The 110882-nt window shown below is 52.7% G+C and carries 116 protein-coding genes and 1 tRNA gene; 31 read left to right on the top strand and 86 right to left on the bottom strand.

Annotated features, from left to right (window positions below; genetic code table 11):
* Nucleotides 1–296: 296 nt before the first annotated feature.
* The 4 genes from EVJ28_RS06015 to EVJ28_RS06000 all read right to left on the bottom strand — a co-directional run bounded on the left by EVJ28_RS06015 (nucleotide 297) and on the right by EVJ28_RS06000 (nucleotide 4186).
* Complete coding sequence (locus EVJ28_RS06015; RefSeq protein ID WP_131488258.1) at nucleotides 297–896, bottom strand: tetratricopeptide repeat protein; 600 nt, start codon at nucleotides 894–896, stop codon at nucleotides 297–299.
* Between the two features lie 48 nt (nucleotides 897–944).
* Nucleotides 945–2174 carry a hypothetical protein gene (locus EVJ28_RS06010; RefSeq protein ID WP_131488256.1) on the bottom strand — a complete coding sequence of 410 codons (1230 nt, stop codon included), beginning with the start codon at nucleotides 2172–2174 and terminating at the stop codon, nucleotides 945–947.
* Nucleotides 2175–2498: 324 nt separating this feature from the next.
* A complete protein-coding gene (locus tag EVJ28_RS06005) occupies nucleotides 2499–3620 on the bottom strand; it encodes an ISL3 family transposase (protein ID WP_145963150.1) in 1122 nt (373 codons plus the stop codon).
* 203 nt (nucleotides 3621–3823) lie between these two features.
* Nucleotides 3824–4186 carry a hypothetical protein gene (locus EVJ28_RS06000; RefSeq protein WP_131488252.1) on the bottom strand — a complete coding sequence of 121 codons (363 nt, stop codon included), beginning with the start codon at nucleotides 4184–4186 and terminating at the stop codon, nucleotides 3824–3826.
* A 72-nt stretch (nucleotides 4187–4258) separates the two neighbouring features.
* On the opposite strand from EVJ28_RS06000, the gene EVJ28_RS05995 reads away from it, so the two are divergent.
* Nucleotides 4259–4942 carry a YiiX/YebB-like N1pC/P60 family cysteine hydrolase gene (locus EVJ28_RS05995; RefSeq protein ID WP_161566951.1) on the top strand — a complete coding sequence of 228 codons (684 nt, stop codon included), beginning with the start codon at nucleotides 4259–4261 and terminating at the stop codon, nucleotides 4940–4942.
* Nucleotides 4943–5074: 132 nt separating this feature from the next.
* Here the strand turns inward: EVJ28_RS05995 and EVJ28_RS05990 are convergent, their stop codons facing one another.
* Entirely contained in the window at nucleotides 5075–5263 is a 189-nt protein-coding gene (locus tag EVJ28_RS05990) for a helix-turn-helix domain-containing protein (RefSeq protein WP_161566950.1), read from the bottom strand.
* 363 nt (nucleotides 5264–5626) lie between these two features.
* Here EVJ28_RS05990 and EVJ28_RS05985 point away from each other — a divergent pair, with 363 nt between their 5' ends.
* The gene (locus EVJ28_RS05985; RefSeq protein WP_131488246.1) at nucleotides 5627–6115 is read left to right on the top strand and encodes a helix-turn-helix domain-containing protein; all 489 of its coding nucleotides are present in this window, start codon (nucleotides 5627–5629) and stop codon (nucleotides 6113–6115) included.
* 733 nt (nucleotides 6116–6848) lie between these two features.
* On the opposite strand, the gene EVJ28_RS05980 is transcribed toward EVJ28_RS05985, so the two are convergent.
* A complete protein-coding gene (locus tag EVJ28_RS05980) occupies nucleotides 6849–7712 on the bottom strand; it encodes a GRP family sugar transporter (RefSeq protein ID WP_131488244.1) in 864 nt (287 codons plus the stop codon).
* A gap of 142 nt (nucleotides 7713–7854) precedes the next feature.
* Between EVJ28_RS05980 and EVJ28_RS05975 the strand changes: the two genes are divergently transcribed.
* The 3 genes from EVJ28_RS05975 to EVJ28_RS05965 all read left to right on the top strand — a co-directional run bounded on the left by EVJ28_RS05975 (nucleotide 7855) and on the right by EVJ28_RS05965 (nucleotide 9010).
* Nucleotides 7855–7927, top strand: a tRNA-Ala gene (locus EVJ28_RS05975).
* 116 nt (nucleotides 7928–8043) lie between these two features.
* Entirely contained in the window at nucleotides 8044–8376 is a 333-nt protein-coding gene (locus EVJ28_RS05970; RefSeq protein WP_131458732.1) for a four-helix bundle copper-binding protein, read from the top strand.
* 67 nt (nucleotides 8377–8443) lie between these two features.
* Nucleotides 8444–9010 carry a 3'-5' exonuclease gene (locus tag EVJ28_RS05965; protein ID WP_131470163.1) on the top strand — a complete coding sequence of 189 codons (567 nt, stop codon included), beginning with the start codon at nucleotides 8444–8446 and terminating at the stop codon, nucleotides 9008–9010.
* A 27-nt stretch (nucleotides 9011–9037) separates the two neighbouring features.
* Here the strand turns inward: EVJ28_RS05965 and EVJ28_RS05960 are convergent, their stop codons facing one another.
* The 5 genes from EVJ28_RS05960 to EVJ28_RS05940 form a co-directional block, all read right to left on the bottom strand.
* Nucleotides 9038–10099 carry a bifunctional glycosyltransferase family 2/GtrA family protein gene (locus tag EVJ28_RS05960; protein WP_131458730.1) on the bottom strand — a complete coding sequence of 354 codons (1062 nt, stop codon included), beginning with the start codon at nucleotides 10097–10099 and terminating at the stop codon, nucleotides 9038–9040.
* Nucleotides 10100–10209: 110 nt separating this feature from the next.
* Nucleotides 10210–11199: a sodium:calcium antiporter gene (locus tag EVJ28_RS05955; protein WP_131458729.1), complete on the bottom strand. Its 990-nt coding sequence runs from the start codon at nucleotides 11197–11199 to the stop codon at nucleotides 10210–10212.
* Nucleotides 11200–11412: 213 nt separating this feature from the next.
* Nucleotides 11413–12261, bottom strand: coding sequence for an HD domain-containing protein (locus EVJ28_RS05950; RefSeq protein ID WP_131458728.1), 849 nt, complete (start codon nucleotides 12259–12261; stop codon nucleotides 11413–11415).
* Nucleotides 12262–12376: 115 nt separating this feature from the next.
* Nucleotides 12377–13081, bottom strand: coding sequence for an SDR family NAD(P)-dependent oxidoreductase (locus tag EVJ28_RS05945; protein ID WP_131458727.1), 705 nt, complete (start codon nucleotides 13079–13081; stop codon nucleotides 12377–12379).
* A gap of 38 nt (nucleotides 13082–13119) precedes the next feature.
* Nucleotides 13120–13677, bottom strand: a complete 558-nt coding sequence (locus EVJ28_RS05940; RefSeq protein ID WP_131458726.1) for a glycerol-3-phosphate responsive antiterminator — start codon at nucleotides 13675–13677, stop codon at nucleotides 13120–13122.
* 121 nt (nucleotides 13678–13798) lie between these two features.
* Between EVJ28_RS05940 and EVJ28_RS05935 the strand changes: the two genes are divergently transcribed.
* From EVJ28_RS05935 to EVJ28_RS05925, 3 genes are read left to right on the top strand one after another with little or no spacing between them, the layout of a single operon-like run.
* Nucleotides 13799–14218: a GNAT family N-acetyltransferase gene (locus EVJ28_RS05935; RefSeq protein ID WP_070327182.1), complete on the top strand. Its 420-nt coding sequence runs from the start codon at nucleotides 13799–13801 to the stop codon at nucleotides 14216–14218.
* Nucleotides 14219–14255: 37 nt separating this feature from the next.
* Nucleotides 14256–15449 carry a cation:proton antiporter gene (locus EVJ28_RS05930; RefSeq protein WP_131458725.1) on the top strand — a complete coding sequence of 398 codons (1194 nt, stop codon included), beginning with the start codon at nucleotides 14256–14258 and terminating at the stop codon, nucleotides 15447–15449.
* Nucleotides 15450–15455: 6 nt separating this feature from the next.
* The gene (locus EVJ28_RS05925) at nucleotides 15456–15866 is read left to right on the top strand and encodes an arsenate reductase ArsC (RefSeq protein WP_131458724.1); all 411 of its coding nucleotides are present in this window, start codon (nucleotides 15456–15458) and stop codon (nucleotides 15864–15866) included.
* 37 nt (nucleotides 15867–15903) lie between these two features.
* Here EVJ28_RS05925 and EVJ28_RS05920 read toward each other — a convergent pair whose 3' ends face one another.
* A complete protein-coding gene (locus tag EVJ28_RS05920) occupies nucleotides 15904–16524 on the bottom strand; it encodes a DedA family protein (RefSeq protein WP_131458723.1) in 621 nt (206 codons plus the stop codon).
* 103 nt (nucleotides 16525–16627) lie between these two features.
* On the opposite strand from EVJ28_RS05920, the gene EVJ28_RS05915 reads away from it, so the two are divergent.
* The 7 genes from EVJ28_RS05915 (at nucleotide 16628) to EVJ28_RS05885 (ending at nucleotide 23694) form a co-directional block, all read left to right on the top strand.
* Nucleotides 16628–17185: a DNA-3-methyladenine glycosylase I gene (locus tag EVJ28_RS05915; protein ID WP_131458722.1), complete on the top strand. Its 558-nt coding sequence runs from the start codon at nucleotides 16628–16630 to the stop codon at nucleotides 17183–17185.
* A 127-nt stretch (nucleotides 17186–17312) separates the two neighbouring features.
* Entirely contained in the window at nucleotides 17313–18800 is a 1488-nt protein-coding gene (putP, locus tag EVJ28_RS05910) for a sodium/proline symporter PutP (protein WP_131488242.1), read from the top strand.
* A gap of 138 nt (nucleotides 18801–18938) precedes the next feature.
* A complete protein-coding gene (locus tag EVJ28_RS05905; RefSeq protein WP_236634063.1) occupies nucleotides 18939–20075 on the top strand; it encodes a CapA family protein in 1137 nt (378 codons plus the stop codon).
* 129 nt (nucleotides 20076–20204) lie between these two features.
* Complete coding sequence (locus EVJ28_RS05900; RefSeq protein WP_070327175.1) at nucleotides 20205–21416, top strand: argininosuccinate synthase; 1212 nt, start codon at nucleotides 20205–20207, stop codon at nucleotides 21414–21416.
* On the top strand, nucleotides 21409–22794 hold the full coding sequence (gene argH, locus EVJ28_RS05895) for an argininosuccinate lyase (protein ID WP_131458719.1): 1386 nt from the start codon (nucleotides 21409–21411) through the stop codon (nucleotides 22792–22794). The genes EVJ28_RS05900 and argH overlap by 8 nt, the downstream gene beginning before the upstream one ends.
* A 110-nt stretch (nucleotides 22795–22904) precedes the next feature.
* Complete coding sequence (locus EVJ28_RS05890) at nucleotides 22905–23435, top strand: biotin transporter BioY (protein WP_131458718.1); 531 nt, start codon at nucleotides 22905–22907, stop codon at nucleotides 23433–23435.
* A gap of 64 nt (nucleotides 23436–23499) precedes the next feature.
* Complete coding sequence (locus tag EVJ28_RS05885; RefSeq protein WP_131458717.1) at nucleotides 23500–23694, top strand: hypothetical protein; 195 nt, start codon at nucleotides 23500–23502, stop codon at nucleotides 23692–23694.
* A gap of 28 nt (nucleotides 23695–23722) precedes the next feature.
* On the opposite strand, the gene EVJ28_RS05880 is transcribed toward EVJ28_RS05885, so the two are convergent.
* The 5 genes from EVJ28_RS05880 to EVJ28_RS05860 all read right to left on the bottom strand — a co-directional run bounded on the left by EVJ28_RS05880 (nucleotide 23723) and on the right by EVJ28_RS05860 (nucleotide 30474).
* Complete coding sequence (locus EVJ28_RS05880; protein ID WP_131458716.1) at nucleotides 23723–24574, bottom strand: sulfite exporter TauE/SafE family protein; 852 nt, start codon at nucleotides 24572–24574, stop codon at nucleotides 23723–23725.
* A 68-nt stretch (nucleotides 24575–24642) separates the two neighbouring features.
* Nucleotides 24643–25530 (bottom strand): alpha/beta hydrolase, encoded by an 888-nt coding sequence (locus EVJ28_RS05875; protein ID WP_131458715.1) that lies wholly within the window; start codon nucleotides 25528–25530, stop codon nucleotides 24643–24645.
* A 41-nt stretch (nucleotides 25531–25571) separates the two neighbouring features.
* Nucleotides 25572–26354, bottom strand: coding sequence for an AAC(3) family N-acetyltransferase (locus EVJ28_RS05870; protein WP_201738403.1), 783 nt, complete (start codon nucleotides 26352–26354; stop codon nucleotides 25572–25574).
* 5 nt (nucleotides 26355–26359) lie between these two features.
* Nucleotides 26360–29371 (bottom strand): AAA family ATPase, encoded by a 3012-nt coding sequence (locus EVJ28_RS05865; RefSeq protein WP_131458713.1) that lies wholly within the window; start codon nucleotides 29369–29371, stop codon nucleotides 26360–26362.
* Nucleotides 29368–30474 (bottom strand): exonuclease SbcCD subunit D, encoded by a 1107-nt coding sequence (locus EVJ28_RS05860; protein WP_131467928.1) that lies wholly within the window; start codon nucleotides 30472–30474, stop codon nucleotides 29368–29370. Before EVJ28_RS05860 ends, EVJ28_RS05865 begins: the two co-directional genes overlap by 4 nt.
* A 105-nt stretch (nucleotides 30475–30579) precedes the next feature.
* Here EVJ28_RS05860 and EVJ28_RS05855 point away from each other — a divergent pair, with 105 nt between their 5' ends.
* The 3 genes from EVJ28_RS05855 to EVJ28_RS05845 are packed head-to-tail and all read left to right on the top strand — an operon-like array spanning nucleotide 30580 to nucleotide 33461.
* Nucleotides 30580–32313, top strand: coding sequence for an ABC transporter ATP-binding protein (locus EVJ28_RS05855; RefSeq protein WP_131467926.1), 1734 nt, complete (start codon nucleotides 30580–30582; stop codon nucleotides 32311–32313).
* Nucleotides 32310–33182: an NAD(P)-dependent oxidoreductase gene (locus EVJ28_RS05850; protein WP_131467924.1), complete on the top strand. Its 873-nt coding sequence runs from the start codon at nucleotides 32310–32312 to the stop codon at nucleotides 33180–33182. The genes EVJ28_RS05855 and EVJ28_RS05850 overlap by 4 nt, the downstream gene beginning before the upstream one ends.
* Before the next feature lie 42 nt (nucleotides 33183–33224).
* Complete coding sequence (locus EVJ28_RS05845) at nucleotides 33225–33461, top strand: DUF2188 domain-containing protein (RefSeq protein ID WP_131470168.1); 237 nt, start codon at nucleotides 33225–33227, stop codon at nucleotides 33459–33461.
* 22 nt (nucleotides 33462–33483) lie between these two features.
* Here EVJ28_RS05845 and EVJ28_RS05840 read toward each other — a convergent pair whose 3' ends face one another.
* From EVJ28_RS05840 to EVJ28_RS05785, 12 genes are all read right to left on the bottom strand, one after another.
* Nucleotides 33484–34131 carry a DUF975 family protein gene (locus EVJ28_RS05840; RefSeq protein ID WP_131439712.1) on the bottom strand — a complete coding sequence of 216 codons (648 nt, stop codon included), beginning with the start codon at nucleotides 34129–34131 and terminating at the stop codon, nucleotides 33484–33486.
* Nucleotides 34132–34190: 59 nt separating this feature from the next.
* The gene (locus tag EVJ28_RS05835) at nucleotides 34191–34853 is read right to left on the bottom strand and encodes a copper homeostasis protein CutC (RefSeq protein WP_131488240.1); all 663 of its coding nucleotides are present in this window, start codon (nucleotides 34851–34853) and stop codon (nucleotides 34191–34193) included.
* 18 nt (nucleotides 34854–34871) lie between these two features.
* Complete coding sequence (locus EVJ28_RS05830) at nucleotides 34872–35642, bottom strand: DeoR/GlpR family DNA-binding transcription regulator (protein ID WP_131458708.1); 771 nt, start codon at nucleotides 35640–35642, stop codon at nucleotides 34872–34874.
* A 226-nt stretch (nucleotides 35643–35868) separates the two neighbouring features.
* On the bottom strand, nucleotides 35869–36483 hold the full coding sequence (gene plsY, locus EVJ28_RS05825) for a glycerol-3-phosphate 1-O-acyltransferase PlsY (protein WP_370250774.1): 615 nt from the start codon (nucleotides 36481–36483) through the stop codon (nucleotides 35869–35871).
* 11 nt (nucleotides 36484–36494) lie between these two features.
* Complete coding sequence (locus tag EVJ28_RS05820; protein ID WP_236634060.1) at nucleotides 36495–37379, bottom strand: M15 family metallopeptidase; 885 nt, start codon at nucleotides 37377–37379, stop codon at nucleotides 36495–36497.
* A gap of 76 nt (nucleotides 37380–37455) precedes the next feature.
* A complete protein-coding gene (locus tag EVJ28_RS05815; protein ID WP_070327159.1) occupies nucleotides 37456–37875 on the bottom strand; it encodes an acyl-CoA thioesterase in 420 nt (139 codons plus the stop codon).
* Between the two features lie 30 nt (nucleotides 37876–37905).
* Nucleotides 37906–40167 (bottom strand): AAA family ATPase, encoded by a 2262-nt coding sequence (locus EVJ28_RS05810; protein WP_131458706.1) that lies wholly within the window; start codon nucleotides 40165–40167, stop codon nucleotides 37906–37908.
* A 57-nt stretch (nucleotides 40168–40224) separates the two neighbouring features.
* Nucleotides 40225–40911 (bottom strand): hypothetical protein, encoded by a 687-nt coding sequence (locus tag EVJ28_RS05805; protein ID WP_131458705.1) that lies wholly within the window; start codon nucleotides 40909–40911, stop codon nucleotides 40225–40227.
* A gap of 103 nt (nucleotides 40912–41014) precedes the next feature.
* Entirely contained in the window at nucleotides 41015–42580 is a 1566-nt protein-coding gene (locus tag EVJ28_RS05800; protein ID WP_131458807.1) for a BCCT family transporter, read from the bottom strand.
* 127 nt (nucleotides 42581–42707) lie between these two features.
* Nucleotides 42708–43196: a DUF3939 domain-containing protein gene (locus EVJ28_RS05795; protein WP_083273944.1), complete on the bottom strand. Its 489-nt coding sequence runs from the start codon at nucleotides 43194–43196 to the stop codon at nucleotides 42708–42710.
* A 106-nt stretch (nucleotides 43197–43302) separates the two neighbouring features.
* The gene (acnA, locus tag EVJ28_RS05790; RefSeq protein ID WP_131458806.1) at nucleotides 43303–46017 is read right to left on the bottom strand and encodes an aconitate hydratase AcnA; all 2715 of its coding nucleotides are present in this window, start codon (nucleotides 46015–46017) and stop codon (nucleotides 43303–43305) included.
* Between the two features lie 200 nt (nucleotides 46018–46217).
* Nucleotides 46218–47813, bottom strand: coding sequence for a peptide chain release factor 3 (locus tag EVJ28_RS05785; protein WP_131458805.1), 1596 nt, complete (start codon nucleotides 47811–47813; stop codon nucleotides 46218–46220).
* A gap of 180 nt (nucleotides 47814–47993) precedes the next feature.
* Between EVJ28_RS05785 and EVJ28_RS05780 the strand changes: the two genes are divergently transcribed.
* The 3 genes from EVJ28_RS05780 to EVJ28_RS05770 all read left to right on the top strand — a co-directional run bounded on the left by EVJ28_RS05780 (nucleotide 47994) and on the right by EVJ28_RS05770 (nucleotide 50581).
* Nucleotides 47994–48425 (top strand): DUF2621 family protein, encoded by a 432-nt coding sequence (locus tag EVJ28_RS05780; RefSeq protein ID WP_070327153.1) that lies wholly within the window; start codon nucleotides 47994–47996, stop codon nucleotides 48423–48425.
* A 264-nt stretch (nucleotides 48426–48689) separates the two neighbouring features.
* A complete protein-coding gene (locus tag EVJ28_RS05775) occupies nucleotides 48690–49022 on the top strand; it encodes a DUF485 domain-containing protein (protein WP_070327152.1) in 333 nt (110 codons plus the stop codon).
* Nucleotides 49019–50581, top strand: coding sequence for a solute symporter family protein (locus EVJ28_RS05770; RefSeq protein WP_131467918.1), 1563 nt, complete (start codon nucleotides 49019–49021; stop codon nucleotides 50579–50581). The genes EVJ28_RS05775 and EVJ28_RS05770 overlap by 4 nt, the downstream gene beginning before the upstream one ends.
* Before the next feature lie 36 nt (nucleotides 50582–50617).
* On the opposite strand, the gene EVJ28_RS05765 is transcribed toward EVJ28_RS05770, so the two are convergent.
* Both EVJ28_RS05765 and EVJ28_RS05760 read right to left on the bottom strand, forming a co-directional pair.
* On the bottom strand, nucleotides 50618–51076 hold the full coding sequence (locus EVJ28_RS05765; RefSeq protein WP_174545499.1) for a CcdC family protein: 459 nt from the start codon (nucleotides 51074–51076) through the stop codon (nucleotides 50618–50620).
* Between the two features lie 13 nt (nucleotides 51077–51089).
* Nucleotides 51090–51788 (bottom strand): cytochrome c biogenesis CcdA family protein, encoded by a 699-nt coding sequence (locus tag EVJ28_RS05760; RefSeq protein WP_016510637.1) that lies wholly within the window; start codon nucleotides 51786–51788, stop codon nucleotides 51090–51092.
* A gap of 189 nt (nucleotides 51789–51977) precedes the next feature.
* Here EVJ28_RS05760 and EVJ28_RS05755 point away from each other — a divergent pair, with 189 nt between their 5' ends.
* Nucleotides 51978–52157, top strand: a complete 180-nt coding sequence (locus EVJ28_RS05755; protein ID WP_131458802.1) for an aspartyl-phosphate phosphatase Spo0E family protein — start codon at nucleotides 51978–51980, stop codon at nucleotides 52155–52157.
* 80 nt (nucleotides 52158–52237) lie between these two features.
* On the opposite strand, the gene EVJ28_RS05750 is transcribed toward EVJ28_RS05755, so the two are convergent.
* From EVJ28_RS05750 to EVJ28_RS05720, 7 genes are all read right to left on the bottom strand, one after another.
* Complete coding sequence (locus EVJ28_RS05750; RefSeq protein WP_131458801.1) at nucleotides 52238–54001, bottom strand: ABC transporter ATP-binding protein; 1764 nt, start codon at nucleotides 53999–54001, stop codon at nucleotides 52238–52240.
* Complete coding sequence (locus EVJ28_RS05745) at nucleotides 53991–55751, bottom strand: ABC transporter transmembrane domain-containing protein (RefSeq protein WP_131488237.1); 1761 nt, start codon at nucleotides 55749–55751, stop codon at nucleotides 53991–53993. Before EVJ28_RS05745 ends, EVJ28_RS05750 begins: the two co-directional genes overlap by 11 nt.
* A gap of 124 nt (nucleotides 55752–55875) precedes the next feature.
* Nucleotides 55876–56109 (bottom strand): YneF family protein, encoded by a 234-nt coding sequence (locus EVJ28_RS05740; RefSeq protein ID WP_131439735.1) that lies wholly within the window; start codon nucleotides 56107–56109, stop codon nucleotides 55876–55878.
* 128 nt (nucleotides 56110–56237) lie between these two features.
* Nucleotides 56238–58229: a transketolase gene (gene tkt / locus EVJ28_RS05735; protein WP_131467916.1), complete on the bottom strand. Its 1992-nt coding sequence runs from the start codon at nucleotides 58227–58229 to the stop codon at nucleotides 56238–56240.
* A 199-nt stretch (nucleotides 58230–58428) separates the two neighbouring features.
* Nucleotides 58429–58662, bottom strand: a complete 234-nt coding sequence (locus EVJ28_RS05730) for a DUF896 domain-containing protein (RefSeq protein WP_070327145.1) — start codon at nucleotides 58660–58662, stop codon at nucleotides 58429–58431.
* A gap of 60 nt (nucleotides 58663–58722) precedes the next feature.
* Nucleotides 58723–59367 (bottom strand): YneB family resolvase-like protein, encoded by a 645-nt coding sequence (locus EVJ28_RS05725; RefSeq protein WP_035386380.1) that lies wholly within the window; start codon nucleotides 59365–59367, stop codon nucleotides 58723–58725.
* Nucleotides 59368–59440: 73 nt separating this feature from the next.
* A complete protein-coding gene (locus tag EVJ28_RS05720) occupies nucleotides 59441–59677 on the bottom strand; it encodes a hypothetical protein (RefSeq protein WP_236634058.1) in 237 nt (78 codons plus the stop codon).
* 200 nt (nucleotides 59678–59877) lie between these two features.
* Here EVJ28_RS05720 and lexA point away from each other — a divergent pair, with 200 nt between their 5' ends.
* Both lexA and EVJ28_RS05710 read left to right on the top strand, forming a co-directional pair.
* Nucleotides 59878–60498 (top strand): transcriptional repressor LexA, encoded by a 621-nt coding sequence (lexA, locus tag EVJ28_RS05715; RefSeq protein ID WP_070327143.1) that lies wholly within the window; start codon nucleotides 59878–59880, stop codon nucleotides 60496–60498.
* The gene (locus EVJ28_RS05710) at nucleotides 60498–60938 is read left to right on the top strand and encodes a metal-binding protein (RefSeq protein ID WP_131458796.1); all 441 of its coding nucleotides are present in this window, start codon (nucleotides 60498–60500) and stop codon (nucleotides 60936–60938) included. Before lexA ends, EVJ28_RS05710 begins: the two co-directional genes overlap by 1 nt.
* A 103-nt stretch (nucleotides 60939–61041) precedes the next feature.
* Here EVJ28_RS05710 and glnA read toward each other — a convergent pair whose 3' ends face one another.
* From glnA to hflX, 4 genes are all read right to left on the bottom strand, one after another.
* Complete coding sequence (gene glnA, locus EVJ28_RS05705) at nucleotides 61042–62382, bottom strand: type I glutamate--ammonia ligase (RefSeq protein WP_131458795.1); 1341 nt, start codon at nucleotides 62380–62382, stop codon at nucleotides 61042–61044.
* Nucleotides 62383–62427: 45 nt separating this feature from the next.
* Nucleotides 62428–62832, bottom strand: coding sequence for a MerR family transcriptional regulator (locus tag EVJ28_RS05700; protein ID WP_070327141.1), 405 nt, complete (start codon nucleotides 62830–62832; stop codon nucleotides 62428–62430).
* A gap of 93 nt (nucleotides 62833–62925) precedes the next feature.
* Nucleotides 62926–64221 carry a methionine gamma-lyase family protein gene (locus tag EVJ28_RS05695; protein ID WP_131488268.1) on the bottom strand — a complete coding sequence of 432 codons (1296 nt, stop codon included), beginning with the start codon at nucleotides 64219–64221 and terminating at the stop codon, nucleotides 62926–62928.
* 3 nt (nucleotides 64222–64224) lie between these two features.
* Nucleotides 64225–65469 carry a GTPase HflX gene (gene hflX, locus EVJ28_RS05690; protein WP_070327140.1) on the bottom strand — a complete coding sequence of 415 codons (1245 nt, stop codon included), beginning with the start codon at nucleotides 65467–65469 and terminating at the stop codon, nucleotides 64225–64227.
* A gap of 104 nt (nucleotides 65470–65573) precedes the next feature.
* Here hflX and EVJ28_RS05685 point away from each other — a divergent pair, with 104 nt between their 5' ends.
* Nucleotides 65574–66569 (top strand): tyrosine-type recombinase/integrase, encoded by a 996-nt coding sequence (locus EVJ28_RS05685; RefSeq protein WP_070327139.1) that lies wholly within the window; start codon nucleotides 65574–65576, stop codon nucleotides 66567–66569.
* Nucleotides 66570–66607: 38 nt separating this feature from the next.
* On the opposite strand, the gene EVJ28_RS05680 is transcribed toward EVJ28_RS05685, so the two are convergent.
* The 3 genes from EVJ28_RS05680 to EVJ28_RS05670 all read right to left on the bottom strand — a co-directional run bounded on the left by EVJ28_RS05680 (nucleotide 66608) and on the right by EVJ28_RS05670 (nucleotide 68487).
* Nucleotides 66608–67156 carry a GNAT family N-acetyltransferase gene (locus EVJ28_RS05680; protein ID WP_131488235.1) on the bottom strand — a complete coding sequence of 183 codons (549 nt, stop codon included), beginning with the start codon at nucleotides 67154–67156 and terminating at the stop codon, nucleotides 66608–66610.
* A gap of 151 nt (nucleotides 67157–67307) precedes the next feature.
* Nucleotides 67308–67682, bottom strand: a complete 375-nt coding sequence (locus EVJ28_RS05675; RefSeq protein WP_201738402.1) for a hypothetical protein — start codon at nucleotides 67680–67682, stop codon at nucleotides 67308–67310.
* Complete coding sequence (locus EVJ28_RS05670) at nucleotides 67672–68487, bottom strand: hypothetical protein (RefSeq protein ID WP_131488233.1); 816 nt, start codon at nucleotides 68485–68487, stop codon at nucleotides 67672–67674. Before EVJ28_RS05670 ends, EVJ28_RS05675 begins: the two co-directional genes overlap by 11 nt.
* A gap of 90 nt (nucleotides 68488–68577) precedes the next feature.
* On the opposite strand from EVJ28_RS05670, the gene EVJ28_RS05665 reads away from it, so the two are divergent.
* On the top strand, nucleotides 68578–69126 hold the full coding sequence (locus EVJ28_RS05665; protein WP_131488231.1) for a DUF4256 domain-containing protein: 549 nt from the start codon (nucleotides 68578–68580) through the stop codon (nucleotides 69124–69126).
* A gap of 24 nt (nucleotides 69127–69150) precedes the next feature.
* Here the strand turns inward: EVJ28_RS05665 and EVJ28_RS05660 are convergent, their stop codons facing one another.
* From EVJ28_RS05660 to EVJ28_RS05550, 23 genes are all read right to left on the bottom strand, one after another.
* Nucleotides 69151–69630 (bottom strand): hypothetical protein, encoded by a 480-nt coding sequence (locus tag EVJ28_RS05660; protein WP_131467905.1) that lies wholly within the window; start codon nucleotides 69628–69630, stop codon nucleotides 69151–69153.
* 282 nt (nucleotides 69631–69912) lie between these two features.
* Entirely contained in the window at nucleotides 69913–71094 is a 1182-nt protein-coding gene (locus EVJ28_RS05655) for a glycine C-acetyltransferase (RefSeq protein WP_131488229.1), read from the bottom strand.
* A 15-nt stretch (nucleotides 71095–71109) separates the two neighbouring features.
* Nucleotides 71110–72186, bottom strand: a complete 1077-nt coding sequence (gene tdh / locus EVJ28_RS05650; RefSeq protein ID WP_131470176.1) for an L-threonine 3-dehydrogenase — start codon at nucleotides 72184–72186, stop codon at nucleotides 71110–71112.
* A 169-nt stretch (nucleotides 72187–72355) separates the two neighbouring features.
* A complete protein-coding gene (locus EVJ28_RS05645) occupies nucleotides 72356–72616 on the bottom strand; it encodes a stage V sporulation protein S (protein ID WP_016509762.1) in 261 nt (86 codons plus the stop codon).
* Between the two features lie 26 nt (nucleotides 72617–72642).
* Nucleotides 72643–73437: a TIGR00282 family metallophosphoesterase gene (locus tag EVJ28_RS05640; RefSeq protein WP_035386387.1), complete on the bottom strand. Its 795-nt coding sequence runs from the start codon at nucleotides 73435–73437 to the stop codon at nucleotides 72643–72645.
* A 48-nt stretch (nucleotides 73438–73485) separates the two neighbouring features.
* The gene (rny, locus tag EVJ28_RS05635) at nucleotides 73486–75048 is read right to left on the bottom strand and encodes a ribonuclease Y (RefSeq protein WP_370246299.1); all 1563 of its coding nucleotides are present in this window, start codon (nucleotides 75046–75048) and stop codon (nucleotides 73486–73488) included.
* Between the two features lie 189 nt (nucleotides 75049–75237).
* Nucleotides 75238–76287 (bottom strand): recombinase RecA, encoded by a 1050-nt coding sequence (recA, locus tag EVJ28_RS05630; protein ID WP_070327130.1) that lies wholly within the window; start codon nucleotides 76285–76287, stop codon nucleotides 75238–75240.
* 76 nt (nucleotides 76288–76363) lie between these two features.
* Nucleotides 76364–77590 carry a competence/damage-inducible protein A gene (locus EVJ28_RS05625; RefSeq protein ID WP_131488227.1) on the bottom strand — a complete coding sequence of 409 codons (1227 nt, stop codon included), beginning with the start codon at nucleotides 77588–77590 and terminating at the stop codon, nucleotides 76364–76366.
* 62 nt (nucleotides 77591–77652) lie between these two features.
* The gene (gene pgsA, locus EVJ28_RS05620) at nucleotides 77653–78231 is read right to left on the bottom strand and encodes a CDP-diacylglycerol--glycerol-3-phosphate 3-phosphatidyltransferase (RefSeq protein WP_035386389.1); all 579 of its coding nucleotides are present in this window, start codon (nucleotides 78229–78231) and stop codon (nucleotides 77653–77655) included.
* 29 nt (nucleotides 78232–78260) lie between these two features.
* The gene (locus EVJ28_RS05615; RefSeq protein ID WP_236634057.1) at nucleotides 78261–79115 is read right to left on the bottom strand and encodes a helix-turn-helix domain-containing protein; all 855 of its coding nucleotides are present in this window, start codon (nucleotides 79113–79115) and stop codon (nucleotides 78261–78263) included.
* A gap of 48 nt (nucleotides 79116–79163) precedes the next feature.
* Entirely contained in the window at nucleotides 79164–79940 is a 777-nt protein-coding gene (locus tag EVJ28_RS05610) for a DUF3388 domain-containing protein (protein ID WP_131458417.1), read from the bottom strand.
* 99 nt (nucleotides 79941–80039) lie between these two features.
* Nucleotides 80040–80735 carry an elongation factor P 5-aminopentanone reductase gene (gene ymfI, locus EVJ28_RS05605; RefSeq protein WP_131458418.1) on the bottom strand — a complete coding sequence of 232 codons (696 nt, stop codon included), beginning with the start codon at nucleotides 80733–80735 and terminating at the stop codon, nucleotides 80040–80042.
* The gene (yfmH, locus tag EVJ28_RS05600; RefSeq protein WP_131458420.1) at nucleotides 80732–81991 is read right to left on the bottom strand and encodes an EF-P 5-aminopentanol modification-associated protein YfmH; all 1260 of its coding nucleotides are present in this window, start codon (nucleotides 81989–81991) and stop codon (nucleotides 80732–80734) included. Before yfmH ends, ymfI begins: the two co-directional genes overlap by 4 nt.
* Nucleotides 81988–83226 carry an EF-P 5-aminopentanol modification-associated protein YfmF gene (yfmF, locus tag EVJ28_RS05595; protein ID WP_071397657.1) on the bottom strand — a complete coding sequence of 413 codons (1239 nt, stop codon included), beginning with the start codon at nucleotides 83224–83226 and terminating at the stop codon, nucleotides 81988–81990. Before yfmF ends, yfmH begins: the two co-directional genes overlap by 4 nt.
* Nucleotides 83227–83233: 7 nt before the next feature.
* The gene (locus tag EVJ28_RS05590; protein WP_131488225.1) at nucleotides 83234–83785 is read right to left on the bottom strand and encodes a cob(I)yrinic acid a,c-diamide adenosyltransferase; all 552 of its coding nucleotides are present in this window, start codon (nucleotides 83783–83785) and stop codon (nucleotides 83234–83236) included.
* 53 nt (nucleotides 83786–83838) lie between these two features.
* A complete protein-coding gene (locus EVJ28_RS05585; RefSeq protein ID WP_131458489.1) occupies nucleotides 83839–85542 on the bottom strand; it encodes an ATP-binding protein in 1704 nt (567 codons plus the stop codon).
* Nucleotides 85542–86258 (bottom strand): response regulator transcription factor, encoded by a 717-nt coding sequence (locus EVJ28_RS05580; RefSeq protein WP_070327120.1) that lies wholly within the window; start codon nucleotides 86256–86258, stop codon nucleotides 85542–85544. The genes EVJ28_RS05585 and EVJ28_RS05580 overlap by 1 nt, the downstream gene beginning before the upstream one ends.
* 160 nt (nucleotides 86259–86418) lie before the next feature.
* A complete protein-coding gene (ccsB, locus tag EVJ28_RS05575; RefSeq protein ID WP_131458424.1) occupies nucleotides 86419–87603 on the bottom strand; it encodes a c-type cytochrome biogenesis protein CcsB in 1185 nt (394 codons plus the stop codon).
* Nucleotides 87603–89150 carry a cytochrome c biogenesis protein ResB gene (gene resB / locus EVJ28_RS05570; protein ID WP_236634056.1) on the bottom strand — a complete coding sequence of 516 codons (1548 nt, stop codon included), beginning with the start codon at nucleotides 89148–89150 and terminating at the stop codon, nucleotides 87603–87605. The genes ccsB and resB overlap by 1 nt, the downstream gene beginning before the upstream one ends.
* 19 nt (nucleotides 89151–89169) lie before the next feature.
* Nucleotides 89170–89751, bottom strand: a complete 582-nt coding sequence (locus EVJ28_RS05565) for a redoxin domain-containing protein (RefSeq protein WP_071397661.1) — start codon at nucleotides 89749–89751, stop codon at nucleotides 89170–89172.
* Nucleotides 89752–89887: 136 nt separating this feature from the next.
* Nucleotides 89888–90646, bottom strand: coding sequence for a pseudouridine synthase (locus EVJ28_RS05560; RefSeq protein ID WP_071397662.1), 759 nt, complete (start codon nucleotides 90644–90646; stop codon nucleotides 89888–89890).
* Entirely contained in the window at nucleotides 90647–91240 is a 594-nt protein-coding gene (gene scpB, locus EVJ28_RS05555) for an SMC-Scp complex subunit ScpB (RefSeq protein WP_201738345.1), read from the bottom strand.
* Complete coding sequence (locus tag EVJ28_RS05550; protein ID WP_070327115.1) at nucleotides 91218–91985, bottom strand: segregation and condensation protein A; 768 nt, start codon at nucleotides 91983–91985, stop codon at nucleotides 91218–91220. The genes scpB and EVJ28_RS05550 overlap by 23 nt, the downstream gene beginning before the upstream one ends.
* 79 nt (nucleotides 91986–92064) lie before the next feature.
* On the opposite strand from EVJ28_RS05550, the gene EVJ28_RS05545 reads away from it, so the two are divergent.
* Nucleotides 92065–92535 carry a DUF309 domain-containing protein gene (locus EVJ28_RS05545; RefSeq protein ID WP_131458426.1) on the top strand — a complete coding sequence of 157 codons (471 nt, stop codon included), beginning with the start codon at nucleotides 92065–92067 and terminating at the stop codon, nucleotides 92533–92535.
* Nucleotides 92536–92545: 10 nt separating this feature from the next.
* On the opposite strand, the gene EVJ28_RS05540 is transcribed toward EVJ28_RS05545, so the two are convergent.
* From EVJ28_RS05540 to xerD, 6 genes are all read right to left on the bottom strand, one after another.
* Nucleotides 92546–92902 carry a GCN5 family acetyltransferase gene (locus EVJ28_RS05540; RefSeq protein WP_131458428.1) on the bottom strand — a complete coding sequence of 119 codons (357 nt, stop codon included), beginning with the start codon at nucleotides 92900–92902 and terminating at the stop codon, nucleotides 92546–92548.
* Between the two features lie 89 nt (nucleotides 92903–92991).
* Nucleotides 92992–93432, bottom strand: coding sequence for a peptidylprolyl isomerase (locus tag EVJ28_RS05535; RefSeq protein WP_035386247.1), 441 nt, complete (start codon nucleotides 93430–93432; stop codon nucleotides 92992–92994).
* A gap of 107 nt (nucleotides 93433–93539) precedes the next feature.
* Nucleotides 93540–94841: a pyrimidine-nucleoside phosphorylase gene (locus tag EVJ28_RS05530; RefSeq protein WP_131439774.1), complete on the bottom strand. Its 1302-nt coding sequence runs from the start codon at nucleotides 94839–94841 to the stop codon at nucleotides 93540–93542.
* A gap of 28 nt (nucleotides 94842–94869) precedes the next feature.
* Complete coding sequence (locus tag EVJ28_RS05525) at nucleotides 94870–95679, bottom strand: purine-nucleoside phosphorylase (RefSeq protein ID WP_131458432.1); 810 nt, start codon at nucleotides 95677–95679, stop codon at nucleotides 94870–94872.
* Between the two features lie 13 nt (nucleotides 95680–95692).
* On the bottom strand, nucleotides 95693–96859 hold the full coding sequence (deoB, locus tag EVJ28_RS05520; protein ID WP_131467899.1) for a phosphopentomutase: 1167 nt from the start codon (nucleotides 96857–96859) through the stop codon (nucleotides 95693–95695).
* 21 nt (nucleotides 96860–96880) lie between these two features.
* Entirely contained in the window at nucleotides 96881–97765 is an 885-nt protein-coding gene (gene xerD / locus EVJ28_RS05515) for a site-specific tyrosine recombinase XerD (protein ID WP_016509359.1), read from the bottom strand.
* A gap of 207 nt (nucleotides 97766–97972) precedes the next feature.
* On the opposite strand from xerD, the gene EVJ28_RS05510 reads away from it, so the two are divergent.
* Nucleotides 97973–98353, top strand: coding sequence for a VOC family protein (locus tag EVJ28_RS05510; protein ID WP_131458436.1), 381 nt, complete (start codon nucleotides 97973–97975; stop codon nucleotides 98351–98353).
* A 55-nt stretch (nucleotides 98354–98408) separates the two neighbouring features.
* On the opposite strand, the gene fur is transcribed toward EVJ28_RS05510, so the two are convergent.
* Nucleotides 98409–98888 carry a ferric iron uptake transcriptional regulator gene (gene fur, locus EVJ28_RS05505; protein WP_016509373.1) on the bottom strand — a complete coding sequence of 160 codons (480 nt, stop codon included), beginning with the start codon at nucleotides 98886–98888 and terminating at the stop codon, nucleotides 98409–98411.
* Nucleotides 98889–99000: 112 nt separating this feature from the next.
* A complete protein-coding gene (locus EVJ28_RS05500; protein ID WP_131488223.1) occupies nucleotides 99001–99531 on the bottom strand; it encodes an NUDIX domain-containing protein in 531 nt (176 codons plus the stop codon).
* A gap of 77 nt (nucleotides 99532–99608) precedes the next feature.
* Between EVJ28_RS05500 and EVJ28_RS05495 the strand changes: the two genes are divergently transcribed.
* On the top strand, nucleotides 99609–100439 hold the full coding sequence (locus EVJ28_RS05495) for an aldo/keto reductase (protein ID WP_236634055.1): 831 nt from the start codon (nucleotides 99609–99611) through the stop codon (nucleotides 100437–100439).
* 3 nt (nucleotides 100440–100442) lie between these two features.
* On the opposite strand, the gene EVJ28_RS05490 is transcribed toward EVJ28_RS05495, so the two are convergent.
* A complete protein-coding gene (locus EVJ28_RS05490; RefSeq protein ID WP_236634054.1) occupies nucleotides 100443–100994 on the bottom strand; it encodes a PadR family transcriptional regulator in 552 nt (183 codons plus the stop codon).
* 114 nt (nucleotides 100995–101108) lie between these two features.
* Here EVJ28_RS05490 and EVJ28_RS05485 point away from each other — a divergent pair, with 114 nt between their 5' ends.
* The gene (locus EVJ28_RS05485; protein ID WP_070327106.1) at nucleotides 101109–101423 is read left to right on the top strand and encodes a thioredoxin family protein; all 315 of its coding nucleotides are present in this window, start codon (nucleotides 101109–101111) and stop codon (nucleotides 101421–101423) included.
* Between the two features lie 26 nt (nucleotides 101424–101449).
* Here the strand turns inward: EVJ28_RS05485 and EVJ28_RS05480 are convergent, their stop codons facing one another.
* From EVJ28_RS05480 to EVJ28_RS05440, 9 genes are all read right to left on the bottom strand, one after another.
* Nucleotides 101450–102385, bottom strand: coding sequence for an NAD(P)/FAD-dependent oxidoreductase (locus EVJ28_RS05480; RefSeq protein WP_131463674.1), 936 nt, complete (start codon nucleotides 102383–102385; stop codon nucleotides 101450–101452).
* The gene (locus EVJ28_RS05475; protein ID WP_070327104.1) at nucleotides 102382–102963 is read right to left on the bottom strand and encodes a CDP-alcohol phosphatidyltransferase family protein; all 582 of its coding nucleotides are present in this window, start codon (nucleotides 102961–102963) and stop codon (nucleotides 102382–102384) included. The genes EVJ28_RS05480 and EVJ28_RS05475 overlap by 4 nt, the downstream gene beginning before the upstream one ends.
* On the bottom strand, nucleotides 102963–103847 hold the full coding sequence (locus EVJ28_RS05470; RefSeq protein ID WP_131488219.1) for an ABC transporter ATP-binding protein: 885 nt from the start codon (nucleotides 103845–103847) through the stop codon (nucleotides 102963–102965). Before EVJ28_RS05470 ends, EVJ28_RS05475 begins: the two co-directional genes overlap by 1 nt.
* On the bottom strand, nucleotides 103844–104545 hold the full coding sequence (locus EVJ28_RS05465) for an ABC transporter permease family protein (RefSeq protein ID WP_131458448.1): 702 nt from the start codon (nucleotides 104543–104545) through the stop codon (nucleotides 103844–103846). Before EVJ28_RS05465 ends, EVJ28_RS05470 begins: the two co-directional genes overlap by 4 nt.
* The gene (locus EVJ28_RS05460; protein WP_131458450.1) at nucleotides 104542–105318 is read right to left on the bottom strand and encodes an ABC transporter permease; all 777 of its coding nucleotides are present in this window, start codon (nucleotides 105316–105318) and stop codon (nucleotides 104542–104544) included. The genes EVJ28_RS05465 and EVJ28_RS05460 overlap by 4 nt, the downstream gene beginning before the upstream one ends.
* Nucleotides 105305–106477: an ABC transporter substrate-binding protein gene (locus EVJ28_RS05455; protein ID WP_131467891.1), complete on the bottom strand. Its 1173-nt coding sequence runs from the start codon at nucleotides 106475–106477 to the stop codon at nucleotides 105305–105307. The genes EVJ28_RS05460 and EVJ28_RS05455 overlap by 14 nt, the downstream gene beginning before the upstream one ends.
* A 19-nt stretch (nucleotides 106478–106496) precedes the next feature.
* Entirely contained in the window at nucleotides 106497–107243 is a 747-nt protein-coding gene (locus EVJ28_RS05450; protein WP_236634053.1) for an SDR family NAD(P)-dependent oxidoreductase, read from the bottom strand.
* Complete coding sequence (locus EVJ28_RS05445) at nucleotides 107240–108217, bottom strand: MBL fold metallo-hydrolase (protein WP_236634052.1); 978 nt, start codon at nucleotides 108215–108217, stop codon at nucleotides 107240–107242. The genes EVJ28_RS05450 and EVJ28_RS05445 overlap by 4 nt, the downstream gene beginning before the upstream one ends.
* 101 nt (nucleotides 108218–108318) lie before the next feature.
* On the bottom strand, nucleotides 108319–109755 hold the full coding sequence (locus EVJ28_RS05440) for an NADP-dependent glyceraldehyde-3-phosphate dehydrogenase (protein ID WP_131458497.1): 1437 nt from the start codon (nucleotides 109753–109755) through the stop codon (nucleotides 108319–108321).
* Between the two features lie 228 nt (nucleotides 109756–109983).
* On the opposite strand from EVJ28_RS05440, the gene EVJ28_RS05435 reads away from it, so the two are divergent.
* Nucleotides 109984–110862: a chemotaxis protein CheV gene (locus EVJ28_RS05435; RefSeq protein WP_131458499.1), complete on the top strand. Its 879-nt coding sequence runs from the start codon at nucleotides 109984–109986 to the stop codon at nucleotides 110860–110862.
* Nucleotides 110863–110882 lie beyond the last annotated feature (20 nt).

The raw sequence follows: 110882 nt of genomic DNA, 5'->3' as shown, positions 1-110882 counted from the left end.
TACAATAGTGAACGCAAGCAATGGAACCTAAAAAAAATGACTCCGGAGCAATACCGGAGCCATCTGATCGCCGCATAAAAGACGACGCACTTTTTATTAAACTGTCCGAAAAACAGGGCTCAGTTCAATATGGTCGCGTCTTTTCAACTATTCCAGCATTAACTATTGTAGTGGCGGTGAGAATTTAAATAGATTTAGCTAACTTGTGAGTTTCCTATATTATCACAAGTTAATTGATAATATAACAGGACATGGGATACGATTCATCCCATGTCCCGGTTTGCTAAAAAGATAATTCAACGTTTGTTTAGATTCCAAGTCTCAATCCCGAAATTAATGTAGGTTTCAATGAGATTAGGATTATAGGAATGTGATTCCCCGTTGATCGATTTTTTATATTCGATGATCTGTGCCTTCCATTCAGGAGGAAGTTGTCGGGTATCACCTAAGTCAATTGCTGCGTGACCTAAATGGTGAAAGAGATTCATCTTTATATTATCATCGTTTGCGTACTTGATGGATGACATATAGTGATTCGTCGATTCCTCACGTCGGCCTAGAAGGTAACAAATTTTCCCGAGAGCGTTATGAATTTCGCAAGCATCATCCGGGTGCTGAATCATCTGCAGCAGTTCTTTGTAGATAGAATAAGATTTCTGGTAGTCACCGACACGTTTATAGTTGACGCCTAGATACAATTTGATGTTAAAAAGCTCGTTTTTGACATTGGCCGAACTGGAACTGTTGATTTTGCCCAACGCATTTTCGAGATACTTGATGGCCTCGATTTTTTGACCGTTCTGATGGGCAGAGTACCCGAGTCTTATCAACTCATCTACGCTTTTACCGTTGTCGTTCGAATAATAACGTTTGAATTTGTCTTCAAGATTTCCCATTATATTCTCACCTCGTTTTAAATTTTAGGGCATTGATTGTCTAATAGGTTAGCCGTTTCTAGAACACTCATGAGTCCGAATCCAAAGATGATGGTCATTCAAATAGTGAAATACGTCACTCCATGAATTGTAGGTGATCACGCTCTTCTCATGGATGACGTTATCCATATAGTTGCTGAATGTTAATGCTCCCCATTCTTCTTCAAAGACTTTCTCGATACCGAAGAACACATATTCTTGCGTAGATGGGTCAAACTCAGCCAATAATATACTACCAATAAACTCTTTGGCTCCTTCAGGACCGAAACTCACCCTCGTCCCGTGTTTCGTTGACAGGACATGATAAATATTATCAATAGTTGCCCTTAACAGGCTGTGAGAATAGCCGCTCACAAATTGTTTGAAGGAGTCATCCTTTTCATTTTTGGCGGCTACGAAAGGTTGTATTTTATCCTTCATAACCCTTTCTTTTACCATTTTTAACGACTTCTGCATCTCAGAAGTATCTATAAAAGCCTTTAGTTGAATTAAAATTTTCTCCAAATGTTGCTGTTTGAAGCCGTCATCAATATCAGGAGAATTACAAATTAAATCAAAATAGAACTCTAAAGCGTATCCTGAGAATCTCAAGGCGTTTCGGTACATGTCTGACATTGGCACATCATCCTCATCATACCTTGACAGATAGGTGGTTTCTCGAGATTCAGACGGGTCGATTTCACCTTCTCCTACGGCGATCCAATACAGAGCCTCGTTTGTGTCATCTACTTCATCGTCATAATCGCTATATCCATTCTTTCGGGTGGATCGATATTCAAATGATTTAAAGTATCCTTTTTCAAGTTCCACACCTTGCACTAGCTCTCCTAAGCTGTGAAAGACAGGAAGAATGTATCTGCCATTGTGCGTTTCAACCATATGTTGAGCCATGTTTTTAGTAATTTTTTCTTTTAACAGGTCAAGATAACTCATCACCAAGTTTTCTTCTTTGTCATAAGGAACAAATTCAAGATTGGCTTTCTGTCGATTGAACAAATAAAGAAAGCATTCGGCGATGATTCTATCACCAACAAAAGGCGACACATGAAGTTTAGCCCTCTCGAAAATGTGATTAACGACTTCTAGTTCGTCCATACCCGTGAAATTCTGAATGGTGTCAACGGTTTTAGAAACGAGTTTCTGTGTATCTTCCTGTCTTCGATATACCTTGTCATATGTGTTCAATAGATATTGTATTTGGCTGTTAAACGCTTCAAACAACTCATGATCAAAAGACATTTCATGAATCCCCTTTCGTTATTGAAGAGAAAAGTGAGAGAGTATCATATAAAGCCTAGATGCATCACTCCGTTTAATTTTTGGTCTTGACCCTGTGTGAATTTCAAAAGATGCTTTATGTATATAATTGGCACAACATATCTTTTGATATGAAACTAAACGTTCTGATTGATCACTCAGGCTTTTAACGCTTGGGATTATTTCAACTGACCAAGTTTGATTCATTTAATTATGTAGTTCAATTGCATATTAAAAATCCAATATTAGTTAATATTCTCTTTGATACCTTACAATCCTTCACTTATTAATAATTATTTTGGCTCATCACCATAACTCGTGGTTGCTATTTTGACGACCGATCTCGAGGCGCAATCTTAAAAAGAATCGTTCGAGGTTTCGATAGCCATAACCACGGCGTTTGATGAGCTTGATCTTATTGTTCGTCCCTTCCATCTTCCCGTTCGACAGCCTTGACACGATGGTCTGGCGCATCGCTTGCTTCCGGACCCGGATCGCTTTCGCGATCTTCGCCAGGGGCCCGCACGGATGGAACTGATAACGGTCCAACCAGTCCGTCAGCCGCCGTTGCGCCTGTATCTCGCACGTCGCCTTCAGCACATACCGGATATGCTGGAGACCTTGATAGAGGTTCCGAATGAATGGATCTTCCTGAATACAGGAACGGGCGACCGCCCGGTCTTCCCCAGTCAGCGTTTCCGGACGACGCGCGAGCGAACGATCGATCACGCGAACGTGGTGATGGCGTCTTGCCTCGTTCAAAAAACGACGCCGTCGGCGAAGGGCGTCCGTGAAGAACTGGACGAGGTGGAACCGGTCCAGCATATGTTCTGCCTCCGGGAAGACATGGTTGATGGCCTTCGCCATCGCCGGTGCAAAATCACTGACGACAGAACGGATATCCCCGGATATGCCTTGAAGTGCTGCCGTGATGGCTGCCACGTCCCGGCCCGGGACAATGGATAGAAGCTGGCCACTCTTGGCATCGAGGACGATTGTCGCATAGTGGTGCCCCTTTCTCGTGGCGAACTCGTCGACCAGGACGTGCGTTGCACGCTCCATCGTCTCCACTGAAGCGTACTGATAGAACCAGCGCTCCACCGTCGTATAAGGGAGGCCGTACTCGCGTGCGACATCTGAGATCGTCCGTCCGTGGCAACGTTCTGCGATGCCTTTCCGGAAAACCTCGGTGGAAGTGCGGACGAGCCCGAGACCGTAGTCATACACGAACGTCAAATCACAAGAGGTGCATCTTTGACGTGGGACATCCAGTTCGATCCAGAGTACACCGACGTTCCACGCATGACCGTGTCGAAAGCGACGCCGCTTTTTCGAATGCAGGATGGTCTTTCTCTGGCACAGCGGACAAGGGATGTCATGTCGACCCGGGATGACCGGAAAAACGTTTGGTTCTTCGTCTGACGACATTTGGATCTGAAAAAGGGCTGGAAGTGGAAGAAGTAATTTGATAAACTGTTGGGACAAAGCGAAAACTCCAATCGTGGTTTGTCTAAGCAACAATTACGATACCGGGGTTTTCGCTTTTTTTCTATGTTCAATTCAAAATCCTATGGATTTTATGTGTCAACCACACCTTATGGTGATAAGCCATAAATTTTTAAAAATGTAATTTATTTCCTGTCCTTGTCTATCTGTTCGAGCATAGTTTGATTGAATTGTTTGTCACGTTTAGAGATTTTCTCAACCGGATCATAACCCCCATACGAGAAATTCATTTTACCGTCCGTTTTTTGAACGTAGAGATAATAAGTGATTGTTTTTTCATCATCGAAAGTCACAAGATAAGCAAAACCGAACTGGTCAAAACCTCCAGATTCTATGTCATAGGAAGAGGGCAAGTAAGAATATTTATCACTAAGAAATTGTACAAGGTATTCTTCTCTGCTATTTTTCTCAGAGGTGTAATAAACAAAAATCAAAATCGCTATAAAGGTTGTAATTAACAAGAAAACAATTGATGGTTTTTTTAACAAAATAAACCACTCCCCTTTTCAAAATTGTAATATTTATAATGTAATTAAAAAATAATGACAGGAGGTTTTCAAGTGAAACATTTCTTTAAGATTTTCTTGTTCAGTATTGTATTGACTTTAGGTTCACTTTATCCGATGGCCCACTCATATGCTGAAGAGGATGCTACAAGTGAGGATTCCATATCTTTCGAATCTTTTGAATTGATTGAAACAAATTCAAACGATTTTGGCACAGGGACATTTGCAATTACGGATCCAGGTGGTAACAGTGGAGGGAGTATCAAATACCCCAATTCCAATATAACCGTTCGAACAGGCGATATCTTGATTTCGTCAAAATCTTGGGATGCCACAAATTTCGTTGGACATGTAGCAATCGTGGGAAATGATTTGCGAGTAAAAGAGGTGTTACCTACAAATCCTTCACGTAATGTGACATTAGCAACACACTTAGCTGCACAAAGTGGATACCCTGTCAAAATTTACCGGCATTCAAGTAGTGCGGCATCTTCAAGAGCGAGTACTTGGGCTACAAATAACATAAGTAAAGTAAATTATTACATTTTTACCACGACCCTAAGCGGTGTCTCTTGGAATTACTGTTCAAAATTCGTTTATCAAGCATATAAACAGACGGGTACAAGTATAGGAAAAGTTTCTAGGACTGGTAGTCCGAGCGGACCTCAAATCCAAACTGAATACATGTTGCCAAATAATTTGGTATATGGCATGAACTATATCGGAACTTACAAGTAACTTCGCTAAAGAACGAAAGTTCTTACATATGAAGTTAATAGATCTGTACCGTGAAAGGGATTAAAAATTAGAATTCGTATATTAAGAACTCAGAAAGGAAAAAGAAGTTTTATCATCTCTTCCTTTCTGAGTTCATTGAAATTTATCACTAAAAAAATCACTTAATGAGATTCCGAGCCCTTCACAATATTTTTGAATCGTACTAACTTTTGGATGCTTGGTACGACCATTCATTAATTCTGAAATCGTAGTTTGATTCAGTCCGCCTTTTTGAATAACTTGATTAATCGTCATGTTTCGTTCAACAGCGAGTTCTTTCATCCGCTCGATGATTGCCTTGTTTAACTCCACTCATTCACCCCACAATCAAAATACTCTCTACATTCTTATTCTTTATAAACGCTTCTATTCCTCTACCTATATAAATCTCTTGAAATCCGTGAACCTACAGTTCTTTTCTCAAGTCATAAATTTATTTGTATAGTAGTAACACAAATTAATGATTATTGAGTTTCTGTTGCTCGCTAATCTCTTTTTAGAGCGCTTTTCGACAAAAGTAGCAATCTGTAAAATTCTGACATATCAGAAAACTGGTGACTAAATAGATGTTTCCTATTATATTCTAAGCAACAAAAGAAAACATCTGTTTGGTCGCCGCTCTGGTTTACAGAAAGGGGAAGCCTCATGTATCGATTCGGGGAGTGGTTGAAGGAGAACCGCCGGCTCTCGGGCTGGTCACAGGTCGAACTATCGGAAAAGACATTCGGAGAGATTTCACAGCCAGCTATCAGCCAGTATGAACAAAATCGATCGGTGCCATCGATTGCGGACATCGATCACCTGGCCCGTGCGTTCGGACATACAATTGCGACAGTACCATGGGACGCCATTGACTTCGGATATGGTGTGAAACGGAACGTCACGAAACTCGAGCGACGTTGGTTTGACCTGAAGGAGTTGCCACAGGCCGATTCCGTCCGCACGTTCGATGGAAAGACCTATGAACTTCATGGGTTCATCGGCATCGAGGAAGAAAGCGGAGAGGCAGTACAACTGACACAACTCTACTATCGAATCCGTACGGTTGTCTGTGACGCTCACGTAATGGCCAAACGCAAGAACCCGGATGATGAGCTTATTCATGTTAAAAAGCAAAAAAGAGTTCGATATTAAGCGACACCGATGTAGGAATGTACTAACACATCCTTAAGGATAGTCTCCCCCCAACTACATAGTGGCGTGTCCCTCATCAGTGACCGGGTGGGTGGGATTTACGCATAGATGGTTCGGCGAGAGTCGCCTAAAACTCGCCACAAGGTCACCGCATCGTTCCGGGTAATCGAAAAACCCTGTACAGTTCCTCATCACAACGAGGAACGGAGTTCGTGGGCGAACGGCTAAAAACCCACCGCACCGAATCCGACTGTCCTTAATGATGTGCTGTTGCACATCAAGAATCAAGGGAAGGAAGTGTGTACTATGGCATCAAAAGAACAAAAACAGAACCGAAGCTTCGCCGAGATGGTCGACCAGAACATCAAATTCTAATGCACACGCACGCAGCGTTCCAATCGGAAGGCTTTTTTTGTTGCTTGAAACGAGAGGAGGAACGAGATGCTATTATTTCTGTCATGTAACTCATTAGTTAAAACTTAATTCTACCAAAGAACAAGAATTTTAACTTCGAAAAAAAGACATCATCAATTTCAATAAGGTATCTGAAATAACAAAACTGCTTCATCCTCTTAAATTAACTTCCTTTCATGATTTATAGTATGTATATTCCCACTCTATCCCCTCCGATTCTTCATTTTTCCAATCATTCCAGATAAAAGCTAGTATTCCTGGTCAACTAAAAAAGAACCAAGTCGCATCAAGCGACCTGGTCCATCCTTAACAAATCCATTCAGCTCTTCGCAATCCCGAGCATGAATCCAGCGACCACGATCAGACCGGTCCCCATAAAGACGAAGACGCGTTCTTTCGACGTCTTTTCTTCTTTTAGCAAGTAAATGCCACCGAGCGTCGCCACGACGACGTTCAGTTGAGACAGTGCGAACGACGTCGCGATGCCGACTTCTCCGCTCGAGACGAACAACCCGAAGTTCCCGATCCCCCAGGCAAGCCCGGCGAAGATGTTCTTGAACGTCTTCGGATCAAACTTTTTCACATCTTTTTCACGAAGACTGAACAAGAGCGCGGCGATGAACATCCCGAGTGACTGCGGTAGGATGGCGGTGATGCCATCGACCTCAAAGTAGTTGGTGAGGACGGCGTACGTCACGTAACCGATGCTCGAAACGAGCAGCACGAGTAGCCCTTTTTTCAAAGCACTACTGCTGTCAGATTCTTTATGTTGTTGATATGACGTCATGACGGCCCCGATGATGATCAAGACGAGGGCCGAGAAGCCGAGCCATAGTTCAGTCGGCGTCTTCCAGTCCCCAAGGACGATGACCCCGAACAGTGATGTCCCGACAAGCTGCATCCCTGTACTGATTGGCATCGCTTTCGAGACGCTCAAAATTTGGAATGACTGGAATTGAAGGTATTGTCCGAGCGCCCAGAACACACCCGATATGAAACCAGTCACGATCGCGAGCGTCGTGAACTCTGGTTTGAAGACGAGCGCGATGACAGTCGCCATTACCATCGCGCCGATCGTCGTGCCGACCAATTGTTGAATCGGCTTGCCGCCGACAATAGATACGATAAGCGGGATACTCCCCCACATGAGTGCGGGCAGTAGCGCCAGCAAAATCATCTCCATATGTTGCACCTGCTTTCTTAATATAACATTCTGTCTGTTCTTCCCGGCTCTAGCGCCCAATAAACTTCAAAAATGATTTTCAAAGTTCTTTCGTTTTTCTTGTTGCCAAATCATTTATTAGAATGATATAATAATTTCCAACGGGGCATTAGCTCAGCTGGGAGAGCGCCACGCTGGCAGCGTGGAGGTCAGCGGTTCGAGCCCGCTATGCTCCATTCCTTAAGTCGGTCCACTGATGTGGACCGACTTTTTTCGTGTCCCCGCCTCGGTTTAAGTCGACACGAACCGGGTAATGATTTTAAGACATCATTTATCTTAAGGGGGACTTCCAATGAACCGAGCCGCTGTCGAAGAGACGATTTTGGCCGTGATCGATTGTATCCGAGCGAGCAATCATTGCTTCTCGAAATGTTTACAAGAAGAAGATCTGCTGATGGTCTCGGAATGCATCCGGTTGACGAAAGAATGCGCCGAAGTCGCCACGCTCACCTTGAACGCGCTCGAAACCGACTCGGCGTTCACAAGACCGATCGCGGCGCTCTGTGCGCAAGTGTGTGATACGTGTGCCGTCGAATGCGGGCGTCACTTGTACGACCATTGCCAACGTTGCTCTGAAGCTTGCTTGCGCTGCGCCGAGGCGTGCCGGCATCTCTCGGCCGCATGATCGCTTTCCCGTCTAACCTTGTGTTAGACTTTTTTTGTACAGATTTTTTGAGAAGAGAGGAACTTTTATGCCACATTCTATTCTAGCCATCGATGTCGAGACGGCCAATCGCGACAGTCGGAGCATCTGCTCTGTCGGTTGGAGTCTACTGACAGACGGTGAAGTCGTCGAGACGAACCAATGGCTCGTCAATCCTGAGGAAGACTTTGACCAAGGCAATATTCGCGTCCACGGGATTCGCCCGAGCGACGTCTGGGACGCCCCAGCATTACCCGAAGTGCTCGAACAGCTCTACCCGATTCTGAACGCCGTCGACGTCGTCATGGCCCATAACGCCGCGTTCGACATGGGCGCGCTCCGAAAAGCGATCGCCAAGTACGACTTGTTCTCTTTCCCGACGATTGAATACGGCTGTACCGTCAAGTTGTCCCGCAAGCTCTATCCGGGGCTACCGAACCATAAGTTGAACACGATGGCCGAGCATTTGAACGTTCCGTTCATCCACCACGATGCCGCCGAGGACGCCCGCGTCTGCGCCCTGCTCATGCGCGATATGATGGTCAAGACCGGGATCGCCGACGTGCGCGAGTTGCACCGCTACACGTCGGTCAAACTCGGAACGCTCGCTTATTGACGAAAGGCCCGACAGCTGTCGGGCCTTTCAGCGTTTGAAGATCCATCTCTTTTGGACGTAGTAACTCAATACGAACAATCCGCTGTCGACGGCGACCTTGAGGATGACCTCGCCGTCCCGAAACACAAGGAACAACACGTAGACGAGACTCGCCGACAGCGCCATCTGCACAGCGACCAACCCAAAGTATTTCAACATCGAGCGCTTCGCTTTCGATTTGAAGACGACTTTCCGGTTGACGTAATAATTGAATAACGAAGACACGATGCGCGCCAAAACCGTCGCCACGATGACATGGACTGATTCGAACCATGGATTCAATAAGAAGATCAACAACGCGTAGACGCCGATGTCCATTAAGAATGAAGCGACTGATGATAAAGAATAGGCCAAAAACATTCGATAAATGAGAATCGAATCGATGACTGGACGAAAATGCGAGGACGCGTTCTCGTCAACGTATACCGTTTCGATCGGTGTTTGATGAATCGGTACTTGCAGTCGTTTCGTGAACGTCAACATGTTCATCTCGAACTCATAGCGGTTGCCCGGAATATCAATCAGTTGCTTGGCGTAGCGGAGCGGAATCGCCCGAAGTCCGGTCTGTGTGTCGTTCAGCCGGAGACCGCTGCCGAGCAACATAACAAATCTCGTCATTTGATTGCCGAACCGGCTCCGGAACGGAATCGCAGGCGACGAGAAATCACGACAGCCCATGATCAGATGATGCGGCCACTTCACCCCTTCATCGTACAGGTTACAGACGTCCGCCGGCAGATGTTGTCCGTCCGCATCGACGGTGATCACGCCGGTCGTCTCAGGATATGCGTCGACGATGTGACGGAGCCCGGTCTTTAGCGCTGCGCCTTTGCCGGCGTTTTGTTCATGCTCGAGCACAGCGGAGACGTCCGCCTTTACGTCATCGAACACGACGCGGCACGTATCGGCACTACCGTCGTTCACGATGATGACATGGACGAACCCTTTGTCTTTCAACTCCCGGACCAGTGTGACGAGCGCCTGGTCAGGGTTATAGGCCGGTATTAACACGACATAGTCGTCTAAACGTTCCACGGCATGCATTTGCATCGCCACCCCTCCTTCTTTCCTCTTATACCCCAGTCAGACGAAAGTGATACCGGGACAAGAAAAAAACGTGATGGCTTTGCGCCATCACGTCAAATCAACGAGCTGATGATTCATCCGGTAAAGATGAGATAGGAAGAAACGGCGTAGACAAAAACGACGAGAACCGAAGGAAGGGCGTATCTGACTTTCGATGTCACGTCTTGTCGAAGCACGCTGTACATGACCAAAATCGATAGGATCGTGATCCCGATGGCCGTGACCAAGTGTGATGCCGACACATCCGCTAAAATCGACCCGTTCTGATAAAATACGTCCGACATGGCGATGATGAGCATGTTGAAGATGTTACTCCCTAGGATCGAGCCGAACGCCAAGTTGACGTTACCGAGTTTCAAGGCGACGAATACCGCGACCGCTTCAGGCAGCGACGTCGACGCCGCAATCAAGAAACTACCGACGAAGCTTGAGCCGAGCCCTGTGACGACAGCGATCTGGTCACCCGTGATCGACAGCGCCGTCCCGGCCGCCATGATGACGAGTGCCGCGATAACGAACCCGACGCCGGCTTGTTTCACTGAAATCGTATCAGTGACACTCGCACCGACTTCTTGCTCGACTTCGCGTTCGGCCGTCGGCTCTTGAGGCCGCTTCCCGATATAGTAAATCCCAATCGCATACAAGACGGCAATTAATATCGCGTCAATGCCAATTCCTAGTACCGTATAATCAATCCGGATCAGAAGCGCGACCATCGTGACGAGCGTCAACATCAATCCGAGACTGGCCGTATATAGGTGGTCTCGACTCGCGTCATTGAACAGCCGCTTTTGACGATAAAATAGATCGAACATCGCCAAAATGAAGATGTTGAACAAGTTCGAACCGAGCATGTTCCCGATCGCGATATCTGGGTTGTTGATCAAGACGGCGGATACGCTCGTCGTCACTTCCGGAAGTGACGTCGCCCCGGCTAACAGGACCGTCCCGACGAGCATCCCGCTCATCGTCGACTTCTCACTGATGACATCAGCGTACGTCGATAATTTGATGGCAGCATACACTGTAATCGCAGCGGCCAAAATAAAGTAAATAAATACCATATAAATTTTTCTCCCCTTTTCATGAATTCAAAAAGACCTTTTTATGGACGCCAAAAAAGCATCCATAAAAAGGTCTTGCGGACTTGGTAAGAAGCTCGATGGACCGAGTGCACATGCACCGTAATGACGACCCATCGACCACGTTCGTGGTCGCTACTCCCCTTCTCATGTTCACGATGAATATAACACGTTCAAGGTCACTTGACAATCATTTCACTTCAACAACGTGATGACGTCCTCAGACCGGAGCGCGGCCCGGTAAGATAATTCGTTGATTGCTTGCAAGACGGGAATTGACAAGTCTTGTCTAAGACCGCTTGCTTGCAGTTGGTCTTTCAGCATCTCGAGCTCGACCTGTTCCGCTTCAGAGCCGTGACGATAGCCTTCCCGCATCGACTCGTTCAACTCGTAAGCAGTTTGACAAAGCGTCGACGACTCTTGGAGCCAATCGTCTTCGTGGAACCCATGCCCGATCACATCGAACAGTTTGTTCAACTTCTCGTCACGGCCTTCTTCGACACCGTAGAACAGCAAATTCAACTCGATCTCAAATTCATCGATCAAACTCGTCGTCTGACTGAAAGGTTGGAGCGCGTGGAGCAGCTCATGATAGTACCAAGACTGATCACGAAGCGGTCGCTTGAACCGTCCCCACACCTGCTTGCCTTCACGCTCAATGTCGAGTCGGATCGAGCGCAGATTATGTAACTTGTCTGCCGCTAGAAGCGCGACTTCATCATACTGGAGCGTGTGCACTTTCTGAATCGTCATCCGCTTACGTTCTTCCCACGAGTGATGCTTCCCCGGTTCCGAGACGGCTTGGACTAACCGGGCGACTTCTCGTCCGAACTCCTGTTCAATCTCCTCGGCCGTCGTCAGCGTGTCTTCTAGTAAGTCATGGAGCAGTCCGGACGCTACGACCGGAATCGGTTGTCGGTCTTCGACGAGCAACATCGAGACGGCGACCGGGTGGGTCACATACGGAATGTTCGTCCCTTTGCGAAACTGCCCGTCATGACGGACGGCCGCAAAGCGTAAAGCCTCTTCGATCAGCTGGTGCACGACGTTTCCCCCTTCAAATTTGTTTACTCACTCCTTCCTGTTATACCCATGACTAGGACTTATCACTCACATCCGCATTTAAAATATAGGGTAATGGTCCTACCGGCAGACTTCATCAAGACTCGTAAATCATTTTCTTTGTCATTCCACCATCGACGACGAGGTTATGTCCGTTCACGAAATCGTTCATCGGATCGATCAAGTACGTAACGGCACGGACGATATCTGTCGTCGTACCGACCCGGCCCGACGGATGTTGACGATGGTCGACGTCTCGCAACGGGTCGTCGGACGTATGGATCCAACCTGGGCTGATCGCGTTCACCGTGACCGGTCGAGCCGCGAGCGAGACGGCCATCGAATTGGTCAATGCGACAATCCCACCTTTTGACGCTCCGTACGCTTCCCAGTCCGGTTCGTTTTGGTGCGCACGCGTCGAAGCGAGATTGATGATGCGTCCATACTCCGCGCCTTTATTTAGCGTCAAAAATGCTTTTGAACAAGCAAACGTCCCGACAAGGTTGACATCGATGACATGTTTAAACGTCTCGACGTCCAACTCTTCGATCGGGGTCTCAAGTGACGACACGCCCCCATTATTGATGAGAATATGCGCGACACCAAAGTCTTGTCCAATCTTCTTGAAAGTGTTGGACACGTCCTCATGGTTGCCTAAATCCATCTGCATGAACGTCACATCACGAAGCAACGGGTCCTCTCCGATGTCGAGTCCGATGACGCGATAAGACTCCGCAAAATGATGCGCGAGCGCGTAACCAATCCCTTGACTGACTCCTGTAATGATCATTGTCTGTTTCATCTTCTATCCCTCCTCGACATCATTTACCCGGAATGTGCTTACTTAAGTCCTGCCGCACGCCAAAGTGCTTGATCGGACGTCGTCGCGACCGTCGCTCCGGCCGCGAGTGCTTGCTCAACTTCGTCAAGCGACGAAATCAAGCCGCCCGCGAACACCGGGATCCCCGTCTGTTCTTTGACGAGCCGGATGTACTTAGGGACGAGTCCCGGCAAGACCTCGATATAATCAGGTTGCGTCCGATTGATTAACCGATAGCTTTTTTCGAGCGAGCTCGAATCAATCAAAAATAGGCGTTGCACCGTCTTGACATGTTTTTGTTTCGCTTTTAGGATCACATTTCCTTTCGTCGAGATGATACCGTACGGTTTATACGACTGACAAATATATTCGGTCGCGAACTCGTCGGCCTTCAATCCTTGGATCAAGTCGAGATGGACGAAGACCTGCTTGCCGTGCGTCTCAAGCAACTGAAAGACCGCATCGAGACGCGATATGTGGATCTCGAGCAAGACGCCGATGGCGAATTCACTTTTTAGAAAAATTTCCACATCTCGCATATCACGAAGCGCGGGCAAAATCGATTGGTTCTCAAACATTTAGCCGCCACACCCTTTCCATTTTCTTTCATTATTCGGACAAAGGCTTTATGAAATCAAGGTTTATGAATTCAATATAGCGGGAAAACGATTACAACTTGTGTGGAGGGGGACTCATCTTATGGTAAACGAAGTCGAGGTAAGGATTGAAACACCGACACCGGAGCAACATCAACAGCTCAGGGTCAAGGCGGGAATGCCAAAGCGTTCAGATAAAGGGACAATCAAAGGACTGGCCAACACGCTATTCGGTGTGTGCTTATATAGAAACGATGAGATGGTCGGCATGGGTCGCGTCGTCGGGGACGGGGGGATGGTATTCCATCTGGCCGATATCGTCGTCGACCCGGATTGCCAAGGCCTTGGGCTCGGGAAGCTGATTATGGAACATTTGATGGACTGGATCTTGAAAGAAGCGGACGAAACGGCCATCATCAGCTTAATTGCCGATATCCCGGCCGACGGGCTGTATAAACATTTCGGTTTTGACTACTCGCGGCCGGAATCGGTCGGCATGGAATATCAGTGGAATCAAGACTAGTCGCCGCGGACGGCGACTAGTCACAAAGGGGTGACGTATGGATTTATTGAATATTATCATTTTACTCGGTTTAGGACTGACCGTCATCTCCGTTCTTAGCCTCATCTTCGAGCGATTTTTCTTCCCGAGTATATTGGCATTTATCGCGATTGGGGTCGCCGTCGGCTTCTTCTGGGATGGGAACGAAGTGTTCAAGGTCGCCGGTGAGATCGGGATCATCTTATTGTTTTTCTTGCTCGGACTGAAGTTCCCGTTAACAGAGCTCGTCAAGCGGATGAAACAAGTGTGGAAAGCAGGCGTTTTAGACATCGCGCTCGCGTTCGGTGTCACCATCGGCATCGCTTTGCTGTTCGGGCTCGATTTTTCGCAAGCTTTCTTGATCGGGGCCGTCCTTTATGCGACGAGCTCGTCCATCTCTGCCCGGTTGCTCGAACGGAACACGGACAAGCACGAAGATATTAAAGAATTCGTGCTCGCCTTGCTCATCTTTGAAGACATCTTCGCACCGCTCATCTTGACCGTCGCTCCGTTCATCATTCAAGACGAACCGATCGCTTTCTCTGACATCGGCAAAGTGTTCGTCGGTTTTCTCGTGTTCGGTGTTTTGTTATTTGTCGGCTCACGCTTCGTCACGAAACAACCGAAGATCGCGAAGCATATGCTACTTCAGGACGATGCGAGCATCGGCTTGATCGGCTTGATCTTGTTCTTCGCGGGCATCGGCATGATATTCGGATTATCGGAGATACTCGGGGCGTTCATCGCCGGAATCATGTTGGCCGGCATTCACGACGTCAGACCGTTAAAACGTCTGACCGTGCCGGTCCGCGACTTATTCTTACCGATTTTTTTCATCTCATTCGGAATCTCAATCAACCTCGAGCAAGGAGTGATCATCAACACTCTCTTCTTTGTGTTGATCGTCTGGGGCGTGCTGTCGAAGTGGATCGTCGGGCGTGTCGGCGGCAGGCTGTACGGCTTGACGCGGATTCAAGCGAACGAGGCCGGTTTCTCGCTCGCACCTCGAGGCGAATTCTCGATTCTTTTCACCGCCCTCTCGAACGGGGCCATCAACTTGTTCGTCGGGTTATACATTTTCGTTTCCGCCATCATCGGCATCGTCTTGTTCCGCTTCTCTGAAAGTTTAGCAGCGAAGATGGAGCAGACGCTCAAAAGAGTCTTGCCCGAGGAAACCGATAGAAAATCTGACCAAACCGATAAAGGAGACTGAAAACTCATGGTTGAAGTTGCATTCGTATGTATTCATAATTCATGCCGCTCTCAAATGGCAGAGGCAATCGGACGCGATGTGCTCGGAGATATCGCCCGCGTCCATTCAGCCGGCACGGAAGATTATCCGGAAGTAAAGCCGCTCGCACTCGAGGCCGTCCGGGAGATCGGTCTTGATCCGTCGGGACAACATCCGAAACGGCTTGACGAGATTCCGGACCGGCTCGACTATTTGATCACGATGGGTTGCGGGGTCGAGTGTCCGTACGTACCGACGACATATCGGGACGACTGGGGGCTCGATGACCCTTCCGGTCAGCCGATCGAAGCGTTCCGGGAGACACGTTCGCAAATCATCACGAAGATGAAGCAGTTGCGCGTACAGATTCTGAACGACCATCCTGAACTTCATCAATAAACGGGCCCTCTTAGGAGGACCCGTTTTTTAGTCGCCGTCAAAACGATGACGCTTTGTTTGACCGTTTCCGCTTCCGCCACACGACGAAAGCGATGATCGCGATGACGAGAAGCGCGTACATCACGTATGAATACACGTCGAGATAGTCTAAGATCGATTCCCAGTTCTCCCCGACCCGAATTCCGATATAAATCAGAATCGAATTCCAGATCAACGTTCCGGCCGTGCTCAACAGCAAAAATTTAAGGAACGGCATGTTCGACATACCAGCCGGCAGTGAGATCAAACTCCGAACGACCGGCATCAGCCGACCAAAAAAGACCATCCAGCCGCCATAGCGGTCAAACCACGCGTCCGCTTTTCGGACGTCATCGATATCGAGTCGAATCCACTTCCCGTGCCGTTTCGTCCACCGTTCGATCTGTTCGACGTCTAAATACACTCCAATCCCATACAACAAGACCGCTCCTAAAATGGCGCCCACTGTCGCCGCCAAGACGACGACCCAGACGATCAAATTTGTTTTGACAGCAAAGAACCCACCGAACAGCAAGACGACCTCTGACGGGATCGGCGGGAACACGTTCTCGATAAAGATCATGAACGCGATGCCGAAATAACCGTATTGTTCAATGATACTGATCATCCAATCTCGCATAAATCCATCGACCTCCAATATGACGTATTATACCCGTCCATGAACGTCGGCAATCGTTCCGACGTGCTAAAATGAATCGACAACGACAAGGAGTTGAACCGACATGGAAGAGACAACACGCTGCCCTTGGTGCGGCACAGACCCGGACTACGTTCGGTATCATGACGAGGAATGGGGCAAGCCGGTTCATGATGACAAAAAACACTTTGAATGTTTGACGCTCGAGAGCGCGCAGGCAGGGCTCAGCTGGATCACCATCTTACGGAAGCGTGAGAACTATCGGCGCGCGTATGCCGATTTCGATGTCACGCGCGTCGCCGACTATACTGATGTCGACGTCGAACGGCTGCTGTCAAACGATGGCATCGTCCGTAATCGCCGCAAGATTGAAGCGTCGATCAACAACGCCAAACGATTTCTCGAGATCCAGCACGAGTTCGGTACATTCGATGCGTACATCTGGTCGTTCGTCGACGGGAGCGTCATCAACAACGACTGGACGTCGGTCGAAGAGGTTCCGGCGACGACGGAGCTATCGCATCGCTTGAGCACAGACTTGAAACGACGCGGCTTTAAATTTCTCGGCCCGACGACCGTTTACGCCCATCTGCAAGCGACCGGTCTCGTCAACGACCATCTGATCAACTGCCCCGCTAAATGATTTTTTGTTATTTTAGTCAATGACGAAAAATAAACGTGCAGCCGATTCAATTTTGTGACAAAATCTTGTCAAGGTATAAGATATAGATTTTGAAAACGTTTTCACAACTGAATGAGGGGGCTGTTACATGAACGGGATTTTAGTTTCCATAACGATTTACATGGTGCTCATGGTCGTACTCGGCGTCGTCGCCTATCGCCGGACAGAGAGCATCGGCGACTATATGCTCGGAGGACGAGGGCTCGGTCCAGGCGTCGCCGCCTTGTCGGCCGGGGCATCTGACATGAGCGGTTGGCTACTGATGGGCTTGCCGGGCGCCATGTTCGCGACCGGCCTCTCGAGTGGGTGGATCGTCATCGGGTTGACGATCGGCGCCTACTTGAACTGGCTCCTCGTCGCCCCGCGTTTACGCACGTATTCATATTTGTCGGAGGATGCGATCACGATCCCAGACTTCTTCGAGAAGCGGTTCAAAGATTCTCGGGGCACACTGCGGACGTTCTCAGCCGCCGTCACCTTGATTTTCTTCACACTGTACGCGACGAGCGGCTTCGTGGCCGGCGGCCGGTTGTTCAACGCCGTCTTCGGCATCGAATTTGTGACGGGCGTCTTGATTTTAGCGTCGATCATCATCCTCTATACGTTCATCGGCGGGTTCCTCGCTGTCAGTTGGACGGACTTCGTCCAAGGACTGATCATGTTGTTCGCGCTCATTTTCGTCCCGGCGATCGCGATCACGGCGACCGATGGCGTCTCGAACGCGCTCCAAACGATCGGTGATATCGATTCGGCGCTGCTCGATCCGTGGACGGGCCAATCGTTCATCGGGATCGTGTCTTTATTCGCCTGGGGGCTCGGTTACTTCGGACAACCACATATCATCGTCCGCTTTATGGCCATCAAAAAATTACAAGATATTAAGACGGCCCGCCGGATCGGCATCTCGTGGATGCTCTTCACCGTCGTCGGGGCGATGGCGACCGGATTGATCGGTCTCGCCTACTACACGCAGCAAGGACTTGAGATCGACAATCCAGAAAATATTTTCATCAATCTATCAGACCTATTATTCATCGACTTGATCACGGGCGTGTTACTCGCGGCACTGCTTGCCGCCATCATGTCGACCATCTCGTCGCAGTTGCTCGTCTCGTCTAGTGCGGCGACGACCGATTTCTATCAGAAGTTTTTCCGCAAACAGGCAGGTGACCGTGAACTCGTCATGGTCGGCCGGATCACCGTCATTCTCGTCTCGGTCGTCTCGATTTGGCTCGCCTTCGGTGCCGATGATACGATCTTGAACCTCGTCGGCTACGCTTGGGCCGGTTTTGGTTCCTCGTTCGGTCCGCTCATCTTGTTCAGCTTGTTTTGGAAGCGGACGACGCGCCAAGGCGCACTCGCCGGCATGTTGACGGGCGCGTTCATCGTCATCGTCTGGAAGAACTTCGCCAGCGACTGGTTCGGGACCGTCGGTGAACTGTATGAGATGGTTCCAGCGTTCTTCTTATCGGCGCTTGCCATCTATGTCGTTAGCTTGATGACACCGCCACCGAGCACGACAATCACGAACGAGTTTGAACAGATGGAGGACATATTGAAAAAAGAAGGCATCTGAACCGCACAAAGTACCGGGATCCACTACCCCGGTACTTTTTTGTCTGTCGTGACAAAAGGAGATTTAGCGCTTTTGCCGAACTCCTCTATATACACATTCGATTTTAAACGAAAGGAAGTGACCACTCACTTGAAACGAGTGATCTTGCTAAAACAACCTGCCCTACTTTTGTCCCTCCTTTTCCTGTTCGGCTGCACCTCAGCCGATGTCGAAACTACGCAACCCGAGCAAACTGAGAATCCGCCGGTCGAGACGGAACAACCGCTTGAGACCGTGCCCGAAGAACCGGAACCGGTCGTGACGACGACGTCCATTTACGCGATCGGCGATATTTTATTGCACGACTCCGTCTACAACGCCGCCAAGAGCGGTGACGGCTATGACTTCACCCCCGCGTTTGAAAAAGTTGCGCCCGCTTTGGCCGAGGCCGACATTACCGTTGCCAACCAAGAGAGCATGATCGGCGGCAGTGACATCGGGTTGTCGAGTTACCCCGCCTTCAATAGCCCCTACGAGATCGGTGATGCGTTGCAAGAAGCAGGCATCGACCTCGTGACGACAGCGAACAATCACACGCTCGACCGCGGCGTGAAAGCGATTGAGAATTCAATCGCCTACTGGAACTCAATTGATATGCCGTATACCGGTTCGTTCTTATCCGAAGCAGATAAAGCCAACGTCCGGACGCTGACCGCGAACGACATCTCGTTTGCGTTCCTCGCCTACACGTATGGGACGAACGGTGTCGTACCGAAGCAGCCGTATCACGTCAATTACATTGACGTCGAAGCGATGAAACGAGACATCGAGGCAGCCGAACAAACCGCCGAGCTGACCGTCGTCGCACTCCACTTCGGGAATGAGTACGAGCCGCTCCCGAACGAATCGCAAGAAACACTCGTCCAACAACTGTCCGATTTTGGTGTCGATATCATCATCGGCCATCATCCGCACGTCCTGCAGCCGACGGCCTGGGTCGACGGCGCTGCAGGCAATCGAACGTTCGTCGCCTACTCACTCGGAAACTTCTTGTCTGGCCAGCAAGGCGATGAGCGGAATACGGGCGGCATCGTCGGTATCGACATCGTCAAGACGACCATCGACGGCGAATCGACGTTTGAGCTCACGAACCCGATGTTCTATCCGACGTTCACACGGCAATCGAGCGCGGGCCATTTCGAGGTCGTCCCTCTCCAGTCCGCCAAACCTGAGCTATTCAACGAGACGAGCGAGCATATGAAACAATGGATGCCAGAACTCGAGATCATTCAGTGACGAACCACTTTTCATAAGTGGTTCTTTTTTTTTTTTAGGAAAACCATTGCTTTCCACCCCAGCATCCTTTAATGTAAGTTGTATATTTATAAAAACAGATGAATAATTATGTATAAGGGGTGCAACGAAATGAAACAAAAACTCGTATTAGCTTATTCAGGTGGATTGGATACTTCGGTCGCCATCAAATGGTTGAACGAACAAGGGTATGACGTCATCGCTTGTTGTTTGAACGTCGGGGAAGGCAAAAATTTGGAGCATATCCAACAGAAAGCGCTCAAGGTCGGCGCCGTCAAATCAGTCGTCATCGATGCCGTTGATGAGTTCGTCAATGACTTCGCCCGTTACTCGATGCAGGCTCACACGATGTACGAAGGTGTCTATCCGCTCGTCTCCGCCTTATCACGGCCGCTCATCTCGAAAAAGCTAGTCGAGGTCGCACAAGCCGAAGGAGCCGTCGCTGTCGCTCACGGCTGTACCGGCAAAGGCAACGATCAAGTCCGGTTCGAAGTATCGATCCACGCGCTCGATCCGTCGCTCGAGATCATCGCACCGGTCCGGGAATGGAAATGGTCGCGGGAAGAAGAGATCGCCTACGCCGCCAAACACGATATCCCGATTCCGATCGTGCAAGCAGAACCGTTCTCGATCGACCAAAATATTTGGGGTCGTGCCGTCGAGTGTGGCATCCTCGAAGACCCGTGGGCCGCTCCGCCAGCAAGCGCCTATGAATTGACGGCGCCGCTCGAGGATACGCCGCATGAACCGACGTACGTCGAGATCGAATTCAAACAAGGCGTCCCGGTCGCCCTCGATGGGAAACCAGCGACGTTCACGTCGATCCTTGAACAATTGAACATCGCCGCCGGCGCCCACGGGATCGGCAAGATCGATCATATCGAGAACCGGGTCGTCGGTATCAAGTCGCGTGAAGTGTATGAGGCACCTGGGGCGATGACGTTGATCACGGCACACCACGCGCTCGAGGCGTTGACGCTCGTTCGTGAAGTCGCCCATTTCAAGCCGATCGTCGAACAAAAATTGACCGAGACGATCTATAATGGCCTGTGGTATTCACCGCTCACGAAAGCACTCCTCGCTTTCATCGATGAGACACAACAGACGGTGACCGGAACGGTGCGGATGAAACTGTTCAAAGGTCAAGCCATCGTCGACGGACGGAAGTCGCCAATCTCGCTCTATGATGAACAACTTGCCACGTACACGTCAGCCGATACGTTCGACCAACAGGCTGCCGTCGGCTTCATCAAACTTTGGGGCCTACCGACAAAAGTCCAGGCCGAAGTGTTAGCCGAGAAAGGATTGATGCCCCATGAGTAAACTATGGGGGGGACGGTTCGAGCAGACAGCGAGCGAATGGGTCGACGAGTTCGGTGCCTCGATCCATTTCGACGCCCAGCTCGTGCTAGAAGATATCGAAGGGAGCATCGCCCATGTGACGATGCTCGGGGACCAGCACATTTTAACCGCTGACGAGTCCGAACAGATCATCGGCGGTCTGAACACCCTCGCTGAGAAAGCACAAGCCGGCGAGCTGTCGTTCAGCGTGTTCCATGAAGACATCCACATGAACCTCGAGTCGTTACTTCGCGAGGAAATCGGTCCGGTCGCCGGGAAGATGCATACGGCGCGCAGTCGAAACGACCAAGTCGCGACCGACATGCACCTATATTTGAAGCGTCGCGTCGGTGAGACGATCGAAGGCATTGAAGCACTACAGACGGCGCTCTATAACCATGCGGCAAACAACGTCGAGACGATCATGCCTGGCTACACGCACTTGCAACGGGCGCAACCGGTCTCGCTCGCCCACCATTTGCTCGCTTATTTTTGGATGCTCGACCGTGACAAGGAACGCTTCAGTGACAGTTTGAAACGGATCGATATGAGTCCGCTCGGTGCCGGCGCGCTCGCCGGGACGACGTTCCCGATCGACCGCCATCGGTCGGCCGAGCTGCTCGGTTTCAGCCGGGTCTATCCGAACAGCCTCGACGCCGTCAGCGACCGTGATTTCATTTTAGAATATTTGTCGAACGCGTCACTCCTGATGATGCACTTGTCCCGGTTTTGTGAGGAACTGATTTTGTGGAGCAGCGAAGAATTTAAATTCATCACGATCTCAGACGTGTTCTCGACTGGTTCGAGCATGATGCCGCAAAAGAAAAACCCCGACATGGCCGAGCTCGTCCGCGGCAAATCGGGTCGCGTCATCGGTAACCTGATGGGTCTACTCACGATCATGAAAGGTCTGCCGCTCGCTTACAACAAGGACTTGCAAGAAGATAAGGAAGGTATGTTCGACACGGTCAAGACACTTCAAGGTAGTTTGAGCATCATGACCGGCATGATTCAAGACATGACGTTCCACGCCGAGACGATGAAACAAGCGACCGAGCGCGATTTTTCGAACGCGACCGAGCTCGCCGACTACTTGACCGCGAAAGGACTGGCGTTCCGCGAGGCCCACGAAGTGACGGGTACGCTCGTCCGCTACTGTATCGAGCAGCGCCTCTACTTGTCAGAGCTTCCTTTAGAGACGTATCAAACCCACTCCACTTTGATCGGGACTGACGTCTACGAGGCACTCTCACCGGTCACGGCCGTCAAACGCCGGAATAGCTACGGCGGGACCGGCTTCGATGCGGTACGGACGCAACTTACGGAAGCGGCCACCAAACTTCATCAACCAACGAGTTGACACGAAAGCACCTGGCCACTCATGACCAGGTGCTCATTTTATGCTTGCCAACGTAAATCACTAGATGTTAACCTATATATAGTCAACGTTAACAGAAAAGAGGTTTACATATGAAGATTCATGATTTGACACAAGTGGCCATCGGTGCCGCATTGCTGGCTAGTATCGGTTCTGTCGCCATCCCGATTGGACCCGTCCCGATCACGCTGCAAATGCTCGGCATCATGACGATCGGCGCCATTCTCGGTGCGAAAAAAGGCGGACTCGCCGTCGTCGTCTATCTACTTCTCGGAATGATCGGTCTCCCGGTGCTCAGCGGTTCCGGCGGCTTGGCCCCGTTCGTCGGCCCGACGGTCGGTTATTTGATCGCGTTCCCGCTTGCCGCTTACTTGATCGGGTGGTTGTCAGAACGATATCGCTCTTTCCCCGCCCTTATCGCCTACAACCTGTTGATCGGTCTCGGCTTCGTCTATCTCGTCGGCAGCCTCGGCCTCCAAGCCGTATTCGGTCTATCGTTTATCGATGCGCTTAAAGTGAACATCCCGTTCATCTTCGGCGACGTCATTAAAGCGGTGCTCGCCGCAGCCATCGCCGTCAAAGTCTCGGCAAATTCGCAAGTCCGACATTTACTTGCTTCGTGAGTGTTCAAACGTTTCGCCTTCTCCCTTATGTGGAACTTATATAGTATGGAAGGGGGGTGTCCTTATGAGCGATTCAACGTTTAAAAAACGCTTGATGAAAGCGACCCATCTCCATCGCTCCACAAAAGGACCAAAGCGCGGCAAAGATGAATCGCGTCATGAGAAACGCGACACAGAGGCGTTCGAACGACGACTCCGTGAAGCGAAGAGCAAAGTTGGCGAAATCCAAGAGAACATTGATCATATTTCTAGACGCTAAAACCCCGTCCACGGACGGGGTTTTGTTGTCATTTCTTTCGTCGCGGCCGGATGAACAGTGCGACGATGAACGAAAGCGCCAGGACGACGAGCAGTCCGAGAGAGATGTCATTGAAGCCGAGCAAGTTGAGGGCGACGCTGATGGCGACGGCGACGTAAAATCCGCCGAGCGCTTTCTTGACGAGCTGCGAACTGAACCGCTGCAACTGCTTCGCACCGATCGGCGAACCGATCATCGCACCGGCAATAAGCGCCAAACCGTGCCAATAGTTCGTATCGGCACCGGCGACCGCGTAATTGATCACGCCCGAGACGACGATGAGGAACGCCGCGGCGATACTCGTCCCGACGGCCCGTTTCATCTCGGTATTGAGCAGCTTGACTTGGAGCGGGGTCAACACGAACCCGCCGCTAACGCCCATGAGTGACGAGATGAATCCGCCGAACAGACCGATAAAACCGAGTCGTGGCAACGATTCCGATCCGATACTTCCCTCCTCATGTTGCTTCGAACGGAAAAACGAGACGGCGAAGTATGTGAGTAGCGCGATGTAGGCGAGCGAGATGACCGGCTTCGCACCGTCGAGCGTCTCTAAGTAAAAGACGAGCGGCGTCGCCACCCACGTCCCGACAACCCCGAACGCCCCAATCAAGAGGGCGTGTTTTGGATTGACGTTCTTCAGTTTGAGATGTGAAATCGTACCCGCCGTCGTCGATCCGAGCGTGAGCATCAAGCTGAGCGCGATGGCCGCACTCGCTTCATATCCGAAGACGAGTAAGAGCGGCGTGAGTAAGATCCCGCCCCCGATGCCGAAGAATCCGCTCAAAATCCCGATGAGCGTTCCGAGCAGTAAAAATGATAATAACGCAGTGACATCCATATAGAACCCTTCTTTCATTCATTCTCGTTAGCAATCATATCAAAAAGGAGCGCAAGATGCGCCCCCACTCATAACGACCGCTCTAAAAAATCGAACAGTTTCTGACGGTACTCGGTTTGGAACGACCGGTTCGACGCCACGTGCCCGTCATTGTCGGTCACCCATAGCTCGATCCCGTCGTTTCGCTCGGCCAACTGCTCACTTTCTGACACCGGGATGGCATCGTCGCCTTTCCCATGAATGAGCAGGATCGGGGCCTCGATTTGAGCGACATCTTCAATCGGGCGAACCAAATCGGCGTCCAGCCCCGTGAACCACGGGGTCACCGTCATGATGACCGGTGTGAACGGTACGTTCGGCAAATCGCTCCATATCGGCAGATTCGTCTCGAGATAACCGCGAAGATCGCTGAACGGACTGTCGGCGATGACGGCCGCGACATCCATCTCATCGGCTGTCGCGAGTGCCGTCGCCGCTCCCATCGATACGCCGTATAGGACGATCGGTCCATCCGTCCGCTCATTCGCAAAATCGATGGCGGCCATCAGGTCCGTCTGTTCTTTCGCCCCGACCGTCACGCGGTCTCCTTCCGAGATGCCCGAGCCACGAAAATCAAACGTCAAAAACTGGTAGCCTTGCTCATGGAACTCAGGGATGAGTTCTTTCAGCGGCAAGTCGGACTGCTCGCGGTTTTTCCCATAACCATGGGCGAAGACGATCGTTGCCCGTGGCGTCGGATGAGGGATCCACCAACCGTACAGGTCACTGTCATCCTCTGCCTGGATCGTCACGTTCTCATATTTGATGCCGAGCGCCTTTGGCGTGAACGTCAGCGTCTCCCGCACCGGCGACGTCAATTGGTCGCCGATATGGGCCGAGATGCCGACGACGGCCAACATGGCGACGGTCACCACGACACTTACCGCAATTCCTATATATTTTCCCCATCGACTCATCGCCCGACTCTCCTTCATCTTCAAAATATTGCCCGATCGTTTCATCGGAGCCAGCTCCGTAACGCGATCAAGGCGTGTTGCACCGGCTCCCATGTCGACGCCGGGATCAAGTAACACGTTGCTTCATGGATCACGAACGTCTTGACGTCCGCCCGCTTGACGATGTTCTCCCCGATGGCACCGAACGGGTCGCTGTTGACGTCCGTATGTTCAAACGTCTTCCACACCCGCTCGCCATTCTCGTATACGGCGCAACCGAACTGCTTCACCGGTCCGTCGATCCCATATTCGGCATAATGCCATAACGTCGTCGCGTCGAGCGGCGACCCGAGATGGAGGATACGAGCGTCTCGTTCGACCATTTTTTCGATCGGTGACCCTGGTCCGAATCCGATATCGGTCGTGTGATTCGCGACCAGTTGCCCGGCGTCACGACCCCAGGCCGCGACCGACCACATCGGATGCTCGCTCCGGTGTACGTCCGGATACGTCCGGAACAGCTCAGGGACGCGGCCCATGCCGCGAGTCGCCGTCTTCCGTTGATCATAAGCAGGCATCTCGGCTCGGATTTCGTCCCACCACTCGCTTGGGACGGGCGGCGCTTCCCATTCAGCCGGGTCGGAGTTATCCCCGCTTTGAGTCGCCATCATGATGAGCCCGGTCGGCCCGACGACGTCTTGTAACGCTTCGATCACCGCCTCCGGTCCGCCGCAAACCCACCCGAGCTTGGATAACGAGCTGTGGACAAATAATGAATCTCCTGTCTGAATGCCCACTGCACGCAACTGGTCAGCCAAACTTGAACTTGTTACCATATGTTTCATCGGTTTCACTCCACAACGAGCTGGATCGTCGACCCGCTTCTTGATTTTTTCACTTCGATCCGCGCATCGACGCGGTCTTTCAACTCTTGGACGTGGCTGATGACACCGACGAGCCGTCCGCTCGACTGCAGCGACATGAGCAACTCGATCGCCTGGTCGAGCGATTCGGCGTCGAGCGTCCCGAAGCCTTCGTCGATGAGCATCGTCTCGAGACTAACACCACCGCTCAGTTGCTGGACAACCTCGGCCAATCCGAGCGCGAGTGCGAGCGAGGCTTTGAACCCTTCCCCGCCCGACAAGTTTTGGACGCGTCGGGACTGTCCCGTATAGGCGTCAAAGACCAATAGTTCGAGTCCAGACTTTGCGTTCCCTTTCGCCGTCTCGACTTTTCGCTCGAGTTGGAACTGCCCACTCGTCATCAGATCAAGATGAATGTTGGCCGCATGTAAAATCTGATCGAAGAACGCGGTCTGCACATACGTCTCGAACGTCAGTTTCTGTGGGTTCAAACCACGACCCGTGTCGGCGATCAGTTTGACCGTCTCGAGATTGCGTTGCTCGTCTGCGGTCTGGTCTCGAAGCCGGTCCCATTCCGAAATGACATGGCGATGGCGCTTCAATTGGCTGTCCGCTGTGACGAGTTGTTCCGCCAATGCGTCGAGACTTACCTGCGCTGTCGTCAATCGGTCGTTTAACAGAACGAGATCCGGTTTGACCGCATCACCGATCTTGTCGGTCAATGCGTTGAAGCCATGTTCGAGGCGGATCCCGTCTGCCTGTTCTTCCGCGAGTTGTTCTTGCAGCGACGACACCGTGTCGATCTGTTCGACGTGTGTCAAAAAGACGTCACGGCTCAATTCGTTTTTCGCTAGCGACTCCTCGAGCTCGGTCGCGGTCTGGTCAAAACGTTTCTGCTCGAGGTCGAGCCGTTCGTTTAGAAGCCGCAAACGTTCTGCTTCAGTCCACTTCAAGCGTGTCACGTCCTCGAGTTCGCGTTCATACTGCGCGATAACTTGCTGCAACCGGTCGAGCTGCGTCGATTGCGCGTCACGTTCGGCTTGCAGTTGTTGAAGCGAGGCCGCATCCGGTTGCCGCATCACTTGCAGCCGTTCTTGGACGGCTTGCAACCGCTCGAGCAATTGCTGCCGTCGCTCCGTCAGTTCGCGTTTTTCTTTCTCTAATCGTTTTAGTTCTGTCATGACCGTGCGGTACGTGCGTTCCGCTTGAGCACGCGCCCGCTCTTCATCTCGAAGCGAACGGATGAGTCGCTCTTGCAGAGCGATCGCCTCCTGTACCGACCCGGACAAGTCGAGTGCCTGTCTTGACGATTCGAGTTCGCCTCGGACTTCTTCAGCCTGTTGCTTCAACGCCCGATAGTCCGCTCTCGCCTCGTGCAAGGCCGCCTCATATTGTTTCAGCATCTCCGTCGCGGCGACGAGCTCGCCTTGGTCACTCGTCACCTCGTGCGACGCGACCGTCCCATGGGTCCGCGATCCACATACGGGACAAGGCTCACCGTCGACGAGCGTCACACTGAGCTTCTGTGCCCATAACGCCTGCTCTTCATGCATGAACTGCTCGACGATATCCGACTGGGCCTTGTGACGCCGTTGCGCTTCCTTGCCGTTGCGCTCACACGATGCGAGCCGCTCCGTTACAGCTTGAAATCTTGCTTCGAGTTGCGTGTGTGCCGTGAGCCGGTCATACTTTCGTTCAGCTTCGACGAGACGGTTCGGTGTCGTTTCCTGTGCGAGCTCTGCTGACAACACCTCTTCCTGCCGTCTCAGTTCGGTTAAACGAGAATCGTCCTTGAAGACAGCGAGTTGGTCGGTCAAGCGTTTCAACTCGTCTCGCTCTGTCACGGCGGTCTGCCATTCGTCAACGAACGGAAGCATGTCATCGATGGCTTTCAGACGGGCGGTGATCGTCTCGACTTCTTGCTTCGAAGTCGCGATGCGCTCCGTCTTGGCGTGGAGCTCGTCTAGTTTGCTCGCGTATTGTGTCAACCGTGTTTGAACACCGTCGATGTCATGATTTAGCCGTTCGATATCTTGTCGATTCGCCAAGTAGCGATCGTATAACGGCCGGACACGGCTTGACGCCTCCAACCGTTCAATCAATCGGCGGCGCTCCATCCGATCGGCTTCACCCGATTTGTAGCGTTCAAGGGCGCGTGCCTGCTCGTCACGTTCGACGAACAAACGGACGAGCGCGTTCGCCTGTTCGAGTTCGCTCCGTATCGCATCGACCCGTTTCGATTGTACGTCCCGTTCGCCTCGTAACGACTCGGTCGCCGTCAGCAGGCGCTCTTCTCTGGCCTCGAGCCAGTCCTGAATCTCCGGCAAGTTACGCTCGGCGACGGTTTCGATGTCATCGTCTTCAAGTTCAAGCAGCTTCAAGCGTGTCGTCTCGGTCGCCCACTCGACTTGTTTCCGATACTTGCCATACCGCTCGACCCAATTCTCTTGAAACGCTCGATACGCCTCGGTCTTAAAGATCGACTGGAGGATCTGTTGTTTCTTCATCGAGTCCGAGTCGAGTAGTTGGCGGAACTGGTTTTGCGGGAGCAGCAGGATTTGGCTGAACTGCTCATAATCAAGTTGCAGCAACGATTCGATCTGCTGCTCGACATCCCCGACTTTCGTCGCCAGCGGTTTCCAGCTGTCCGCCCATTCATAGAGGACCGCCTCATGCGGGATCGGTGTCTTATTTTTCGGGTGCGGTTGTTGGGGCTGGCGGACGATCCGGTACCGTTCCTCACGAATCGTGAAAGAGAAATCAATCTCCGTCTTTCGTTCCGGTTCGGCGTATTGGCTTCTAAAATCGCTGGCGTTCCGGAGGGCACCGCTCGCCCGTCCATACAAGGCGAACGTCATCGCATCAAAAATCGTCGTCTTGCCGGCGCCGGTTCGTCCACTGATGACGAACATCGAGCGCCCTTCAAGCTGTGTGAAGTCGATCTGTTCTGTCTCGGCGTAAGGACCGAATGCGGTGATCGTCAATCGTTCAGGTCTCATATCGGTCCATCTCCTTCCACGAATCGTCGTACCGTCTCATCGGCGTCTCGGCCATGGACAGCTTTATAGAACTCCATATAGACGTCCTCGATTGACTGCCGTTCGAGCGTCTCACGCTCGAAGCGGGACGTCTCGTCTTGGCGGCGCAACAGTTCAAGCTCGAGATGCAAGATGTTCGGATAGACGGTCCGCAGTTTCGCCATCGGGTCGAATAAGGCAGACTCGTCGGTCAAGACGATTTTCAAGTAATCATCCGTTTTCTCGTCTTGATAGAACACCGGATCGAGTAGTTCATTCAACGTGCCCGTCAAGATGCGCAAGTCGCGTCTTGCTTGAAGCGGACGACGTCGGCGCGTCCATCCTCCGTCCCATTCGATGACGTCGACCGATTTCACGTGGTTCGCCTCAGAGAATGAATATTTCATGAGCGAACCGCTATAGGCGATCTTGTCGTCGCGGAGCGCGTCGCGGTTATGGAGATGGCCGAGCGCCGTATAACCGAACGGTTCGTATAGTCCTTTGGCGACTTGTCCGGCCGTGCCGACCGACAGTTGCCGCTCAGAGTCGGTCTCGAGACCGCCGGCGACGAAGCTGTGGCCGACCCCGACCGCTCGGGCATCGATGGAACCGAACGATTCGACGACGGCCGTGAGCGCGTCGTGATGGGTCCGGATCGTCTCGTCTTGCAGCGTGTAGCGGATCCGGGCCGGTTCTAAAAACGGCATCAAGTAAAACGGGATGCCCGCGACGATGATCGGTCCCGCACCCGGCTCATACTTCCCGACGATATGGAGCCCGACTTTCGTCAACAGTTTCGAACTATATTGGAGCCGTTCGGCCGAATCGTGGTTGCCGGCGATTGCGAGCACGGGGATGTTCCGCTCGAGCACGAGCGCTTGCCACATCTCGTCAAGCAAATCGACTGCTTCAACCGGGGGAACGGACCGGTCGTATAGGTCTCCCGCGACGACGATTGCGTCCGGCTTCTCCTCGTCGACAATCTGTAAAAACGATTCAAATAAAATGATGCGTTGATCTTCTGTCATATGGCGGCCGTGGACGATTTTTCCTAAATGCCAATCGGCCGTATGTATCCATTTCATTCGTCCTCACCTCTCTTCCCATTCTAGCATTTTTCACCGCAACGATTCGACGTCTTGACACTTGTTTTCGAAACAGCGAAAGTTAATAGGAAAGGGGGACGTTCGATGGAGTCCACAACTACTTGGCAAGCTTTCCTTCGCTTGTTCCGAGTCGCCAAACCGCCGAAACAATTGTTTATCGGTGCCGTATTGATTTCTTTAGTCCAAGCGATGGCGGCCCTCGCCATCCCGCTCATTTTGCAACGTGTCGTCGACAATTGGAGCGAGGCCGTGCTCGATGCCCGGCTCGTCGCCATTTTTGTCGTCGCTTTTCTCGTTCAAGTCGTCTCGAGCGCCATTTCCATCTATTGGCTACATATCGTCGGACAACGCGTCGTCGCCAATCTCCGGACGACGTTATGGGAGCACCTCGTCGCGTTGCCGATCCCGTTCTATGACGGTGTCAAATCGGGGGACCTCGTCTCACGCCTGAACAGCGATACGACGACGCTGCAACAGCTGTTGTCGGAACAGAGCGTCCGCCTGCTCACTTCGTTCGTATCGGTCATCGGGGCCGTCGGTATCTTGTTCACGCTCGACTGGCAGATGACGCTCGTCATCTTGTTCTCGGTCCCGACGACGCTCGTGATCGTCATCCCGCTCGGCCGCAAACTTAGAACGATCGCCAAGAAGACGCAACACGAACTTGGCGGGTTGTCTGGATTTTTCGCCGAGCTGCTCGGTGAGATCCGGCTCGTCAAATCACAGGCGACCGAACGTGAGGAAGTAGCCGAAGGGAGCCGGCGGATTGAACGCTTGTTCGATTACGGTGTGAAAGAAGGACGGATTCAAGCGATCTTGATCCCACTCTTGAACGTCACGCTGACGGCGATGCTGATCGCCATCCTCGGTTTCGGGGCGTACCGTGTCTCGACCGGGGCGTTATCGACCGGGGCGCTGCTCGCTTTCATGCTCTACTTGTTCCAAATCATCACCCCGCTCATCACGATGACAGAATTTATCACGCGCCTGCAAAAGGCTCGCGGCGCGACCGAGCGCATCTCTGAACTGCTCGCGGTCGAACCGGAACGTTACGCCGCTGCCACGGAACACATCCAACAGTCGACACTGACGTTCGAGGACGTCACGTTCCGCTACGATGAGCAACCAGTCATCGATGCCATCTCGATGACCGTGCCGTTCGGGGCGACGACCGCGATCGTCGGACGGAGCGGCGCCGGCAAGACGACGCTGTTCGCGCTCGTCGAACAGTTTTACGTTCCATCGTCGGGGCGCATCCTGTACGGCGACCGCGACATCGATTCGTACGGCCGCGACAATTGGCGGCAAGTCATCGGTTATGTCGCCCAAGACTCACCCGTCCTCTCGGGAACGGTCCGCCAAAACATCTTGTACGGCCTGAAGCGTGACGCGACCGAGACCGAGATTAAAAACGCCTGTGAGATGGCGAACGCTTGGTCGTTCATCGATACGATGCCGAACGGGCTCGAGACCGAGATCGGTGAACGCGGTGTCCGTTTATCGGGTGGCCAACGGCAACGGCTCGCCATCGCCCGGGCGCTGCTCCGTGACCCCCAAATCTTGTTGCTCGATGAAGCGACGTCGAGCCTTGATTCAGAGTCCGAGCGTGTCGTCCAAGAGGCGCTCGACCGGCTCATGCGGGGACGGACGACGCTCGTCATCGCCCACCGCCTCTCGACCGTCCAACACGCCGATCAAATTATCGTCCTTGAGAACGGAGGGATCAGCGGGCTCGGCACGCACAAGACGCTGCTTCAAGACAACAAATTATATGAACGGCTCGTTAAACAGCAACTACTAGGAGGAAATCAACCATGAAGACAATCGGATTTATCGGACTCGGCGTCATGGGTCAATCGATGGTCAGAAACTTAATGAAGGCAGGCTATACCGTCCAAGCGTACACGCGGACGAAAGACAAGGCCGCCGACCTGCTCGCAGAAGGCGTGGCGTGGTGTGACTCCATCGAAGCGGCGTGTCAAAACGCCGATGCGGTCATCACGATCGTCGGCTATCCGTCAGACGTCGAAAGCATCTATTTCGGTAAAGGGATGATTCTCGACTCCGCCGAACCCGGCACACTCGTCATCGACATGACGACGTCGTCACCGAAGCTCGCCGAACGAATCGCTGAGGCCGCGATCGACCGCAGCCTGCTCCCGCTCGACGCCCCGGTCACGGGCGGCGATGTCGGCGCCAAGAACGGGACGCTATCGATTCTCGTCGGCGGTGGCGAATTCGCGTTCACGAAAGCAATGCCGCTGTTTGAAGCGATGGGGCAAGCGATCGAACGGATGGGATACGCCGGGAGCGGCCAGTACGCCAAACTCGCCAACCAGATCGCGATCGCAGGCATCATGATGGGCAACGCCGAACTACTCGCCTTCACGAAGCGTGCCGGGCTCGACCCCGATCAATTGCGCCAGACGATCCGTGGCGGCGCGGCCGGCAGTTGGACGCTCGAGAACCTGGTACCTCGCATGATCGTCGAAGATTATTCGCCAGGCTTCTTCATCAAACACTTCATCAAGGACATGGCGCTCGCCCTCGAGAGCGCGAAAGAGTTAGGTGTCAAACTGCCAAGCCTCGAGCTCGCATACCGACTCTATTCGATTTTAGAAGAGAACGGATACGGTGAGAACGGGACGCAGGCGCTCATCGAATACTATATGAATCAAGACGTTTGAATCGACGTTGTTGTGGAATTAGTAGTACAGAAGGGAGTGATCATGATGCCTTGGAATATGAAAGATTATCCAGAGTCACTGAAAAACTTCGACCCGCTCGTCAAAAAGAAAGCGATCGATATCGCCAACGCCCTCATAGCTCAAGGGTATTCCGATCAAAAAGCGATACCGATCGCGACAGAACAGGCTAAAAAGTGGCATGAACATGCGACGAATGAAGAGAGACAAGACTTTAAGGACGCGCCCGATCCACAGAAGTCAGATCGGCACGAATCATAAAAAAACCACGGTCGGCTGAGATTCAGCCGGCCGTGGTTTCGTTTGCTTGTTTTTCTGCTTTGATTTCGAGGTAGAGCCCGCCGAGCGCCGTATGAAGATACGGCTGGACGAAGATATAGGCGATTCCGCCTGTCATGAGGACAAGCACGTACCAACCGATAAAGCTTGCATAAAGCCTGAGCATGATCTGTTTTTTCCCGCGCATGAGGCGTCGGCTCTCACGCATCGCCGTGAACGCCGTCAGTTCAGGTTGATCGCGAAGGATGAACGGGACCATTCGATACGTCAAGTAAAACCAAACGCCAGGGACGATCAAGAAGAGCATGAGCACGTTCAACCCAAGATAGAACACGGCGTAATACGTGACGGCACGGACGTAGTCTTTAACGGATCCGAACGACTCGAGCAAAAGACCGAACCTTGGTTTTTCCGCTTTGGCGATGTCGAGGAAGATCCAGTTTCGTCCCATCTCGAGCGGGGCGAGCAAGACGGTCGCACCGTACAAGAGACCGATCGAGACGAGCATGACGGACGGGTCCGTCGATGACAAATCGAGTTGCGTCGTGATCATCGCTTGAACGAGCATCGTCGAGAGCACGGCAAGGAGTGAGATCCCCCAGTTTCCGGACAACATCCGGAGCGCAAATTGTTTATAGACTGCTGATTGCATGACGTCACCTTCATTATCGTTTTTTTCATTATAGCAAAAAAACAGTCATCCGACTGTTTTTAGCGTTTCATTTGCTCGAGCAGGTTTTGAAATTTCGCCTCGTCGAGTCTCCCGTCCGTCCGAACGCCGTTGCCGACATGGACGAAAGGAACATCGATCCGGGCGACGAGTTGAGCGACGTTGTCCGCCGTGATCCCGGCTCCAGGCAGTATCGTCATCGTCGCCGCGTCCCGCATCGCTTCGAGACGTTCGATCCCTTCGAGGGCCGTCACCGCTCCCCCGGACGTCAAAATTTGATCGACTTCCGGAAATCCGTTCAACACGTCCACTGCTTGAACGAGATCAGCCGCCTCGTCGATCGCCCGGTGAAACGTGAGCGCCATGTCGCCTTTATGCTTGATGACCTCGCCGAGCAGCCGTTCATCGATTCGTCCGTCTTCCGTCAATGCACCGAAGACGATCCCGTCGGCCCCGAGCGCACGGCATAGCCCGACATCCGCCAAAATCGTCTCACTATCATCTTCGCTGTAGACGAACGAGTCGGTATGCGGCCGGATCATGACGTGGACAGGGACCGTGACGTTCTCCAATACGTTACGGATCGTCCCGAAGCTCGGGGTCGTCCCACCGGCACGCATATCGGCAATCAGTTCGAGCCGATTCGCCCCATATCGTGCCGCTGCTTTCGCTTCGTTTAACGTCGTGACGATGACTTCGATCATAAATGACTCCTCCTTTAGTTATGGAGCGAAACGCCATTCGACTTCGTGTTCGGCCAACGCCCGCTTCCAATCGGTCGGTTCTGGAAAATCTGAGATGATCGTCGTCACCGTCGAGAAGTCGGAGACACGATATCGTCTCTGTTGATTGAACTGGGTGTGGTCGGCGAGTAGATAACACATACGGCTCTGCGTCATGACGGCTTGCGTCACGGTCGACAGCCCATGGGCGTCACACGTCAGCCCGAGCGTCGCATCGACCCCTTCGACAGACAAAATCGCCATATCGAACACGTACGCTTTCAGTTGTTGAAGCACTTGTTCGCCGACGGTAACGAGATGTTTCGGGTCGATCGTACCCCCGAGCAATTGGATATCGCCCGTGAACACACCTTTGGCCCGCTGCTCGAATAGCGCTTTCGCAACCATGAGTGAAGGCGTGACGACCGTCAAGTTTCGCCCGCGGAGCCTTGACGCGACTTGCTCGGGGGCGACACCATGCCCGATGTAGAGTAGCATGTCGTCTTCGACGAGTTGAAACGCCGTATAGGCGATGCGACGAATCCCGTCCATGTTCGAAATCGTCATCGGTTGGAACGAGACGCTTTGATGCAAGACGGCTCCCCCGTATACCCGTTTGATGCGATGTTCTTTCTCAAGCTCTTCTAAGTAGCGGCGAATCGACTCCCCCGAGACGTTCAACCGTTCGATCAGTTCACTCGTCTTCACTTTACCTTCCCGCTCGATCCACTCGACAATCTTTTGTTTACGTTCTTCTCCAATTAACGACACAAGCCTGCCTCCTCCGCAAAAATCGCTTCCTCTTCCATTTTAGCGAACGGATGTAAATTTAACGTAAACTGAAAGTAAAGAACGGGCAAATCCAACACTTTTTTCATTCTTTTTAGCAAAAATCCACGGAAATCCACAACAATTGGTCGGTCGTTCGAAATCGTTTCGTCGCAAACGCTAAAAAACCGAACGGAACCTGCTAGACAGGTTCCGTTCGGTAACATCTTTATTTTTTCTTTTGGAACAGCGGCACTTTCGGTTCGGTGCCCGCGCGGATCCGTTGCCAGTTCGTGCGGTGCTTGATGATGATGAACGAGGCGAGCGGTACGATGACGATGAGTGGCAACCAATCTTTTGTGATGACACTATACGTCACGACCGTCACGAGTCCGACGGCTGACGCCGCCATCGATGAGAGCGACACCATCCTCGAGATGAGGAGCGCCACGATAAACGTCCCGACGACGACGAAGAAGAACCACGGGAACGCCGCGAGTAAGATCCCGGCGCTCGTCGCGACCGATTTTCCGCCTTTGAACTTGGCAAAGATCGGGTACGAATGGCCGATGATGGCTGGAATCCCTGCGAGCAAGAGACTCATGTCGCTCCCGAACAGGAGCGGCAACAGCGCCGCAACCAACCCTTTGCCTATATCTCCTAATAATACGAGCGTCCCCGCTTTTTTTCCGAGCACGCGGAACGTGTTCGTCGTCCCTAAGTTCCCGCTCCCATGCTCCCGCACGTCGACTCGATAGCCGAGCTTTCCGACGATGAGCGCGAACGGGATCGAGCCGAGCAAATAGCTGACGATGATGATTATCACTTCTGTCATGTAAGGCATCGCAATTCCCCTTAGTCCATTAATTGCTCGAGGTAGCGCTCGAACGGAACGTTCGTTTTATGAACGTTCGTCGCATGGTCTACCCCGATATATCGTAAGTGCCACGGTTCATACATATAACCGGTTTCCGTTTCGTATGCACGTTGGTAACGGACGATAAAACCGTATTTGTGTGCATTATCAGCAAGCCACTTGCCCTCTGTCGTCTGTTCAAGCTCTTGCGTCAGTTGATAACCGACTGACGCGCTCGAGACGTCGATCGCGAGCCCTGTCTGATGCTCTGAGTGTCCCGGAGGCGCCGAGTACTTCATGGCCTGCTCCTTGCCGTCACGCGCGACGTAGGCGTTGAACAACTGCACTTGATACGCATACGTCCGAAACGCGCTCGTCCCTTTCAAGTCAATCCCGGCCGCTTTCGCGTCCTTCATGAGTGACTCGATGGCACGGGCCGCTTCTTTACGCAACATTCTACGCTCACCGGTCGCCGAATCGACGAAATCGATGTTCGCCGTCACCAAATCAGCCGGTTGATAATCACTCGGCAAGGCAATCTGTTTATTGACGAGGACGAGTGCGTCCAACTCAAGGTTTGCTTGCCCGTTCAATTCAATCGGTTGACTCGGCTCTGCCGGCTCGGCCACTGGTTCTTCCTCGGCCGGCGGCTCTGGTTCGGTCGCCGGTTGTTCGTCCTTGTCCGTTTCGGCCGGCTCTTCCGCTTCCGGAGCCGGCTCTGCCGGTGCTGTCTCGTTATCAGTCGGCGTTTCCGCCGGCTTCTCCGTGTCAGACACGGTCGGTTGTTCTATCGGTTCGTTCGGATCAGCTTGTTCGCTTGTCGTACATCCCACTAACGTGAGCGTCAAGGCGCAGCACACCATCAACACAGATGGTTTTCGCATGCGATCTTCCCCTTTCTTCATACAAAAAAATACCGTCAAGATATGATACCACACTGACGGTACAAAGGAACGACTGTTATTGAACCGGGCTCAAGACTTTCAAATACATATCGTGCCATGCCGGGAATTCCCGGTCGAGCCGGATCGGCTTGAAATCGCCGCGCTTCACGACGACATGCGTCGTCTTCGCCGTCCCGACCAAATCATTGTTTTGATCGGTCAACTCGTACCCGTAGACAGTACGGATCTTCGAATAACTGTCGACCCAGACGCGCACGTTGACCGTGTCCCCGAACGTGACGCTCTTCTTATAGTCGACCGTCACGTTCGTCACCGGCGACACGAACCCGGCCTGTTCCATGTCTTTATATTCCACTCCGAGTTGTCGTAACAACTCGGTTCTCGCGATCTCAAGGTAGACTAAATAATTCGCATGATAGACGATCCCCATCATGTCCGTCTCTTGGTATCGTACAGGAATCTGAATCGTATGCATCAAATCGCCCTCTTTTCAGTCTACAGTATATTATAACTTACTCTTAATATCTACTACTAAAATCTGATTTAACTCGCTATCCTCGGCGTTCTCGGCGATGAGCCGGTACGATTGCCGGGCGATCGCCTCATCGACGAGCGACAGCGCCGTCCGTGCGTTCGGTTTATCTGCATGCTTCAGTCGTTCGGCCAGCGCAGCTTCGACACCGTCCCCGAACGCATAACCAAACTTCTCGGCATAGCTGTTCGCGATTTGGGAAAGTTGCGCGAGTGAATAGTCGTCGAACTGAATCGTTCGCTTGATCCGACTGCTCAGTCCCGGGTTCGAATCGATCAACCGGCGCATCGGCGCCTCATAGCCCGCCAAGATGACGACGAGGTTCTCCCCGTGCTTCGGCATCTCGTCGACGAGCGTATCGATCGCTTCGCGTCCGTAGTCGTTCGGACCGCCGTTCAAACTGTACGCCTCATCGATCAGCAATACCCCGCCGAGCGCGTCGCGGATGGCTGCTTTCGTCTTTTGGGCCGTCTGCCCGACGTAGCCGCTGACGAGGTCGGCACGGCTGACGACTTTCAAATGTCCCCGTTTCAAGTAGCCCGTCTTCTTCAACAACTGAGCGTACACGTGCGCGAACGTCGTCTTGCCGGTACCGCTGTTGCCGACGAGCGCGGCGTGAAGTTGGACCGGAGCCGTCTTCAGCCCGAGCTCGCGCCGCCGTCTTTGAATCGTGATCAGTGCCTCGATCTCCTGAAGCTGTCGTTTCGCTTCTTCCATCCCGATCATGTCATCGAGCGTCGGAGCCGTGCCGTCTTCGCTCGTCGCCTCTTCAAAATCGAGCTCTGTCAACAAAGCCATCTCGTCGAGCGGGGCGTCGGCACCGAAACGAGATCCTTTTTTGAACATCGCATCGAGCAAGATGTTATGGACGGTCCGGGCGTTCCCAAACGTCGCATCGACTCGTTCCCGGTCAATCCGGGCGATGAGGGCGCGCTTGGCATCGGTCGTCAGCACATAGTTGTTCTCTTCGGCCACTTTCTCACCGATCGCGACGAGCTCTTCGTCGCTGTAGTTCGGCAGCTCGTAATGGTTCGATTCAGGGAACCGCGACCTGAGTCCTGGGTTCGCGAGTAAGAAGTGGCGCATCTCTTCCGGATAACCGGCCAGGATGACGACGAACTTCCCGGCATATTCTCCACTCGTCATCGCGGCGACGAGTGTGTCGATTGCCGCCTGCCCGTAATCGCTCCCGCTCGCATCTTGCCGTTTGAGCGCGTATGCCTCATCGATGAACAAGACGCCCCCTTCGGCTTCCTTGACTTTATTCATGACTTGTTCTTCCGTCTGGCCGACGAAGGCACCGACAAGGCTCGAGCGGTCTGCCTCGATGACATCGGGTCGTCCGAGAAGACCGAGCTCGAAATAGATCTCGGCCATGAGCCGGGCGAGCGTCGTCTTGCCGGTACCGGGGTTCCCTGTGAAGACGAGATGGAGCGATGGTTGATGTTTCGACGAGAAACCGGCCTTGTCCCGTTCTTTTTGGAACAACAAGAACCGATACCATGCTTTCACCCGCTGCTTCACTTCCGTTAGACCGATCATCGACTCGAGCGACTCGATCGCACTCGAGCGGACCTCCCGCGGACGTTCTGGCAACAGCTCGCAAATCGCCTCGATCCGTTGTTTGACGAGACCGACCCGCTCACCGAAACGACGGAACGCCTCCCGGCTGAAGTAGTTGCCTTGCATCGACGCGAGCAGCGACGCGGTGTCATCTTCGAGTGACGCGACTTCTTGCATCGCTTCGATGACGACCTCGAACAAACGCTCCAATTGATCTTTGAACTCGGAGTCCCGCAGATCTGACTTGGCCCGTTCGATTTCGTCGTGTAACCGATCGAGCTGATCGAGCAGTTCGGACGTCTTCGCTTCGTACTCGGTCAAAATTTGGACTTTCATCGAGGCGTAGTCGGCTTCGCGAAGAGTCGGCCAGTCGACATGGAGCGATTGTCTGAAGCGGCGCAACTTCTCATTCAGTTGGCTGACTCTCAGTTCGGCCGGTAAGGCGCCGAGCGACTCGAGTTCCTTCACCCAGCGATTGAGAAGCGGATCGATCGTTTGGTTGTGCTGCAACCGTCTCGTCGAGAGCAGTGTCAACGTCCGGATCAACTCGTCGTTATGCTCTGTCGCACGCGACCAGTGGGCATAGGACAAGAGCGCCGCTTCATCGACCTTGTCGCCTTGTTCCCACCGTTCCAAGTCATGCTGAACTTGTTCCAAATGGATCTGTTTCATAAAGTTCTCCCTTTCAGACGACAAAGGAGCCGACGTCTCAGTCTGCTCCTCGTCGGGTTATAGTGCTTCAAAAGAAGTCATGCGAATCGAGTGGAACAAGTTCCCGTTGTTGCGTGACTCGGCAGCGAGCAGGATCCGTTCGTTCACATCGACGTAATACGTCACTGCTTCCTCATTTTCGCCTTCGTCGAAGATCGATGGGTATTTCTCGACCCACTCCGCAGGTACCGCCTCGGCGGATTCCGTTTTGACGAACGCCTGAGCTGTCCGACCGATGATATTGACGTCTCCTTCACCCGTACCTAGCGTCCCGTCATCAAGCCACTTGCGAATCTGTTCGTTCGTCGCCCGCGACAAGAACGGATGGGGTGCGACTGCACCCGAACTCGTCTCTTGACTGTTCGTTTCGTCGCCTTCCGGATTGAACTCACGGTACATCGTGCCATCCCATTCGGCCCGGGCACCGGCGTTCGGTCCCGATACGACCTCGGATACGAAATGTCCGTTCTCATCGTACGTGACGAGGTAGTTGCGTACTTCGAGCGTCTCCCCGTCTGCCGGCAACTTCTTCTCTTCATAGCCGATTTCGACGGACGTGTAGAACGGTTCGGTCCGGTTCTCACGACCGTTGTCGTCATCATTCAAGTTGGTGACCAAATAAAAATTATAAGCGAGCAGAGCGCCGACGATGAGGATGCCGGCAAAAATAATCCAACTGAGCTGCTTTTTCACTTCTCGTTTCATAACATGCCCTCCCAATATTCTTCACTTACTATCCTACACTAGCGAGGGTGCCATGCAAAACATTTACAACTAAAAAAAGGGCCTCGACTGAGACCCCTTAATGTTATCCAAGTTTATCTTCATCACGCTTATAGCTTTCAATCCACTTATCCCGTTCGTCCGGTTCATCGGCCAAGTCCTTGAACAAGGCGACGATCATCAGAATCAGCACGAAGATGAACGGGAAGGCGACAAGGATCGCAACGGCTTGAAGCGCGCCGAGACCACCCGCGTACAAGAGCACGGCTGCGATCGATGATTGGATGAAGCCCCAAATCAACTTGATCCGCATCGGCGGGATGAGTTTCCCTCCTGTCGTCAGCATCCCGAGCACATATGTTGCCGAGTCGGCTGAAGTGATGAAGAACGTCGAGATCAAGAAGATGGCGACGATGCTGAGCACCGTCCCGAATCCACCGAACGTCTCGAACAAGGCGAACAGTCCGACTTCCGTTCCGACCTCGTTGACTGTGTCGATCAAGTTCGCCCCACCGAACAAGTCAGCCCAAATGGCCGATCCGCCGAAGACAGAGAACCAAAGCAGTCCGAACGACGTTGGCACGAGCAAGATTCCGATGAGGAACTCGCGAATCGTCCGACCTTTTGAGACACGGGCGATAAACGTCCCGACGAACGGTGACCATGAGATCCACCACGCCCAGTAGAAGATCGTCCAGCCGTTGATCCACTCGCGCTCGACCGGTTCAAAAGCACCCGTACGGAAGCTCGTCGTCGGCAATTGTTGCAAGTACGTCCCGATCGTCTGCGTGAACAAGTCGAGGATGAACGCGCTCGGTCCGGCGATGAGCGTCGCGACTAGCAAGACGACGGCGAGGAAGATGTTCGTGTTACTGAGAATGCGAATCCCTTTATCGAGCCCGGTCGAAGCGCTGAGCATATACAGCACCGTCACGACAGCGATGATGATCAACTGCGTCGAGAACGCGTTCGGTACGCCCGGAATTAAATAGTGAAGCCCACCAGCAATCTGTTTGGCACCAAACCCGAGCGACGTCGCGACCCCGAATGCTGTCGCGACGACGGCCAAAATGTCGACCGTCTGTTTGACCGGACGTTCATAGCGGTCGTTGACGAGTGAACCGATCGTCTCCCCGATTGTCGCCGGACGCCCTTTGCGGAACGTCGAGTAGGCGATGGCGAGAGCGATCATCGCGTAAATCGCCCATGGGTGGAAGCCCCAATGGAAGAAGGCGTAACGCATCGCCGTGCGCGCATTCCCTTCCGGCGTCAGCGATTCGAATGGTGGCGCGTGGAAGTGAAGCAACGGTTCCGCCGCTCCCCAGAAGATGAGACCAATTCCCATCCCGGCGCTGAACAGCATGGCGAACCATGTTAAATATCCAAAATCCGGTCGGTCTGTATCTTTTCCGAGTCGGATCGACCCGAAGCGCGAAAAGATTAAAAAAATCGCGACGAGTAAAATGCCGGTCGCGCTGAGCAGGTAGAACCAGCCCATCCCGTTCGAGAGCAAACCTTGCAGTTTCGTCGTCACGTTGATCAAGCTTGTGTTTCCGAGCCAACGCTCAGGGAAGATTCCCCAAATCGTAAAGAGGACCGTAATGATGGCTGATACGATAAATACGGTCGTCACTCGACTTTCTCTTTCCATAATCTCACTCCTATTTAATTCTCTTATTTTCATATACGTTTTCCACCCTAACACAGTTTACAATCTCGGCACAACCCGAAAACGTGTTCGCTCGTGTCACGATGAAAAAAGTGACGATGTAATCTCGTCACTCGGTCGGCTTCGGTTCTAACGATACAATCAACGTCTCATCGACGACATAATAGGGTCGTTTCGGCAACACTTTCAAATAGCCGCCTTCACGCAGACGTGTCAAATCAAGTTGCGCCGACTGTTGGAATTTGCGTAACGGTAACTTTTTTTCTTGTTCGAAATATAAGTCGAGCGCCCGCTGCACCTGGTCCATCTCATAGACGACGTCACGTTCGTCCTCCGGGGCGATGTGGAACGTCTCTTTTGACATGTAAAACCGCTGTCTTGGCTTGCCTGGCAAATGACGTTTCAAGCGTCCAAGGTCGATTTCTTGGGACTCGTCCAACAGTACCGTCCGGTTGACCCCTTTCGGCAATGTCTGTTCGTACTCATGGATGGCTTCCCGCAGTTGCGGCAACGTGATATCGACTTCTTGCTCCACTACTTCTTCTTTTTGCGTCAGACGCTGCCACCAATTTTTTCCTGACCTTGTTTGTCGTTCCATACACTCCCCCCTCTCCCCGTTCCTTTCCCGATATCTGTTATCCTCTCACCTTATATTCGCACATTCACGAAAAAAACCTTCCTTTTTTCAAAGGAAGGTCTGACGCTTACTTCAATTTGTTACGGAGGACCATCTGGAGGATCCCGCCGTGACGGTAGTAGTCGATCTCAATTTCCGAGTCGAAGCGGGCGACGACTTTGAACGCTGTCACCGTGCCATTTTCATGCGTGGCCGTGACGTTCAAAATATCGCGCGGACGTACCGACTCATCGACTTGGATATCAAGTGCCTCTTCGCCTGTCAGTCCGAGTGATTCCGCAGACTCCCCGTCCATGAACTGGAGCGGTAACACACCCATCATCACGAGGTTTGAACGGTGAATCCGTTCGAAACTTTGGGCGATGACGGCACGAATGCCGAGCAGGTTCGTACCTTTGGCTGCCCAGTCACGCGACGAGCCCATGCCGTAGTCGTTTCCGGCGAGCACGATCAAACCTGTGCCTTGCTCTTTATATTTCATAGCCGCATCATACATCGGCATGATCTCACCTGTCGGCCAGTACGTCGTGTATCCGCCTTCTGTGCCAGGCGCGACTTGGTTACGGATGCGAATGTTCGCGAACGTACCGCGCATCATCACTTCGTGGTTACCACGACGCGACCCGTATGAGTTGAAGTCGAGCGGTGCGACGCCTTTCGACTGCAGGTATTGCCCAGCTGGTGTCGTCTTCGAGAACGCTCCTGCCGGCGAGATGTGGTCAGTCGTCACCGAATCGGCGAACTTCCCGATGACACGAAGACCATTGAGTGGGAGCACTACGCCCGCTTCCGGTTCGAGGTTTTCGAAGAACGGCGGGTTTTGGATGTACGTCGAATCGTCCGAGAAGTCGTACAAGTTACCTTCTGGGACGGCGAGTGCGTTCCAACGTTCGTTGCCTGTGAACACCGTGTCGTACTCTTTACGGAACGCTTCCGGCGAGACGACGTCTTGAACGACCATCTTGATCTCATCGTTTGACGGCCAGATGTCTTTGAAGAAGACTTCGTTGCCGTCTTTATCCGTCCCGAATGATTCGTTCATGATGTCGAAGTTGACCGATCCTGCGAGCGCGTAAGCGACGACGAGTGGCGGTGACGCCAAGAAGTTCGCTTTGACGAGCGGATGGACGCGGCCTTCGAAGTTACGGTTACCCGAGAGCACGGACGACACGAGCAAGTCGTTCGACGTGATCGTCTCTTCGACTTCGCGGTCGAGCGGCCCAGAGTTCCCGATACATGTCGTACAGCCGTAACCGACCGTGTTGAACCCGAGCTGGTCGAGGTACGTCGTGAGTCCGGCTTTATCGAGGTAGTCAGTAACGACTTTCGAGCCCGGGGCGAGCGACGTCTTCACGTATTTCGGTACTGTGAGTCCACGCTCGACGGCTTTCTTGGCCACGAGGCCAGCGCCGACCATGACGTAAGGGTTCGACGTGTTCGTACAGCTCGTGATCGCCGCGATCGCGACGTCACCCGTCTGCATGTCGACCGGTCCATCCTCATAATGGATGGCAGCTTTCTTGTCGAGCTCGGCACGGTCGAGACCGAAGCCGCTGTGCCCGGCCGGTGCGCTCAAGCTGTCGATGAACGCCGTATGCAAGTCAGACAAGTTGATGCGATCTTGCGGACGTTTCGGGCCTGCGAGTGAAGGTTCTACTTTAGACAAGTCGAGTGTGAGCGTCTTTGTGAACGCCGGATCGGCTTGATCAGGTGTGTAAAACATGTCGTTCGCTTTTGAGTACGCCTCGACGAGGTCGATCAACTCTTCTGAGCGTCCTGTCGTACGCATGTAGTTCAACGTTTCCGTATCGACCGGGAAGAAGCCGCAAGTCGCCCCGTACTCAGGCGCCATGTTGGCGATCGTCGCCCGGTCAGAGAGCGGCATCGTGTGGAGTGACGGTCCGAAGAACTCGACGAACTTACCGACGACTTTCTCGTTACGGAGCATCTCGGTCACGACGAGCGCGACGTCTGTCGCTGTGACACCTGGGTTGACCTCACCGATGATTTTGACGCCGACGACGTCTGGTACCGGGAAGTATGACGGTTGTCCGAGCATGCTCGCTTCGGCTTCGATTCCGCCGACGCCCCAGCCGAGGACACCGAGTCCGTTGATCATGGTTGTGTGCGAATCCGTTCCGACGAGTGAATCTGGATACGCGACATTACCTGTCCCATCATTCTTTTCAAGCACGACCGACGCCAAGTACTCGAGGTTGACTTGGTGGACGATTCCCGTCGCCGGTGGTACGGCACGGTAGTTGTCAAACGCCGTCTGAGCCCAACGCAAGAATTTGTAACGCTCTTCGTTCCGCTCGAACTCGATGTCCATGTTTTTCATGAGCGCGCCGGCGAATCCGTAGGCATCGACTTGGACCGAGTGGTCGACGACGAGATCGACCGGGATTTCCGGGTTGATCTTGTTCGGGTCGCCACCAAGGTCAGCCATCGCTTTACGAAGTGAAGCGAGGTCGACGACCGTCGGGACACCCGTGAAATCTTGCAAGACGACGCGAGCCGGTTTGAACGGTACGTCAATGTCTTTCGAGACGCCGGCAGTACCCCATTTTGCCAAGTTCTCGACATGTTCCTTCGTGATGGCACGGCCGTCTTGTTGACGCAAAACCGACTCGAGCAAGACACGAATCGAGTACGGGAGGCGACTGAGTTCCGTCACCCCTTCTTCCTCTAACTTTTTAAGCCGGTAATAATCGTACGCTTGTCCGTTGACCTCGAACTGTGTCCGAGATGAAAAAGCGTCTACTACGTTCGTCTGTTCCATACAATTTCCCCCTTTTTGAAAGCGACGACCACAGCAGTTGCCGTAATCGCTTACTTATCACATGTTTATCATAATACAACTATAGCGTGACGTAAAATACATTCCGTCACAAATTAGTCATAAGTAAAACTTATCAATTGCTCTGATCGTCTCAAAACACGAAAAAAGACGGCCATCTAAGGCCGTCTTTACAATCTAGCTTATTCGGCACCGATCTCGACATTGACATCGAGTGCGTCGACGAGCGTCAACTCATCTTCATAGCGTTCTTTGAAACGGTCAAACGTGAACTCGTTGGCGAACAAGAACACAGGGCGTTCCCAACGGTCGGTCACGAGCATGTTTCGTGAGTCTTGGAACGGCTTGAGCGCCTTCAATTCTTTGTCCTTCACCCAGCGAGCGACACTGTACGATACCGGCTCCATCCGGATGTCGACCCCGTACTCGTTATTGAGACGATATTCGAACACCTCGAACTGGAGTTGACCGACCGCGCCGAGATAAATCTCGTTATACTCGTTGCGGTACACTTGGATCGCTCCTTCTTGGGCGAGTTGCTCGACACCTTTGTGGAAGTGTTTCGACTTGAGCGAGTTGATCGGCGAGACGCGCATGAACAATTCCGGCGGGAACGTCGGCAACGCCTCGAACGCGATCTTTTGCTTCGACGTCGTGATCGTGTCACCGATCTGGTACGTCCCAGAATCGTAGATCCCGATGACGTCACCGGCAAACGCCTTATCGACAGTCTCCCGGTCGTTGGCCATCAACTGCGTCGATTGACTCAGTTTGATTTTCTTGCCGGTCCGCGTCAACGTGACGTCCATTCCCCGTTCGAACACACCCGAACAGATGCGGACGAAGGCGATGCGGTCACGGTGGGCCGGGTTCATGTTCGCTTGAATCTTGAAGACGAAACCGCTGAAGTCTTCAGACGTCGGGTCGATCGGACCGACGTTCGATTTACGGGCCTCTGGGGCCGGCGACATGTCGAGGTAGTGGTCTAAGAACGATGTCACCCCGAAGTCGACGAGCGCCGTACCGAAGAAGACAGGTGTCAGCTTACCTGATTGGATCGCCTCGACGTCGATGTCGTTGCCGGCACCGTCTAACAGGTCGATCTCGTCGCGCAAGTTCGTCAAGTTTTCTTCTGTCAAGTAGTCGGCGAGCACAGGATCGTTGACCCCGTCCTCGTTCAACGTGAGCTTGCCTTTCTCGCCACGGAACAAGTGGATCTCGTTCTTGATACGATCGAACACACCTTCGAACTGCATCCCGCTGCCGATTGGCCATGTGACGGCGACCGAAGGCATACCGAGCACTTCTTCAAGTTCTTCCATGAGCTCGAGCGGATCTTTCGCCTGCCGGTCCAACTTGTTCATGAACGTGAAGATCGGGATACCACGCATACGACAGACTTGGAATAATTTCTTCGTCTGTGTCTCGATCCCTTTGGCGGCATCGATGACCATGACCGCACTGTCGACAGACGTCAAGACGCGGTACGTGTCTTCTCCGAAGTCGTTGTGACCCGGCGTGTCCATGATTGAGACGACCTTGTCGCGATAGACGAACTGCATGACAGACGACGTGACAGAGATGCCCCGTTGTTTCTCGATCTCCATCCAATCGGACTTGGCGTGTTTTGAGTTTTTGCGGGCTTTGACCGTTCCCGCCTCGCGGATCGCTCCCCCGTGTAAGAGCAATTTCTCCGTGAGTGTCGTCTTACCGGCATCCGGGTGGGAGATGATGCCGAAAATGCGGCGTTTCTCTACTTCTTGTTTTAATTGATTCATATAGAGTCCTTTCCTTTCCAGACTTTCAAATTCATTCTCATTTCTGACTGCAACGCTCTCTATTCTAACGAAACGGCGTCGTTTCGTCCATCATTATGGGATGGTCATGCTTTTGTATTCGCGGTCTTTTTTGTATACTAAGCTTGAATGATTGTGAAATGAAAGAACGGGGGAAAGACGATGCCAGAAAACTTGATGATGTATTTCATTGTCTTCTGGGGATTTGTGATGATCGGGTTGATGACGATCGGCGGATACTTCATGTTCCGTAAGTTTTTAAAACGGATGCCGAAAGAAGACGGCCGCTCTCTCCTAGATATCGAGGACGATTACATCGCGAAGACACGCCACCTGTGGACACCCGAGACACGGACGCTACTCGATCGGCTCGTCACGCCAGTGCCTGAGCTGTTCCGCGATGTCGCCATTCGCAAGATCGCCGGCAAGATCGGACAGTTCGCGCTCGAATCGAGAGCGAAAGTGATGACGACGGAACTCGTCGTCAAAGGATATATCGCCGCCACACCGAAGCGGGACCACAAGTTTTTGAAGAAAGCGCTCGAAGAAGAGCAGATTGATTGGATGACTTATAAACGTTATTTCCAACAGTGAGCCCCTGGATTCCACGGGGCTCATTTTTTGATGCACGTTCGCCAATATGTGACATACGGTTACTAGGTCTAAAGTACCTTTTTGTCTTCTTTTTAGTATTCTTGTATAGAGTTCAAATTATAGACAATATTGAAAACGCTTACATTTAATTGGTATGACCAATATTAGTATAATAAATGGATAATAACGAATAAAAAATGGATAGCTTTTCCTTTCGTACCGTTTCTATAATGTAGCTATCTTGATTACCGAGGAGGTCCACCGATGCATGACGTCACGCAAGCCACGCGTACGGAAAGTACACGTTCTGCCGAATCAATCGTCGAAAGTGCCACATTCCACCAACTGATGCGAGAAAAAAACCGTTTCATTCTTCCGTCCATCATCTTTTCCCTTATCTTCTATTTCACGCTCCCCATCTCTACGAGCTATTTCACGTTCCTCAACATCCCTGTGGCTGGGGATATCACTTGGGCCTGGGTCCTTGCTTTCGCCCAGTTCTTCATGACGTGGACGTTTTGCGTTTTGTATAGCCGCCGTGCTCGTCGCTTTGACAAGTTCGTCGAGAAAATCAAGCAAGAGGAGGACGGACGATGAACTGGACAGCCATTCTCTTGTTCCTCGCCATTGTCGGCTTGACGCTCGTGATCACGTTCTTCGCCGCCCGCAAGACGAAGACGGCGAGTGACTTCTATACGGCCGACGGCGGCTTGACCGGTTTTCAAAACGGGCTCGCCATTGCCGGGGACTACATGTCGGCCGCCTCATTCCTCGGCATCGCCGGGATGATCGCACTCGCCGGGTTTGACGGTTTCTTTTATTCGATCGGTTTCCTCGTCGCTTATCTGGTCGTCTTATACCTCGTCGCCGAACCGCTTCGTAACCTCGGCAAGTACACGATGGCCGACATGATCGCTGCCCGATTCAACAAGCCGCGGGTCCGCGGGGTCGCGGCGATGAACGCGATCGTCATTTCGATTTTCTACATGATTGCCCAGCTCGTTGGCGCCGGTGCGCTCATCGAGCTCCTGCTCGGCATCCCTTACACGACGAGTGTCGTCGTTGTCGGCTTGTTGATGACCGTTTACGTCGTCTTCGGCGGCATGACGGCGACGTCTTGGGTCCAGATAACGAAAGCGGTGCTCTTGATGATCGGGACGGCGATCATCTCGTTTCTCGTGTTCGCGAGATTTGATTTCTCAGTGCTCAACATGTTCTCCGAAGTCAGCAAAGCGACACCGCTCGGGGAAAGCTTCTTGAATCCGGGTAACAAATTCAAACTTCCGCTCGATACGATCTCGTTGAACTTGGCGCTCGTCCTTGGGACGGCCGGGCTGCCGCATATTCTCATCCGTTTCTTCACGGTCAAGGACGCACCGACCGCGCGTCAATCCGTCGTCTACGCGACTTGGATCATCGGAGCGTTTTACATCCTCACGATCTTCCTCGGTTTCGGCGCTGCCGCCTTCGTCGGGTCAGACGCCATCATCGCGGCGAACCCAGCTGGTAACATGGCCGCACCGCTCCTCGCGCAAGTACTCGGCGGCGACTTATTGTTTGCCTTCGTGGCAGCGATCGCATTCGCGACGATTCTTGCCGTCGTCGCCGGACTCGTCTTGTCGGCGGCATCGGCTTTTGCCCACGACTTTTACGGGCACATCGTCAGAAAAGGTGAAGCGACGGAGAAAGAACAAGTCTTGGCCGCACGGATCGCCTCGATCGCCGTCGCGATCGTCTCGATGGGACTCGCTTTCTTCGCCCAATCGATGAACGTCGCGTTTCTCGTCTCGCTCGCTTTCGCGGTCGCGGCGAGCGCGAACTTGCCGGTCATTTTGTTCACGATCTACTGGCGACGCTTCAATACGGGCGGAGCCATCTTCGGGATGGTCGTCGGGTTGTTCTCGTCGCTCTTCCTCGTCGCAATCAGTCCGAACCTATGGGCACCGGACGGCTCAGCCATCTTCGTCGGCGCAGCGTTGTTCCCGCTGACGAACCCGGGCATCGTGTCGATCCCGCTCGGTTTCCTTGCTGCCATCGTCGGGACATATTTGACGAAGTCGGACGAGGCCGTCGGAAACTTCGAACGGATTCTTGTGAAAGCGAACACCGGGATCGATGCCAAGACCGAAGTCGCCATGGCCAAACGCTCAAACTGAAAATAACGGCGTACCTCGCTCGAGGTATGCCGTTATTTATGTCGTCGCGATGCGCTTATATTTTTGATACATGGCGATCCGCCATGGCACAATCATGCCCCAAGCGATCAAATAGAACAAGCCGCCCGTCGCGAAAATGTTGACCTCATCGCCGAGGAACGCTTTCATGACCGTCCGGATCGCGAGTAAGGCGAAGACGACGATGAAAAACGCTTTCGAGCGGGATAAATAAACCTCACCATCACGTTTTTCAAAATTGGACGTCTTGATCAAAAAGATACTGAAAATCAAGCCTACGACAAGCGCCTCACCGACTTCGAGCCAAGTCAGACGAAAAGCCGGCACTAAAAATTGAAGCATGCCCGTCGACATCGCGAGCGGTGGAATCAAGATTTTTTTCGCATTCGTCGGTCGGGCCGATGCCTTCACGCGAACGAAACTCGCGATGACCCCCATCAGCAATGCGACGAGAGTCGATCCCCAAAATATCGACATATGGTCAGCCCCTTTAGAATCCGGTGAATCCCACTAATTCGCTCATCCAGGCAGCGAAGCGGTTCATTCCATCAAAATATAATACGACTCCGAAAGCCATCATCAAATAGCCTCCGAACTTTGTTACTTTCGCGCTGTTGCGCGCCAAATATTTGATTTTGCCGACGAAACCGGCCATGACGAGAAATGGGATCGAGAACCCGATGACGTAAGCGAGCATATACCCCATGCCTTGGCTCGGGTTAGACGCAGCCAGTGCGATCACCCCGGCGAGAATCGGTCCTGTGCACGGCGTCCATCCGGCTGCGAACCCGATTCCGATCAACACGGTCCCGAAATACCCGCTCTTCCGTTCTCCAAGTGCGAGTTTCTTTTCGCGCATCATGAAGCGCGGTTGCCATAGCCCCGCTAAAAAGACCCCGAACACAAAAATAAGGATTGCCCCGAACATGCGTAGACTATCTTTAAATTGAATGAAGAAGTCGGCGATCAACGAAGTCGATAACCCGAGGACGAGAAAGACGATCGAGAATCCGAATAAGAATGAGAACGTATGAAACCAAGCCGTCCGTTGCCGGAGCCCTTCGCTTTTCAAGTCAGAGACAGATACCCCTGTGATATACGACAAAAAGACCGGATAGAGCGGCAGCGTACACGGTGATAAAAAAGACAAGACGCCCGCCCCAAAAGCGAGCCATAAAGTGACTTCCATGCGTTTTTCCACCTTTCAGCCCCATTATAGCGAAAACCATTTCAAAATGCTCGCATCTTTTCTCCGTTCACTCCGTCCGATTTTGTAATTATTGAAATGGAAATGTAACTTGTGATGTGTAGTGTTGAATGCTAAGATTTGGATATTCTACTTCACCAGGTTCTATTTTAATATGATGGGGGAAATACCGTGGCGGTCATCACAGCTGAAACCTTACACTATGCCATTGAACGAAAACGCGATGAACTGTATGAAATCGCCTCGCAGTACAGTTGGACGTCTCCAGAAGTGATTCATGTCAGCCAAGAGCTAGACACGTTAATCACGTCTCACGTCCTTTCCAAACACCTAGCAGACAACTTAAATTAATCATCAACTCCAGCTCGTCACTTTCTAGTGGCGAGCTTTTTCCATGGAAAAAGGACACCCCCACGGGTGTCCTTTGTAAATTATGACATCAGACGTTGTCCTGACTGTAACTCGTACATTTTTTTGTACAATCCATCATGCTTCAATAAGGCCTGATGATTGCCCCGTTCGACGATTTCGCCGCGATGTAAGACAAGAATCAAGTCGGCATCCTGAATCGTCGACAAGCGGTGGGCGATCGCGATCGTCGTTCGTCCACGACGCATCCGGTCGAGCGCGAACTGCACCCGCTCCTCTGTCTCCGTATCGATCGAGCTCGTCGCCTCGTCCAAAATCAGTATTTTCGGATCACGGGCGACCGTTCGGGCGAAGGCGAGCAGTTGCCGTTCCCCGCTCGAGAACGTCGCCCCCCGTTCACCGACTGCGTGGCCATATCCCATCTCGAGTTTTTCGATGAACGTATTGGCTTGGACAAATTCCGCCGACTGGCGAACTTTATCGGAATTAACTGTCGGATTGAACAATTTTAAATTATCTTCGATCGTGCCGCTGAACAGGAACGGGTCTTGCAAGACGAGACCGATCTTATCGCGAAGTTCCACTTCCTCGAACTGTTCGAGCGGGTGTCCGTCGATGGTGATCTGTCCACCTTCGTACGGGTAAAACCGAGTGAGCAAGTTGATGATCGAACTTTTCCCGCTCCCCGTGTGACCGACGAGCGCGACCGTCTCACCCGGCTTGGCGACGAATGAGATGTTCTTCAAAACATCGACTTCCCCGTCATAACTGAACGTGACATCGTCAAACCGAACTTCTCCTGCCCCGATCGCTGCCTCGCCGGAAAGACTTTTTCCTGGCGCCGGTTCATCGGTGTCGAGCACTTTGAAGACGCGGTCTGCCGAGACGACCGCTTGTTGGAATTCACTCAGCCGTTGCATGATATCGAGCACGGGGCGGAAAATGCGCTCGATATAACTGATGAACGCATAGACGACCCCGACTTGAACTTGTTCCGTCATTGACAGGAAGCCATAGTAACCGAGCAAACCGATGATCGAGAACGCAAGCAATAGCTCGATGATCGGGCGGAGCAACATACTATCGAGCTTCAAGTTCTTGAACCGCGCTTCTTGATGCGCCTCGTTCGTCGCTTCGAACTGACGGACGAGACGCTCTTCTTGACGGAACTGTTGAACGATTCCCATCCCGTTGATCGACTCGCTCAACTGCGCGTTCAGTCGCGATAACAAATCACGGACTTGGGCAAAATATTTAGTCGAGTACCGGCGATACGCCCAAATGATGAGCCAAAACAACGGGAGGAGGACGAGCCCGATCGTGGCGAGCGTCGGCTCTAAAATGTACAGGAAGATGTACGTCCCGAGCAATTGAACGCCCGACTGGACGAACGTGCTCATCACGCCGACGTACAACTCTTTCACCGCTTCCGTGTCGTTCGTGATCCGGGAGACGAGCACACCCGCTGGCGTCCGGTCGAAATAGGCGAGACGCAGCCCCATCACATGACGGAAGATGTCCATTCGAATATTTTGGACGATTTTAAGGGCGATCTTCTGAAACGCAATCGATTGTAAATAGTCGAAGATGACGGCCGAGATGTGTAACACCATATAGACGACGAGCAGGGTGACGACCCAATTCGTCGGATAGACGCCCGGTGTCACGAACTCATCGATGAACACTTTGATTAAAAACGGTCCGGCAAGCTTCGCTCCCGTCGCAAGAAGCAAAAAGACGAAGGCGAGGCTGAGCGGCCGGCCGTATCGTTTCGTATAGGCCAATAACCGCTTGATGACCGCCCATTCTTGAATATCATGCTTCATGGTGGCCCCCTCCTTCTCCTTCCACGATCGCCTCAAGTTGTTGGCGGTCGTACGTTTCTTTGTACCAGCCCGGTTCTCGAATGAGATCGTTGTGTCGGCCCCGCTGAATGACTTGGCCATCAGCGAGTACGAGAATCTCATCGGCATGCTCCACTGCCGACAGACGGTGGGCGACGATCAATCGAGATTGCTCCGGATTGCCGACACGGAAATGTTCGATGATAGCTTCTTCCGTCTTCGCATCGACGGCGGACAACGCGTCATCAAGGATCAAGAGATCGGCCTCGATCATGAGCGCCCGGGCAATCGAGATACGTTGCTTCTGTCCCCCCGAGAGTGTCACGCCGCGTTCACCGACGAGCGTGGCATACCCTTCCGGCAGCCGCATGATATCGTCATGCACTTCGGCGATCTTGGCAGCCGCCATGATCTCATCCATTTTTGCTTCCGGTTTTCCGAAGGCGATATTGCTCGCAATCGAATCCGAGAACAGGAAGTGGTCTTGCGGGACGAGGGCGACTTTATCTAGTAGAAGTGATTTTTTGACTTGACGAACATTGACGCCGCCGATTTTAATTTTACCGTCGGTCACGTCATATTCCCGGGTCAACAATCGAACGATCGTCGTCTTACCAGAACCGGTCCGACCGACAATCCCGAGTGTCTTGCCGCGCTCGATCCGGAATGTGACATCACGCAGCACGGTCGTATCGTCATAACGGAACGAACCGATATCCGCCTCGAGCTCGGAATGATCCAGTTTCGTCGCCGCCATCGGATCGTCTTGGATCTCTGGCTTGATGGCGAGCATGCGCTCGATCCGGTCGTACGAAGCACGACCACGTTCGACGATATTGAACAACCAACCGAAAGCGAGCATCGGCCAAGTGAGCAGACTAAGATAAGCAGTAAAACTGACGATTTGACCGATCGTGAGCTCGCCTTGTTCGATCAAATAGGCCCCGTAGCCGATCGACAATATGTAAGATAATCCGACGATCCCGAAGATTGTCGGGTCGTACAAGGCGTCAATTTTAGCGACGCGGACGTTTTTTGCCATGACTTCATCTGACAACTTCTCGAACGATTCGACGTCGTGGTCGACTTCCCCGGTCGATTTCAAGACGCGAATCCCACTCACGCTCTCCTGAACCTTGTCATTCAATTCGGAAAATGCCGCTTGAGCGACACCGAACCTGCTATGGAGCATCTTTCCATATCGTGTCGTCAAAATAACCATGATCGGCAGCGGCAGTAAAGCGACGACCGTCAGCTTCCAGCTGATCGTCGTCACCATCGTGATGATGACGAACGTACCCATCGTCACACTGTCGACGAGCGTCAAAATACCCGCCCCCGCCGTCGTCGAGACAGCCTGGACATCGTTCGTCGCGTGCGCCATCAAATCGCCGACACGCGACTTTTTATAAAACCGTTGATCCAAATCCGTGAAGTGACGATATAGTTGGCTCCGGAGCAGGCGTCCGAGCCGGATCGAGGCCCCGAAAATGAAATAGCGCCAAAAAAAGCGCGCCACATAGTTTCCGATCCCGACAGCCGCAAGCCCGCCTAGCAGCATCCACAGCAAGTCCGCTTCGAGCGAACCTTGGTTCATCCCATCGATGACTCGGCCGATGATGCGCGGCGGTATGAGCTCGAGTGCGGCGACAAACATGAGCAAGACGATACCGACTGCATACGTCCGCCATTCGAGCCTGAAGAACCAAGCTAATTGTTTAAATACACGAATCTGAAACGCCCCCTATATCTTGAAATAAGACTATTCATTTATGGTAGCGAAAGTTTGTTCGATTGTCGAACAAAAGATGAATAAAAAAAAGCACTTCGCGGGTGCGAAGTGCTTCGGTGACTCATTATGATTTTTTTTCGTTCTTCGCTTGAACGTTCATGGCACGCATCACTTGGTTGACTTTTTTCTGTGACGGTTTTTGACCCATCTGCATCATTAACGTACGAATCATGTCTTCGTTGATTGGTGGGTTCTGTTCAAGGTAGTTCATCATGTATTTACGAGCGATGAAGAATCCGATCGCGATACCCCCGATGAGTGCTGCCACGACAAGAAGAATCCAAAATAATGTACTCAAGGTTTTACCTCCTCTACCATATGAAACATCGTTTTTTACTATACACTATATTACGCTAATTCGCTAGTCGTCAGAAAAAAAAGTGATGACCTAGACATTGCTAGGCCATCACACGTTTTTAATGACAATTATAGTGATTTGACAGCGTCGATGACATTCTCGACAGACATGCCGTACTCTTTCATGAGGAGGTCCCCAGGAGCCGAGGCACCGAACTTGTCGATTCCAAGCACTTTACCGCCGAATCCGACGTACTTGTACCATCCGAGCGTCGCACCCGCTTCAAGCGAGACGCGCTTCGTGATCGACGAAGGAAGAACTGATTCTTTGTACTCTGCCGATTGGGCTTCGAACAGTTCCCATGACGGCATTGAGACGACAGCAGCGTTCACGCCTTCAGAAGCGAGTTGTTCACGTGCTTCGACGAGGACGTGGACTTCTGAGCCTGTACCGAGAAGAAGGACGTCCGCTTCGCTCGAGTCACCTGCGACGACATAGGCACCTTTTGCCGCGTCTTCGACAGATGTTCCTGCGAGTTCTGGCAACGCTTGACGCGTCAAGACGAGAAGTGACGGAGCTGACGTCGTCGTGATCGCTTGTTTCCAAGCGGCGATCGTCTCTTTTCCGTCTGCCGGACGGAGAACTGACAAGTTCGGCATCGCCCGGAAGCTCATCAAGTGCTCGACCGGTTCGTGCGTCGGACCGTCTTCACCGACTGCGATCGAGTCATGCGTCAAGACGAATGTCGACGGGATTCCCATGAGTGCAGCGAGACGGACCGCTGGGCGGAGGTAATCCGAGAAGACGAAGAACGTTGCGCCATAAGGAAGTACGCCACCGTGAAGCGCCATCCCGTTGACAGCTGCCGCCATTGCGAATTCACGGACACCGAACCAGATGTTACGGCCGGCCGGATCTTCGTCGAAGTCAGCAGCGCCTTTAATCATCGTGTTGTTCGAGCCGGCGAGGTCAGCCGATCCCCCGAACAATGTCGGTACCGCTTTTGCGATCGCGTTCAAGACTTCTCCGCTCGTTTGGCGCGTCGCTTTTTTCGACCCGATTTCAAACGTCGGCAACTCGCTATCCCAACCTTCAGGAAGTTCGTTGTTCATCGCACGTTCGAACTGAGCACCGAGCTCAGGATGAGCCGATTTGTAGGCTGCGACGAGTTCGTTCCAATCCGACTCAGCTTTAGCGCCAGGCTCAACGACTTTATCGTTGAACAAGTCGTACACTTCGTTCGGGACGTAGAACGTCTCGCCTTCCCATTTATAGAACTGTTTCGTGAGTTCGATCTCTGCTTCTCCAAGTGGAGCGCCGTGTGATGCTGATTTACCTGATTTATTCGGTGAACCGAAACCGATGACGGTCTTCACTTCAATCATCGTCGGTTTCGACGTCTCAGCTTTCGCCTCGTCGATCGCTTTGGCGATCGTATCGATGTCCGTTCCATCCTCGACGCGAATGACTTGCCATCCGTAAGCGTTGAACCGATCTTCTACGCTTTCCGAGAACGACTTATGAAGGTCGCCATCAAGCGAGATGTCGTTTGAATCATACAAGACGACGAGTTTCCCGAGTTTCAAGTGACCGGCGAGCGAGGCAGCCTCGGCCGACACACCTTCCATCAAGTCACCGTCTCCACAGATCCCGAACGTATAGTGGTCGACCACGTTGAACTCATCGCGGTTGTATGTTGCTTCCAAATGTTTTTCAGCCATCGCCATACCTACAGCCATCGCAATCCCTTGGCCGAGTGGTCCCGTCGTTGCGTCTACACCTGCAGTGTGACGATACTCAGGGTGTCCTGGCGTCTTCGAGTCCATTTGACGGAACGACTTGATGTCGTCGAGTGAAAGGTCGTAACCAGACAAGTGAAGCAGCGAGTACAACAGCATCGAACCGTGTCCCGCTGAAAGGACGAACCGATCGCGGTTGAACCAGTTCGGGTTTTTCGGGTTGTGACGCATTTTGTCTGTCCAAAGCGTGAACGCCATCGGGGCCGCACCCATCGGCATACCTGGGTGACCTGAGTTCGCTTGTTGGACAGCATCAATCGAGAGCGTCCGAATCGAGTTAATCGCTAATAATTCTTTAGTAGTTGTTTCCACTAATTTCATCCTCTCTGTTGTTAAGAAAGTTTCTACCCGTCATATTTTAGCACACTCAATCGTGTGTCACAACTAATTAAATAGTATGTCACATTGGTTGGAATCGTTTACTTCCATACGTCTGTTTTCGAGGGAATGGTCGAACCTTATCGAGCTTCGTGTATAACAAACATGCACATCCTATACGAAATAGGATGTGCATTCGAGTTCATTCAGAACGGTGTCGGTTCTGTTCGTCTTTTAGTTTTTCTGGTGTCACGTCGTTGCCTTCCGGATCGACGACTTTCATGCCCATCATCTGGGATTTGAACGATTGACGGAACGCTTTTAAATATTGTTGACGTAACGCTTGTTGCTCGTCCATCTCTTGTTGTGACAAGCCGTCTGTCTTTGCCTTGTTGGCGAGGAAGTTAATCCGCTCCAATTGTTCGGGTGCTAACATGAGGTTCGCCCCCTCTCTACTGAATTTGTAGTTCTACTGTACAAAATCAGGGCGCAGGAATCAAGTTTCTGGCACTGCCACATGTTCCAAATAGCGACGGTTCACAGTCGCTTTCGAGACTTCGTAGCCGAATCCGCGGAGCGTGGCCGCGATTTCAGCGAAGGTGAGCCCCCGCTCCCGAAGTTGGACGATCTCCTCGATCGGCACTTCGATCCGGCTCCTCCCACCTTGGTCATGGTGCTGAATGTTGCGTTGCGGGTTGAAGCCGTTCGCGACCGCCCGGCGCATGCCGCGCGATATCTTGGCGTTATGAATCTTCCGTTGATACTCCTCGACGACGCTGACAATCTCAAGCACCATCTTTTCGGCGTCGGAGACGACGTATTCATCGGACGACTGCATCGTCAACAGCCGGACGTTATGCTTCATGAGCGTATGCAAGATGGCGATTTTTGCATTCCCCCGGCCGAGGCGACTGTCATCGCTCACGAGCACGGCATCGAGCTTTGACGCCGATACATGCTCTAACAGATCGAGCAGACCCGTCCGATTGACCTCGAAACCGCTCTCTTGTTCGGTGATCACATCGATCACTTCCGCATCGAGACGTTTGGCCATCTGTAACAATTCCGCTTCTTGCCTCGTGAGCGAGGTTTCCTGAGTTGACTTGTTCGTCGATACGCGACAATAAATGACGACTCGCATCTCGTCACTCCCTTTCTTTCCAGTCATCCTTTTACGATACACAGGATGAGCGGGTGTTCGCAATCCAAATCGATCATTCAGCGGCGAACCACGTCGTTTTCCGTTCTTCTTTTTCCGCACGTTCCGCTAACAGCTGGGCTTCGAGCGTTTCCGCTTCGTTGAACGCAACTTCTTGTTCGATACTTCTTTCGACCGTCATCATTGTCGGCTCGACAACTTCGCCTTGGCGAAACTCGCCGACTAAGTAAAAGGCGAACATCCCGAGCACTACCATTCCGACCAATATGAATCCGTTGATTGTATCTTTCATTTGAACCGCCTCCAAATATGAGAATATGCGTTCTTAGGAACGTCTGTTCGTTCATCTGTTCTCATCATAAAACAAGAACTTCTGTTCGGTCAAGAAAAAACGAACGAATGTTTGTACGCTCATATGTTCTTGTGTTAAAATAAATCCATAAAGAATAGGATGCGTTCGCAGGTTATTCGACATAAACGAGGTGAAATCCATTGAAAAAAATGTCAGCAAGACAGCAACAGATTCTTGATTTTATAAAAGCTGAAGTTCGGACGAAAGGTTATCCGCCGTCAGTCCGAGAAATTGGTGAAGCCGTCGGTCTCGCATCGAGCTCGACCGTGCACGGTCACTTGGACCGTCTTGAAAAACGTGGATTGATTCGGCGCGATAAGACAAAACCGCGTGCGCTCGAAGTGTTGAGCGAGGACGCCCCGTCTATCGAGGAGCGTGAGACGGTCATGTACGTCCCGGTTATCGGGAAAGTTACGGCCGGAACACCGATCACGGCGATCGAGAACGTGGAAGAACACTTCCCGCTCCCGGCCCATATCGTCGGTTCGGATAACGTGTATATGCTCTCCGTCTCTGGCGATTCGATGATCAACGCCGGAATCCTCGACGGAGACCGCGTACTCGTCAGACAACAGAACACGGCAGACAATGGAGAGATTGTCGTCGCGATGACGGACGAGGGTGAGGCGACCGTCAAACGGATCTACAAAGAGGCGTCGAAAGTCCGACTCCAGCCGGAGAACGATGAACTTGAGGCGATGTATTTCGATAACGTATCCATTTTAGGGAAGGTCATCGGTGTATACCGGACGATCCATTAATGGCTAGCGGCAAGACACATACGCGTACGAACCTCGTGGCAATCGGTGCTTTAGCGATTGCCACGCCTTTTATTGATGTCGATATCCCGACTACCCTTTTCCTCGGTGCGCTTATCGGGACGTTTTGGCTCTCCCCGGACCTCGATTTGAAATCGGATGCATACTATCGGTGGGGACCGCTGCGTGGCTTTTGGCTCCCTTACGTGAAGCTGATGCCGCACCGGTCTCCGCTGTCGCACTTGCCGGTGTTGAGCGATCTCATTCGTGTCATCTACCTTGGCTTCCCGCTCGCGCTCATCCTTACGTTCACTTCGTATGAAGCGGTTGTGAAGACGTGGCTCGACTTGAACGGCATCCCGTTCTTCCTCGGTCTCGTGTTCGCGACGACGCTCCATACGGCACTCGACTATGCGTCCACATTTTTCAAACGTGCGTTCTAATCGCAAAACAAGCGACCACTCAATTGCGAGTGGTCGCTTGTTTTGACTAAAAAAACGCCCGATCCAAGAAACTGGATCGAGCGTTTTTTCAAGTTCATTCGACTTAGTAGAGCGTCATGTACTGATCGCGTTCCCACTCCGTCACTTGCGTGCGGAACATGTCCCACTCGATCTCTTTCAACTCGAGGAAGTGTTCGCCGATGTGGTCACCGAGCGAATCCATGACGATTTTGTCGGCGCGGAGTACTTCGAGTGCGTCGAAGAGTGTCGCCGGAAGATCGTCGATGCCGTTCGCAACACGCTCTGGCTTGTCCATCACGTAGATGTTGCTGTCGATCGGTTTCGGTGCTTTCAAGTCTTTCTCGATGCCGTCAAGACCAGAAGCTAAGAGGGCCGAGAGCGCGAGGTACGGGTTCGCCGCCGGGTCGACCGAACGTACTTCGATACGTGTCGAGAGGCCACGGGCAGCCGGTACACGGACGAGCGGTGAACGGTTACGGGCGCTCCATGCGACGTAGCATGGTGCTTCGTATCCAGGCACGAGACGCTTGTACGAGTTGACCGTTGGGTTACAGATCGCCGTGAACGCACGTGCATGCTCGAGGATACCAGCTGTGAAGGCACGTGCCGTATCCGAGAGCTCCATGTCACCGTTCGGGTCGTAGAACACGTTCGTGTCGCCTTTAAAGAGTGACATGTTCGCATGCATCCCTGAACCGTTGACACCGAAGAGTGGTTTCGGCATGAACGTCGCGTGAAGGCCATACTTCGCCGCGATCGTCTTGACGACGAGTTTGAACGTTTGGATGTTGTCGGCAGTCGTTACCGCATCCGCGTATTTGAAGTCGATTTCATGCTGTCCTGGTGCGACTTCGTGGTGTGACGCTTCGATCTCGAAGCCCATGTTTTCGAGCTCGATAACGATTTCTTTACGGCAGTTCTCGCCTGAATCGACCGGTGCCAAGTCGAAGTAACCGCCTTGGTCGTTCAATTCGAGTGTCGGCTGTCCGTTCAAGTCTTTCTTGAAGAGGAAGAATTCTGGCTCTGGTCCGACGTTGAACGCTGAGAAGCCGAGCTTTTGCATGTGCTCGAGGTTGCGTTTCAAAATGCCGCGCGGGTCACCGCTGAACGGTGTGCCGTCCGGATTATAAATATCACAAATTAAGCGAGCGACTTTACCGCTGCCGTCTGTCCATGGGAAGACAACCCACGTGTTAAGGTCTGGATAGAGGTACATGTCTGATTCCTCGATGCGTACGAACCCTTCGATTGAAGAGCCATCGAACATCATCTTGTTATCAAGTGCTTTGTCCAATTGGCTGATTGGCACCTCGACGTTTTTAATCGTACCGAGGATATCCGTGAATTGAAGACGAATAAAGCGTACGTCCTCTTCTTGTGCGATCCGTTTGATGTCTTCTTTTGTGAACGTTTTTCTGGCCATGGTAAAAGTCCCCTCTCACATTGTGTAATGGTTTGTGTACTGGCGTCATCGATAAAAACGTGACAACTCTCCTTGGATGAGCGACGTTTTATTGAAACGACCAGCTTCTTGAAGCTGTGTTTTCAATAATTGATGTAACTCTTTCTCGGAAATCTTTGGCGGTTCGCTTGGCGGAGCCGCAGAAGCAGATTGTTCTGTCTCTTTGGCACCGTCGTTGTCGAGCATATGGCGAATCGCCGCCAAGTTGAAGCCTTGGTCAATGAAATCTTTGATTGCGAGCAAACGTTCGACATCATTAAAGGAATAAAGTCGTCGTTTCGATTCCGTCCGACTAGGCGAAACCAGACCCTGTTCTTCGTAATATCGAATCTGCCTGCCTGTCAGTTGCGTCAGATCTTGGACGATCCCAATCGGAAACAACGGGTTGGAGCGACGAAATTGATCGGCCATCCCTTACCCCTCCTTTTCTGTCTCACAATGTGAGAATAATACATGACAACTTTCCTGTCAATAGATGTTAAGAAAGTTAACATGACATTTCGGTTACAACGTTTGAGTTGAATTTTCACGGTCAAATGTGACGAGCCCTTTCGTCCGCAATTGGCTCAAGGCGAGCATTAACGCGACTTTCACGTGTGCATAGGTCAAGCCACCTTGGACGTATGCCGTGTACGGCGCCCGGAGTGGTCCGTCCGCTGAAAGTTCGATCGACGAGCCTTGGATGAACGTCCCGGCCGCCATGATGACGTCGTCCTCATAGCCTGGCATATAGGCCGGCACCGGCAGCGCGTGGGCGTTGACCGGGGACGCCATCTGGATGCTCTGACAGAACGCGATCATCTTGTCGCGGTCGCGGAACGTGACCGATTGAATCAAATCGGTCCGCCGTGACGTATAATGCGGATCGGTCTCAAAGCCGAGCAAGCCGAGCAGGCTCGCCGTCAAATGGGCCCCTTTCAACGCTTGGGCGACCGTGTGCGGCGCCATATAAAAGCCTTGATACATCTCCTGCAGCGAATAGAGCGACGGACCGGCCTCGCTGCCGATGCCTGGCGTCGTCATCCGGAACGAGCATCGTTCGATCAATGCTTTCGTTCCGGCGATATAGCCACCCGTCTTCGCCAAGCCACCGCCCGGGTTTTTAATGAGCGAACCGGCCATGAGGTCGGCTCCGACATGTGTCGGCTCAATCGTCTCGACAAATTCGCCGTAGCAGTTGTCGACGAAGACGAACACGTGCGGGTGCGCTGCTTTGATCGCCGCGATCGCCTCGCCGATTTCACGCACCGGGATGCTGCGTCGATTGGCGTACCCTTTCGAACGTTGGATGCCGACGAGCTTCGTCTCGGGGCGGATCCGTTCGATCGCAGTCGCGACATCGATTTGATCGTCTTTCAACTCGACCGTATCGTAGCCGACACCGAGTTCTTTCAATGAACCGCGGCCGTCGCCACGGATGCCGACGATCTCTTCGAGCGTATCGTACGGTTTACCCGTGATATACAAGAGTTCATCTCCCGGTAACAACACACCGAACAAGGCAATCCCGATCGCGTGTGTCCCCGAGATGATTTGCGGACGACAGAGGGCGAGTTCGGCCCCGAACACGTCCGCATAGATCGACTCGAGCGTGTCGCGCCCGATATCGTCATAGCCGTACCCGGTCGTCGGATTGAAATGAAAGTCCGACACTTTATGCTTCTTGAACGATTCGAGGACACGGTATTGGTTGAACTCCGCCGTTTCCTCGATCGCTTCAAAATAAGGTTTCACCCGTTGTTCCGCTTGCTTGACGAACGGGGCGAGTTCATCGTAATGCTCAATCTTTTCTTGCCACATCATTCACACCTCAAATGGTTTCAGCGTCGCATATAGACGCGTGTCTTCTCTCATATAACCGACAAGTTCGACCGAGCCGTCGTCAAGGAAGTTCTCCTCGAGCCGGTACATCGAATCTTTGGCCGGATGGTAATGTTCGAACGAGCTGACCGGCAAGACGACGTGCACTTTCGTCAACACGTCCGAAATCTTGTCCTCGATCGCGCCGATGAGCGTCTCGATATCGGCCGAGTCGAGCGCCGAGATGACGAGCGGTCCACCGACGAAGTCAGCCGTCAAGCGATCTTTCTTGTTGTACACTTCGAGCTGCGGCAACTCACTCGCGCCGAGATCGGACAAGACCGAATTGGTCGTATCGATCTGGTTCATGTAGTGCGGGTTCGACGCGTCGATGACATGAAGCACGAGGTCGGCTCCGAGCACTTCTTCAAGCGTCGAGCGGAACGCGGCGACGAGTTTCGTCGGCAAGTCGCGGATGAACCCGACCGTGTCGGTGATCAACACTTTCCCACCGCGCGGCAGTTCGAGCTCACGCGTGAGCGGGTCGAGCGTCGCGAACAGTTCATCCTGTTCATACGTGTCGGCATCGGTCAGACGGTTGAAGATGGTCGACTTGCCGGCGTTCGTGTAACCGACGAGCGCGACTTGGAACACACGGTTCTCTTTCCGGCGCACACGGTAGCGGTCACGGTGCGCGACCGTGCCTTCGAGTTGCTTCTTGATCTCATCGATGCGGCGCTTAATGTGACGGCGGTCACTTTCAAGTTTCGTCTCACCCGGTCCACGCGTCCCGATCCCGCCTCCGAGTCGTGACAACTGTGTGCCTTGCCCGATCAGGCGTGGGAGCAAGTAGTTCATCTGGGCGAGCTCGACTTGGAGCTTCCCTTCTTTCGACTGGGCCCGTCCGGCGAAGATGTCCAAGATGAGTTGCGTCCGGTCGATCAATTTCATCTCGTCCGGGTCGTTCAACGAGATCCGAATGTTTTTCGATTGGGCCGGTGACAGCTCAGCGTTGAAGATGACGATATCCGGCTCAAACTGTTCGATGAGCACGGCGAGCTCCTCGACTTTCCCTTTCCCAATAAACGTCCGGCGGTCGACTTGTTGCCGTTTCTGGTCGAGCCTTGCGACGACCTCACCTTTTGCTGTATCGACCAATTCGACGAGTTCACCCATCGATTGTTCATATGTCCAATCGTCGACGGTCGGTAGCTGACACCCGACGATAATCACTTTCTCTCGTTCCATATACATCCCTCATTCCTAATAAGTCTCATCCTCCATCTTACCACGAATCCATGAATGGAGAACGTCCGTTTGTGGTACGATATGAAGAGAAGGAGGGACGTCCCATGACGAAACGCAGAAAAGAGTACTCGCTCCCCGAGTATATCGAAACGTATTTATATCATCTCGGTGCGAGCGGCCGCCAGCCATCGACGCTGAAACGCTATCGCTACGACTTGATCGACGTGCACAAATACTTCAGCGACCATAACGTCGAACTCGTCACCCCCGAGGAATGGCTCGCCGTCCCGCTCGAGTCATGGAAGACGTTCATCAACGATTTTTTGATCGAAGAGAAACAGTACCAACAGGCGACGGTCGCCCGCATCGTCACCGTCATCAACAGCTTGACCCAGTTTTTGAACCCGCTCCGCAAAAAGATGCTCGCCTATTCGCAACCGGCGCACACGCTCACCATCGACCAGATCGCGTTACAGTCCGAGTTCGACAAGCTCGTCCGGACGATCCGGTCGCCGCGGGGATTGAGCGAGAACCAGCTTCAGGCCCATCCGTACCTCGTCAACCGCAACGCGCTCATCGTCACACTGTTCTACAAATACGGTTTGCGCGTCCATCATATCATCCGTCTGAAAATGAACGACCTACACTTGGCGAGCTACGAGTTCGATGTCTATGACCGTCTCGGTAACAAATTCACGCTGAAGCTGACGCCTGAGGACCAATCACTCCTCATGAACTATCTCGCCGACATCCCGACGCCGGTGCGCCCGCGCTGGTACTCGGAAGATCCCGTCTTCGTCTCGTTCGACTTTGCCCGGATGACGTTCCGCTGGGTGTACGCCAAAAACCAGCCGAAACAGCTGACGATCGTCATGATCACGAAGATGATGCGGCAGTTGAACGAGCGCAGCGGCGTCACCCGCTCGGTCACCCCGTCGATGCTCCGGAACGCCCACGTCTTAAAGACGTATGCGACCGACATGACTTCTCTCGAGCGGATGAACGTGACGTGCATGCATAAAGAATCATCGCTCCGCCGATACGAGCAGGCGTATGCCGAGTTCGGTGCCGAGCTGTTCGGTGAAAATGTGACGAACTAAAACCCGCCCTTTTCCGAGGACGGGTTTTGCTTTGTCGATCAATGGGCCCATTCATCTTCTAGTAACCCGTAGACGACATGGTCGACGTACCGGTCGTACAGCCATTCGGCGTCTCGAAGCACGCCTTCTTGTTTGAAGCCGAGCCGTTCCGGCAGCGCCCGGCTCTTCACGTTCCCGGTCGCGACACGGATCTCGATTTTATGTAAGCGGAGTTCCTTAAATCCGTAATCGATGATCGCTTCGAGCGCTTGGCTCATGATCCCTTTCCCTTGAAAATCTTGGCCGAGCCAATAGCCGACCGTCCCGCACTTGATGCCCGCATCAAGATCGTTGAAGCCGATCGTGCCGGCGAGCTCATCTTGATAGAAGATAGCGAACGATTTCGGATAGCCGCCCGTCTCAATCAATCCTTTGATTCGCCCTTCGATGTTTCGTCTCGAGTCCTCGATCGTCTCGATGTAATCGAGCCATCCGAGCCACTCGCGAAGATATGGCTTCGACGCCATCGTCAATTGGAACAACGCCTCCGCGTCGTCGATGGTAAACATCCGTAACTGTAGCTGTCCATTGATGTCATAGGTCAACATGAGAATCCCCCAAAACGATTTCCAATCATTGTTTTCGTAATCGTTTTATTGTAAACCATCTGTAAATAATTTGAAAGCGGTGAAAATATGTAAGCTGGCTTCATTCATCCCACCCCAAATTGAATAGTTCTGGAGGAGATTTGTGATGAAGTCATTTATCCGGTTTGATGTCTTCCCACAATTGGAAACGCGTTTCTTGTAGCTGTTCGAGATATCCCGACCTTGTATAACGAACGATTTGATTTCCGTCATATTGGTCGTGAGGCGTCATCACCACCCCATCGGCATACGATTCATCGATGACTTCCATGTAGATGATGTCTTCAAAGCAGAGCTTCACGTTCACCACCTCGCTTTGCGGAGAAATTCCATTCGCCTCAAGCCGCTCACGGAAGGAGGCGTTCCGCTTCCTAGGATGGTCGTAGAGCTGTAGATTAAATGTCAGGCTTTTGTTGGGACCGATGTCATAATTGAAAGCGAACACCTCAATCGTCCCGTCATACAGGAACAAATCTTCAAATCTCATTGGAAACCACCTCTCCAGGATGTTCATACTGAAACACACCGTAGCCATATCCTTGCGTCAAATTGCCTCCAATGAACAATGAGACGGTTTCTGTCTCGGTCGGGTTTAAGAATCGGAACCCTTCCCACTCTTCATAGTGTTCGACTACTGACACAAGTTGACGCATCTCGTGTTCTGAAAGCCTTGAAACGTCGCAGCTCACCTTATACGTCTTCGACCACTTCCATTTCCCGATACGTTCTATCGAATGGTCGCATCCCGTACGCTTCGCCCAGATATCAAAATTGGACAAAAATTCATTCTTAAATGACACGACTTGAAACGATTGCACTCCAAGCGTAACCAATAAATCAGCAAGGAATGGTGCATGTTCTTTCAATTTCGGTAAACCGAACTCTCTCCATTGGCTGTCCCAAGAAAAATCATAGAGTGATCCCATTTTTGCAGAAAACGAATCCGGATCATGAAACGTCTGGCTGTGTGCCAATAAAAAATCGAGAATGGAAACATCGTGTCCGGCTAACTCAATAGGCACAACTTTTTCTGTATGTAGCTTGCGATGATACGGGTCATACAAAAAAACTAGTTTTTCATTCGAATAGATTCCGAACGGTAACGTCAAATCGATCCATCGAAGCTGAAGCAATTCTGGCTTCGTCACATGTAAGTTCAGCTCTGAAAAGTCTGTCACTCGGTAAGCATCACGCGGCAAACTTTGTGACCAGATTGTTCTTAATTGAAACAACTCAATCGTCTGGAACGAATGCGCGTGTAGTTGCTCAACATTTATATCATCGAAGTTCATCATACATCCCCCTTTCGCTCAATGAATTATGAATGGATGACGAAAAAATATCTTATACTGGTAGAAACTGCTGAAACGGAGTGAAAAAACATGGCCACCCTCTCAACTGAAGACAAAAACGAGTTATTAGCTATCGTCGAATCACGCTTTCACACCCACATGGAGCGACATCTCGATGCCGTCTGGTCAGACGTGTTGACGAAGCTTGAGACGGATTCGAACAAGCTCATCGCACTCTCTGAAATGGAAAAGACCGGTGGTGAACCGGATGTTATCCGCCTCCCGAACGGAGACCTCGTCTTCTGTGACTGCTCAGCCGAAAGTCCGAGCGGTCGCCGCAGCCTGTGCTATGACGAACCGGCGTTGACGGCTCGCAAGAAGAACAAGCCGTCTGGGAGCGCCGTCACATTGGCTGAGGTGATGGGAATAGCGCTACTGAACGAAGTAACGTATCGCCATTTACAGACGCTCGGCGCGTTCGACGTGAAAACCTCGAGCTGGATTTCAACCCCGGAAACGATTCGTCAAAAAGGCGGCGCCTTGTTCTGTGACCGACGCTATGACCATATCTTCGTCTACCATAACGGGGCCGATTCATACTATGCGGCCCGTGGGTTCCGCGGGATGTTTACTATTTGAGCAGGGCCTTGTGCCTTGCTTTTTTTATCCAATAAGCCAGTGAAAGACGACGGGGATGTACTTTACAAAGAACAGACCTACGAAAAAAATAAAGACGATTTTTACTGGCCACATGTACCAATCATTATATTTTCGAGTAAGGAATAGAAACGCAGCATATGTGATTGCATTCCCGGTAACATCTGGCTCCTCCATACTTTGCGCAATCAACTCTTTCCATCCCGGAAATGGACCCGGCGCAAACGAAGCCGCAAAGTCCGGAGTTATATTGTTTTTTAATCTCACATACCAAGCGAACACATACACCGAAATGAAGAATAGCGACCACATCATTACAACCATATTCAGCAATCGGCCTTTCCAGCTCTCACTTCGGAAATAGAACACTGCCATCAAAGCCACTACGCTAAAGATGACATTGATGATGAATGGCGGTGAAATCGTCAGGATAGAGAATGTTTCAGCGGACAGGAGCGTGCCGCTCACTACACTTGAAGCTTGCATCATCCTCGCTCCCCTATCTCTTTTACATACGGAACAATCTCATCATATAATCCGATGTACATCCCGACGTCCTTAAAGCTCCCTAACATCATTCGTATAAGCTCCTTATTCTAAATTCGGTATTTGAAATAATATGTACTTCAATCTTCTAGTGCATCTTTTCAAATTTTAGAACCTGTCCTCTTAAATGTCTACCAAAATTTTCAAACAAAAACAGCATGCCCGATATAGGCATGCTGTGGTTCATTCCTCTACTGCAGACGATTTGTCTGCAGTCCAATCTTACGCGTGGAGCGTCACGTTCAACTCTTCCGCGACCGCCTTGAAGGCAGCGAGCGCGCGGTCGAGGTCGTCACGGGTATGCTCCGCCGTCACAATCGTCCGGATGCGGGCCTTGCCCTTCTCGACCGTCGGGAAGGCGATACTTTGCGCGAACACGCCGTGGTCTTTCAGCTTGTCCGAGAACGTGTGCGCGAGCGTCTCTTCACCGAGCATGACCGGCGTGATCGGCGTCGTCGCGTGGCCGATGTCGAAGCCGAGGTCACGGAGACCCAATTTGAAGAACTCGGTGTTCGCCCATAGCTTGTCGAACAGTTCCTCTTCTTCTTTCATGACCCGGATCGCCTCACGGTTCGCCGCGACGACCGCTGGCGGGTGTGACGTCGAGAACAAGAACGGACGCCCTTTTTGAATCAAGAAGTCACGGACGTCGTTCGAACAGGCGACGTAGCCGCCGAGGACCCCGATCGCTTTCGACAACGTCCCGACTTGGAGGGCGACGCGGCCGTCGAGACCGAAGTGGTTGACCGTCCCGCGTCCATTCTGACCGAGGACGCCCGACGCGTGCGCGTCGTCGACCATGACCGCAGCATCATACTTCTCGGCGAGCTCGACGATCTCCGGGAGCGGTGCGATGTTGCCGTCCATCGAGAAGACGCCGTCCGTGACGACGAGCCGCGTCCGGTAGTCTTGCGTCTCTTTCAAGGCCGCCTCTAAGTCTTCAAGGTCGGTATGCTTGTAGATGCGACGGGCCGCTTTCGTCAGACGGATGCCGTCGATGATCGAGGCGTGGTTGAGCGCGTCACTGATGACGACGTCTTCCGGTCCGAGCAGCGCCGACAAGACGCCGAGGTTCGTCGCGAATCCCGATTGGAACACGAGTGCCGCTTCCGTATGCTTGAACTCGGCGAGTTCACGCTCGAACGCCTCGTGCATCTCGAACGTTCCGGCGATCGTCCGGACCGAGCCCGTCCCGGCTCCGAACGCTTCGACCGCTTCGATCGCGGCTTGTTTCAAACGGGGGTGGTTGGCGAGTCCGAGGTAGTTGTTCGACGACAGCTGGACGAGCGACTTGCCGTTGATTGTGACCTCGTTCCCTTGCGCCGATTCGAGCGGCACGAGCGAGCGGAACGTGCCCGCTTGTTTCATTTCATTGACTGCTTCTGTAATATGTTCAAATGCCATATCGATTCCCCCTGTTTATGGTAGTAAGACGACTTTCCCGCATTTCCCGGCCCGCATGAGCTCGAAACCTTGCTCGAACTCCTCGAGCTTGAAGACGTGGGTGATGATCGGTTCGACGTTCAATTGGCCGGACGCGAGCATTGTCGACACTTGGCCCCACGTCTCGTACATTTTACGACCGGTGATGCCTTGGACCCGGATTCCTTTGAAGACGACGTCACGCGTCAAATCGAGCGCGACCGGTCGTGCCGGAAGTGACAAGACGTTGACGTCGCCGCCCGCCGTCACCATCTTGAACGCCTGGTCGATCGCGACCGGATGCCCGCTCATCTCACAGACGACGTCGATCCCGTCCCCGTCCGTCTCATCCATGATCAGGTCGAGCGGATTTTGGTCCATGCTGTTGATGACGACGTCCGCTCCCATCTGTTCTGCAAGCTTCAACCGGTACGGATTGATGTCAATCGCATACACGCGGCTCGCACCGGCCGCCTTGGCGACGCCGACGGCCATGAGACCGATCGGGCCGCAGCCGACGATGGCGACAGATTGTGCCGTTACGTCACTTGCGAGCACGGTATGGACCGCGTTACCGAGCGGTTCTTGAATCGACGCGAGCTTCGACGGCATCGTCTCCGGGTTCACCCATAAGTTCTCTTCCGGCATGACGACATACTCGGCGAAACAGCCTTGGGTGTCGACCCCGATAATTTTCGTGTTTTTACAGATGTGATACTGACCACGCAAGCATTGTTTACACTGGTGGCAGACGATGTGTGTCTCGGCCGACACGGTCTGACCGACTTTGATGCGCTTCGCCCCTTCCCCGAGCGCCACGACTTCCCCTGAAAACTCATGCCCGAACACGTAAGGCGGTTTGACCCGGCTCTTCGCCCAGTCGTCCCATTCATAAATATGGACGTCGGTCCCGCAAATCGATGTCGCTTTCACTTTGATCAATACTTCACCGGCACCCGGTGTCGGAATCGGCACCTCGACCAGCTTTGCCCCAAATCCGGCCGTGTGTTTTTGAATCGCTTTCATCACAGGTGTCGTTGCTTCCTTCTCTGTCGTTGACACGAGCTGTTCCATCGAAAACGTCCCCCTCTTGTCTGTTTGTCGAACTTCACGTTCTCTTTCATCTTGTCATAAAATGACGAAACTGAGAAGATAGAACCTCATTTTTCAACAAAAAAGAGAAGCCATCCGCTCCGATGGCTTCTCTTCACAAGAATAGGACCTATGTCCCGACCGCACAAGCTCATCTAGGTTCGATGATGAGCTTGATGGCAGTTCGTTCTTCTCCGTCAATTAGAATATCCGTGAACGCTGGAATACAGATCAAATCAAGACCGCTCGGCGCGACGAAACCGCGGGCGATGGCGACAGCTTTGATGGATTGATTGAGCGCACCGGCGCCGATCGCTTGAATCTCACACGTTCCTTTTTCACGAAGAACGCCAGCTAATGCACCCGCAACGGAGTTGGGATTCGATTTTGCTGAAACTCTGAGTACGTCCATTCTTGTTTCCCCCTCGGGTAGGTTGTTCAATCAAACCAGACGGTCTGATCATCTAGGTGTATGCGTTCGATCTTGGTCGCTCGTTTCGACTGGTCGTCGATCGTGATTAAAACTCCATTAAGTTGTTCCCGTCCCTCGGCAACTTCAAACCGGACCGGGAGTTGTGTCACAAACTTTTTCAACACGACAGACGCGTCCATGCCGAGGACACCGTCGAGCGGACCGGTCATCCCGACATCAGTGATATACGCCGTCCCGTTTTTGAGCACGCGCTCATCAGCGGTTTGGACATGGGTGTGCGTCCCGACGACGGCTTGGACACGGCCGTCTAGGTGATACCCCATCGCGATCTTCTCACTCGTCGCCTCGGCGTGCATGTCGACGAAGATGGCATCGACATCGTCCCGAACCTCATCGACGAGGGCGTCGACTTTGCGGAACGGACAATCGAGCGACGGCAAGAACACCGTCCCCATGACGTTGATGACGGCAAGCTTCTTCCCGTTCTGCTTGAGCACCATCATGCCGACACCGGGCGTGCCGTCCGGATAGTTGGCCGGACGGACGATGCGCTCGGCGTCGTCGATCCAATCAAAGATTTCACGGTTGTCCCATGTATGGTTCCCCATCGTCACGCCGTGGAATCCAAGTTCGAGAAATTGTTGGTATATTTTTTTTGTGATACCGCGCCCGTTGGCTGCGTTCTCACCGTTGACGAGCATGAACGTCGGACTGTATTTGCTTTTCAAGCGCCCGATTTGTGCTGCCAAGATGTCACGACCCGGTTTCCCGACGACGTCACCGATAAATAAAATCTTCATAAATATTTCCTCCTTCAAAACAGAAAAAGCGGAGAATGTCTCCGCTTTTTACTTCGCATAATCGACGGCACGCGTTTCACGAATGACCGTCACTTTAATTTGTCCTGGATAATCCAGTTCATCTTCGATCCGTTTGCAAATATCGCGGGCCATCTTGTTCGCCACGACGTCGTCGACGACGTCTGGGCGGACGATGATGCGGACTTCGCGTCCTGCTTGGATCGCATATGATTTCTCGACACCTTCGAACGACTCACAAATTGACTCGAGGCGTTCTAAGCGGCGAATGTAACTCTCGAGCGTCTCTTGACGAGCGCCCGGCCGTGCCGCAGACAGCGCGTCTGCCGCTGCGACGAGAACAGCGATCGTCGATGTCGCTTCGACGTCTCCATGGTGCGAGGCGATCGAGTTGATGACGACCGGATGTTCTTTATACTTCGTGGCCAGCTCAACGCCAATTTCGACGTGGCTGCCCTCGACTTCATGGTCGATCGCTTTCCCGATATCGTGGAGGAGTCCCGCTCGCTTGGCGAGCGTCACGTCTTCCCCGAGCTCGGCGGCCATCATGCCGGCGAGGTGGGCCACTTCGACCGAATGGGCGAGTACGTTTTGACCGTAACTCGTCCGGTAACGCATGCGTCCGAGTGTTTTGATAAGGTCAGGATGTACCCCGTGGATACCAGCCTCGAACGTCGCTTCCTCACCGTATTCACGGATGCGCTCATCGACTTCGCGGCGTGACTTCTCGACCATCTCTTCGATCCGGGCCGGATGGATCCGTCCGTCTTGCACGAGTTTTTCTAGCGTCATCTTGGCGATCTCACGACGGACCGGGTCAAATCCGGACAAGATGACCGCTTCAGGCGTGTCATCGATGATGAGATCGATCCCAGTGAGCGTCTCGAGCGTGCGGATGTTACGTCCTTCACGACCGATGATGCGCCCTTTCATCTCGTCACTCGGCAAGTTGACGACGGATACCGTCGTCTCAGCGACATGTTCAGCCGCATAACGTTGCATCGTGAGAGACAACAAGTGTTTCGCTTTTTTATCAGCTTCAAGTTTTGCTTTTTGCTCGATGTCTTTTTGAAGGAGAGCAGCATCGTGAAGCGCTTCCTGCTTCGCTTCGTCCATGATGATGGTTCGTGCTTCTTCTTTCGACAAGGCCGCCACGCGTACAAGTTCTTGACGGGCTTCCTCGTATAATTCCTCCACTTTGCTTTCGAGCGTCTCTGCTTCCCGTTTCCGTTTCGCAATGCCCGCCTCGCGTTCATCCAAAGCATCTTCTTTCCGTTCGAGCATGTCTGCTTTCCGGTCAAGAAGCTCTTCTTTTTGAACGAAGCGATTCTCTTTCACTTTCTGCTCTTCGCGACGTTCGCGTAACTCTTGTTCCGTCTCATTGCGAAGTTGAATCATCTCTTCTTTTACTTCAAGCCGTGCCTCTTTTTGCATCGCTTCCGATTGTTGTTTCGCTTGCTCCACAATCTTGGTCGCTTCCGTCTCAGCACCTTGAATCTTCGCTTCGGCGATCGATTTACGCACAAAAAAACCTGCAACAAAAGCTATCGGCAAAAGGAGGATCAGAATAAGCCAATTTAGCCATTCCATCATGTTCACCTCCCTTTCGCAAGGTTATTTTATTTTTTTAAGATTGAATGACACGGGTGGACCCGCGCATAGCTTTATTGTACTTATTTACCTGTTAGAATGCAATGCAAGGACAGGATAGAACTCCCAATTCCTTAAAAAATATTGTGATATACAAAAAACCCGCTCGGACGCATCCGGCGGGTCGCTTGCTTAATCTTCTTCGATGAGTGAGAGCACTTCATCACTGTCGGCTTCGACCGTGACCGTCTTCTCACCGTTGAGACCGTAGTGATCACGAATTTGTTGTTCGATCGCTGCGGCGATTTGTGGATTTTCTTTCATGAACTGCTTCGCATTTTCACGACCTTGTCCAACGCGTTCTTCGTTGTACGAATACCAAGCACCACTTTTTTGAACGATATCAAGATCGGCACCGATATCGATGAGTTCACCTTCACGTGAGATCCCTAGACCGTACATGATGTCGACTTCAGCTGTTTTAAATGGTGGGGCAACCTTATTCTTGACGACTTTGATCTTCGTCCGGTTACCGACCATTTCTTGGCCTTGCTTCAACGTCTCTGCACGACGAACTTCTAAACGAACCGACGAATAGAATTTCAAGGCACGTCCACCTGGAGTTGTTTCCGGGTTCCCGAACATGACACCGATTTTTTCACGAATCTGGTTGATGAAGATGACGATCGTCTTCGATTTGTTCGTCGCACCCGACAACTTACGGAGCGCTTGGCTCATGAGACGGGCTTGAAGTCCCATGTGTGAGTCACCCATCTCACCTTCGATTTCAGCTTTTGGCACGAGTGCCGCTACCGAGTCGACGACAAGGATGTCGACGGCACCAGAACGAACGAGCGCTTCTGCGATTTCGAGCGCTTGCTCCCCTGTGTCCGGCTGTGACAAGAGCAGTTCATCGATGTTGACACCGAGGTTGTGCGCGTACTTCGGATCGAGCGCGTGCTCCGCATCGACGAACGCTGCTTGGCCACCGCGTTTTTGGACTTCAGCGATCGCATGGAGCGCCACTGTCGTCTTACCTGAAGATTCCGGTCCGTACACTTCGATGACACGACCACGTGGATAGCCGCCTGCGCCGAGCGCGATGTCGAGGGCGATCGATCCTGACGGAGTGACGGATACTTGTTGATCTGTATTTTCACCGAGGCGCATGATTGAGCCTTTACCGAATTGTTTCTCAATTTGGCGTAATGCCATTTCTAACGCTTGTTTACGATCACTCATAAATTAATGAGCCTCCTTTGATTTGTATCTTCATTATAAACGAACCCAACCTTTTACACAAGGTTTTTACGAACGTTTATTCGCCTTTTTTCATTCGTTGCCACAATGCCCATAACCCGTCCTTGGCCGCCCGCGCCTGGATGACGTTCCGCTGTTGGTGCGGATAGACGCGTTCGATCACTTCCATACCTGACGGCGTCTTCACCCCGATGAACACGGTGCCGACCGGTCGACCCGAATTTGAGACGGGTCCGGCCTCACCGGTGAAGGACAATCCGTAATCCGAATCCGTCTGATCAACGAGCCCTTGGATCATTTCTAAAGCAACTTGTTTTGAGACGACCGACTGTGACTCAATTGTAGCAAGGGATACCCCTAAAAACCTATTTTTTAGCTTGTCCGAGTACGTGACGACGCCTCCTAGAAAGACTTCTGACGCCCCTGGGACCGCCGTCAGCATCGCTTGGACTTGTCCCCCAGTCAACGATTCGGCGATCGATAGCGTCGCGTGGCGCCGTCTTAGCTCGCGAATCAAATGCGCAGCCAGCGTATCCTCGTCCGAACCGAAATAATAGGCGCCGACACGGGACAGAATGTCTCGTTTGACGCGGTCGATCATCTGCCGGGCCGCGTCCTCGGTCTCCGCTTTCGCGCTGACACGCAGTCGCGCTTCCCCTGACTCCGCGTACGGGGCGACAGTCGGGTTCACCCCGTCCATTAGATCGGATACCGCCTCGTCGAGCGCCGACTCACCGATCTCATAAAAACGTAGTGATTCAGAAACGATCGTCGCACCCGAAAACTTGCTCGGAAACGTCGCTTCGACAATCGCTGTCATCTCGCGCGGCACCCCGGGCAAGAGCAGCCACGTCGTCTCGTCCTCGACCCACATGCCGGGAGCGAGACCGGCCGGATTGTGAAGCACTTCAGCTCCTGATAAAACATCCGCTTGTCTGGCGTCCCCGTCGTTTATCGCTCGTCCCCGCGAGGCGACAAAGCGCTGGATCGTTTCTAAAGACGCTTCGTCCCGAACGAGCGGGCGGCCGAGCAAGTCAGCGAGCACTTGTTTCGTGATGTCATCATTCGTCGGACCGAGTCCCCCGGTGACGATCACGAGTTCGCTCCGTCGGTTCGCTTGCTCGAATGTTTCTCTTAAGCGATCGAAGTTATCCCCGACCACTACATGATACAGCACGGACAGTCCATATTTCGACAACTGCTCTGATAAGTAACGGGCGTTCGTGTTCGAGATTTCCCCTAAGAGTAGTTCAGAACCTACCGCAATGATTTCGGTCCGTTTCATCGAAGTTCCTCCTTTGATTCAAAAAAAAGACGAGTTGCTCCCACAACTCGCCTGTCGTCGATTTACATCGATTTTACAATGATCTTATAGTTTTGTGCGAAATACTCGGCCCCAGAATAAATCGTCAAGACGAGTGCGAGCCACATCGCCCACTCCCCGAACGGGATGCCGATATAGTTGAAAATCGGGTTGCCGAACAATAAGAAGATGATGGCAAAGAGCTGGACCCATGTCTTCGCTTTACCCGACTTACCGGCCGCCACGACAATCCCTTCATCAGCCGCGACGAGACGAAGCCCCGTCACCGCGAACTCACGTGACAAGATGACGACGACGACCCATGCCGCGACGAGGTCCATCTCGACGAGCAAGACGAGCGCCGCCGTGACGAGTAACTTGTCAGCGAGCGGGTCCATGAACTTGCCGAAGTTCGTGACCAAGTTGTGCTTACGGGCCAAGTGCCCGTCAAGCCAATCCGTAATCGCTGCGATCGTAAACACGACCGCGGCGATGAATTGATGGAGCGGTACTTCCGCCCCGAGGAAAGCGATGTCTCCCCAGTTAAAATCTACAGCGAGCAAGACGACGAATACGGGGATGAGCAAAACCCGCAACATCGTCAGGCGGTTAGGTAGGTTCATCGAGAACTCCTCCTCTAGAAGACGTCGACTTATTCAGCGTCGACTCTCTTCACAAATATATTTTGTGTGACCGGAGAATCAGCAAGCTCAAGCTCACGGCCGTTGACGACAATCTTCTCGACGCCACCGATCAAACCGATCCGAATCCGAAGCGTATCCGTTTCGGCACCTTCGATGACGATCGGGTTTTGTTTCGATTGGTTCGGATATTCCGGTGCAAGGAACGCTCCTTCAAGCGATGTATCGCGAACGCCGACATAAGTCGCCGGTGATTCTTTGACGTGAATCTCGGTCGTCAGCTTGTCAGCTGTTGCGATCTCATACGTGAGGTCGGCCCCGTTCGTTTCCGTCACCGCGATCGGTCCGGTTTCTTCTGGCGGCTCTTCCTCGGCCGGTATTTCTTCGACCGGTGCTTCTTCCGTCGGCTCTTCTTCAGGAACGTCTTCATTTTGGTTGATCGTCACGCCTGAAGCCGGTGGTTCAGCCGGTGTCGCGTCCTGTCCACCTCCGAAATCGAGATTTCTAACGACGTAGTAGACCGCTGTCACAAGCAAGAAGGCGACAAGCACGAGCATGATTTTCGGCACCCATCTTGAGACGCGGCTCGACGTCTCGGAAGCTTTTGAATAAGTTTGCTTACGTGATAATTGAGCGGTCGGTTGCGGTTCGATTTTCGGTAAATCTTTGGCATATGTCTCGTAAAGCTCATCGACATCAAGCCCGAGCGATTCCGCATACGTTTTGATGAACGCCCGTGCATAAAACGAACCAGGGAGATTTTTGTAATCACCTTCCTCGATCGCGATGATATAGCGCTTTTGAATCTTCGTCGTCTGCTGAATTTGGTCAAGCGTCAGACCGCTCGCCTCACGCCTTTGTTTCAAAAAAGTCCCTAGTTCTGTCAAAGGGGTCCACACCTTCCATTCAATTAATTATTCAAACCATTCTGCTTCACGATTCGTTTCTTGCGGAATGATGATGATTTCATCTTGGTTATTTCGCAGTTCGATAATATAGTCAAAGTCCTCAAACACACAATCGGTATTACGGACGTAAAGATCGGGATGCTCGATCACTTTGACGGCAGGAAGACGCATGACTTCCCGGATCAACTGACGATGACGTTCGTCCATCGTCCGCGTCGAAACGGCGCCGTCGATTATGTAGATGTGATCACCTTCTCGCTCTTCTTCAAACAGTGACGTCCGGACCGTCTGTTTCATGAGTGTCGACGAAAGAAACAGCCAACGTTTGTTTGCGCAGACGCTCGCCGCGACGATCGACTCCGTTTTGCCGACGCGTGGGTTGCCCCGGACACCGATCAACAGATGTCGTTCTTCTTTCATTAGTTCAGCGACAAAATCGACGAGTACCCCTAGATCTTCGCGCACGAAGCGAAACGTCTTTTTGTCATCGTTGTCGTGTTCGATATAGCGGCCGTGACGGATCGCAATCCGGTCCCTCAGTTTCGGGCGGCGGAGTTTGATGACGACGATTGCTTCCATCTTCCGCAAAATATGCTCGAGCCGATGGACGTGATCGGCGGCCGGTGCCTTGAGCAACATCCCGCGACGTTGAAGATCGACCCCGTTGATGGTCACGATCGAGATTTGGAGCATCCCCATCAGCGAGGCGATATCGCCGAGGATGCCGGGGCGATTTTGGCAAAGTTCATATTCGAGATACCATTCTTCGAACTTATGATCCATCTCGTCCACCCTTTCCGAATGTAGGCTCGCTACCTTGTTCATTCTAAATTATTTTAGAAGAATTGAAAAGAACTCGTTTCAACCGCGGCGACAAAGTTTTCACTGCCAACCGCCATCGACCCGTAACACCGTGCCGGTCACGTAGGACGCGGACGGTGAACAGAGGAAACGGATCGTCTCGGCAACTTCTGTGACATGACCGAGACGGCCGAGCGGAATCTCATCTCGAACGTCTTGTTTCGTTTCTTCTACCGTATCATTCATCGGCGTCTCAATCCACCCCGGCGTGATGGCATTGATGCGAACATTAAACGGGCCGGCCTCGCGCGCGAACGCTTTGACGAAGCCGAGCTGTGCCGCTTTGACGGTCGAGTACATCACTTCTCCGGCCGCCCCGACTTCCCCCCAGACGCTCGAGACGATGACGATGTCGAGCGGGCGATCGTAAGCTTTTTGCCCGACGACGTGTTGAACGAGTCGAACCATTGCGCGCACATGAACGCGATAGAGACGATCGAGTTCAGTGATGTCCGCGTCGACGAGCAGCCCGTAGGCATGGTTACCGGCGACGTGAATAATCCGATCGACCGCGCCGACCGTAGCGAGCCAAGCGTCTAGCGCCTGGTCGTCGCCGAGGTCACACGTGACGACTTGGCCTGACAAACCCTCTGTCTTCACGAACGCTTCGAGCGCTTCCGTGTTCGCGTGCGCATGTAAGATGAGCTCATCATCGCGAAAGGAAAGGGCGACGGCACGACCGATCGCCCCACTCGCCCCGGTGATGAGTGTCGTCATGGTTTTTTGACGACACAGACGGTCCGTTGATCCGGTTTGAACAGTCGGTCATACGTGTCGTATAGTTCTTCAAGCGTGACCGCGTCTAGCAGCTCGGGCAAATCGAACATATTCCCACCCGTTAGCGCGTAGCGTGAAAACTGGTTGGCGATGAACTCGGGTGAGTTGAGCGCCTTCAAAAACTGCCCTTTCATCATCCGCTTCTTACGGTCGAGTGTCTCATTTCCGATGTCGAGCGGACGCTCGAGCACCTCGGTGATGCGGGCGACGAACGCATCGACATGCGGTGTCTCCATCGACAACACGGCGAAGGCGAACGATTCTTCCGACGTATAGTCGAACGAGAAGGCATCATCGATCAACCCTTCGGCGTAAAGCTCTGCATAGAGCGGCGCCGTCGTGTCAAACAAGGCGTGCATGAGCAGTTCGACGGCCAGTTCTTGTTTCATCCCGTCTTCCCCGGCGCGCGGCGTGTCCTTGTAGCCGATCATGACTTTCGGGACCGATACGTCCATCTCGATGACACGCGCAGCTAAGCGGACCGTTCTCGGCTCTTGCACGTGTTCGCGTTCACTGAGTACAGGCGGTTCGAACGTTTTCGCGGCCTGATTCGAACGGATCTGTTCGAGCACGATGTCAGGGTCGATGTTGCCGACGACGAACAGCGTCATGTTACTCGGGTGATAAAACGCTTGATGACACGCATAAAGGTCAGCGGCCGTGATCGCGCTGATCGAATCGATCGTTCCGGCGATATCGATCTTGACCGGATGCGCTTCATACATCGCCTCGATCAAACCGAAATAAAGACGCCACCCTGCGTTGTCTTGATACATTTGAATCTCCTGGCCGATGATGCCTTTCTCTTTCTCGACCGAAGCTTCTGTAAAGTACGGGTCTTGGACGAAATCAATCAACGTCTTTAAGTTCGCCTCGACGTTTGACGTGGCACCGAACAAATAGGCGGTCCGGGTGAATGATGTGAAGGCGTTCGCTGACGCCCCGAGCTGTCCGAACTTCTGGAACACATCGCCGTCCTTTTTTTCGAACATTTTATGTTCAAGGAAATGGGCGATGCCGTCGGGTACTTCGATCCAGTCGTCTGTTTTGAAGCGACGGTCGATTGAACCGTATTTTGTCGTGAATGTGGCGTACGTCTTTTCATATCCAACTTTCTTCAGCAAGTAGACCGTCAGCCCGTTATCGAGAACGACGTGATGAATCGTCTCACCGACGTTTGGAAAATCTAGTTTCATGCTGTCCCCCCCTTTAAACAATAAATCGCCTTCAGTTTGATTTGACTCGAGAGCGCGGCCACGTCTTCTCGCGTGGTCCGGGCAAGGATGGCCATCTCTTCTTCGAGTGAGAACGGGCGGATGTCCGAACCGCTCATCCAGGCGATCAGTTGACGCGGACTGTCACCGAGTTGGCGCCGTTGATGGAACAACATCTCTTTCGTCTGCTCGAGCGTCATGTCATCGAACTCCCCTGCTTGCAGGTCGGCAAGTTGGTCGGCAATGATTTGTTCTGTTTTCACTTGGTTCAAGGCATCGATCCCGGCGTAGACGAACAACATCCGGCTAAGCGAACTGTATTGCGACGCCGCATAGTACGCCAAGCTCTCCTTTTCACGGACGTTCATGAACAGTTTTGAGTGTGGGAACCCACCGAACAAGCCGTTGACGACTTGCATCTTGATCGCGTCCTCGCTGCGCGGGTCAACGTTGGCCTCATAGGCGAGGTGAAGTTTACTCTGCTTCACGTCCTGCTGTTCCTCAAGTCGCTGAAATTCTCGGTCGACCGGTTCAGGATACTCTCGGACGAGCGGCGAGCCGAGCGTCTCGAGTGGCAAAAACGCCTCGGTCACTTGGTCACGCGTGACGTCCCCGACGACGTAGACGTCGATGCGGTCGTGCTTGATCATGGACGTGTACGCCTCATAGAGCGATCGCGGCGTCACCTGGTCGAGTTGTTCGAGCGTCCCGAGCGACGGGATCGCGAGCTCTCCGCCGAGCAGTTCTTGCAATCGTTGCTGGGCGAAGCGCATTTTATCATCGTATACCGACTCGATGCGTTGACGCTGCAGACGGGATTCTTGTTCGACGATGAGCGGTTGGAACGCGCCGTCGTAAACGTTCGGGCGGAGCAACACTTCTTCTAATAGCTTGATCGCCTGAGACAGGACCGGTTCCCCGACGAGCCGGTCGTTCACAACTTCTAGTTGGAACTGGATGACATGCTCTTTCCCGACTTTTGACGCACCAGCGAATAGGCTAGCATCATATAATTGCTCGAGCGGTGTATGAAACAGTTCAATCGACGGATACGCCGCCGTCGCTTTTTCCATGACGTACGGCAGTAGCGCCCGGTCGGCAATCGTCTCTGCAGACAACGGCGCCGCGAACGAGACGAGGCACGTCGTCGTTTTAAATTTATCGGTCGGATAGACCGAGTAGTGGAGCTGGTTACGGAATTGTTCGATCCCTTTCATGAATCATCTACTCCTTTTTCGTTTTCGGTTGGAACACGGACGCACCGCGCGCATACTCTTGATCGGGTACGCCCGCCACCACGTTGGCATAACGGGCGGCCGTGAACAAATAATCGCTCAAGCGGTTATAGTAAGACAATTGACGAGCGGCCGCATCGATGTTGACGAGCTCGCGTTCGACGCGGCGACAGACCGTCCGGGCGACGTGCAGACTCGCCGAGGCCACGCTGCCCCCGGGCAGAATGAAGCGGACGAGTTCCGGACACTTCGTCTCTAGTTCATCGATCCACATCTCGAGCTCGGTGACGATCGCTAAGTCGACTTGCTGCGGCGGATCTTGTTTGTACATCAGTTCTGAACCGAGGTCGAACAGATCGTGCTGGATTTTTGTCAGTTGATCCCGTAACGTCGCGTCCGTCTGGTGCGCGAGCGCGAGACCGATGTGACTGTTCAATTCATCTAACAATCCCATCGCCTCGATTTGCGGGTGTACTTTCAAGACGCGTCCGCCGATCAATGACGTTTCACCCTTGTCGCCTCCACGTGTATAGCGCTTCATGTCATTTCCTCCTCTATGCCACAAATGGTGACCCATAGGAGTCACCATTGTCGTTATGAATGCGGTTGGTCGTAAGGGAGCCGAATCATGAACGTCGTCCCTTCGCCGTACACGCTCGTGACGTCGACCGTGCCATGGTGGGCATCGATGACGTTCTTGACGATGGCGAGTCCGATGCCTGTTCCTGTCTTCCCGCCGCTCGTCCGGGCCTTGTCCGCTTTATAGAACCGCTCGAACACAAACGGCAAGTCCTCTTTCGGGATCCCGCTGCCGGTATCGGTCAAACGGATCAAGAAGCCGTCCGCTTCTTCGGTCGCCTCGAGCCGAATCGCTCCGCTCTCGGTGTGGGCGATGGCGTTGCCGATCAAGTTCGTGAACACTTGTTCTAACCGATCCCCATCCGCTTCAATCTTCCGCTTCGGAGCCACGGTCGACAACGTGATTCCTTTCTCGTTCGCCATCTGGTTAAACTTGCGCATCACCCGCGGTAAAAATTCGCCGAAATCGAACGCCGCGAACTGCATCGTCTCTTTCCCTGATTCGATTCTTGCCAAATCGAGTAAATCGTTGACGAGCCGGGCAAGCCGTAACGACTCGTCGTAAATGATCGAAGCGAATTCTTTCGTCGCCTCGTCACTCTCGGTCATGCCGTCGATGATGGCCTCGGAATAGCCTTGGAGCGTCACGAGCGGTGTCCGCAGCTCGTGGCTGATATTGGCGACGAAGTCGGTCCGCATCTTGTCGAGGCGGTGACTTTCGGTCGTATCACGGATGACGACGACCGCTCCCTCAAAATCTTCCTCCCCGAGGAGCGGTGTGACCGTCAACGTATAGTAGCGATCGTCTTGCTTCACTTCAATCGTCTTCTCAGGCGCACCGCCGACGAGGTCTTCGTAAAGCGCGAGCACGACTTCGTGCGGTTGATCATCGTTCAACAACGGCTGTGCCTGCGGGTTCGTCACGATCACGTTCGCATGGCGATCGAGCGTGATGACACCGTCTGCCATCGAACGCAGAATCGAAGCGAGCTGCAACCGTTCACGGTCGAGCGCGTTCACGTATGTTGACAGCTGGCTGCTCATCGCATTGAATGAGCCGGCAAGTTCACCGATTTCGTCGTTCGTCTTCTGGACGAGCCGCAGATCGAACTGTCCTTCACCCGTCTTATTGACGGCGTCCCTCATCTCACGCAGCGGGGCCGTGATCCGGGTTGATAAGAAGAAAGCGAACACGGTCGTGACGATGATCGCCGAGGCGACCGTCCAAAAGATGATCGTCCGCGCCCCTTCATTTGCGCTTGAGATCGCATTGAGCGGCTCAAACAAATAGAGTGTATACTCGCCCGTCTCAAGGGAGAACGTCGTCCGATACGCCAAGGCAGCCTGGTCATCGAACGACGAGAAGTTCCCGATCGCCGTCTCCCCTACAGCTTGATAAGGACTCCAAGACTGACGTCCGAGTTCAGTCATCAAGCCATCGACTTCCGTGCCGAAGTTCGAACGGACCGACCCGTTCTCTAAAATATAGTTCGCTCCGTACACTTCGATGATTTGGTCGACCGTCCGTGACGAATCGCCTTCTTCTAGCAAGACAGACTGGACTTGCCCACCGAGTTTCGCTAAATGACCACGTTCCTGATCGATATGGAACGAGTTGAAGAACTCGAGCATCAGGACGGATACGATGAACAAAATCAGGCTGACCAACACGAGGATCGTCAGCCACAGCTTCGTGACAATACTATTGCGGCGAATCATCACTCACTGACGACTTCAAACTTGTACCCGACACCCCATACCGTCGTGATCATTTGGGCCGCGGATGGAGAGACACGGTTCAATTTCTCACGAAGCCGTTTCACGTGCGTGTCGACCGTTCGAAGGTCTCCGAAAAATTCATAGTTCCATACTTCTTTTAACAGTTGCTCCCGCGAGAACACTTTATCGACTTGTTTGGCAAGGAAGAATAATAGCTCATACTCTTTCGGCGTGAGGGCGATTTCTTCCCCGTCGACCGTGACACGGTGTGCGTCATTGTCGATCGTCAAATGCGGGAACACGATCAAGTCTTTCGACTTTTCGGCCGTTTGCAAAAATTTTGTCGAACCTGAGCGACGGAGTAGCGCTTTGACGCGCAAGACGACTTCACGAGGACTGAACGGTTTGACGATGTAGTCGTCCGCGCCGACCTCGAAGCCTTGAACCCGGTCGATCTCCTCACCTTTCGCCGTCAGCATGATGACAGGTGTCGCTTTCGTTTTACGGAGTTCGGTACACACTTCGACCCCGTCCATCTTCGGCATCATCAAGTCGAGCAAAATGACGTCAAAGTCGCCTTCGAGTGCGAGTTGAAGCGCTTCTTCACCGTTCGTCGCTTCTTCGATCACGTATTGCTCCCGTTCTAGATACATTTTTAACAGTCGGCGAATTCTTTCTTCGTCGTCGACTACTAGAATTTTTGTTTTATCAGCCATCAACTAAACCTCCCAGAGAACCATTACAAGATGTAGCGAATGTTGCACAATTGTGAACATTTCGCTCTCTTTCATAACTATACCACTCTATTATTTCGCTTAACAACGGTGAGTTGTATGCCCTTACGAAAAAGAAGCCACCGAAGTGACTTCTTTTTCATCAAGCGTATGAATGTAATCCGGCGATGACGAGGTTGACGAACACTAAGTTGAACATGATGACGGCGAATCCGCCGACACAGAGCCATGCTGCTTTCGTCCCCGTCCAGCCCCGCTGGATGCGCATATGCAAGTAATAAATATAGATGAGCATCGTGATGAGCGCCCATACTTCTTTCGGGTCCCAGCCCCAGAAACGGTTCCAGGCAATCTGCGCCCAAATCATGGCGAAGATGAGCCCACCGAGGATGAAGACCGGCAATCCGATCGCAATCGAACGGTAGCTGATCTCGTCCGCGAGGTCAAGATCGACTTTCTTCGCGAGCGGTTGCAACGCTTCCGCAATACGTTTGCGTAAGACGACGAACCGGAGCACAAGGTAAATGACGGCGCCAGCGATAATCGACCAGAGCAACGTGTTCAACTTCAACGTGTTGATGAACGTCGGCAATTCGAGCGATAGTCCACTCGCACCTGATAACAGTTGTGCGCCTTCCGGTACGAACAAGATCGGCATGAAATATTCGTACGACTCTTGCGTACCGCGGTCATTCGTAAATTCGACGACACCGCCGGCACCGATTGCTTTAAACAGCATCGATACGAGGATGAAGCCGAGCGTGCACATGAGGACGAACATCGTCACTTCTAGCCATGTGCGCGATTTCGATCGTTCGCGCATCGACGTCTCGTTGAGCAAGAAGATGAGACCTGAGGCGAAACTGATGGCGAGAATCCCTTGACCGAGCGCGGCCGTCGTGACGTGAATTTTCAACCAGACACTGTTCAGTGCCGGAATGAGCGGTGCCACTTCGCTTGAGAACATCGATGCGAACGCGATAACGAGAAGCGCCACCGGCATGGCGAACAAGCCGAGCACATCGTTTTTATAAATCCCATAGACGACAAGGAAACCGAGCACCATCATCATCCCGAAGAATGTCGTGTACTCGTAAAGATTAGAGACCGGCGCGTAGCCGACCCCGATCCAACGCATGATAAAATATCCCGTTTGGGCGACAAAGCCGATGACGGCTAGCGTGAACGCATACTTACCGTAAGCGATCCGGTTGACGTTTCGGTCTTTGCGCATGCCGCTGACCGCGATTGTGAACAACACGGTCGCCACGGCGTAAAGAATGAACGCGATCAAGAGCAGGCGGCTGCTCCACTGAATCCACTCCATTATGATTCCCCTCTTTCTTTAGTTGAGTCGATGTCTGCCTTTTTTTCGAACCGAGCCTGGTCTTCCCAAATCGGCAGCCCATTTTTTTCTAGGAGCGGTGTGATCTCGCGGTGAAGCGACGACGGGTTCTTGTTCGTGAATCCAGCCACGAGCACGTCCGTCTCGTTATGACGTCGTATCCAGACCCGGCGGTGCGGCCAATACATCCCCATGACGATCCCGATCATGAAGATCGTCCCACCGACAATTAAAATCGGATACGTCGAATCGCTCTTGACCCGAAGTCCGCTCGTACTCGCCATTTCCGTTCCTGCGAACTGGATCGCGTAACGATTGTCTTCATCGGCAACGTTCAGTCGAATCCCGATCAAGTTCGATTCGGTCGTCCCATCCGGGTTCTCGACCGCTAAGAAGAAAGCAGGGTTCAACGCCCGTGGTGACTTCGTATCCGGCTGTCCGTTTCGAACTTCAAAGTCCGGATACAAGTCGTTGAGCGTCACCGTGACCTCGCCGAGATCGTATGTCGTCTCAGGGTCCGTCAAGTCAACCGTGAACGGTCCGTACACGTCACCTGTCTGTTTGTCACCGACGTTAAACGACATCGACAAAAACTCCGGTCGGCTTGAATACTGCTCCTGATACACTTCGTACTTATCGAATTTGAACGGATGGTTCACTTTCGTCGAACCGGTTTCAACTTCCTCGAGTTGCGGCGATCCGTCCTCGTTCGTTCCGGTCTTCTTGAACAGTGTCAGTTCCGTCTCATAGTTTTTCGGGACAGCCCCGGCTTTTTCAATCGCTTCGGCGAACTTGGCGTCCTCCGCATTATTTTCTGGATCATACATCTCGAGGATGAACTGATCGTTGCGAAGGTAATACGTGTCGTCGGTCGCCTCGAGCGCCACCGTCTCGCCTTCCCGTACCCATTCGAGCGTATCGGTGTGAAATGCCGGGAAGACGCGGAGCATCGCCCCGATAAAGAAGATGACAAGCCCGATGTGGTTGATGTATGGGCCCCAACGACCAAACCGATACTTTTCGGCGAGTAATGCATCGCCGTCGCGTTTCACCTGGTAACGCTTAGACTTCAATGCCTCACCGAGCGCGTCGATCTGTTCGTCCGTTCCTTTACCTTCACCGATCAAGCGTTGCCCGCGCATGAAGCGGTCGGTGCGTCGGACCGGTTGATATTTCAACGCTTTATACAGGGGAAAGAATCGATCGATCGAGACGACGATCAGTGACAACGTCAGCATCACGATCAACGTGATGTACCACCACGACGTATATAAGTTATGGAATCCTAACGTGTAATAAATCGTTCCTGGCGTACCATATTCTTCGGTATAGTATTGACTCGCCGGCAATTGTTGCGGAATATACATCTCTTGTGGAAAAGTCGTCCCGACCGCAGAGCCGACGATAATGAGTCCAATCAACCAAAGACCGACTTTGACCGATGCAAAGAAACTCCAGGCACGGTCAATCCAAGATCTCGGACGACGCTTCGACCGTAAATCGGCGCCGTCGTACTTCATATCTAGCATGTGTGCGCCCCCCGTTCGCTTACAATGACTTCTCGGCTAACTCTAACAGTTTCTCTTTCGTGAGTTCACCTTCATACTTTTCAATGACTTTTCCGTCGGCATCGATGACAAACGTCACCGGTAAGTTATAAATGCCGTACGCCTTCTCGACTTCGCTACGTGTATCCATCAAGATCGGATAGTCGAGCTCGACGCCGAGGTCATTGATAAAGTTGTCGACCCGCAGCGGCGTCTCACCGACGTTCACGGCCCAAAAGTCCACGCCCATATTTTGAAGCGTGGCATAGTTGTCTTGTACGACCGGCATCTCTTTCTCGCACGGTTCACAGAACGTACCCCAGAAATTTAACAGCATCCCTTTCCCATCATACGTTTCGCGCTCGACCATCGTCGCCCCGTCAAGACTGACGAGTTTAAAGTTCGGCGCGTCGTCTCCGGCCTCGACCCGGCCATCGTTCCCGGCCTGCTCGATCAATTGCATGATGACGACCGCACCGGCAAACAGCACCATCGTCATAATCATGAGGCGCCAAAATGACCGTTTTTTCTTATGGGCCATCGCTTGATTCATCCGATCGCCTTGTTTTGTCTCTTTCGTCATGATTTCACACCATCCTTCAGTTGCTATTGTACTGAAAAAACAACGATAACGCACATTAACAGACTTTTTTCATCTTTTTGTCACAGAATCTCCACAAAAGAAAAAATCATCCTGTGTAAGGACGATTTTTAGCTTGTTATTTTTTCTTTTTCTTGCCTCGTGGTTCATTTGGCACGACCGGGTTCGCTAGCTCACGGAGCTTGCTCACTTCCTTGCGTGACAACTCGCGCCAGTCGCCTGTCGTGAGTCCATCGAGCGTCAAGAAACCGAACTGTTCGCGCTTCAGTTTGATGACTTCCGAACCGACTGCTTCGAGCATGCGGCGAATCTGACGGTTGTGCCCTTCCGAGATGACGATTTCAAGAATCGCCGAGTTCTTCTTATGGTCGACTGTCTTCATTCTGACTTTCGCGCTGCCCGTCTTATAACCGTCATCGAGCTCTAAGCCTGACTCGAGCTGCTTGATGGCGATATACGAAGGGATGTTTTTCACTTTCGCGACGTAACGTTTCGGGATTTTGAACTTCGGATGAGTCATCATGTTCGAGAACTCTCCGTCGTTCGTCAAGATGATGAGTCCCGTCGTATTGTAATCGAGACGACCGACCGGGAAAACGCGTGACCCTGGTGGAACGAGATCGGTAACGACTTTGCGTCCTTTATCATCGTCGACCGTCGACACGTAGCCGCTCGGTTTGTAGAGCACGTAGTAGACGTGTTCTTCCTGTTCAATTTTGACGCCGTCGACTTCAATCTCCGACTTCGGTCCGACTTTCGTCCCGAGTTCACGAACGACTTTGCCGTTAATGCGAACCCGTCCGTCTAAAATCATTTCTTCGGCTTTACGCCGTGAGGCGATACCCGCTTGGGCAATCACTTTTTGTAAACGTTCCATTTAATCATTCTCCAATCTATCTTCCGTAATCGAAGCTGGCTGGCCGAAGAACAGATCGCCTTCGTCTGCCAGCTCGTCAACAAACGTTAATGGTGGCAACTCCTCGAGTGAATTGAATCCGAAATGGTCAAGGAAATGCTCGGTCGTCCGGTACAGTTTCGCGCGCCCGATCGTCTTCGCCCGGCCGGCTGATTCAATCAGCCCTTTTGACAACAACGTATGAATGACGCGTTCGACTTTGACACCACGGACTTCCTCGATATCGGCCCGTGTGACCGGCTGCTTGTAGGCGATGATGACGAGCGTCTCCATGGCCGCACGAGACAGCGCCTGTTCGGCCATCGTCCCGACATACCGTTGAATGTACTCGGACACGTCCGGGATCGTCACGAGCTTATACACACCGCCCGATTCGATCAATTGAAACGGGCGCCCCGAGTCCGTGAACGACGCCTCGAGCTTATTCAATTGTTCGCGGGCAGCGGCCTCAGAAATATCGAGCGTGTCTGCTAGCGCCCGGACTTCCATGCCCTCTTCTCCGACGACAAACAATAGGCTTTCAATGATCGTTTCATAAGACAACAACGGCTTCATCCCTTTCCTTTGACGCTTCGACAAACGAAATGTGAATATCTCGGTCGACTTGCTTTGTCGTGACGACTCGTAACTTAATCAACTCAAGCAGCGCCATGAACGTGACGACAAGGTCGGACACGTCCGGCCGTTCTTCGAAGAATGCAAAGAACGACGTGTTCCGGTTCGCCGACACATGTTCATGCAGACGGGTCATCTGCTGTTCGAGCGTCCGCTCTTCCCGCTTGATCGTCTTTTTACGCCGTTCTTTCCAACGCTTCCGCTCGACCATCTTTGAATAGGCGTGCAACAAATCCGAAAAGTTGAGCGGCCCATCGTAAGGTTGGACCAGTTCAGACATGTACCGTGTCAAATCTTCGCCGGGACGGCTATATAGTTCGAGCCGTTGCTCTTCTTGCTCACGCATGAAGACGACCGCTTCTTTATAAGCTTTGTATTCAATCAACTGTCGAATCAACCCTTCCCGAGTCGGCTCTTCGCCGAAATCCGGAATCTCATCGTCCTCGATCGGGACCGGTGGCAACAGTTGTTTGCTCTTTAATTGGAGCAACGTCGCCGCCATGACCAAATATTCACTGGCCACATCGAGCTCAAACTTTTGCATCGTCCGGATAAAGGCGACATACTGGTCCGTGACTTCCGAAACAGAGATGTCGGCGATATCGAGCTCCATCTTGCCGATCAAGTGGAGCAACAAGTCGAGCGGGCCTTCGAACGTATCGATTTTGACGTTATACGCTTCCATAGAGACACCTGCCATTTAACATTTTTGCGCTTTAGTATAACATGTTTTGTAGTACAGTGACCACGAAAGGAGAAAATTGATGCTTACCCCTTTTTATCAGTATACGTTGCTGTTTGAATGTCATGCCGATTATTTCGAGTGCCACGAGGTGCTCGAAGAGGCGTGGCAGGATGGGAACCGCGAACATCTCGGCTATGCCGTCTTGATCCAGTACGCCGTCGCCCACTATCACTTCCGTCGGGGCAACACGGCCGGGGCCGTCAAGAGCGTCGCTGCGTTGAAGCAAAAGCTTCCTTTGGCCGCAAGCGCCCTTGAACCGCTCGGCATCGACATGGAGGCGTTCACACGTGACTTGGAACGTTGGCCGCTCCCGGACACACTCCCGCTAGACGAGCCGACACGCCGACAAATCGACCGGTTGAAACCCACGTTCGAGCCGACCTCCCTGACTTTCGACGAGCTCGTCCATAAACATATCCACCGTGACCGGACGCCCGTCGTTAAAGAGCGTCTGCTCGCGCTAGAACAACGACAAAAAGCTAGGCGCTGAGCCTAGCTTTTTATATCGAGACTTGATTCCATTTATCGAGCAAGTCGCTCGTCTTCCCGTGACCGACAAGTGTCAAGTCGAACGGTAACAAGTTCCGTGTCTCATCGAGCAGTTCATATGAACGTTTCTCGCCACGGAACGAAGGCGACAAGGCGATATGATGGATGCACATCGTCGTCTCAAGCTGTTCCATCCCGATGATCCCGACGAAGTCTTCTTCGACTTTCCACAAGTAGAGGAACTTCGAAGCGTCTTCCTCGTAAGACCGTACGAGTTCGAGAAGGGCGAGCGGAGACTTGTCGCTACATGCAAATGCGAGCAGCCCCATTGCCGTCTTCTCGTGCGATTGTTTATACTTCACCAGCATGGCTGGTCTCACCACCTTTAGTCAGACATGTTTCACGAAGTGAACACGTGAGAGACATGGCTCATTGTGCCATAACGTTTAGGCAGAAATCAATTCTCATCCCAAACTTTGACTTCAGCCATCTTCGTGCCTTGGCGAAGTTTGACCGCATGCTCAAGACCTGACGTCACTTTACCGAACACAGTATGAACCCCATCAAGGTGCGGTTGTGGCGCATGGACGATGAAGAACTGTGATGAGCCCGTGTTGCGCCCGGCGTGTGCCATCGAAAGCGAGCCGGCTTCATGTTTGTACGGGAACGAAGTCGACGTCTCACAAGGAATCGTTTTACCTGAACCGCCCATACCTGTTCCGTCCGGGCATCCGCCTTGACTGACGAAGCCTGGGATGACACGGTGGAACGTCAATCCGTCGTAGAAGCCGCGGTTCGCGAGCTCTTCGAAGTTGTCGACCGTGATCGGTGCTGCGTCATGGAATAAATCAAATTCAATCATTTCACCGTTCTCTAATTTCATTGATCCTTTTTTCATATGGAAATACCCCTTTTATGTTCATATAGTCAATAATCACTCACATTACCCATCTTATCAAAAAAAGACGTCTGCCTCCACTGTTTTGTGGAAACAGACGTTCTGACTTACTGGATGACCGCGTGGACGAGCGGACGTGCCTCTGGTTGAGTGGCGCCGATCGTGTAAGCATGATCCATGCGTTCAAGTGCCGAAGACATGTCTTCGATGTTTGAACGAAGGACCGCGATGACGTCACCCGCCTCGACTTTGTCGCCGACTTTCTTCTCGAGCGTGATACCGGCCGCGAAGTCGATCAAGTCGTCCTTCGTTGCCCGTCCCGCTCCGAGGAGCATCGCTGCGACACCGACCTCGTCCGCGATGATCGATTCGACGTAACCGGCTGTCTTCGCGACGAACGTCGTCTCAAATTTCGCTTGCGGGAATTTAGTCACATCATCGACGAGTGAGGCGTCCCCACCTTGTGCCGCGACGAACTGACGGAACACTTCAAGCGCGTGACCGTCGGCCATCCGGCGTTCAAGATCGGCGTATGCTTCGTCAAACGTCTTATAAAATTCACCGAGGACGGCCATATGACCGGCGATCGTGAGTGCGATCGTTTTCAAGTCTTTGACGTCTTTCCCAGACAATACTTCAATCGCCTCTTTCACTTCGTTCGCGTTCCCGATCTCAAAGCCGAGCGGTTGGTCCATATCGGTGATGACGGCGATCGTCTTGCGACCGACGTTCTTCCCGATGGCGACCATCTCTTCAGCGAGTGCTTTCGCGTCGTCGAACGACTTCATGAACGCACCAGAGCCTGTCTTGACGTCGAGGACGATGCTGTCGGCACCGGCAGCGATCTTCTTCGACATGATCGAGCTCGCGATGAGCGGGATCGACTCGACCGTCGCCGTCACGTCGCGGAGCGCGTAAAGACGTTTGTCGGCCGGCGTCAAGTTGCCCGTCTGCCCGATGATCGACATCTTGATGTCGTTCACTTGCTTCGTGAACTGCGCTTCCGTCAGCTCGACGTTGAACCCTGGGAATGATTCGAGCTTGTCGATCGTCCCACCTGTATGACCGAGCCCGCGCCCGCTCATTTTAGCGACCGGGATACCGATCGAGGCGACGAGTGGGGCGACGATCAAACTGATCTTGTCGCCGACGCCACCTGTTGAGTGCTTATCGACTTTTTTCCCTTTAATTTTAGAAAGGTCGATGACGTCACCTGACTTGACCATTTCCATCGTCAACGCCGCCGTCTCTTTCTCGGTCATGCCGTTGAAATAAATCGCCATCGACAAAGCAGACATTTGATAGTCTGGAATCGTCTCATTCGTGAAGCCTTCCACGACGTAGCGGATCTCCTGTTCGTTTAATTCTCCACCGTTACGTTTTTTCAAAATCAAGTCGACCATACGCATAAGTTTTGTCCTCCTAGAATTGTTTTAGTCACATGCTTTTAATCGTGCCACGTACGAGTGAAAGGAAGTCTTGGCGGACGCGCTCTGTCGTCTCGATGACTTCTTCGTGGTTGAGCGGTTGGTCAAGGATACCTGCGGCCATGTTCGAGACGCACGAAATTCCGAGGACACGCATGTCTGAGTGACGAGCCACGATGACTTCTGGTACGGTCGACATGCCGACGACGTCGCCGCCGAGCAGACGGGCCATCTTGACTTCAGCCGGTGTCTCGTATGTCGGACCGGTGTTCCCGAAGTAAACGCCTTTTTGAATCTTGAGACCGAGGTCTGACGCGACCCGCTCTGTCAACGCGACGAGTTGTTTGTCATACGCCTCTGACATGTCCGGGAAGCGTGTCCCGAAGTCGCTCGCGTTCTTGCCGATGAGCGGGCTCGTGCCGAAGAAATTGATATGGTCCGTGATGATCATCAAGTCGCCCGGGTTGAACGCCTCGTTGCAAGCACCAGCGGCGTTCGTGACGATGAGCGTCTCGACACCGATCAATTTGAGGACACGGACTGGGAACGTGACTTGTTCCATCGAATATCCTTCATAGAAATGGAACCGTCCTTGCATCGCAACGACACGTTTCCCTTCAAGGTCACCAAAGACGAGCTGTCCGGCATGGCCTTCGACTGTCGAGACCGGGAAGTGCGGAATATCTTCGTAAGGAATCGCGACCGGATTCTCGATCTCGTCGGCGAGCACGCCAAGACCCGATCCGAGAATGAGTCCGATTTCTGGCGTTCCGTTCATGCGTTCCTGTAAAAATGCTTTTGTTTCGTTCCAATTTACCATGTGTAGTGCCTCCTCAAATTTCGTTTAAGAAACTGTTTCCGATTGCTGGTGCGTCGACGTCAAAGTTATCCGCCACCGTGGCGCCGATATCTGCGAACGTAGCGCGAACGCCGAGGTCGACCGCAGTCGAACCGTGGTGATGGACGATGAGCGGGACATATTCCCGCGTATGGTCCGTCCCTGGTGCCGTCGGATCGTTACCGTGGTCGGCCGTGATGATCAGCAAGTCGTCTTCACGCAAGCGAGCAAACACTTCAGGAAGACGGGCGTCATACTCTTCGAGCGCGACCGCATATCCTTCCGGATCCCGGCGATGGCCGAACAATGCGTCAAAGTCGACGAGGTTCAAGAAGCAGAGCCCTTCGAACTCCTCATCAAGCGAAGCGACGAGTTTGTCCATTCCGTCCATATTTGACTTCGTACGGACCGCTTTCGTCACGCCTTCTCCGTCATAGATATCACTGATCTTCCCAAGGGCAATCACGTCTTTACCAGCTGTTTCGAGCGTGTTCATGACCGTCTTGCCGAACGGTTTGAGCGCATAGTCGTGACGGTTTGACGTCCGGACCCAAGCACCAGGCGTTCCGAGGAACGGCCGGGCGATGATCCGTCCGAGCATGTACGGATCTTCGCGCGTAATGTCGCGCGCGTATTCGCAGATGCGGTACAGTTCTTCGAGCGGGACGACTTCTTCGTGGGCCGCGATTTGAAGCACCGAGTCGGCCGACGTATAGACGATCAACGCACCTGTCGCGACATGCTCTTCACCGAGCTCGTCTAAAATTTCCGTTCCTGACGCCGGCTTGTTGCCGATGATGTCGCGTCCACTGAACTCTTTAAGCCGGTTGATCAAATCGTCCGGGAATTCCTCGAACACACGGAACGGCGTATCGATGTGGAGACCCATGATTTCCCAATGACCAGTCATCGTATCTTTCCCGGCCGAAATTTCTTCCATCCGGCCGAACGCGCTCGGCGCGCTTGACGGTTCGATGCCTTCGATCGGTTTAATGTTCGCTAACCCAAGCTTGCCCATGTTCGGCATGTTCAAGCCGCCATGCGCACGAGCGATGTGACCTAACGTGTCTGAACCGACGTCTCCGAACTGGTCGGCATCTGGGGCTTCCCCGATCCCGACTGAGTCCATGACGACTAAGAATATACGTTTAAATTTCTTCACAAAAGTTCCTCCTTTAAGTGTCTAGGCCCGCGGGTGATGCTTACGGTACACATCGTGGAGCCGCGCCTTGTTGACATGTGTGTAGATTTGAGTAGTGGAGAGATCGGCATGGCCGAGCATTTGCTGGATGGCGCGCAGATCGGCACCATTCTCGAGCAAGTGCGTCGCGAACGAGTGACGCAGCACGTGCGGTGTGATCTCTTTCGGGATACCGGCGTCTTTCGCCCGTCGCTTGATGATCTTCCAAAAGCCTTGGCGGCTAAGCCGACCGCCACGTCCGTTCAAGAACAACGCCTCGGTCTCCCGACCACCGAGGCCGTTTCGCGCTTGCTGGATGTAACGTTCGACAAAATTTTGGGCGACCGACGACACCGGAATGATCCGGGCGCTCTCGCCTTTGCCTTCACACTGTAAATACCCCAGTTCAAACTGTAAATCATCCAAATCAAGACCGAGAAGTTCGCTGACGCGCATGCCTGTCCCGTAGAGCAGTTCGAGCATGGCACGATCCCGAAGCGCGAGCGGATCGTTCGTCGGGACGCTATCGAGCAACCGCTCGACTTCGTCTTGCGACCACGTGTCCGGCAGATGCCGCTCCGCTTTCGGCGTCTCTAAATAAAGTGCCGGATCGGTCGAGGCGCCGCCGCTCATCTTCAGATGGTGATGAAACGTGCGAATCGAACTGACGGCTCGTCGCAGTGACGAGGCGGCCCGACCCGCTTGCGACAGTTCCTCTAAATGCTTGACGATATGTGAGCGCGTGACTTCATTCCACTCGGTCACCCCAAGTTGGGTTAGTGTCGATAAGTACTGGGTCAAATCGCTCGCATAGGCTTGTCTCGTGTTGGTGGACATTCTTTTCTCAACCGTCATATATTGTAAAAACGACTCGACTTGCGAACGCATGACATCCCCCTCCTTCCTCGCTACACCTGAATACGCTTACATCATATCACTTATGTAAACCGTTGTGAAGACGTCTGACCTCATTTTTTTGTAAGTTTTTTTGACAGTTTTTTGTCATCGATTCCACGCCCGTTTTCTCCAGGAAATCGACTGACAATCCCGCTGCATCACTGGTAAGATGAACGTAGTTGAAAAGGAGTGATGACGATGAACATCGAACACGTTGCCGTATGGGTCCACGACCTCGAACGGATGCGCCACTTTTATGAGACGTATTTTGGTGCCAGCGCCAACGACAAATACACGAATCGGCACAAACAGTTCACATCGTATTTTTTAACGTTTCCGGAATCAGCGTGCCGACTTGAGCTAATGTGCCGATCCGACATCCAAAGCGAAGCGATGCCGACACTCGGCTGGGCGCATGTGGCGTTCGCGCTAGGCAGCGCCGAGGCCGTCGACGAATTGACGGCGCGCTTGCAGGCTGATGGCTATGAACTCGTCGATGGACCGCGCCTGACCGGGGACGGCTATTATGAGAGCGTCGTCCACGATCCAGAACGAAACAAAATCGAACTGACGATTTGACGGCATGATGAACAGAAAGGAGGACAAGCCGAGCGGCTTGTCCTCCTTTGTTTCGTTAACCGTTAATGACGGCTTTATGCCCTTCGAGCGTGACGCCTTTCGCTTGGCACACTTTACAGATGCCATGGAACGTCAAACGATGGTCTTTGATTAAAAATTCATACTTGCTCTCGACTTTCTTCTCGACGTCGACGAGCAGGTCTTCCATAATCTCTTCGACTGATCCACACTCGACACAGACGAGGTGATGGTGCGAATGGTTCGCCCCTTCTGGTCTGAGGTCGAACCGGGCGACGCCGTCACCGAAGTTGACTTTGTCGACGACGCCGAGCTCGGTCAACAGTTCGAGTGTCCGGTACACGGTCGCGAGACCGATTTCAGGTGCGATACTCTTGACGAGCATGAACACGTTCTCTGCACTTAGATGGTCCGTCTCGTTCTCAAGCAAGATACGGACCGTTGATTCTCGTTGCGGTGTCAATTTATATCCTTTGGCGCTCAATTGCTGTTTGATCCGTTCAATTCGCGTTTCCATAAGGCGCCCCCTCTTTACATAATTCACTATTCATAGCATACCGAAATTCCGTCGTTTTTTCAAATTAAAATTATTACTATGTAAGTTTATCACAACCTACTTCAGATTAGAATTATTTCAATTTAGACAATTGCCACCACTGAATCGCCATAATCGTCTTGGCATCGGTGATCCGCCCGTTCGCTAAAAGTTCGCCCGCTTCTTCGAACGTGTAACGCTCGACTTGTAAAAATTCATCCTCGTCTAGGTTCATCGCTCCCGCCGTCAAACCTTTGGCGACGAACACGTCGACGCGTTCGCTGCAAAATCCGGGTGCACCGTAAAACGAGAATATCTTTTCAAGCGACTCAGCTTTATAACCGGTCTCTTCCTCAAGTTCACGATTCGCGCTCGCGAGCGGCTCTTCTCCGACCTCGAGTTTACCGGCCGGAATCTCGAGTGACATCGATTCGAACGCTTTCCGGTATTGCTCGACGAGAACGATCTTGTCGTCCTCATCGATCAATAATACCGCGACGGCCCCATTATGATACACAAGCTCTCGGACCGACGTTCCTCCGTTCGGGAGCGCGACGACATGCTTCTCGACATCGAAAATCTTCCCTTGATAGATGACTTCCCGTTCAATCGTTTTCTCTTCCATGGTTATGTACTCCTCACGTTTTCTTATATACTGTAATTATGAGTCAAATCAATGGACGGAACAAGGAGGAATTATCGATGGCAGAACTTGGACTAGGAACGATGTCGATTTTAAAACAAGGAGACGATGAGGGCCGACGGATTCTCGAAGCGGCTTATGCGTCAGGGATCCGTCATTTTGACACGGCTGACGTCTATGACCGTCACGATGTCGAACGGCTCGTCGGTGAGACGTTCGCCGGTCGGCGGGACGACTTGTTTTTGACGAGCAAAGGTGGAAATGAATGGACCGAAGACGGAATGCGCTGGAACCCAGCCCCTTCTTATTTAGAACAGGCGCTTCACGGTTCTCTCGAACGACTACAGACGGATTACTTAGACTTGTATTACGTACATGGTGGAACGATGGAAGACGACCTTGACGCGACGATCGATTTCATGCGCCGACAAAAGCAGGCCGGGGTCATCCGTCAAATCGGGCTCTCCTCGATTCGTCCGAACGTGATCCGCTACTGGCTTGAGCACGGGGGGCTCGATGTCTTGATGACACCGTACTCACTGCTCGACCGCCGCATCGAATCGCTCGGGCAAGACGTTCCGCTCGTCGGTCGGGGACCGCTCGCTAAAGGGTTGTTGACCGATGAATGGTCCGAGCGCTTGAGCGCTAAGGGCTTCGAGTCGTGGAGCGAACCCGAGTTACGCAACCTCCTGTCGACGTTGCCACACCCGATTCAAGCGTATGCGCTCGCTGCTGCGAAACGGACGTGTGCCGTCGTCTTGCCTGGCGCTTCTTCTGTCGAGCAGTTGCAGCAGACGATTGACGCATATCATGGTGACATCAATGAGCGTGCACTCGATAAACTGCTGGCTCGTCTGCCGATTCATCCGTATACAAAACATACGACCTGAACGTCAGGTCGTATGTGTACCGCGCTGTTTCATTTGTTCGATCGCCCAATCGGCCCAATCGGCATAGTTTTCCATCATGCGGATCGCATATTCACTCGTCAATAAGTACCCGAGCGTGTCCGCTTCCGATTGATGGGCTGCTTGGAACGCACGAATTTGATGTGCGACTTGTTCATGATGCGTTTTCGTCTCCTCGACGTAACGGATCGCCTCGTCGAGCGGAAGCAGTTGCAACAGGCTGACGCGCAGCAGGTTCTCATCTTTCATCTTCGGCTGAAACGACGTCGGTTGTCTGAGCCAGTCAATCAACTCTTGACGTCCCGTCGCTGTGATCGAATAGATCTTCTTATCGGGAAGATCATGTTGGGTCACATGCTCTGACGAAACGAGGTGCTCGTCTTCCATCTTTAACAGTTCCCGATAAATCTGTGTATGATGGGCGTGCCAAAAGTGGATCATTTGCGCTTTGAACGTCGCGTTCAAGGCGTAGCCGGTCGCAGGCTGATGGGTCAACAACCCGAGTAGTGCATGACGTAACGCCATAACCATCACCATTCCCTTGCAGTTCAGTTTTTTTAAGTGTAGCACAATCTCTTGTAAGTCCGAGAATGTCAATCGGTTGACGGGCGCACCGAAGACACAGACAATGAGAGAAAGGAGTGATCAATCATGAAACCAATACAATCTGAACAACAATTCCAAACTGCCATTCAAGATAAAGGAATGGTCATCTTCACGACGTCTTGGTGCCCAGACTGCCGCCGCCTCGACATGTACGTCGACGAACTCGTCAAAGACTACCCGCAATTCAACTGGTACGTCGTCGATCGCGACGAACTGCCTGAACTGTCTGACACGCAGGAAGTCCGTGGCATCCCGTCACTGCTCTTCTATCAAGAAGGCGTCAAACAAGAACACCTTCATTCGGCGCATGCGAAGACGGAAATGCAAATTCGGTCGTTCCTCGACACGTTGAACGCCTAATCAAAAGACGACCGCGGTCGTCTTTTTTAGTGCGTGAATTTCTGCATGTAGCGCCTGTCGATTTGACGCTTGATCCAATACGAACACCGGCCGTGCCACGTCAAGCGCCCAAACGTGAGTAAGGCGTGTCCCGGAGTCGTCAATAAAATATTGAGCGACGTCCGCTGTTTATATGGCTTTTGGTCACCGAGGAGCGCCGACGCGACGTGACGGCCCGATCGGACCGCGTCGACGCCTCCGTTCAAGCCCATTGCCATATCCCCGGTGATGTAAATATCTTGATACGTCGCGTGACGCAAATAAGCGTCGGTCGGAATAAACGACCCCTCCTCGGCAAGGCCTGAGCGGTGCCACCACTCGACCGGCACGACTCCAGTCGCGTCAAGGACAAGACCGTCTGGCGCGTCCCCACCCTCATACTGTTGCGCGATCAGCGTCACCCCGCTTGCAACGAGACGACGGGCAATGTGACGGCCGACCCGGTTCGGCAAGTCCGGCAAAATCTGCTTCGCATAGAGCGTGACGTGTTGCTTCGACCTCACGCAAGCGAAAGCGAGCTCGACGCCAGCTTTGCCCCCTCCGACGATCGTGACCGCACGGCTCGCTTGAATGTGTTCGATTGCTACGTCCGTCATCGGTTTCAAGCCCGTTCCGATCCCTCGGCTCTTCGCACCTGTCGCGAGCACGAGGTGATCATAAGCGATCATACCTTGATCGGTCTCGATGATTCGCTTGACCGGGTCGAGCGAGATGAGTCTGCTCGCGACCGGTGTGACGTCCGGTCGCAAGTTGACGACTGCCGAAGCCATCTCATTTGCGATCACTTGGGGGAACGCCCCGGTATAAATCGTTTCCTCAAGTCCGACATAACTGACCTCGTACCGTTCACGCAACTGTTCGATCCGCGCTAAAATTTCGAGTTGCCCGTGACCGAGCCCGACTAGGACGAGCCGCGGCTTCATCGTAAAATCCGCCGTGCTTCCAACAGGCGCTGGCTGATCGTGAACACTTCAAGGATGAGGAACAGCGTCGCGACGACCCCGATCCACGACGGGAACAAAATCATGAGCGTGAACAAGATGAAGCACTCCGTCCGTTCAAGGAGACCCGGTTGATAATAAAATGATTTCTCAGAACGTTTTGAACTGCTGGCTCCGACGGCGAGAAACAGCGTCATCGCAACGACGAAGGATCCGAGCAAGAAGAGAAAGACCGGCATGTGCTCAGGGTAACGAAGCGCCAGCGCGACGACGACCGAGATCTCGACGATGCGATCAAAGACGAGGTCGAGCACTGTGCCAAACCCCGTCTTCCGAGAGCGGCGCGCCATCGTCCCGTCAATGACATCGAGAAGGCCCGACAACCAAAGCAGGGCGACCGCTGTCCAAAGCATGTCATTATAAATAAAGAACCCGACCGAGATCCCGATGATCCCTCCAAGGATTGTCACTTCATTCGGTGTGAAATTCCATTTTAGAAGCCGATCGGCCCCTCGTTCAACGATGGGACGAACCCAACGGCTTCCGTACGTGTCTAGCATCAAACCACTCCTTTTTTCTTCCGCAAATAGTAGGTCTCCCCGATCTGAAACGATTCGTCCCGGGGGAGAATGACGTACATACCGGTCGCGAGGCGATACTCGCCTAGCCGATTGCCGAAGCGATTCAACTGTCGGACGAGTACGACCGGTTCGCCTGCTTGTTTCGTCACTTCCATCATCGTCGCCGGATAAGACGAACCTGAAAGCTCGATAAAGTCTCCAAACGCCGGCTCAGTCTCGTAAAGTTCGCCTGGTGTCCCCGTCGCCAGGACTTCTCCGTCTTCGAGCAACGTCACCCGATCGGCGACGAGCATCGCTTCTTCCCGGTCGTGGGTCACGAGCAACGCCGTCAACTCGAGTTGTTGGACGAGGTCCCGGATCAGCCGCTGCAACTCGTATTTCAAATCCGGATCGAGATTCGTGAACGGCTCATCTAACAAAATGAGCCGCGGCTCGGCCGCAAGGGCACGGGCAAAACTGACACGCTGTTGCTCGCCTCCGGAAAGTTCATGGATGTCATCGTCATATCGGCCCGGAAGGCGGACACGGGCAAGCCATGCCTCCGCCTGTTCCCGTGACCGATTTTGAGTCGCGAGCGTCACGTTCTCCCCGACCGACAGATGCGGGAACAGAAGCGGTGATTGTGACAGCATCGTGATGCGCCGCTTGTGAGGAGGCGTCCCGAGGAGCGGCTCTTCGTCCCACGTCACCGTCCCCGTGTCTGCCGTCTCAAGTCCGGCGATAATCCGCAGTAACGTCGACTTCCCGGACCCGCTCACCCCGACAAGCGCATGGATCTCTTTCTTGTCAACGATCAGGTCGACCCCGTTCAATACGTCGCGTTGTTTGAAGTTCTTTTGTATTCCTGTAATGACTAAACTCATCTTAACCGCTCCTTCATAATTCGTACCGCTACGCGAAACAATCCTCCGAGACCGATATACAACAAGACCGGCAACAAGATGAGGACCCACGTGTTTTGTAGTGCCAATGAAACGTCATTTCCCGCATACGATTGATACAGTTGTGTCGTGACGGTCGGGATGAGCCCCGCACCGATCAATTGCACGAGCACGAACTGACCGAGAACGATGACCGTCGAGAACAAGACGATCGCCCGCATCGTCGCCGCCAACAAAGGAAACAGCACCATGCTAAATCGAGGCAGCGGCGGCAGTGTCATCGTCTGCTCAAGGAGCGGGCGTCCGATCACATACATCGCATTGTAGGCGAGCCGGATCGAGTACGGGAGCGTCGAGACGAGCAAGACGAGCAAGACACCGGCATAAGTCCCGACGAGCCCGACGTTCGCGAGCACGATGTACATACCGAACATACTCGCCATGACCGGAATGAACAACGGGATAAAGACGAGCCACTCGACGAGTGTCCGCCATCTCGACTCTGTAAAAATCAGCCACCACGCTGTCCCGAGACCGAGCCAGACATTGATGACGGCCAAACTGATGACGTAGAACACCGTGTTCATGAGCACTTCATCCAATCGGATCGGAGAAGGCAAACCGAAGAGTAAGCCGAGAAACGGGAACAAGATGAAACTGATGATAAGGACCCGACTCATCGCCTCACCCCTTTTTCAATCCGGCGTCTTCGTTTGGCCGTAACGAGATACGATACAAAAGCCCCGACTGAGATCAATAGTGTCCAAACGAGTGCGACCGCGTAGGATTCATTCGCGTTTAAAAACAACCCTGTCGTCAGCCGTTCGTATGCGAGCACCCCGAGCAGCTCCGGGAATGTGACCCCGAGCAGGGCCGGTACCTCGTAAGCGAACGAGATGAACGCCACTAAAATCCAAAACGAGTCCAAGAGTGGCTTCAGTAAAAACGGCCACTCCGCGACTTTGAACTGCTCGAACCGTGTGAGTTGGAGCGTCTTCGCCATATCGAGATAGCCGCGATTCAGTTGCCCGTATGTGCCGAGCATCATCAAAAAGACGAACGGCACTTCTTTCCACACATACGTCAATATGACGACAAAGTGATGGCGCTCGTTCGCTTCCACAAGCCCGTAAAACGGAAAACCGCCCGAGAACAACAACAAAAATAAATACGCACCTGCGACATGCGGCACGAACATCGGCAATTTGAGCAGCGCTGAAAGCCAAACCGCCTCTCGAATCCGGACCGTTCGTGCCAACCACGTCCCGATGAGTAGCGAAATCGTCGTCGAGACGAGCGTCACGTAAAGCGTGACGGCTAAACTCGCCCGCCACGCCGCATCGCGCCAAAGTGACGTCCATTCGAATGAAGCGGTCTCACCGGCTAGAAATACAAGACCGGCGAGCGGTAGCAATAAGACGATGACGCTCAAGCCGACGCTACCTCGCGACACGGGACCATCCTTCACGAACTTGATCGATCACGCTCGGCCCGAAGTCGGCAATCGAACGTTCGGCAAGTTGTTCAGGGTCTGGATACGTGACGCCCGTGTCCAGTTTGAGGAAGGCTTCCCGGTCCGCTCGTTCAAGCTTCGTCAAATCGAGCGATGTCCCGTCACCCCAATACGTCGCATCTTGTTTGGCGAGTTGGGCTTCCGGTGACAACAATTCATTGATCACGACGATGGCACCGTTCGGATTGCTTGCGTTGAACGGGACCGCGAGAAAATGCGTCGAGGCGATTGAATGGTCGAGGACGAGTGCACGCGTCCCGTCTGGAAACACGCCGTCGTTTCGCTCGGCCTCAGCACGACGCTCATTGAATCCCATCGTCATCCACACGTCACCTTTCGCATAAAGTTGGTCGAGTTGGGCGAGTGACTTCGGATACGTCGCTCCTTGTTTCCACAGATTCGGTGACCACGTCGCGAGTTCATCCCAAAATGCATCCGGGATCGTTTGATCGCTTCGGATCGTTTCCCCGTACTCGGCATAGAGCAGATGGCGGACGAACGCGTTACCGGTGAAGTCTGTCACTTCAGGATACGTGAAACGGCCTGGATTTGCTTCGGTCCAACGATGTAGTTCTTCGAACGTCGCCGGAGGATTCGTCACTTTGTCGGCATCATAGTGCAGCACGAACTGAACGTTGCCCCACGCCACCTCGAGTCCGTCGGTCGGCGTCCCGGCGTCGGTCGCTTGCGCGGTCTCGTTCAAAAGTGCTGCGTTCGGGATTTTATCGAGCAGGTCGCCTTGTAGAAGCTCCGCCTCGGCCGCGTTTCTAAAATTATCGCCATTGATCCACATGAGGTCGATCGTGCCCGCCTCTCGATTCGAACGTTTATCGAGTGACAGTTGGCGAATGAATTCGGCCGTGTCCATCGGGACGCGATTCAACTCGATATCGTATGTCTCTTTCAGGCGTGGTGCGACGTAGTCATCGATGTAACGGTTGATGCCGTCGTCCCCGCCCCACAAGTAAAAGTTGACCGTCGTTTGCTCAGCCTCTTGAACCGCCTCGTCAAACGTCGGGGCCAGGTCTGCTCCCGTCGTCCCGCAGGCGCTGAGGAAAACAAGCGCAAACAGCAGCCCTAATTGTCGTATTCGTCGCATCGTACTTCCCCTCTCTCTACTACTTTTTGTCAAATCCCCGTTTTGCCAACCGTTCGAACCAAATCGGGCACATTGCGTACAGTTTTCCGCCTAAGTCCATCCACCACGGGGCGTTGACTTCACGTTTCGACTGTTCAAACGCTGAGACGACCCGCTGTGCCAACTGATCTGGGTCGAGCATGATACGACGCACACTCTGTTCATAGCGCCCCGTCTTATCAGCCCGGTCAAAGAACGGCGTGTTGATCGGACCAGGATTGACCGTCAGTACATGGACACCTGCCGGCTTCAGCTCGAGCCGGAGCGCGTTTGAAAACTGGAGCAATGCCGCTTTCGATCCGGCGTACACGGCCGACTTCGGGGTCGGCACTTTGGCAGCTTGCGAGCAAACGTTTATGATCGTCCCGCCTCGCTTCATCCGGCGCCCACAGTCACGCGACATCACCATCGGCGCGATCGCGTTCAAGCGCATCGTCTCTTCGATGACGTCCGTCGTTTGATCAACGACCCGGTCAAACTCACCGACGCCGGCGTTGTTGATCCAACCGTCGATCGGTCCATATTTCTGTACGACATCGTCGACGAGCGTCTCATAACTTGTCAAAACATCCGTGACCATCCAGTCTGCAGATAGTTTCGTCCCGAGCTCTCGAAGGCGCGTCTCGTTTCTGGCAATTAACGTCAGCTTATAGCCCGCTGCCGAAAAAGAATGCGCCAAAGCGGCACCAAAGCCGCTCGACGCACCTGTGATCACAATATGTCTCATTCCATTGCTTCCTCCACTCTCACATAAATCCATTTGCCATCGGCTAACTGCTTGACGACATGACCGCGTTCCTCGAGCAATGTCAACCGCGCGAACACTTCGCTGAAGACAAGCGGCATCGCCCGGCGCATCTTCCGCCCGTACAGCCGCATCGACCAATCGAACACACTCAAGCCGTCGGCCCAGTCGTTCAGCAGCTGCTCGCTCCGTTCATAGCGTTGACTGATCCTTGATTCGATGAGTACCCGCGGATGCTGAATCGGATTGCCGTGTCCGCTCACGACAAGCTTAATATCAAGCGCCTGTAACTTTCTAAGCGAATCGAGATAAAGTAAGACCGGTGACGCAAACCCTTCGTCCTCATACGGTTGTTCGATCAACGGGTTCGGTTCGACCGCATCGATCAAATGATCACCGGCGATCAAGACGCCGCCCGGCCCGAGCAGTCCGAGTTGATCGCTCGCGTGTCCCGGTAGATGAATCGTCTTCCAAGCCCCGTCGCTCGTCACGTCTTGTCCTTCTTCGAACGTCATCGTGACGGTCGTCGGACCGATCCAACGTAGCGCCTCCCGGTAGTCCGGCAACTTGGTGATGATCGACTCCGGTGCCCCAAACCAATGAGCCAGTTCATATAAGAAGTGATTGCCTTTTTTAATAAAGTTCGGTGTCTGTTCCAAATAACGAACGAGCTTCTCGTGACCATAGACTGGAATCGAGACATCCCGCAGCCGCCAAGCTTGACCGGCATGGTCAGCATGATGGTGCGTTAAAAATAGAAAATCGATGTCCGCGAGCGTCAGTTCGAGTTCAGCCAATTCGTCGTTCAAGGACGCCCATGCCTCTTCCGTATCTGGCCCACAGTCGACCATGAAAAACCGGCCCCCATGCTCTACGATGTATACGTTCACGTTACCGACCTCAAACGGTGTCGGAATATCGAGTCTTGCCAGTTGACTTGAAATCCAGTTCGCCACGTCCACACAACCCCTTCCACCTATCTTCATTCATTATACCTGTCAGAATGAAGGGATTTCAATGGCACAAAAAAAGGAGGGGATGTCTCCCCTCCAATCGTTTATAAGTTGATGACGGTCACTTTATCACGTGTCATCGTTTCAAGACTGCGTCCAATCCCTTGGACACCGAGACCTGATTGTTTCACACCGATGAACGGGAAGTGGTCAGGACCGCGTTCCGTTCGACCGTTGACTTGGACCGTACCGACTTCGAGCTTGTCGGCGACCGTGAACGCACTGTTCACGTTTTGCGTGAACACGCTCGCTTGAAGACCGAACTCTGACTCGTTCGTCAGTTCGATCATCTCGTCGAGTGAGCTGACACGGATGATCGGAAGAACAGGTCCGAACGGTTCTTCCCAAGCGACACGCATCTCACGCGTGACGTGGTCGAGCAGCGTCGGGTGGAGCAGGTTGCCATCGCGTTCGTTGCCGTGGACGACCGTCGCACGCTTGTTGACGGCGTCGTCGATCAAGCCTTGAACATAGTCAGCCGACTTCTTGTCGATGAGCGGGACGATGAAGCTGTTGTCAACCGGCGAACCGACCGTGAGTTTCTCGACGCGCTGTTTCAACATGGCGACGAGTTCGTCCGCTTGATCTTCGAGCACGAAGACGCGTTTGATCGCTGTGCAACGCTGACCCGAGTAAGAGAACGCACCGCTGACGATTTGATCCGCCGCAAGCGTCATGTCCGCGTCTTCTAAGACGAGCGCCGGGTCTTTGCCGCCGAGCTCTAAGACGACCGGGACCATCGATGCCTGTTGTGACAAATGTTGACCGGTTCCTGTACCGCCTGTGAATGTGATCATGTCGACACCTGGGTGCGACGTCAAGTAGTCGCCGATGACCGAACCGCGACCCGTCACGAGGTTCAACAATCCGCTCGGAAGACCGGCGTCTTGCAGTGCCTCGACCATTTTGACGCCACTGATCGCACCTTGCGTCGCCGGTTTGAAGACGACCGCGTTCCCCGTAATAAGGGCCGGGGCGATTTTAGCAGCGGCTAAGTTGACCGGATAGTTGAACGGTGAGATCGCGAGAACGACACCGAGTGCCTCTTTTTTGATGATCGCCATTTTGTTCTTTGATCCGCCCGGGAACGAATCGCCTTGCATGAATCCACCTGTGAAACGAAGTCCTTCCTCAGCCGTATAACGAATAATCTCAGCTGTGCGGACGACTTCTTTTTTCGCGTCGTTCAAGTTCTTCCCAACTTCGCGCATGATGATTTGACCGATCTCATCGACGCGCTCTTCGAGTTTGTCCGCCCATGCGTACAACAGCTCGGCGCGCTTGTTGACCGGAAGCGCCGCCCACTCTTGTTGTGCACGTTTGGCACCGTGAATCGCCTCGTCGACTTCGTCGCGCGACATCGCTTGGACGTGTCCGACGATTTCTTCTGTATAAGGTGAAACGAGTTCGATCGTTTCATTTGTTGTTGATTCTTGCCATTGCCCGTTAATTAAATATGGATACGTGTTCATACTCATAATCTCTATCTGCCTCCTGAGTAAGCTGTGATATCTCGTTGCCACCCTCATTGTATGCAAAATCAATTCCGTTGAACAACTATAAAGATTCAGTTTGTGTAATGTAAGCGGTTACTCAATGACTTTTCGTGATTTTTGACCCGACTTTGACACTTTTCAACTGAAGACTTTGGTCGATTTGACCGATAGAAAGGAAGAGAGAACGCGATATAGGAGGGACCACCATTGAGCATGGATCATAATATTTTACTTGAAGCAGGTACGAACGAGTTAGAAATCGTCATTTTCCAGTCAGGCCCGTTTATTTTCGGGATTAACGTCATGAAGGTTCGCGAGATCATCACGATGCTTCCACTTACCCCGTTACCCGGAACGCCTGAGGCGATCATGGGATTGATCGAATTGCGCGGCGAAGTCATGACGGTCATCGATCTCCCGATGGTCATCGGTCATCCTCGTGAAGCCGGAGACGGGGACCGCTTGATCGTCTGTGAGTTTAACGGCGAGAAATCAGTGCTCCGGGTCGACCAAGTGACGGAGATCAAGCGCATCTCATGGGAACAGATCGACACACCGTCAGATCTTGCCCGCGGTGTCCAAGGCATCACGAACGGCGTCGTCAAAACAGGAGACCAAATGATCATTCTTCTCGACTATGAGCGCATCGCTCTCGAGTTGTCACGAAAAGACATCATGGCTCGTGAATCCGTCAAACGACTCGGTGCAAGGGAACGCTCGAACAAACAAGTGTGGATCGCAGAAGATTCGGAGATGCTCCGCACCTTGATCATCGACACGCTCGACGATGCAGGCTACTTCAACACGACAATCTTCAACAACGGGAAAGAAGCGCTTGATGCGTTCGAGCAAGATGGTGTCGAATGCGATCTGCTCATCACCGATATCGAGATGCCACAAATGGACGGATTGCATTTGACGAGACGACTACGCGAAATGGACCGCTACGCGGCGTTGCCGATCGTAATTTTCTCGTCACTCATCTCAGACGACTTGAAACATAAAGGCGATGCCGTCGGCGCGAACGCACAAATCACGAAGCCTGAAATCGGCATGTTGATTGCGACGCTCGATGAGTTTTTAGCCAAATGACAAACCGAGGGGCCGCAAAA

Origin of the sequence: Exiguobacterium sp. SH3S3, assembly GCF_004337115.1 — a bacterium.
Classification (GTDB): Bacteria; Bacillota; Bacilli; order Exiguobacteriales; family Exiguobacteriaceae; genus Exiguobacterium; species Exiguobacterium aurantiacum_A.
The sequence above is the reverse complement of the archived record's forward strand: the minus strand, read 5'-3'. Positions and strand labels throughout refer to the sequence as shown.

Excerpts from the sequence above, each read along its gene's own strand:
- EVJ28_RS05545 (WP_131458426.1), top strand. The coding sequence starts at position 92,065 with ATGCTTACCCCTTTTTATCAGTATACGTTGCTGTTTGAATGTCATGCC.
- EVJ28_RS05645 (WP_016509762.1), bottom strand. The coding sequence starts at position 72,616 with ATGGACGTACTCAGAGTTTCAGCAAAATCGAATCCCAACTCCGTTGCG.
- EVJ28_RS05965 (WP_131470163.1), top strand. The coding sequence starts at position 8,444 with ATGCCACATTCTATTCTAGCCATCGATGTCGAGACGGCCAATCGCGAC.
- EVJ28_RS05565 (WP_071397661.1), bottom strand. The coding sequence starts at position 89,751 with ATGACGAAAGAGACAAAACAAGGCGATCGGATGAATCAAGCGATGGCC.
- EVJ28_RS05840 (WP_131439712.1), bottom strand. The coding sequence starts at position 34,131 with ATGCAATCAGCAGTCTATAAACAATTTGCGCTCCGGATGTTGTCCGGA.
- EVJ28_RS05835 (WP_131488240.1), bottom strand. The coding sequence starts at position 34,853 with ATGATCGAAGTCATCGTCACGACGTTAAACGAAGCGAAAGCAGCGGCA.
- fur (WP_016509373.1), bottom strand. The coding sequence starts at position 98,888 with ATGGAAACGCGAATTGAACGGATCAAACAGCAATTGAGCGCCAAAGGA.
- EVJ28_RS05780 (WP_070327153.1), top strand. The coding sequence starts at position 47,994 with ATGCCAGAAAACTTGATGATGTATTTCATTGTCTTCTGGGGATTTGTG.
- EVJ28_RS05665 (WP_131488231.1), top strand. The coding sequence starts at position 68,578 with ATGGCCACCCTCTCAACTGAAGACAAAAACGAGTTATTAGCTATCGTC.
- EVJ28_RS05955 (WP_131458729.1), bottom strand. The coding sequence starts at position 11,199 with ATGGTATTTATTTACTTTATTTTGGCCGCTGCGATTACAGTGTATGCT.
- EVJ28_RS05860 (WP_131467928.1), bottom strand. The coding sequence starts at position 30,474 with ATGAAATGGATACATACGGCCGATTGGCATTTAGGAAAAATCGTCCAC.
- EVJ28_RS05920 (WP_131458723.1), bottom strand. The coding sequence starts at position 16,524 with ATGCGAGATTGGATGATCAGTATCATTGAACAATACGGTTATTTCGGC.
- rny (WP_370246299.1), bottom strand. The coding sequence starts at position 75,048 with ATGATGGAATGGCTAAATTGGCTTATTCTGATCCTCCTTTTGCCGATA.
- EVJ28_RS05880 (WP_131458716.1), bottom strand. The coding sequence starts at position 24,574 with ATGGATGTCACTGCGTTATTATCATTTTTACTGCTCGGAACGCTCATC.
- EVJ28_RS05670 (WP_131488233.1), bottom strand. The coding sequence starts at position 68,487 with ATGAACTTCGATGATATAAATGTTGAGCAACTACACGCGCATTCGTTC.
- EVJ28_RS05475 (WP_070327104.1), bottom strand. The coding sequence starts at position 102,963 with ATGCTAGACACGTACGGAAGCCGTTGGGTTCGTCCCATCGTTGAACGA.
- recA (WP_070327130.1), bottom strand. The coding sequence starts at position 76,287 with ATGAGTGATCGTAAACAAGCGTTAGAAATGGCATTACGCCAAATTGAG.
- EVJ28_RS05750 (WP_131458801.1), bottom strand. The coding sequence starts at position 54,001 with ATGAAGCATGATATTCAAGAATGGGCGGTCATCAAGCGGTTATTGGCC.
- EVJ28_RS05500 (WP_131488223.1), bottom strand. The coding sequence starts at position 99,531 with ATGGAAGAGAAAACGATTGAACGGGAAGTCATCTATCAAGGGAAGATT.
- EVJ28_RS06015 (WP_131488258.1), bottom strand. The coding sequence starts at position 896 with ATGGGAAATCTTGAAGACAAATTCAAACGTTATTATTCGAACGACAAC.
- EVJ28_RS05710 (WP_131458796.1), top strand. The coding sequence starts at position 60,498 with ATGGCTAGCGGCAAGACACATACGCGTACGAACCTCGTGGCAATCGGT.
- EVJ28_RS05655 (WP_131488229.1), bottom strand. The coding sequence starts at position 71,094 with ATGGCATTTGAACATATTACAGAAGCAGTCAATGAAATGAAACAAGCG.
- EVJ28_RS05525 (WP_131458432.1), bottom strand. The coding sequence starts at position 95,679 with ATGGTAAATTGGAACGAAACAAAAGCATTTTTACAGGAACGCATGAAC.
- EVJ28_RS05915 (WP_131458722.1), top strand. The coding sequence starts at position 16,628 with ATGGAAGAGACAACACGCTGCCCTTGGTGCGGCACAGACCCGGACTAC.
- resB (WP_236634056.1), bottom strand. The coding sequence starts at position 89,150 with ATGCTAGATATGAAGTACGACGGCGCCGATTTACGGTCGAAGCGTCGT.
- EVJ28_RS05720 (WP_236634058.1), bottom strand. The coding sequence starts at position 59,677 with ATGAAAGATACAATCAACGGATTCATATTGGTCGGAATGGTAGTGCTC.
- EVJ28_RS05865 (WP_131458713.1), bottom strand. The coding sequence starts at position 29,371 with ATGAGACCTGAACGATTGACGATCACCGCATTCGGTCCTTACGCCGAG.
- EVJ28_RS05455 (WP_131467891.1), bottom strand. The coding sequence starts at position 106,477 with ATGCGACGAATACGACAATTAGGGCTGCTGTTTGCGCTTGTTTTCCTC.
- putP (WP_131488242.1), top strand. The coding sequence starts at position 17,313 with ATGAACGGGATTTTAGTTTCCATAACGATTTACATGGTGCTCATGGTC.
- EVJ28_RS05675 (WP_201738402.1), bottom strand. The coding sequence starts at position 67,682 with ATGAGATTTGAAGATTTGTTCCTGTATGACGGGACGATTGAGGTGTTC.
- EVJ28_RS05850 (WP_131467924.1), top strand. The coding sequence starts at position 32,310 with ATGAAGACAATCGGATTTATCGGACTCGGCGTCATGGGTCAATCGATG.
- EVJ28_RS05820 (WP_236634060.1), bottom strand. The coding sequence starts at position 37,379 with ATGCGAAAACCATCTGTGTTGATGGTGTGCTGCGCCTTGACGCTCACG.
- EVJ28_RS05900 (WP_070327175.1), top strand. The coding sequence starts at position 20,205 with ATGAAACAAAAACTCGTATTAGCTTATTCAGGTGGATTGGATACTTCG.
- EVJ28_RS05770 (WP_131467918.1), top strand. The coding sequence starts at position 49,019 with ATGAACTGGACAGCCATTCTCTTGTTCCTCGCCATTGTCGGCTTGACG.
- argH (WP_131458719.1), top strand. The coding sequence starts at position 21,409 with ATGAGTAAACTATGGGGGGGACGGTTCGAGCAGACAGCGAGCGAATGG.
- yfmH (WP_131458420.1), bottom strand. The coding sequence starts at position 81,991 with ATGAAACTAGATTTTCCAAACGTCGGTGAGACGATTCATCACGTCGTT.
- EVJ28_RS05765 (WP_174545499.1), bottom strand. The coding sequence starts at position 51,076 with ATGTCGATATTTTGGGGATCGACTCTCGTCGCATTGCTGATGGGGGTC.
- EVJ28_RS05550 (WP_070327115.1), bottom strand. The coding sequence starts at position 91,985 with ATGGAAGCGTATAACGTCAAAATCGATACGTTCGAAGGCCCGCTCGAC.
- glnA (WP_131458795.1), bottom strand. The coding sequence starts at position 62,382 with ATGGCCAGAAAAACGTTCACAAAAGAAGACATCAAACGGATCGCACAA.
- EVJ28_RS05925 (WP_131458724.1), top strand. The coding sequence starts at position 15,456 with ATGGTTGAAGTTGCATTCGTATGTATTCATAATTCATGCCGCTCTCAA.
- EVJ28_RS05590 (WP_131488225.1), bottom strand. The coding sequence starts at position 83,785 with ATGAAGCGCTATACACGTGGAGGCGACAAGGGTGAAACGTCATTGATC.
- EVJ28_RS05805 (WP_131458705.1), bottom strand. The coding sequence starts at position 40,911 with ATGAAACGAGAAGTGAAAAAGCAGCTCAGTTGGATTATTTTTGCCGGC.
- EVJ28_RS05930 (WP_131458725.1), top strand. The coding sequence starts at position 14,256 with ATGGATTTATTGAATATTATCATTTTACTCGGTTTAGGACTGACCGTC.
- EVJ28_RS05855 (WP_131467926.1), top strand. The coding sequence starts at position 30,580 with ATGGAGTCCACAACTACTTGGCAAGCTTTCCTTCGCTTGTTCCGAGTC.
- EVJ28_RS05585 (WP_131458489.1), bottom strand. The coding sequence starts at position 85,542 with ATGATTCGCCGCAATAGTATTGTCACGAAGCTGTGGCTGACGATCCTC.
- EVJ28_RS05465 (WP_131458448.1), bottom strand. The coding sequence starts at position 104,545 with ATGAGTCGGGTCCTTATCATCAGTTTCATCTTGTTCCCGTTTCTCGGC.
- EVJ28_RS05450 (WP_236634053.1), bottom strand. The coding sequence starts at position 107,243 with ATGAGACATATTGTGATCACAGGTGCGTCGAGCGGCTTTGGTGCCGCT.
- scpB (WP_201738345.1), bottom strand. The coding sequence starts at position 91,240 with ATGAAGCCGTTGTTGTCTTATGAAACGATCATTGAAAGCCTATTGTTT.
- EVJ28_RS05695 (WP_131488268.1), bottom strand. The coding sequence starts at position 64,221 with ATGTGGCAAGAAAAGATTGAGCATTACGATGAACTCGCCCCGTTCGTC.
- EVJ28_RS05875 (WP_131458715.1), bottom strand. The coding sequence starts at position 25,530 with ATGAGTCGATGGGGAAAATATATAGGAATTGCGGTAAGTGTCGTGGTG.
- EVJ28_RS05775 (WP_070327152.1), top strand. The coding sequence starts at position 48,690 with ATGCATGACGTCACGCAAGCCACGCGTACGGAAAGTACACGTTCTGCC.
- EVJ28_RS05890 (WP_131458718.1), top strand. The coding sequence starts at position 22,905 with ATGAAGATTCATGATTTGACACAAGTGGCCATCGGTGCCGCATTGCTG.
- EVJ28_RS05685 (WP_070327139.1), top strand. The coding sequence starts at position 65,574 with ATGACGAAACGCAGAAAAGAGTACTCGCTCCCCGAGTATATCGAAACG.
- EVJ28_RS05495 (WP_236634055.1), top strand. The coding sequence starts at position 99,609 with ATGGCAGAACTTGGACTAGGAACGATGTCGATTTTAAAACAAGGAGAC.
- EVJ28_RS05980 (WP_131488244.1), bottom strand. The coding sequence starts at position 7,712 with ATGGAGATGATTTTGCTGGCGCTACTGCCCGCACTCATGTGGGGGAGT.
- EVJ28_RS05870 (WP_201738403.1), bottom strand. The coding sequence starts at position 26,354 with ATGAAACATATGGTAACAAGTTCAAGTTTGGCTGACCAGTTGCGTGCA.
- EVJ28_RS05680 (WP_131488235.1), bottom strand. The coding sequence starts at position 67,156 with ATGTTGACCTATGACATCAATGGACAGCTACAGTTACGGATGTTTACC.
- EVJ28_RS05490 (WP_236634054.1), bottom strand. The coding sequence starts at position 100,994 with ATGGTGATGGTTATGGCGTTACGTCATGCACTACTCGGGTTGTTGACC.
- ccsB (WP_131458424.1), bottom strand. The coding sequence starts at position 87,603 with ATGGAGTGGATTCAGTGGAGCAGCCGCCTGCTCTTGATCGCGTTCATT.
- EVJ28_RS05560 (WP_071397662.1), bottom strand. The coding sequence starts at position 90,646 with ATGGAACGTTTACAAAAAGTGATTGCCCAAGCGGGTATCGCCTCACGG.
- EVJ28_RS05815 (WP_070327159.1), bottom strand. The coding sequence starts at position 37,875 with ATGCATACGATTCAGATTCCTGTACGATACCAAGAGACGGACATGATG.
- EVJ28_RS05970 (WP_131458732.1), top strand. The coding sequence starts at position 8,044 with ATGAACCGAGCCGCTGTCGAAGAGACGATTTTGGCCGTGATCGATTGT.
- EVJ28_RS05985 (WP_131488246.1), top strand. The coding sequence starts at position 5,627 with ATGTATCGATTCGGGGAGTGGTTGAAGGAGAACCGCCGGCTCTCGGGC.
- EVJ28_RS05530 (WP_131439774.1), bottom strand. The coding sequence starts at position 94,841 with ATGCGTATGGTCGACTTGATTTTGAAAAAACGTAACGGTGGAGAATTA.
- yfmF (WP_071397657.1), bottom strand. The coding sequence starts at position 83,226 with ATGAAAGGGATCGAACAATTCCGTAACCAGCTCCACTACTCGGTCTAT.
- EVJ28_RS05700 (WP_070327141.1), bottom strand. The coding sequence starts at position 62,832 with ATGGCCGATCAATTTCGTCGCTCCAACCCGTTGTTTCCGATTGGGATC.
- tdh (WP_131470176.1), bottom strand. The coding sequence starts at position 72,186 with ATGGAACAGCTCGTGTCAACGACAGAGAAGGAAGCAACGACACCTGTG.
- EVJ28_RS05660 (WP_131467905.1), bottom strand. The coding sequence starts at position 69,630 with ATGCAAGCTTCAAGTGTAGTGAGCGGCACGCTCCTGTCCGCTGAAACA.
- EVJ28_RS05810 (WP_131458706.1), bottom strand. The coding sequence starts at position 40,167 with ATGAAACAGATCCATTTGGAACAAGTTCAGCATGACTTGGAACGGTGG.
- EVJ28_RS05990 (WP_161566950.1), bottom strand. The coding sequence starts at position 5,263 with ATGAAAGAACTCGCTGTTGAACGAAACATGACGATTAATCAAGTTATT.
- ymfI (WP_131458418.1), bottom strand. The coding sequence starts at position 80,735 with ATGACGACACTCATCACCGGGGCGAGTGGGGCGATCGGTCGTGCCGTC.
- xerD (WP_016509359.1), bottom strand. The coding sequence starts at position 97,765 with ATGCGTTCGCAAGTCGAGTCGTTTTTACAATATATGACGGTTGAGAAA.
- hflX (WP_070327140.1), bottom strand. The coding sequence starts at position 65,469 with ATGGAACGAGAGAAAGTGATTATCGTCGGGTGTCAGCTACCGACCGTC.
- EVJ28_RS05725 (WP_035386380.1), bottom strand. The coding sequence starts at position 59,367 with ATGCGAGTCGTCATTTATTGTCGCGTATCGACGAACAAGTCAACTCAG.
- EVJ28_RS05800 (WP_131458807.1), bottom strand. The coding sequence starts at position 42,580 with ATGGAAAGAGAAAGTCGAGTGACGACCGTATTTATCGTATCAGCCATC.
- EVJ28_RS06010 (WP_131488256.1), bottom strand. The coding sequence starts at position 2,174 with ATGTCTTTTGATCATGAGTTGTTTGAAGCGTTTAACAGCCAAATACAA.
- EVJ28_RS05845 (WP_131470168.1), top strand. The coding sequence starts at position 33,225 with ATGATGCCTTGGAATATGAAAGATTATCCAGAGTCACTGAAAAACTTC.
- EVJ28_RS05485 (WP_070327106.1), top strand. The coding sequence starts at position 101,109 with ATGAAACCAATACAATCTGAACAACAATTCCAAACTGCCATTCAAGAT.
- EVJ28_RS05610 (WP_131458417.1), bottom strand. The coding sequence starts at position 79,940 with ATGGATCATAAGTTCGAAGAATGGTATCTCGAATATGAACTTTGCCAA.
- tkt (WP_131467916.1), bottom strand. The coding sequence starts at position 58,229 with ATGAAATTAGTGGAAACAACTACTAAAGAATTATTAGCGATTAACTCG.
- EVJ28_RS05935 (WP_070327182.1), top strand. The coding sequence starts at position 13,799 with ATGGTAAACGAAGTCGAGGTAAGGATTGAAACACCGACACCGGAGCAA.
- EVJ28_RS05535 (WP_035386247.1), bottom strand. The coding sequence starts at position 93,432 with ATGAAAAAAGGATCAATGAAATTAGAGAACGGTGAAATGATTGAATTT.
- EVJ28_RS05540 (WP_131458428.1), bottom strand. The coding sequence starts at position 92,902 with ATGCTGGTGAAGTATAAACAATCGCACGAGAAGACGGCAATGGGGCTG.
- EVJ28_RS05785 (WP_131458805.1), bottom strand. The coding sequence starts at position 47,813 with ATGAATCAATTAAAACAAGAAGTAGAGAAACGCCGCATTTTCGGCATC.
- EVJ28_RS05760 (WP_016510637.1), bottom strand. The coding sequence starts at position 51,788 with ATGGAAGTCACTTTATGGCTCGCTTTTGGGGCGGGCGTCTTGTCTTTT.
- EVJ28_RS05795 (WP_083273944.1), bottom strand. The coding sequence starts at position 43,196 with ATGGAACGACAAACAAGGTCAGGAAAAAATTGGTGGCAGCGTCTGACG.
- EVJ28_RS05730 (WP_070327145.1), bottom strand. The coding sequence starts at position 58,662 with ATGTTAGCACCCGAACAATTGGAGCGGATTAACTTCCTCGCCAACAAG.
- EVJ28_RS05640 (WP_035386387.1), bottom strand. The coding sequence starts at position 73,437 with ATGAAGATTTTATTTATCGGTGACGTCGTCGGGAAACCGGGTCGTGAC.
- EVJ28_RS05625 (WP_131488227.1), bottom strand. The coding sequence starts at position 77,590 with ATGAAACGGACCGAAATCATTGCGGTAGGTTCTGAACTACTCTTAGGG.
- EVJ28_RS05945 (WP_131458727.1), bottom strand. The coding sequence starts at position 13,081 with ATGAAACAGACAATGATCATTACAGGAGTCAGTCAAGGGATTGGTTAC.
- EVJ28_RS05480 (WP_131463674.1), bottom strand. The coding sequence starts at position 102,385 with ATGAAGCCGCGGCTCGTCCTAGTCGGGCTCGGTCACGGGCAACTCGAA.
- EVJ28_RS05940 (WP_131458726.1), bottom strand. The coding sequence starts at position 13,677 with ATGTTTGAGAACCAATCGATTTTGCCCGCGCTTCGTGATATGCGAGAT.
- EVJ28_RS05510 (WP_131458436.1), top strand. The coding sequence starts at position 97,973 with ATGAACATCGAACACGTTGCCGTATGGGTCCACGACCTCGAACGGATG.
- EVJ28_RS05885 (WP_131458717.1), top strand. The coding sequence starts at position 23,500 with ATGAGCGATTCAACGTTTAAAAAACGCTTGATGAAAGCGACCCATCTC.
- plsY (WP_370250774.1), bottom strand. The coding sequence starts at position 36,483 with ATGCCTTACATGACAGAAGTGATAATCATCATCGTCAGCTATTTGCTC.
- EVJ28_RS05960 (WP_131458730.1), bottom strand. The coding sequence starts at position 10,099 with ATGCAAATGCATGCCGTGGAACGTTTAGACGACTATGTCGTGTTAATA.
- EVJ28_RS05435 (WP_131458499.1), top strand. The coding sequence starts at position 109,984 with ATGGATCATAATATTTTACTTGAAGCAGGTACGAACGAGTTAGAAATC.
- EVJ28_RS05580 (WP_070327120.1), bottom strand. The coding sequence starts at position 86,258 with ATGGCTGATAAAACAAAAATTCTAGTAGTCGACGACGAAGAAAGAATT.
- EVJ28_RS06005 (WP_145963150.1), bottom strand. The coding sequence starts at position 3,620 with ATGTCGTCAGACGAAGAACCAAACGTTTTTCCGGTCATCCCGGGTCGA.
- pgsA (WP_035386389.1), bottom strand. The coding sequence starts at position 78,231 with ATGAACCTACCTAACCGCCTGACGATGTTGCGGGTTTTGCTCATCCCC.
- EVJ28_RS05470 (WP_131488219.1), bottom strand. The coding sequence starts at position 103,847 with ATGAGTTTAGTCATTACAGGAATACAAAAGAACTTCAAACAACGCGAC.
- acnA (WP_131458806.1), bottom strand. The coding sequence starts at position 46,017 with ATGGAACAGACGAACGTAGTAGACGCTTTTTCATCTCGGACACAGTTC.